The organism is Bacillus sp. F2HM, from assembly GCF_019266135.1.
GTDB lineage: Bacteria > Bacillota > Bacilli > Bacillales > Bacillaceae > Bacillus > Bacillus safensis.
The window spans coordinates 1-115343 of the sequence record NZ_LRMO01000001.1 but is presented as its reverse complement, the minus strand read 5'-3'; the positions used below and the strand labels follow the sequence as shown (position 1 = coordinate 115343).

Genomic DNA, 115343 nt, shown 5'->3' with positions numbered 1-115343 from the left:
ATGACGACAAAAGCGATTTTGCACGGTTTATCAGAGCCGCTTGCACTTGCACCGTTAGCCAGTATCATTCTTGTTCTTTTAGGATTTAAACTTCCTGCAATTGGACATGAAATGTTAGAGGAAATTGGCAGCGTCACATCAGGTGTGGCATTATTCGCAGTCGGTGTCACTGTTGGTATCCGCAAAATTAAATTAAGCTTGCCAGCCTTCAGTATTGCATTGCTAAAAGTAGCTGTACAACCATTACTTATGTATTTCATTGCCGTTCTTATGGGTCTTTCGGCTGATGAAATTACAAAAGCTGTATTGCTTGTTGCCTTCCCAGGTTCAGCTGTTGCAGCGATGATCGCAACACGATTTGAAAAACAAGAGGCGGAAACTGCATCCGCATTTGTAATCAGTGCCATCATGTCACTCATTACATTACCGATCATTATTGCACTTACCGTATAATATAGTAGAAAGGCTGCCAAACGAGGCAGCCTTTCTTAGCGAAATGAATGAAACAGAGGGAAGAGTACACGCTTTTTTTTGATGTCGGGGTTTGCGATTTCCTCTTTTTCTTCTACTTGTGACGGTTGTTTCAAGGATGCGGCGAGGCGGTCAAATTTTGTGGATAAGTCTTCAATTTCTCTGCGGTGCTGAAGCAGCTGATACGATACACCTTCATCTGCTTTTTTAGCCAATTTCCGTTCAAGTTCTTGCAGGCGGTCTTCTACATCAGTGACATGTAATTGCTGCTGAATGAGCGCTTTCACTTGTTTTTCTAATGCTTCAATCCGCTGTATAGAGACATCAGCTTCGGCAGCAGGTGCTGATTGACGAACGGTTTCCTTATGGATTGGCAGTTGAATATCTTGGAGGATCACACCTTCACTCATTTGGTATTTGACCTCTTTGAGCAGCTGTACAATATCTTCATGAAATTCATAATGTCCAAGTTCATTCCGGGCGACAGGGATGTTGAGCTGTTTGACCCAGCGCTGAATCGTCTTTGAAGAAACACCAATTTCCTTTGCAACCTCATTTGTATTCAAAACAAATGCCCTCCCTTTTTTCAATTACAAGTACCATTCTCTTTAAGGAGTTCCTGTTCCTTCACGTTAGACAAAACAAGTAACCAATCGCCAAAGATCGTGTTTTCTAGCGAAAAATTGCAGGAAATCAATTGTTTTGGAAATTTTTTTGACTGTCATACCCCGCTATACTATAATTAGACTGTTACGCACAAAACAGAGGTGAAGACCATGTTAGACCGTTTAAAATCAATTGAAGAACGCTATGAAAAGCTAAATGAATATTTAAGTGACCCTGAAGTGGTGAACGACCCTAAGAAGCTTCGTGAATATTCGAAAGAACAATCCGATATTCAAGAAACTGTTGAGGTATATAGACAATATCGTGCGGCATACGACCAGCTGAATGATGCGAAAGCAATGCTCGAAGAGAAGCTGGATGCCGAGATGCGCGACATGGTCAAAGAAGAAATTTCAGAGCTCACGGAAGAAACGGAACGTTTAGAAGACGAGCTGAAAATCTTGCTGATCCCGAAAGATCCGAATGACGATAAGAACGTTATTGTGGAGGTTCGTGGTGCAGCGGGTGGAGAAGAGGCTGCTCTTTTTGCGGGAAATCTTTACCGTATGTACAGCCGTTATGCTGAAATGCAAGGCTGGAAAACGGAAGTCATGGAAGCAAGTGTCACTGGCACAGGCGGTTATAAAGAAATCATCTTTATGATCAGCGGGAAAGGCGCATACTCCAAACTAAAGTTTGAAAATGGTGCACACCGCGTGCAGCGTGTTCCAGAAACAGAATCAGGCGGACGGATCCATACATCTACTGCGACAGTCGCTGTATTACCTGAGGCTGAGGAAGTTGAAATTGATATCCATGAAAAAGACATCCGTGTAGATACATTTGCATCAAGCGGACCTGGCGGACAAAGTGTCAATACGACCATGTCTGCTGTTCGATTAACTCACCTTCCAACAGGTGTTGTTGTGTCCTGTCAGGATGAGAAATCACAAATTAAAAACAAAGAAAAAGCCATGAAAGTGCTGCGTGCGAGAATTTATGATAAATTCCAGCGTGAAGCACAGGCTGAATATGATCAAACACGTAAATCTGCGGTTGGAACAGGGGATCGTTCAGAGCGTATCCGTACGTACAACTTCCCGCAAAACCGTGTAACAGACCACCGCATCGGATTGACGATTCAAAAGCTTGATCAAATTTTAGAAGGAAAACTTGACGAGGTCATTGATGCACTAATTATGGAAGACCAAGCAAGAAAGCTTCAAGATGCAAAATAAAGAGCGAACAATCTTCGAAGCCCTTAAATGGGCTTCTTCTTTGTTAACGGAAGCTGGCAGAGACCAAAATGCAGCAGAACTCCTGTTGATGCATGTGCTCGGCTGGAGCAGAAGTGAGCTTCTTGCACGATTTCATGATGCGCTGCCTGAGGAGCAAGATCAACTGTTCAGCAAATTTGTGACGCAGCACAGGGCGGGTGTTCCTGTTCAGCATTTAACGGGTGTTGAATTCTTTTACGGACGTCCTTTCGAGGTGAACAAGCATGTTCTCATCCCTCGTCCTGAAACGGAAGAAGTTGTTTTGGCGGCGCTCCATTTGGTAGGTGACGTTTTCCCGCCCGATCAGCCGCTCAAAGCAGTTGACGTTGGCACAGGAAGCGGGGCCATTGCGATTACGCTGGCTCTTGAAAAAAAATCACTATCTGTCACAGCGACTGATATCTCACAAGAAGCGCTTGCGGTAGCAAAACGAAATCAACAAACGCTCGGTGCAGACGTTCATTTTTTACATGGAGATTTACTTGAACCGGTTATAGCTCAAGGCATCAAAGTGGACGTATTTATTTCCAATCCACCTTATATTGCGGCGGAAGAAATGGACAGTTTGTCTGAGGTTGTGACAAAGCATGAGCCGGTGAATGCGCTGACGGACGGACGTGATGGCTTGTGGTTTTATCAGCGTCTCGTTCATAATCTTCCCAGCGTGCTGAGTGATCAGGCAGTTGTTGTCTTTGAAATTGGACATACGCAAGGTCAAGATGTCACAGCGCTTCTTGAGCAGGCATTTCCTAAAGCGGATGTCTGCATCGTCAAAGATATTAACGGAAAAGATCGAGCTGTTTGCGCACACATTCAAAACGGAAAGTCCGGCTGAAGAAAGCCGGACTATTTTATTATGTAAAGATGAAACTTATGGTAAAAGAGAAACGTATATATAGAAGAATGAACATTCTGATCATGATTTTTTACATAAATTTGTTTTGAAGGAGCGAATGGTGTGAACAAAAGGTATGCGATGGTGTTGGTCATCGTCAGTGTACTATTGATTGTGAGTGCTTGTGGTAAACCGAGCTTTAAAAAAGAGGCAGCAGCATTTGGAGAAAGCTATAAAAAAGCACAATACACAGTGAATCGAACGGATGACCTATCTGACATGAAAGAGAAGCTGAAGGTTTATTTAACCGAACATGAATATCAAGAATATACACAAGACAGCATGTTCCCGAGCATATTAGAAGCGGCGAAGGATCAAGATTGTCAAATAAAGCTGAAAAAAATTATGTTTACGCCTTCAGATGAAAGCGATGACAGAATTGAATTTAACTATGAAATGGTGATCCAATTTATCGATCAAAAAGGAAAAGTCAAAAAAGAAATCGAGAAAAAAGGAGCCATGACTGTCATCAAAACAGAATCTGGTTTAAAAATCAGCCGAGATTGGGATGGAAGACTATACCCTTCTGACTACCAATCCTCACTCAAAAGTCGTTCTTAATGAGAGCGGCTTTTTTGTTTTGACTCATAATCTATTAAAAAATTCATGTTGACTGTTTATGAAATGTGTTTCCTGGACACAATGTTTGTAGCGAAGAGAAAAGTGGGGGGAACACACAATGTTGAAAAGTAAAACGATGATTTGTCTTTATATGTTTCTATTATTATGCGGTGCTTTTGCAAACCTTGGCAGAGAGGAGACAGCGGCTGCTTCTGCAAATCAGCCTGTTGTCATACCAGATGAAGCGATTCGATTACGCATTTTAGCAAATAGTGATCGTTCAGCGGATCAGGATGTGAAAAGAAGTATTCGTGACGAGGTCAATGCGAGTATGACGGAGTGGGTGAAAGACCTCACATCCATTGAAGAAGCAAGACGTGTCATTCGATCAAAGCTGCCAGAAATCAATCGTATTGCTAAAGCGAAATTGAAGGAACAGCACATAGATCAATCCGTATCGGTCAGTTTTCAAAAAGCTTCATTTCCAACAAAGCTCTATGGAAATTTCGTCTACCCTGCTGGGAAATATGAAGCCATTTTAATTACGCTTGGAGAAGGAGACGGAGCCAACTGGTGGTGTGTGTTATTTCCGCCGCTCTGCTTTATCGATTTTTCAAACGGAGAAGCCATCGCCTCACCAGAAGGGGATGATGATAAACAAGTGACAGCGCAGCAAACGAAAGAGTCTGTTAATGAAGTGGTGAAAGAAGAGGAAGAAGAGACAGGTGAAGTGAAGTTCTTTTTGTTTGAATGGGTCTCTAGTCTTTTCTCTTAAAAAAGGTATAAATCGGTTTTTGCCTCATAGAGTTGAAGTAAGAGATCAAAAAGAGGTGAAAGCATGTATTATCAATTAAGAATAGCTACAGAACAAGATGTCCCGGCGATCAATGCTTTTCTTGAAAAGGGACAAGCAAAAGGAGGAGTAACGCTTGCGGAGCGAACGGCATTTGTAGTGATGGAAGATGCGGATGGTCAGCTGGCAGGCTGCTTAGGTCTTGAACAGCTCAATGAACAAGAGGGATTGCTGCGGTCTCTTGTCATATCAGATAAGCTCGGTCAGGGACACATTGTCTCTTTGTTCCAAAGTGTTCAAACGCTCGGTGAAAAAATGGGTGTGGATACTTTTTATGTCGTCGCAAACCATTCCTCTTCCCATGATTTTTTGGCATTAATGGGCTTTGCGCCTTTAAAGGAAATTCCAGAAAGCATATGGAGCTCTGCACATGCAAAAGAGACATTGGGGAAAGAACAGGCTGTGGTCCTGCAAAAAAGGCAGTTAATCACAAAATGATGGACTTATACACATACTTATCCACTACAAAACAAGCGTTATCCACAAATTGTGGACAACGCTTGTTTTATTTATCATCATCTTTTATACTTTCAAAAGGATAATTGAGATATATCAACAGTTTTATCTTTTTTAAAAGGAGTTTGTATGATGTTAAATACAAAAAGGTGGTCTGTGGATTTAGAAAAGGATTTATCCACATACTATCCACAAATTAAACAGGCGGCCGATCTGCTGCAGCAAAATGAAGTGGTTGCTTTCCCGACAGAGACCGTTTACGGACTCGGGGCAAATGCGAAAGAGACAGAAGCCGTTATGAAAATTTATGAAGCGAAAGGGCGTCCGAGTGATAATCCGTTGATTGTTCACATTGCGGAGGTTCAGCAGCTTCACGAATTTGCACAAATAGAAAGCGAAAAAGCGGAGGCGCTGATGGATGCCTTTTGGCCGGGCGCCTTAACTATCGTTCTTCCGTGTAAGCCGGGCACTTTATCAAAGCAGGTTACAGCAGGTTTATCCACAGTAGGTGTGAGAATGCCTGACCATCCCATTGCGCTTGAGCTCATCCGAGCAGCTGGTCTGCCAATTGCTGCACCAAGTGCCAATCGTTCGGGAAAACCTTCACCAACACAAGCAGACCATGTAGCGAGTGATCTCGAAGGAAGAATCGCTGGGATTGTAGATGGCGGTTCAACTGGTATTGGCGTTGAGTCAACGGTTGTATCCTGTATCGGTGAGACCCCAGTGATTTTAAGACCAGGCGGAATTACAAAAGAAGCATTAGAAGAGGTCGTGGGGACGGTGAGTGTGGACCCAGGGCTGACAAAAAAGGACGAAGCGCCTGTATCGCCGGGAATGAAATACACACATTATGCACCTGAAGCCAAGATGTATATCTTTCATGGAAGTGATGAAGACATGCAGCGTCACATACAGAAATACAAAGCTGAAGGGCTAAAAGTCGGAGTGCTGACAACAGAAGAAAAGAAATCGCTGTTTGCGGCAGATGTTGTGTACAGCTGTGGATATAGAGAAAAACCTGAAACGGTTGCTGCAAACCTCTATCGTGTACTGAGACAATTTGATGAAACGGATGTAGACTTGATTATTTCAGAAGCCTTTTCAGAGCAGGGAGTTGGTTCTGCCATTATGAACCGTCTGCAAAAAGCCGCAGGAGGGCGTACACTCCCTTCGTTCCAATAGTTCTAACCTTTCTTGGACAAACATAGGTTAAAGGAGAATGTGTGTCCAAGGGGGATTTACATGAACGAACTAGCTGGCGAATTGCTGACACTCAGCATCATGGCTTTTGCACTTGGGATGGATGCTTTTTCGGTTGGACTTGGTATGGGGATGATTCAGCTGAGGTTCCGCCAGATCATTTATATTGGACTTGTCATTGGGATATTTCATATGTTTATGCCGCTTTTTGGCATACTGACAGGTCAGCTCTTATCCGGATGGCTCGGTCTTCTTGCCACCTATATCGGCGGGGCGCTGCTTTTGGTGCTGGGACTGCAAATGATTGTTGCTTCTATCCGCAAAGAGGATAAGCCCTTTATCGCACCAGTTGGGACTGGTCTCGTTCTTTTTGCGACAAGTGTAAGCCTAGACAGCTTCTCCGTTGGTTTAAGTCTCGGGATTTACGGTTCCCAGGTGTGGATGACTATATTATTGTTTGGTTTTTTTAGTATGCTCCTCACATGGCTCGGATTATTACTCGGTAAACAGGTTCGGTCATGGGTTGGTTCATATAGCGGCGCGCTTGGTGGAATCATTTTACTAGCCTTTGGTATCAAATTATTATTTCCGCTCTAGCCAGTCTCCTTACATAACATGTAGAATGAAATGCTATATAATAGAAGAAAAGGAGGGCGAAAGATGAAAATCTTATTTGTTTGTACGGGAAATACATGCAGAAGTCCAATGGCTCAAGCCCTTTTTGCTTCAATTGCAGATGAAAAAGGTTTAGAGGTCACTGTAAAATCAGCGGGCATTTTTGCCTCCGATGAAGGGAAAGCTTCTCCTCAAGCGATCGAAGCATTATTTGAGAAAAGCATTCCACTGAATCACTCATCATCAAAATTGACAGAGGATCTTCTGCGCGAAGCTCATTACGTCTTCACGATGACGATGCAGCATAAACAGTTGATTGCAGAGCAATATGCGCATGCAAAAGGCAAGGTCTTCACTTTAAAGGAATTTGCGACAGGAACAGAAGGCGATGTATCCGATCCGTTTGGAGGAAGTCTTTCTGTTTATCAGGAAACTCGAGATGAACTAGAAGCCTTGCTGTATCAGCTCGCTGAGAAGCTGAAAAAAGATCATCATAATAGATAACCTGTAAAACCGTTGCCTCAACGGTTTTTCTGCTATTGTTTGCAAATCACTAGGCAGAGGTTAAAATATAACTGTAAATAAAGAATGAATGTAAGACATAACAGATCAACTCACCCTTAGGAGGAATTGCCCGATGAAAGTAGCCATTGCATCCGATCACGGCGGAACGAATATTCGTGAAGAAATCAAACAACTGATGGATGAATTGAAGATTGAATACATTGATATGGGTTGTGAATGCGGATCAGGTTCTGTAGACTACCCAGATTATGCTTTCCCTGTAGCCAATATGGTGGCAAACGGAGAAGTCGACCGCGGCATTTTAATTTGTGGGACAGGCATCGGCATGAGCATCTCAGCAAATAAAGTAAAAGGAATTCGCTGTGCATTGGCTCATGATACATTTAGTGCGAAAGCAACTAGAGAACATAATGATACGAACGTTCTTGCAATGGGAGAGCGAGTGATTGGACCAGGATTAGCACGTGAGATTGCGCAGATTTGGCTGACGACAGAGTTTACAGCAGGGCGCCATGCTGTGCGGATTGGCAAAATAGCTGATTATGAAGAAAAGCACCTATAAGGAGCGCTTAACATGAACATTGGTCAAGATTGGCTTGAAATGTTAAAAGAGTTTCATCAAACAGTTGAATTGCGTGCCGGGCAAATCTTAGTCATTGGCTGCAGTACGTCAGAAGTGGCTGGTGAGCATATTGGTACTGCAGGAAGTGAGCAAATTGCTGCCTCGATCTATCAAGAATTGGATCAGTTAAGACGAGAGACAGGCATTGAGCTCGCCTTTCAATGCTGTGAACATCTAAATCGTGCCCTTGTGGTTGAAGAAGAAGTGGCTTTCCGTTTTAACCTGGAGATCGTAGGTGCAGTACCTGTCCGTAAAGCGGGTGGTTCGATGGCGGCTCATGCGTATCAGCAAATGGAACATCCTGTATTGGTCGAATGCATTGAGGCACATGCTGGAATTGATATCGGCGATACGTTAATTGGGATGCACTTAAAGAGAGTCGCTGTACCTGTCCGCCTCAGTCGTCATCGATTAGGAAATGCACATGTGACTTTTGCGAAAACGCGTCCGAAGCTGATTGGCGGAGAACGAGCCGTTTATACAAGATCATAGCTTCGATATATTTCTAATATAATGTTGAATGATGAAGACGCTTTGCTACTTGAACATTCGGGTTTTCATAAAAAAGAAGTCGATTTTCCAAAAAAAACTTTTACATTTTACTCAAAAACCGTGTACAATGAGATGGTGAAAACATCGAATGGAAATAGATTGGAGAGGATTTCGCTGATGAAACATTTACCTGAGCAAGACGCACAAGTATTCAAAGCAATTCAACTAGAGCGGAAACGCCAGCAGGACAAAATCGAATTAATTGCATCAGAAAACTTCGTAAGCGAAGCAGTCATGGAAGCACAGGGCTCTGTATTAACAAACAAATACGCTGAGGGTTATCCTGGTAAACGCTACTATGGCGGCTGTGAACATGTAGACGTTGTGGAAGATATCGCACGTGACCGCGCAAAAGAAATTTTTGGCGCTGAGTATGTGAACGTACAGCCTCACTCAGGTGCTCAAGCGAACATGGCCGTATACTTTACAATTCTTGAGCATGGCGATACAGTACTGGGCATGAACTTATCACATGGCGGGCATTTAACACATGGAAGCCCTGTAAACTTTAGTGGTGTACAGTACAACTTTGTAGAATATGGTGTAGATAAAGAAACTCAGCATATCGACTATCAAGATGTACTTGAAAAAGCACGTGAACATAAGCCGAAACTCATCGTTGCGGGTGCAAGTGCATACCCACGCCAAATTGATTTCAAAAAGTTCCGTGAGATTGCTGATGAAGTCGGTGCTTACTTTATGGTCGACATGGCTCACATTGCTGGTCTTGTTGCAGCAGGTCTTCATCCAAATCCAGTTCCTTACGCAGATTTTGTGACAACAACAACTCACAAAACATTACGCGGACCTCGCGGCGGAATGATCCTATGCCGTGAAGAGTTTGGTAAAAAGATCGACAAATCGATCTTCCCTGGTATTCAAGGTGGACCACTGATGCATGTCATCTCTGCAAAAGCTGTTTCTTTCGGTGAAGTATTGAACGGAGATTTCAAAACATATGCACAAAACGTCATTGATAATGCAAAACAACTAGCTGAAACACTTTTATCTGAAGATATTCAGCTTGTATCTGGCGGAACAGATAACCATCTTGTTCTCATCGACTTGCGTTCTCTTGGCATCACAGGAAAAATTGCAGAAAACGTTCTTGATGAAATCGGTATTACAGTGAACAAAAATGCAATTCCTTATGATCCAGAGAAACCATTTGTCACAAGCGGTGTACGTGTAGGTACAGCAGCAGTAACAAGCCGCGGTTTTGATCAAGAAGCGATGAAAGAAGTCGGTTCCATTATTGCACTTGCGCTAAAACATCATGAAGATGAAGCGAAATTAGAAGAGGCGAAAAAGCGTGTATCTGATCTTACGGCCCGTTTCCCTCTATATAACGAATTAGATTATTAAAAAACAGACCCATTTGCCTATTTTTGGCATGTGGGTTTTTTTTGTAGGATTTGCGAATCATATTGAAAGATGATGTCTTTTTATGTAGAATTGTAGGAAGTGTGCAAAGTTCACCGGAAGATGACAGAAAAGGAGTTGTAGCAAGCAATGGCAAAGGTTTATGTATTTGATCACCCGCTTATTCAGCACAAACTTACATATATTCGTGACGTTCATACAGGAACTAAAGAATTTAGAGAGCTAGTGGATGAAGTCGCAACATTAATGGCATTTGAAATCACAAGAGACTTACCGCTTGAAGAGGTAGATGTAGAAACACCTGTACAAGTAGCGAAATCAAACGTGATCTCAGGGAAGAAACTCGGGGTTGTGCCAATTTTAAGAGCAGGTCTTGGAATGGTAGACGGGATTTTGAAACTCATTCCAGCTGCTAAAGTGGGACATGTCGGTTTATACCGCGATCCGAAAACATTAAAGCCTGTTGAATATTATGTGAAGCTTCCATCAGATGTGGAAGAACGTGAATTTATCGTAGTAGACCCAATGCTTGCAACTGGCGGTTCAGCAGTCGAAGCGTTAAACAGCTTGAAAAAACGCGGTGCGAAAAACATTCGCTTTATGTGTCTGATTGCTGCCCCTGAAGGTGTAGAAGAAATGCAAAAGCATCATCCAGATGTTGATATCTACATTGCAGCATTAGATGAGAAACTAAACGAAAAAGGTTACATCATCCCAGGTCTTGGTGATGCTGGTGACCGTATGTACGGAACGAAATAAGAAATTCTTAATAAAAGCCCACATGCAAACGCGCATGTGGGCTTTTTGAAATATATGACAAACGGTTGATACCGTTCTTAGAAAAATCAATGTATACTGAACATTGACTGTTTTTTTCAATGATTGTCACATCTCTCCTAAAGTTTGATGAAATTGTGAACATTTTGTGTGCTCTATCACTATAGAAAAGTTTTTTAACTTTCAACCGATTGACACATCATAGACGCTATTGTATGCTAAACGAGGGTATTATGGTAAGGTTTTCATAGCCTATAGCACTCTACTAATCCTCATTGTGAACCCTTTAATAATCAGGGTTTGTATCAACGAATGAAGCAGCATCCCATAGATCTAAAGATTTCAAGTCTGATTGTGCAATTAGACCGATGGGTGATTGATTTTTTTCGAATAGGACGGCTTATCATCAGCGTCTTCTACGCAGTTTTCATCACCATTTATCACCTTTTTTACAATACTTTTCATCGGGAGTCAGATGAATGAACGATCCAAACGCGATTTTCCGCAGACAGAGTAAATACATGTTCTATCTATTGGCAATTTTTGTGTTTGGCTATGCCATGCCTGGTTTTAAACCACTGTTTCTTGGTTTCATTATCGGCACAATTTTTGCTTTCTTTAATTTATTCCTACTTATACGGAGAATGCACGCTTTTGATCGAGCGGTTAAAAAAGGAAAATCCATTCGTTCAATGGGAAGTACAGCCAGGTGGGCCAACGCGATTCTCGCAGTAGCGATTGCTTGGCGTTACCCTAATGAAGTTCATCTGGCAGGTGTTGTTATAGGATTAATGACAATATATCCTGTCATTATGATAGATTCCTTCATTCAACTTAAACGTTCTACTATGGAAGAGAGGTGAATACTCTTTGGGTCACAGTTCAAAAACTACAGAATTTTTAGGGTTAACGTTCAACTTATCCAATGTTCTCATGATTACGATTGCTAGTATCATCGTTCTTCTCATAGCGGTGCTGACTACTCGTGTTCTGTCTATTCGTCCGACTAAGGCGCAGAACTTCATGGAATGGATCGTTGATTTTGTTCGAAATATCATAGGTAGTTCGATGGACATGAAAACAGGAGCCCCATTTCTAGCGCTTGGCGTTACATTACTCATGTACATATTTGTTTCAAACATGCTTGGACTGCCATTCTCGATTACGGTCGATCACAACTTGTGGTGGAAATCACCAACTGCTGATCCTGCAATCACAATGACACTAGCAATTATGGTCATGGGACTTACACACTTCTACGGTGTCAAGGCAAAAGGAGTCAAGGAATATACGAAAGACTACTTTAGACCAATTCCGCTTTTAGTACCATTGAAACTTATTGAAGAATTTGCAAACACGTTAACACTTGGTTTGCGTCTTTACGGAAATATTTTCGCTGGAGAGATTCTTCTTGGGTTACTTGCAGGACTTGCGACCAATTTCTACTCGCAAAACATTGCGCTTGGTATCGTTGGTACATTAGGTGCCATCGTGCCGATGATTGTATGGCAGGCATTCAGTTTGTTTGTCGGAACAATCCAGGCATTTATCTTCACCATGCTGACAATGGTGTACATTTCCCATAAAGTCAGCGACGAACACTAAAAAATTGAGAGTCCAAAAAGGACGTTATTTTAAAGGAGGAGCTTTTTAATGAATTTAATAGCAGCAGCAATTGCAATCGGTTTAGGAGCACTAGGAGCAGGTATTGGTAACGGTCTAATCGTATCTAAAACAGTTGAAGGAATCGCTCGTCAGCCAGAAGCTGGTAGAGAACTAAGAACACTTATGTTCATCGGGGTCGCTTTAGTTGAGGCACTTCCAATTATCGCTGTCGTTATCGCATTCTTGGCATTCTTTGGTTAATATGTGAGAAGCGTTCTAATATGAATTTTAATGGCGAAGATCAGATTAGTTCGAAACTTCGCCATTCCTTTATGTTTTGTTTCTTAACATATTATTTAAAGAAGGGAGTTGCCGTACTAAATGTCTCAGTTACCAGTGGTTTTAGGAGCAGGGGGCTTAAGCTTCAACGCCGGTGATATGTTATTCCAGCTTATCGCTATGCTCATCTTGCTTGCACTTTTAAAGAAGTTTGCGCTTAAACCTTTATTAGGTATTATGAAGCAGCGTGAAGATTATATAGGAAATGAAATCTCAAGTGCTGAACAAAAGCACGTTCAAGCTGAAAAGCTTCTTGAAGAACAACGTGTCTTATTGAAAGAAGCACGCGAAGAATCACATACACTCATCGAAAATGCGAAAAAGATTGGTGAGAAACAAAAAGAAGAGATCATTCAAGCAGCACGTCAAGAATCAGAGCGCTTGAAAGAGTCTGCTAGAACTGAAATCGTGAAAGAAAAAGAACAAGCTGTGGCTGCACTGCGTGAGCAGGTTGCATCACTATCTGTGCTGATTGCATCTAAAGTGATTGAAAAAGAACTTGATGAGCAGGCACAAGAGAAATTGATTCAAGAGTACCTTAAAGAGGCAGGCGAAAGCCGATGAGCGTAACTATTGTCTCTAAGCGTTACGCTTCTGCTCTTTTTGACATCGTTCTTGCTTCTTCGGCAGTAGACGAAACTGAAAAAGAGCTGAATGAGATCAAAAAAGTTCTAAAGGCTGATCAAGAACTCAATGACTTCCTTGTTCATCCAAAGATTACAGCAGACAAAAAGAAACAGTTGATTGCTGAAGCTTTCAAAGGTGTTTCTACTTATGTATTGCACACTATGTATTTACTGATTGACCGCGGACGCACGAATATTTTCTCTGAAATGACGTCTGAGTTTGTGAAACTTGCAAACCGCACGAAACAAATAGACGATGCGGTCGTGTATTCAGTGAAACCGCTGAGCGGTGCTGAAATTCAATCTTTATCTGAAGTATTTGCCAAAAAAGCCGGAGTCACATCACTGCGTGTTGAAAATGTGATTGACAAGGATCTAATAGGCGGAGTGAAAATCCGTATCGGAAACCGCATTTATGACGGCAGTGTCAGCGGAAAGCTTTCCCGCATTGAACGTCAGCTTGCAGGCGAAAATCGTTAGAAGGGGTGAAACCTTAGTGAGTATCAAAGCTGAAGAGATTAGCGCGCTGATAAAGCAGCAAATCCAAAACTATCAATCAGAAATTGAAGTAAAAGATGTCGGTACAGTCATTCAAGTAGGGGACGGTATCGCGCGTGTACATGGCCTTGACAACATTATGGCAGGAGAGCTGGTTGAGTTCTCTAACGGTGTAATGGGTATGGCTCAAAACCTTGAGGAGTCTAACGTAGGTATCGTTATTTTAGGACCTTACAAAGATATCCGCGAAGGTGACGACGTAAAACGTACAGGTCGTATCATGGAGGTTCCAGTAGGTGAAGAGTTAATCGGACGTATTGTGAACCCGCTTGGTCAGCCTGTTGATGGACTAGGTCCAATCTTAACAAGCAAAACACGTCCAATCGAAAGTGAAGCACCTGGCGTTATGGATCGTAAATCTGTACATGAGCCGCTTCAAACAGGAATTAAAGCAATTGATGCCTTGATTCCAATCGGCCGCGGACAGCGTGAATTGATCATTGGTGACCGTCAAACAGGTAAAACATCTGTTGCAATCGATACGATTCTAAACCAAAAAGATCAAGACATGATCTGTATTTATGTTGCCATCGGACAAAAAGAATCAACGGTTCGTGGTGTTGTTGAAACACTTCGTAAGCATGGTGCGCTTGACTACACAATCGTTGTCACAGCTTCTGCATCACAGCCAGCTCCACTTCTTTACCTTGCTCCTTATGCAGGTGTAACGATGGGTGAGGAATTCATGTATAACGGCAAGCACGTACTTGTTGTCTATGATGACCTTTCTAAACAAGCGGCAGCTTACCGTGAGCTTTCATTATTGCTTCGTCGTCCTCCAGGTCGTGAGGCATTCCCTGGTGATGTTTTCTATCTTCACTCTCGTTTATTAGAACGTGCAGCGAAGCTTAGTGACGAAAAGGGTGGCGGTTCTATCACAGCATTGCCTTTCGTAGAAACGCAGGCTGGCGATATCTCTGCATATATCCCAACAAACGTTATTTCCATCACAGATGGACAGATTTTCTTACAATCTGACCTCTTCTTCTCAGGCGTACGTCCAGCGGTAAACGCAGGATTGTCTGTATCCCGTGTAGGTGGTTCTGCACAAATCAAAGCGATGAAAAAGGTAGCAGGTACACTTCGTCTGGATCTTGCTTCTTATCGTGAGCTTGAAGCATTCGCTCAGTTTGGATCTGATCTAGACCAAGCCACTCAAGCGAAATTAAACCGTGGTGCAAGAACAGTTGAAGTCTTAAAACAAGACTTGAACAAACCGCTTAAAGTTGAAAAACAAGTAGCGATTCTTTACGCACTAACAAGAGGATACTTAGACGATGTAGCCATTGCTGATGTTAAACGTTTTGAAGCTGAGTTATTCTTGTACATTGAAGAAAACCATAAAGGCTTGTTTGACACAATCTCTCAAACAGGAAATATGCCTGCTGATGAAGAGTGGAAGACAGCAATCGAAGGCTTTAAACGTACGTTTGCACCAAGCAACTAATTAGTAATCTTTCCGAGAGAAAAAGATTCTCTTTTTCTCTCTTTTCACGTAAATGAACACGGATTCCTGAAAAAAGGTGGTGAAATCTTTGGCCTCATTACGCGATATAAAGTCAAGGATCACGTCAACGAAAAAATCGAGTCAGATCACAAAAGCGATGCAAATGGTATCAGCTGCGAAACTGAATCGTGCTGAAAACAATGCGAAGTCTTTTGTTCCTTACATGGAGAAAATCCAGGAAGTGGTTGCTGCAATCGCAACTGGAACAAGTGCTAAGCACCCAATGCTTCTTTCAAGACCTGTCAAGAAAACAGGGTATCTCGTCATTACATCTGATCGAGGGCTTGCAGGACCTTTTAACAGCTCGATTTTGCGTGCCGCTTACCAAACCATTCAATCTCGTCATCAATCCGCTGATGAATATGCGGTGATTGTCATTGGTAAAATCGGACGCGACTTCTTCAAAAAGCGTGGTATTCCAGTTATTTCTGAAGTAACAGGGCTTGGAGACGAAGTAGCGTTTGCTGATATTAAAGAATTAGCAAGCAGTACAGTTCAAATGTTCTCTGATGAAGCGTTTGACGAACTTTACATGTTCTACAACCACTTTGTCAGTGCGATTTCACAAGAAGTAACAGAGAAGAAATTATTGCCGCTAACGGACCTTTCGGCCGCAACGACACCAAATAAACGTTCCGCATCTTATGAGTTTGAGCCTTCTGAAGAAGAAATTCTTGAAGTTCTCCTTCCTCAATATGCAGAGAGTTTGATTTTCGGTGCGCTTCTTGACAGCAAAGCAAGTGAACATGCTGCAAGAATGACAGCAATGAAGAGTGCAACAGACAACGCAAAAGAATTGATCGACAGCCTGACACTCTCTTACAACCGTGCTCGTCAAGCAGCGATTACACAAGAGATTACAGAAATTGTCGGCGGAGCAGCTGCCTTAGAATAGAAATAATTGTCAGGAGGGAATGCAATGAAAACAGGACGCATCAGTCAGATCATGGGACCAGTCGTAGACGTTCGTTTTGAAGACGGTCACTTGCCTGAGATTTATAATGCGATCAAAGTTTCGCATAAAGCGGAAAGCGAAAGTGAAGTTGATATCGACTTAACTTTAGAAGTAGCACTACATTTAGGTGACGATACAGTGAGAACCATCGCAATGGCATCAACAGACGGTGTGAAGCGCGGTATGGAAGCTGTAGACCTTGGAAAACCAATTTCAGTACCAGTTGGTAACGTAACACTTGGACGTGTATTCAACGTACTGGGAGATAACATTGACTTAGATGAGCCCCTTGGTGTGGAAGCTCAAAGAGATCCAATCCACAGACAAGCGCCTTCTTTTGATCAACTTTCTACAGAAGTTGAAATTCTTGAAACAGGTATCAAAGTTGTTGACCTGCTTGCTCCTTACATCAAAGGTGGAAAGATCGGTCTATTCGGTGGAGCTGGTGTAGGTAAAACCGTTCTGATTCAAGAATTGATCAACAACATCGCACAAGAACACGGCGGTATTTCTGTATTCGCTGGTGTTGGAGAGCGTACACGTGAAGGAAACGACCTTTACTACGAAATGAAAGATTCTGGCGTTATCGAGAAAACAGCCATGGTCTTCGGTCAAATGAACGAGCCACCAGGTGCACGTATGCGTGTTGCCCTAACTGGTTTGACAATGGCAGAGCATTTCCGTGATGAACAAGGTCAAGACGTATTGTTCTTCATCGATAATATCTATCGCTTTACACAAGCAGGTTCTGAAGTATCAGCCCTTCTTGGACGTATGCCTTCAGCGGTAGGTTATCAGCCGACACTTGCAACAGAAATGGGTCAGCTGCAAGAGCGTATCACGTCTACAAACGTAGGATCGGTTACATCGATTCAAGCGATCTATGTACCTGCGGATGACTATACAGATCCAGCTCCAGCAACTACGTTCGCTCACCTTGATGCAACGACAAACCTTGAGCGTAAGCTGACTGAAATGGGTATTTACCCAGCGGTTGATCCTCTTGCTTCAACATCTCGTGCACTTGCACCTGAGATCGTTGGCGAAGAGCATTATGCGATTGCGCGTGAAGTGCAGCAAACATTGCAGCGTTATAAAGAGCTGCAAGATATTATTGCCATTTTAGGTATGGATGAATTATCTGAGGACGATAAGCTTGTGGTACACAGAGCGCGTCGTGTTCAATTCTTCCTATCTCAAAACTTCCACGTAGCAGAGCAGTTCACTGGCCAAAAGGGTTCTTATGTGCCATTGAAAGAAACTGTTAAAGGCTTCAAGGAAATCTTATCTGGTAAATACGATCACCTTCCAGAAGATGCATTCCGCTTAGTTGGACGCATTGAAGAAGTGGTTGAAAAAGCCAAAGAGATGGGTGTAGAGGCCTAATCTGGTCCTTAGGAGGGTAAAAGCATGAAGACCGTTCAAGTCAATATCGTTACTCCCGACGGCCCAGTGTATCAAGCGGATGTGGAAATGGTCAGTGTAAGAGCAGAAAGCGGTGAGCTTGGTATTTTAGCTGGCCACGTTCCAATGGTTGCTCCGCTAAAAATCGGTGCAGTTCGCTTAAAACATAGTGGATCAACTGAATTGGTTGCAGTAAGTGGCGGATTTGTTGAAGTCCGCCCTGAACAAGTAACCATTCTGGCTCAGGCCGCTGAAACATCAGATAAAGTTGATGTCGATCGTGCTAAATCAGCGAAGCAGCGTGCTGAAGAGCATTTGAACCACCCGAATGAAAGTGATGTACGCCGGGCGGAACTCGCATTAAAACGGGCGTTAAACCGTTTAAATGTAGCAGGGAAATAAAACAGAAAAACCTTCTTATCACAATGATAAGAAGGTTTTTTTTAGAATGACATGAGAGATTGATACATGGACACATAAGGGTGCGAATCCTGTTTTTCAAGATATAAGTGCTCGCAAAACTGCATACTATGCCACGTTTTATTGTGACGGCGCAAACCAAGCGTATATTGATGCGGAGAATCCATATAAGGCCGCACCACCCAGTCAGCATCTGAATGATGACGGATGACAACCTCTCCTAAATACACACTCATCATCGCTTCTAATGTATCTATTGGCATTTTCCACTCAGCGAACAGCTGCTTGGTTAATGCCTCAAAGTATAGTGATTCTAACTGATACAGGCTTTCCTCAGAGTAATCCAAAGAAATGTTATGAAAATGACACAATTGTGCTAATTCTTCTAGCTGTGTCTGTCTATAATCAAAGTAGAAAGCAATGGCCTCCCATTCATAATCAAATGAGGGAACCAATTCTCCGTACAAATCAACAAAGTCAGGAAAAGAATCTTTCAATGTGTTCAGCTCCTTCCACACGCAGTATATCATCTCCTTGGCATCAGGATAAGAGGGGATTCACACTAAATGTAGCTCTTTTTTCCAAATGATTCATCTTTCCGATTTTCGAGGATATAATGAAAGGGAGTTTTCCTTTACAGAAATAAATAAAAGGAGGATTCAATTGTATGGAAGACGTAGGACAACAAGCAATCGTGGGCATTGTGATCCACCTATTTTTTATCGCGGTTACATGGTGGGCACTGCTTGCTGTAAATATTGATCCACTCATTAAAAAAGGGAAAATCGTTCAAGCAAGGCTGCTGATGATGCTCATTACCATTGCTATCGCATCTGCGGTCAGCAATTTCTTCCTTGATTACTTAAATTTCTCCAGACAAATTCCTTATATGTTCTAACATAAAAGGTTTGGTCATGACCTTCTGCGGGAACGTAAAAGGAAGGGTCAAAAGGTTGGCCTTTTGTTGTCTTTTCCACGTATGCATTGACCTCCTTGCGGCAACACTTGTAGCAAGGGGGAATGACAAGTGAGAAAGTATTTGAAAGGTTGGCCATTATTTGCGTTTATTCTTTTTTTTGTTCTGATGATTCAAGGTGTTCGTGCGGAAGAATCTTCTCCGCTCGCTCAAATAGCAGAAGGTCTGAAAAACCAGCAAATTGAAGTCGATGGGTGGACCCTCCATGCCAAGACAAATGTAGTTATTTCATCCGAACAATTTTCAAAAAAAGTGAAACGTTTGAAAGACGAACTACGACAGTATGAGTGGACCGAAAAAAAAGAGCAACATGTCACCAAAGTCACAGGAATTTACAAAGATGAAAAAAATGATACAGAATCGAAAATTTTACTCGTGAAGACCGACACAAAATCCAATCAAAAGTCGTATTTATTATATGAGCAAAAAGGTGCTCGCCCACTGAATACCTGGGAGCATACATATGATCAGTTCGTACGTCATGCAAAAAGCATATTACAAGAGAAAATTGTAATTTTTACTTGTCTCGATGGTCATGTAAATGGTATGATGGATGTTGTTTTGCAAAAAAAAGCTGAAATGTTAGCAAATGAATTTCAAGCAAAACCAGTTGAGTATCTCGTTGAGTCTAATTTTGTGTCGCTTTCCGCTTACACAGATAAGTGGGAACAGTTCATTATGACTTCAAATGATAAAATGAATGTTCAAATTGCCATCAGAAGTTCGGAAATGAACGAAAATCATACGATTACGGTTGGCACACCAATCGTAACGACTGAATATTAATATAGAGAATTTGGGACGCGGAGGGGAAGACCTTGGAAAAAATCATCGTCCGCGGCGGTCAAAAGTTAAACGGCACAGTTAAAGTAGAAGGCGCAAAAAATGCCGTTTTACCAGTTATCGCTGCATCTTTGTTAGCAAGTACAGAAAAAAGCGTAATTTGTGATGTACCTACGCTCTCCGATGTATATACAATCAATGAAGTGTTACGTCATTTAGGAGCAGAAGTACATTTTGAAAATAACGAAGTATCAGTTGATGCATCACATGCACTAGAAACTGAGGCTCCGTTTGAGTATGTCCGTAAAATGCGAGCATCCGTGCTTGTCATGGGACCACTTTTAGCAAGAACAGGTCATGCAAGAGTTGCATTACCTGGAGGCTGTGCGATTGGTTCAAGACCAATTGATCAGCATTTAAAAGGCTTTGAGGCAATGGGTGCTAAAATTCAAGTAGGTAATGGTTTCATCGAGGCTGAAGTAAAAGGCCGTTTAAAAGGTGCAAAAATCTATTTGGATTTCCCAAGTGTAGGGGCAACTGAAAACATCATCATGGCAGCAGCATTAGCTGAAGGAACAACGATTTTAGAAAACGTAGCAAAAGAACCTGAAATTGTTGATTTAGCAAACTACATCAATGCCATGGGCGGTAAGGTTCGCGGTGCTGGTACTGGTACAATCAAAATCGAAGGTGTGGAAACACTTCACGGTGCAAAACACAACATCATCCCTGACAGAATTGAAGCAGGTACTTTCATGGTGGCAGCAGCCATTACAGAAGGAAATGTTCTTGTAAAAGGCGCAGTGCCAGAGCACATGACATCACTTGTGGCAAAAATGGAAGAAATGGGTATTCAGATCATTGAAGAAGAAGAAGGTTTAAGAGTCATTGGACCATCTGAGCTCAAGCCAATCGATCTAAAAACAATGCCGCATCCTGGGTTCCCAACGGATATGCAATCTCAGATGATGGCGCTATTGCTTCGTGCGAACGGAACAAGCATGATCACAGAAACGGTGTTTGAAAACCGCTTTATGCATGCTGAAGAATTCCGCCGCATGAATGGCGATATTAAAATTGAGGGTCGCTCTGTCATTATCAATGGGCCGGTTCAACTTCAAGGTGCTGAAGTGGCAGCGACTGATTTAAGAGCAGGAGCAGCACTTGTACTTGCTGGATTAGTGGCAGAAGGTCATACACGTGTCACTGAGTTGAAGCATATTGACCGTGGTTATGTGAACTTCCACCAAAAGCTTGCAGCAATCGGTGCAGATATTGAAAGAGTAAACGATGAATCAGCAGATGTGACACAAGAACAAGTTGTTTCAGATCTGAACGCTTAATCATGAAAGAAATCAGTGTGTCCTTTGGGCATGCTGATTTTTTTTAGAATCATAGAATGCTTCATTTCACGAAGCTTATCATTAGTGTATCCAGTCATCTTAAATTTTATTCATACAGACGAACAGTAAAATCCATTCGAAGAAGAGCCTCATACCTCCATAAAAGACTTGTCCACTAAATGAAAGAAGCTGTCATATTAGCTTGTCCCTGCCCATAGGATAAAAGAGATTCAATGACAAATGGGGGCAGCCAAATATGAAACCAATGATATGGACAATCGCAGGAATATGCATCATCATTTTAATGATTCCAACATTACTTGTGTTGCCGACGTTCCAAGGGAAACCGGCGGCCAGCCAGCACGTAGCAGCAGAACCATCAGTTAAAAAAGAAGTGAAGGGTTCAGTCAAATTGAAGCAATCACCCGTCGCTATCCCCGTCTATCGCTCAGCTCATCAGCAGGTAGAAAACATCCCCTTAGAAGAGTATGTGATCGGTGTCGTAGCATCTGAAATGCCAGCTGATTTTGAAATGGAAGCACTCAAGGCACAGGCGCTCGCAGCAAGAACGTATATCGTCAGGCAAATGATCAGTGATAAGACTGTCAAATCACCTAAGGGCTCTCTTGTAGATGATACCCAAATGTTCCAAGTTTACAAAAACAAACAGGAACTCAAGAAAATTTGGGGGAAAGCGTACAATTGGAAATTAAAAAAGGTCACGGAAGCTGTCGCCAGCACACAAGGAAAAGTGCTGACTTATGACGAGAAACCAATTGATGCTTCATTCTTTTCAACAAGTAACGGAAAAACGGAAAATGCCGAAGCCTATTGGAAAAACGAAATCCCTTATTTGAAAAGTGTCTCAAGTAAATGGGACGAAAAATCGCCAAAATTTCAAAATAAGAAAACCATCTCGGTCAGTGAATTTCAGCAAAAATTAGGTGTGACGCTCACCCAGCAGGCTCAGGTCGGACAGATTGTAGAACGGACACCAGGAAACCAGGTAGCGAAAGCCGTGATCAACGGTAAAACAATGTCAGGCCGAGACATTCGAGAATCACTAGGCCTTCATTCAGCGGACTTCACATGGGAACGCCAGGGTCAGCAGATTGTCATTACAACAAAAGGATATGGTCATGGTGTAGGCATGAGTCAATATGGTGCGCATTATATGGCGCAGGCAGGCAAAAAAGTAGATGCCATCGTGAAGCATTATTATAAAGGAATTCAAATCGAATCAGCCGATCGTTTTCTCAACACGTATATGGCTAAAAAATAAAGCAAAGGTGCCTCAGAAATGAGGCATTTTTTTGTGTGTTCAAAGAGATTTGAACAGAATGTGTCAAATCGCGACTTAAGACGCAGATCAGGAAATCTTAAACATTTATGTCCTGACAAGAACCGATGGCCGATACAAAGTCCCTCGAAAGACAGAGAAAACGAGAGAATAATGGGTGTGTTAGGTGAAAATATCTAGACATCTGACAGAATTTTAGTGATTTTGATGAAAAAGAAAAAGGGACCGAGTCCTATACCATTCCAAGACAGAATAATTTACGATTAAGATGTTTCAATCAAATACATAAGGAGGAAGGAAAAGTATGTTGAAAAAAGTAATCACACTCGTAACCTTAACTGTATTGACATTATCTATGTCAATCTCTTCACCAGTATTTGCAGAAGCATCTACAGTCAAAAAACATAACAAAGATGTAAGAGTGACAATCTTACTTGATGCAAGCGGAAGCATGGCAAGAAAAGTAGAGGGAGAGCGCAAATTTGATCTCGCTAAACAAGAGGTATTTAAATTTGCTCAGTCACTTCCAAAAGACGCTAAAATTCGTATGAGCTTGTTTGGTTCTGAAGGAAACAACAAAAATTCAGGTAAAGCTCAATCATGTGAAGTCATTAGAGGCGTTTACGGCGTACAGCCTTATGAAAAGGACAGCTTCGAAAACTCTTTAAACGGACTTGGGCCAACTGGCTGGACACCGATTGCACGTGCACTTGAAAATGCAAAGCAAGCGGATGAGCAGCTTACTGCAGGAACAAAGCATATTGTGTACTTAATCACTGATGGTGAGGAAACTTGTGGCGGAGATCCAGTAAAAGTAGCAAAAGAATTGCATAACTCAAAAGGATCAACTGTTGTAAATGTGATCGGATTAGACTTTAACGATGGCTATGAAGGTCAATTGAAGCAAGTAGCCAAAGCTGGTAAAGGCCATTACTACCAAGCAAGCACTGGTAAAGAAATGGGTTCTATCTTTTCAGCAGAATCATTAAAACTACACGAATAACTTGCTGAACAAAAGGGAAACGATTGATTCATGCTTTCGTTTCTCTTTTTCTGTACAAAAGTAAAAAAGGGAGGTTTTTATTGATGAAAAAAAACATCGTATTAACCATTTTGGCTAGTCTTGTCCTGCTTCTTTCTTCACCAGCTCATGCTGTAACAAAACAGGAGCCGCCTGCGCATGTGGTGATATTACTCGATTTAAGCGGGAGCATGGCACAATCAGTTGAAGGTGAAAAGAAAATCGATATCGCCAAAAGGTCTATTCAAAGCTTCGCGAGCATTTTATCAGAAGATACACAAGTTCTGCTTCGTGTGTTTGGTCATGAAGGAACCAATAAGAATGCAGGGAAAGCTGTTTCTTGTTCAAGTTCTGAAGCCGTTTACGGATTTGGATCATATGAGCCATCAACATTTCAGCAAGCACTGAATGTGTATAAGCCAACTGGCTGGACACCGCTTGCAAAAGCATTAACAGATACAAAACAAGATTTTGAAGATCACCAGGCTGAAGGGAAAAATATTGTGTATGTGGTCAGTGATGGTGAAGAAACTTGTGGTGGAAGCCCTTCACAAGCAGCAAAGGAATTACATGAAGATGGAATTGATACAATCGTCAATATCATTGGCTTCGATGTGAATGAAAAGGAAGCAAAAAGTCTTAAATCTGTTGCAAAAGCGGGTGGAGGACAATATCAACCGGCTGCAAATGCCGAAGAATTGAACCGTATTCTTCAACAGGAAGCGAGCGCTTTTGGTCGGTAGAGAGTGAATGGCAGCTGGGGAAAGCAACCCCAGCTGTTTTTAAGTTGACGATTAATTCAAAGTCGTTTCTAATTCATCAATTCGTTTCTCCACGTAATGCTGATCCTTTCTTGCATGGAAGGTTTCGGCTTTTTCTAATATGGCAGCCGTATTATACTCGGGAATCTGTGAGTAGCTCTCATACACACCTTTAGGAATTAAAACGTTCCCTTCCGGCCAATAAACTGCGATATTGCCGCGTCTCAACTCTCCGAATTGAGCCACTCCTTGATAGGATCCATATTGATTAAAGAGAACAACTGGATCACCTTCTTGGACGTAAAGTTCTTTTGCATCTTCTTCATTCATTAGGATAGAATGACGTTTTCCACCATTAAAGGCATCCTTTTCACTGTAGATCATCGAGTTGAATTGCTTTCCTCTTCTTGTCGTGATATTGAAATGTCCTTCGGTTTTTCGATATTGAGGCAGCTGGGCAGGAAGAAGATGTCCCTTGCCGTCTGGTGTTGGACACACGCCATCTTCACAAAGCCATGCGCCTCCCCATTGAAAAACGTCTCCCTTGTGACGTAAATGCTGGATGCCATCATAATTTCGGTTGGCGACCGCAATCTCACGACGAATGTCTTCAGCTGTTTCAAAATGTATCAGCTCGGCATCTTCTGGCCGGACTCTTTTCGCAAGATCAACATAAATGTCCCATTCCGCTCTGGCTTCCTCAATACGAGGTCCTTCAATTTCTGGACTGAAATATACCATGCGTTCCGTACTGGTTGATGTGCCGCCGCCTGGTTGTTCATACCTTGTCATAGCAGGCAGCACAATCACCGCTTCTTCAGCGTCTACCAGCGTAGAGGTATTCAAAATGATATCTTGGTGAACACGGAGTTCAAGTTCAGATAATGCTTTTTCGATCGCTTCCGGATTTGGCATCGTTTCTAAAAAGTTTCCGCCACTCGTAAACAGCATTTTGAGTTTTTGTGGATGGTCTTTTGGGAGAGCCATCTTCTCAAAGGATTGCCCAATGGTGTCACCATGCCATTTAGGAATGTCAAACCCCCATATACGTTCGATTCTTTCAATATTCTCTTCATCAAAATCACTACCCGGCAAAACGAATGGATCAGCACCCATTTCACCAGAACCTTGGACGCCGCTATGCCCCCGAATTGGCATGACACCACAATGTTTTCTGCCGATAAATCCGCGCAGCATGGCAAGGTTGGCAACCTGTGATATATTATCAGTTGCAAAGCGGTGCTGAGTAAGGCCCATACTCCAAATAAAAACGCCTGAATTAGCATTGGCAAGCAGTGTCGCAAATTCCTTCATTCTTTCTTTTGATAAACCTGATGATGCTTCTAGGTCCTCCCACTTCAATTGTGCGACATGCTGCTTTAAATCCTGTATGCCTGTTGTATGTTTTTGAATAAATTCGTGATCAAGAGCCGAATGGGGAGCATGCTGCTCCATGTCAAACCAATGCTTGATGACGCCGTTCATAAACGCAATATCTCCGCCTATATTGACTTGGTAAAAATCATCTGCAATTTTTGTACCGAATAGAGCACTCTCTGGAATAGAAGGAACCCAATACTTTTCCATAGCAGGCTCTTTATACGGATTGATGACGATAATTTTTGTTCCCTTCTTTTTAGCAGCGTACATATATTTAGTAGAAACAGGCTGATTGTTTGCTGCGACAGATCCCCAAAAAATTAATACATCCGTTCCAATCCAATCACTGTAATTACAGCTGGAAGCACCGATGCCAAGGGACCGTTTAAGAGCGGTTTTACTTGGTGAATGGCAAATGCGAGAAGCATTATCAATATGATTCGTCCCTATAAATCGAGCAGCCTTTGCAGCCGTATAATAAACTTCATTTGTAATTCCTCTGGCGGTTAAATAGAAAGCAAGCTGCCGTTTATCAATTGATTGGATTTTAGCTGCGATTTGATCTAGTGCATCATTCCAAGAAATACGTGTAAAGGCATTGTCACCTTTTTTTCGGATCAATGGATAAGGAATCCGTCCAAGCTTGCGAAGAGAGGTGCTGTCCATTTGCTTTAGCTGATGAATATCTTCAAACCATTTTGGATCAATAGCTGGCATTGTGTTAAGACGAAGCACATTTAGTCTTGTGGTGCATATATGAGGTCCTGCGAGCGTTTGATCATACAGTCCTGAGACGCCAAGGGCACAGCCGTCACAAACACCCTGCGTTAAAATACGGTACGCGTAGGGAAGGTTATCTTTGTTCTCCCATGCCACTTTCATCGTATCTCGAATGTGTTTCGGTTTCACTTTGCCAAGCCCCATTGGTACAAAAGAGGCCCATAGCTTTGGTGAGGGTTTTTTATTGAGTTTAACAGGCCCCTTATGTTTTGTTTTCCCCATGAGATCATCACCCTCCTATTACTTTGTAAAGCGTTTTCATATCTAAAAATTACCTTTAGATTGTGATTCTGTCAAATTCAAATTAAGATCGGGCTGAGACAGAGGAAGCAGCAGATAGGTTTTTTTCTCTTAGCTGCTGAATATCCTTTCGAATGAGAAGTGATATGATAAAAGCAATGAAAAATAAGCCAGAGAACACCATAAGGCTTTGTGTGTAATTACCTGTTATATCTCGGATGAAGGATGAAAATAGTGGTCCTGCTAATCCCGCAGCGGCCCAAGCAGTCAAAATATAACCATGTATGGCACCAAGCTGCTTTGTACCAAACAAATCCCCAATATAGGCTGGAATTGAAGCAAATCCTCCTCCATAGCACGTATAAATGATCGCCATCACGATTGAAAAGATGAGCGGTTCTTTTAAATAGGGGAGTAAAGGAAAAGCAATGAGCTGGATACTGAAAAAAATCGTATACGTATTCGGTCTTCCTATATAATCTGAGAACGATGCCCAGCCAATGCGTCCTAAACCATTAAAAGCACCTAAAATGCCCACAAGAGTAGCTGCAGCACCTGCAGTGAACCCAACACTTTCTTGAGCAAGAGGTGACGCTACTGAAATAATAGCGATTCCGCATGTGATATTAATAAAAAGCATAAGCCACAAATAATAAAAACGTCTTGTTTTGATCGCTTCATTTGCTGTAAGCTGTGATAAATCTTGAGGGATTTTTCTTTTCTTTGTTTTGAATACGTCAAATTGTTTGACGTCATCAGGTGTTGGTGGTGATAAATAAAGAGATGAGATCACCATGATGATAAAATAGGAGATTCCAAGAATATAAAAAGTATTTGCGATATTCACTTTTTCAATGAGATATTGAATAATTGGGCTGCAAATAAGAGAAGCAAACCCAAACCCCATAATGGCTAAGCCGGTTGCAAGACCTCTACGATCCGGAAACCATTTGACTAGAGTTGATACAGGTGCAATGTAGCCTACCCCTAAACCGATTCCAGCGAGTACACCATAAAATAAATAGAGGAGAGGCAGTGAGGACATGTGGACAGCGAATCCTGACCCAGTCATTCCGATGCCGAAGAAAATAGCTGAGAAGAGCCCCGATGCCCTTGGACCATACCTTTCAACGAAATGTCCCATAAAAGCAGCAGATAAACCTAAAAATAAAATAGCAATACTGAAGGTGAGACTTATTTCTGTTAATGACCACTGAAAGGCTTCATGTAAAGGATTCGTAAAAACACTCCAAGCATAAACAGACCCAATAGATAAATGAATTCCTACAGCACTTGCTGCAATGAGCCAGCGATTTTTCGATTTGTTCATTTTGTTCCCCCCCATATAAAGCAATCAAGAAGTTTGATAAGATAGAAATATGTTACATTTTTATGACTTTTTAAAATAATATCACAATTTGATTGGATCATATAACTAAATTTGCATTGAAAGGAAGATCATACAATGAATCCTTCTGTTAAAAAGAAACGAGTCATACACCAATACCGTGAAGGTCAGTTTACCTGCAAAACTGATGAAATTGTAGAAGAATATCCTTTAACTGTGATGGTGAATGGAGAAGAATTTGTGACACTTGTTTGTTCCCCAGAGCACCTGAAAGAATTGGTTATCGGCTTTTTGGCTTCAGAAGGGGTCATTCGATTTGAAAATGAGATTAAAAGGTTTACAATAGATGAAAGTATGGGTTTTGCCTATGTTGATTTAGTTCACTCAAGTGGATTTGATTCATCAGATTTTACAAAACGAGTGATTGGTTCATGCTGCGGAAAAGGAAGACACTTTTATTTCCTTCAAGATGTGAAGACGGCAAAAACAGCCATTGATCGAATCAGTATTTCTGCTGAAACCTGTATGCATCTCATGAAGAGTTTGCAAGAAGAAAGCCAATTATTTCAACATACTGGTGGAGTGCATAATGCTGGATTGTGTGACACAGAGAAGCTATTCATCACTAGAACTGATATAGGAAGACATAATGCTTTAGATAAAATTTATGGATATTGTTTACTTCAGCGAATTCCACTTAGAGATAAAATCCTTGTTTTTAGCGGCCGGATATCGTCAGAAGTTCTATTGAAGGCAGCAAAACTAGGAGTGTCTATCGTCATTTCAAAATCAGCACCTACTGAGCTAGCGCTTAAAATGGCAGAAGAACTAAATATTACAACAGTAGGATTCGTCAGAGGAAAATCCTTTAACATTTACACTCATCCTCAGCGTATTACAGAATAGGAGGCAAAGTATGGTCAGTATTTTAGATAAAAGACATCGACCATTGCGCGATTTAAGAATATCAGTAACTGATCGCTGTAACTTTAGATGTACGTACTGTATGCCTGCTGAAATTTTTGGACCGGATTATCCTTTCTTGAAAAAAGAAGAACTGCTTAGTTTCGAAGAGATTGAACGACTTGCTACCCTTTTTGTAAAGAACCTAGGTGTGGTAAAAATACGCATCACGGGCGGAGAACCTTTAATGCGAAAGGATCTGCCTGTCTTAATAGAAAAGCTCGCAAAAATTCCAGGGATTGAAGACATTGCGATGACAACCAATGGAACGCTTTTACCTTTATATGCTGATCAGTTGAAGAGAGCTGGTCTTAATAGAGTCACCATTAGTTTAGATTCATTAAATCCCGACCGTTTTAAGCAAATGAACGGAAGGCATATTTCTATCCAAAAAGTGTTTGATGGTATTGAGGCTGCAAAAAAGGCTGGACTTGCTATCAAGATTAATATGGTTGTTCAAAAAGGTGTGAATGATCAGGATGTCTTACCAATGGCAGCGTACTTCAAAAAAGAAGGACACGTTCTCAGATTTATTGAATTTATGGATGTCGGTAATACGAATAAATGGAATCTAGAACATGTCATGACAAAGAAAGAAATAATTGAATTAATTGATTCAACATATCCTATCAAACCAGAACCTCCTCAATATACAGGTGAAGTAGCCAAACGATTTTTTTACAAAGATGGTTCAGGAGAGATAGGCATTATTTCTTCCGTTTCAGATGCTTTTTGTGGAACATGTAACAGAGCAAGGCTGTCTGCACGGGGGGAATTATTTACATGTCTGTTTGCATCATCGGGTTTTGATCTGAAACAGATGATTCGTACGACAAAAGATAATGAAGAATTAACGAACAGGTTAAAGGAATTATGGTCGAATAGACATGACCAATATTCAGCCGAGAGAGAGCAGAAAAAAGATCAGAAAAAGGTTGAGATGTCATACATCGGTGGGTAATGACAATAAAGTATCATGATCATGTATTTTTTAAAAGAAGAGAAAATGTCATAATCGTGGTTGAAAATCCTTTTTTGAAAACAGGTCTTTTTATCTTATGAACTCAGTCACTATAAAAAACCAGCAGAATCTCTGCTGGTTTTTAAATTGCTATTTTGCACCTCAAAAAGATTGGAAAATAGATTTTCCCTCATTGTGTGCGGCTTTACTTTTACGAGTGCTGTGATAAGATCAAATCATTCTTTACCAGCTCGATTTTTTCACTCCAGGGATATGACCCTTATAGGCAAGCTCACGAAAAGCAATCCTAGACATTTTGAATTTTCGTAAATAACCTCTGGGACGGCCCGTTAATTCACAGCGGTTTTTTAAGCGGGTAGGGGAAGAGTCTCTAGGTAATTTTCGTAAAGCTTCATAGTCACCTTTTTCTTTTAATTCTTTCCTTAATTCTGCATATTTCAATACAAGCTGCTGTCGTTTTTTTTCTTTAGCAATCTTAGATTTCTTTGCCAATTAAAACCCTCCTGGCCTAATTTTGTATTTTCCATTGAAAGGGGTCCTCAAATGTAGTCCAATCTTGATCAAATTCCTCAGGTGTGAGCAAGCATTGATCAAGAGTACGAATAATTTCTGCTTTAGGCAAATCTACACCGATAAACACAAGTTTTGTATGGCGATCACCAAACTCTGCGTCCCACTCATCTAGAAGCTCTGGTTCCTGATTTAATATCCGTGCTTTTTCTTGTTCAGGCAAAGCAGCAATCCAGTATGCAATTGGTTCAATCGCAACAGATTTCCCAGCTTGTGAAATTAAAATGGTTAAATCATGATGTGTGGCAAGCCAAGTAAAACCTTTCGCACGAACGATCTGCTCAGGCATTTGATCTAACCAAGCATTCAGTCTGCCAGTATGAAAAGGGAGTCTTCTTTCGTAAACAAAAGATGAAATTTGGTATTCCTCTGTTTCCGGTGTATGCTGACCATGTCCTGCGTTGATTTCTTTGATCCACCCAGCAGAAGCACTTGATTTTTCAAAGTCGAATAAACCAGTATTCAAAATGTCATCTGGCTGTACTATACCTTTTGAGGTTTTGATGATAGATGCTTCTGGTTGTAGTTTGTTCAGCACATGCTCAAGTCGATCTAATTCAGAGGGAGATATTAGATCACATTTATTGATAATAAGCACGTCACAAAATTCGATTTGATCAATGAGTAAATCGGAAATTTCTCGCTCGTCGTCATCGGAAACCGCTTCTTTACGATCTAATAAACTCTCTCCTGACTGGAAATCAGTCCAGAAACGATTTGCATCTACTACTGTGACCATCGTATCTAGACGGCAAAAGCGGGTCAAATCTATACCCATTTCTTCATCAATATAAGAAAACGTTTGAGCGACGGGAATTGGTTCACTAATTCCGGTTGATTCAATGACAATATAATCAATATTACCCGCTTTACAAAGGCGTTCTACTTCGATTAACAAGTCTTCTCTCAAAGTGCAGCAAATACAGCCGTTAGATAATTCAACGAGTTTCTCATCTGATCGAGAAAGCTCGCCGCCTTGTTTGACTAGTTCTGCATCAATATTAATTTCGCTCATGTCATTGACGATCACAGCCACTTTTAATCCTTTGCGGTTTTGAAGAACATGATTTAATATCGTTGTTTTTCCTGCTCCTAAAAAGCCGCTTAATACTGTAACAGGTATACGCTTATTCATTTGTTTTTGTCCTTTTGAAAACGATCATTTTGTTTTCCGCCTCGCTTAAAAAGTAATCATTACGATTTGTAATCTAAAAAATTTATTTTGTTTCTCTATGAAGGGTATATTTCTTTAATCGAGGAGAATATTTTTTTAACTCCAATCGGTCAGGATTCGTTCTTTTATTTTTTGTTGTGATGTAGTTTCTGTCACCTGTTTCAGTACAGGCCAACGTAATATTCACGCGCATAAGTAATAGGATCCTCCTTTAATTCGTAATAGTTACGATTTGTATTTTAAAATGATCAAGACTGAATGTCAAGCATAGGAGAATGATCCAAGTCAAATGATAAAAACAAAAGGGGTATCTAATGACTATTGATACCCCTCTCCATTAATAAAAGTCACCGAGTTCTTGTTCGTAATCACCTTCATACTGCTGGACATCATAAGGAATTTCTTGGAGGAAGGCTAACCCGCCTAGTATAAGTATCAAAACGATGGCAATGAATGAAAGAATAACTGCGGCAATACTTGAAATGGCAAACAATGTTTGCATTTTCATCATCTTAGCGTACTGTTCTAATAATTCTTCGTAAGAAGTATCTGGAGCCTGAATCAAGTGTTCAGCTGCTTTTACAGATTTTTGTACATGAATGCCCATCATAATGAGGAAGACGCCAAGGGCTGCAGGAAGAACAAGCCAAAAACCAATAAGAATAGCCAGACCGCCTGAAATATAGAGAAAGATACTACCAACCTTTCCCCACTTTACGATTGAATGAAGAGATTGAATGATTTTCTCAGTTTGTTGCAATGGTGTTCACTCCTTTATGTATTCACTCTTTATCATACTTGAGTAAGTTGTGCTTTAGGAAGAGTGAATGTTGATTGATTATATTGTTTCTCTCTTTACTACACTTTTTACAGCTGTGACTTGCGTCATAAAAAAAGCGTCTCTTTTTCAAGAAGACGCTCGTTTTATAATTCTTTTCCTAGGATATCTAAATCGTATCTGCTGCCGTCCATTTCTGCGATGCGTGGCAGGTGGCCCCATGTCTCAAAGCCGTGCTTTTTAAATAGTCGAATGCTGGCTTCGTTGTGCCCGAAAATAAAGGCAAGTAACGTTCGAATGCCTAATGAGGGTGCTAAATCAATGGCTTCTTGCAAGAAAAGTGATCCTAAGCCTTTTCCTCGATAGTCTTGGTTTAAATAGATACTCATTTCAACGGTCCCGTTGTATGCAGGCCTTCCATAAAACGTTTCAAAGCTGAGCCAGCCGTATATATTTCCATCCTCATCTGTTTTCACATAGAGAGGCCTTTTCTTGGAATGATTCAAAAACCATTGCCGGCGGTCCTCGACAGAAACTGGTTCTGTATCAGCGGTCACTTCTCTTGAAGCAATGGTTGAATTGTAGATATCAACGATGGCTTTGAGGTCATCTTCTGTTGCTATACGGTTGAAAGTTTTCACAATTAAGTCCCCCATCTTTTTTTCATTTATCATACATATTATTGATGCGATTGCGCAAAATAAAAAGAAAAATGATTTCGTGTGTATATATTTTTTGAAAAGTGTTCAGAATGTTGCTGAGGTGATGAAAAATGAGAGAGGAAGAAAAGAAACGTACTTCCAAAATCACAAAAGTTCAGCAATTTTTCCGTAAGCGCTGGGTATTCCCTGCTATTTACTTGGTCAGCGCAGCGGTCGTGTTAACAGCCGTTCTTTGGTATCAAGCTGTATCAAAAGATGTGAAAGACCAACTATCTGATGGAAATCAAACAGGGCAAGAACAGCGCGATGATGCCGTTGAAGTTGGAAAGCCAATTGAAAATGTCGCAATGCCGGTCCAGAATTCTGATAATGTTTCTGTCGTGAAAAAGTTCTATGAAGCAGATGCTGACCAAAAAGAAAAAGAAGCAGCACTTGTAAACTATAATAACACCTATACCTTGAGCAAAGGTATTGATCTTGCAGATAAAGATGGCAAAGTGTTTGATGTCACAGCTGCTCTTAGTGGAACAGTGGTTCAAGCGAAAAAAGATCCAGTTCTTGGTCACGTTGTTGAAATTGAACATGAAGATGGATTATCGACTGTTTATCAATCGTTGTCACAAGTGAGTGTCAAAGAAGGCGATGAAGTCAAGCAGAATGATGTCATTGGTGCTTCTGGTAAAAATCTATATGGTGCTGAAAGCGGCAACCATGTGCATTTTGAAATTCGTATGGAAGGTTTAGCGCTTAATCCGCTTAGCTTCATTGACAAGCCTGTTTCTACAATTGAAAAAGCAGCGCAAGAAGTGACGGAACAAGCAAAAGAACCTGCTCAGCCAAAGACTGAGGAAAAAACGAAGGAACCTGCTGCTGAAGATAAAGCCAAAGAGCCAGCTGGAGAAAAATCTGAAGAAAAGTCTGATGAGAAGGGGAAATCCTCTGATCAAGAAAAGTCTTCTGATTCCTCTAAAGACAGCAGTCAGTCAGAAGAAACAAAACAATCTTAATGTCTTACAAGGTCCTCTGTGTATATGAATATGCAGAGGTTTTTTTCTGCTTAAAAAGATCCTCCGCCACTCGGCGGAGGATAAACTATAGGGCGGCAGGTCCTTCTTCACCTGTCCGAATGTTGATTGTATTCGCTACCTCATATATAAAAATTTTCCCATCCCCTGGTTCGCCTGTACGAAGTACCTTTTGAGCTGTTTCAACGACCTGTTCGACAGGTACTTTGCTTAGGACGATTTCGATCTTTAATCGTTCGTACACGTTGCTTTCTTTTTTGACGCCGCGATATAGCTCTGTATGTCCCTTTTGTAAGCCGCAGCCGTGTACATTTGAAAAGGTAATCGAGGTGACACCAATCTTTCCAAGCTCCACCTTTAATGTTTCAAAATTAGCTGGACGTGTGACAATCTCCACTTTATACATTTTGCTCATAGAGACACCCCTTTTTCTTTAATCTTGATAAGCTTTTTCACCGTGCATGGTTAAATCAAGACCCACTGATTCTTCTTCTTCGGTTGCACGAATTTTGAAGAAGACATTGACCACTTTGATGATCACGTATGTCACAACGGCAACAAAAGCGTACGTGGCAACAATCGCGACCACTTGCTTCCAAAGTAAGCTGGGATCTCCGTAAAATAAGCCATTGGCTCCACCGTCATTGACAGAAGTTGTGGCGAAAAGTCCTGTTGCAATTCCTCCCCAAGTACCGCCAATTCCGTGAAGGCCGAATGCATCTAGTGCGTCATCGTAGCCAAATTTGGCTTTGAGTGAAAAGACTCCCCAGAAACAGACGATCCCGCCAATGATTCCTATTATAATAGAAGCAAACGGTGTAACAAAGCCTGCGGCAGGTGTAATGGCGACAAGACCTGCGATGGCTCCAGAGATCGCGCCGAGCATGGTCGGTTTTTTGTTGATCATCCACTCTACTAACAGCCAGCCGATGATTCCTGCAGCAGCAGCTGTATTGGTGTTAATAAAGGCAAACATGGCCACGCTGTCTAATGTAAGAGCACTACCCACGTTAAAACCAAACCAGCCAAACCAGATGACAGCTCCGCCAAGAAGGGTGTAGATCAAGTTATGCGGAGAAGAGCTTGCCGCTTCTTTGCGCTTCCCGAGCACAATCGCCACGACAAGACCCGCAACACCGGATGAGATGTGAACCACGTTTCCGCCTGCGAAGTCAAGCGCACCCATCTCGCCAATCCAACCGCCGCCCCATACCCAGTGTGCGACTGGAGCATATACAAATGTGACCCAAAGGAGTGTAAATACAACGACTGCTGAGTAGCGAATCCTTTCAGCAAAGGCCCCTGAGATGATGGCTGTTGTTAAGACGGCAAAGGTCATTTGAAACATCATGAACAATGAATGTGGAATGGTCTCACTATAGGAACCAGGCTCAAAGCCTACGCCTTTCAGGCCCACCCAGTCTAATCCTCCGATCCATGCATTACCTGGTGCAAAAGCTAAGGAATAACCGAATACGATCCATACGATTGAAACGATCGCTAGTGACGTTAAGCTGTGCATGGTTGTGCTTAACACGTTTTTACTTCTTACGAGCCCTCCGTAGAATAAAGCTAAACCCGGTGTCATTAACCACACGAGTAGTGCGCAGAAGAACATAAATACTGTATCACCCATTTGCATGCTGCATTCCCCCGAATCATTCAGAATTATTGTTTTCTTAATTCTTCATTATAGAGAGAAAAGTCATATATAACATATACATGTAAGTTTATCTGACATGGTTTTTTGGTTAAGATCAATATAAATGGATGAAAAGTTCGTAAAAAATGAGCAAAAACGTAAGTTAAGCACTAAAAATGAAGGGCGTTTGACCTATAAAATGGAGCTGAGAAACAGTTTTGTACGTTCCTCCCTAGGAGAATCAAACAATTCCGAAGGGATGCCTTCTTCGACGATGCGGCCTTCGTGCATGTAGACGACACGATTGGCAACTTCTTTCGCAAAGCCCATTTCATGTGTGACGATGACCATGGTCATGCCTTCTTTTGCGAGGCTTTTCATCGTTTGCAGCACCTCGCCTACAAGCTCTGGATCAAGGGCAGACGTAGGTTCGTCAAATAACATGACATCAGGCTTCATGGCGAGGGATCTGGCTATGGCTACACGCTGTTTTTGGCCGCCTGATAGTTTAGAAGGATATACGTTGGCTTTATCCGCAAGCCCGACTTTTTCTAGCAAGGCGCTGGCTTCAGCGATGGCTTGCGCTTTCTTTGTTTTTTTCACCATAACAGGCGCTTCGATGACATTTTCAAGCACAGTTTTGTGCGGGAAAAGATTAAAATGCTGAAACACCATCCCTATTTTTTGTCTCATTTCGTTTAATTGATCGCGCTTTGGATGAACAGGACTGCCATCAATGATAATGTCTCCATCATTTTTTATTTCTAAAAAGTTCATACAGCGGAGCAAGGTGCTTTTTCCAGAACCGCTTGCGCCAATTAAGACGACCACATCATTTTCATAAACGGTGAGATTGATATCTTTTAAAACATGAAGCTCTCCAAAATATTTATTGAGTTTTTCAACACGAATGATTTCCTTTGATTCTGTCATGCTTCTCCTCCTATTGGTCACTGGCTGATAGTTTCTTTTCAAAGGTTTGGACAGCGAATGTTAACAGCAGAACAAGAACTAAGTAATAGACGGCTACAACAAGTAAATACGTCATATTATCAAAACTGTTGGAGCCTTGCGTGGTGGCGACATTAAATAGTTCATTGACACTGATAAAGGCGGCGAGTGATGAGTCTTTTAAGCCGATAATGAACTGGTTGCCAAGAGGGGGAAGAGCACGCCGCATCGCTTGAGGGAGAATGATGCGTCTCATTGTTAAAAAACGACCCATGCCAAGAGATCGTCCTGCCTCTTTTTGCCCCTGATCGATGGATTGGATGGCGCCTCTGAATATTTCGGCTATATAGGCGCCATTATGAAAGGCAAGCGCAATGGAAGCAGCCCAGAAGTCGGGTATATTCAATTCTGTGAGGCCAAAATATAGGATGAAAATTTGAACAATAAGTGGTGTTCCGCGTACTAGAAAGATATAAGCATTGGCGATATAACCGAAAACGGCTATGCGGGATATTTTCAATAAAGCAAAGAAAAGCCCGATGAACATACCGATGAAGATGCTGATCACCGTCAGCTGTAAGGTGATCAGCATTCCTTCTAAGAAAATACCTCTTGAATCAATCAGTGTCTGAAAAAAGTGTGATAGGGTAGGCAAAACAATCATCTCCATTTGAAGAAAGTGCGCCTATAATAAGGGCGCACAATCGTGGTTTTAATCTTGTTTGACCGTGATGTCTTCATCAAAGTACTTTTCGCTAATTTGTTTTAATGTTCCGTCTTTTTTTAGTGCGTCAATCGCATCGTTGATCTCTTTTATGAGCTGTTCATTTTCTTTTGATACAGCAATTGCCTGCTCACTTTGTCCGAGTCTTTCCTGCGCTGTGATGTTCAATTTTTTCTTCATCGCTTCTGCACCTGTGGCGAAATCTGTTACGACTGCATCGTGTTTTCCGTTGGCCAGTGCTTCTAAGGCGACGACATCACTATCATAATATTTTGGTTCTTGCCCGCTATGTTCCTTAGCAATATCAGCGTAGGACGATCCTTTGGATACAGCAATTTCTTTGTCTTTTAAGTCATCAGCATGCTGAATGTCTGATCCGGGTCTTGTGAAAATTTGCGGACCAGAGTAGTAATAGGGCTTAGAAAAAAGGACGTGTTTTTTTCGTTCCTCATTGATGGTATGACTTGCAACTGCCGCATCAAATTTACCTGCTTTCACGCCTTCGACGATGCCTGCGAATTTATATTTTTTCTGTATAGGTTCGAGACCTAGTTTGTCACTAATCGCATTGCCTACGTCGATATCAAAGCCGGACATCTGATTTCCATCCATGTAACTAAACGGATGAAATTCACCTGATGCTGCAAAAATAAATTTTCCATCCTCCAAAATTGGCGACCCTTTCGCTGTAGAATTACGTTTATCTCCGTTCCCATTTGTTTCATTTGAACCACACGAAGACAGAAGTAATACTGCAACCGAGAAAAGGGCTGGGACCCAAAACCGTCTTTTTTTAATAATAAGCTTCTCCTCCTTTTCAGCCGTTCTCCATATAAGGAGAAAGTAGGCTTTTCAATATGTGTAGCATCTTACCATTTGTTCCTCATATTCTCAATTTTATATGTGTTATTCCAACAATCGTCCTTTTTAGAATGTATGTCTTGCTTTTCTAAGAGAGAACTTGAATTGATTAGGGTAAAAAAGGGAAATGAATCTCATAATAACGAAAGGGTTGCAAAAAGGAGGTCAGTGTATGAACAAGTGGAGAGACAATCGAAAAGTTTTTTTAACCGCTATTGCCTTTGGAACGATGTTGAATCCGCTGAATTCATCAATGATTTCTTTGGCCTTGCATCAAATACAGCATGAATTCGGTTTGTCGTTTACGACCGTATCTTGGCTTATCTCTTCTTTTTATTTAGCCAGTGCAGTAACACAGCCAGTGAGCGGCCGGATTGGGGATCATGTGATGAGCCGGAGAACCTTATTTTTATTCGGTCTGGTTCTTGTCGCACTCTCAGCCATTTGCGCACCGTTTGCCCCAACGTTTGCGGTGCTGATTGTGATCCGTTTGTTACAGGCGATTGGAAGCAGTGCCATTTATCCTTCTGGGGTCGGACTCATTCGGGATCATATTCAAGAAAGACAGGCTTCGGCGTTAGCGGTATTATCCATTTTTGCTTCAGCGATGACGGCGCTTGGACCGACGCTTGGCGGATTTCTGATGACCATTGGCGGCTGGCCGGCTATCTTCCTAGTGAATCTGCCGTTTATTTTGATTAGTTTCTTTCTCGGTCTATTGTTGTTTCCGAAGGAGCAGAAGAAGAGAAAGCTGCGCATAGGCGAAACTGTGCGAACACTCGATTTGCCAGGGATGCTTCTTTTTACCGTCTGCATTGTTCTCCTGCTTTCATTTTTATTATCACTGGGTGATGGCATTCAATATGTTCAAGGCATTCTTTGTCTCCTGAGTGCAGGCGCTTTTATCTGGTGGGAGTATCAGGTGGATGAACCGTTTATTCAAATACGGATGTTCAGAGAAGAGCAGCGGCTGTCACTTGTGTATGTGCAATTTATCATTTTAAATATCTTTTTCTATTGTCTCTTTTTTGGTTTGCCGAGTTATTTTCAGGATGAGTTAGGCTGGCGTGTGGAGATGACGGGTCTTTTTATGCTGTGTATGTCAGGGGTGAGCATTATTGTGTCGCCGCTGACAGGAAAGTGGGTGGATCGCGGGGATGAACGCCATCCAGTTTTAGCGAGTGCAGTATTGATGCTGGCTGGAGCGTCTGCCATGACTTTCTTTTTTATTCCTGCGCCATTATGGGGAAAAGGATTGGTTCTAGCGCTGCTCGGGCTCAGTTATGGGATTGGGAATGTTGCGCTTCAAGCTGCGATGCTCAAGGCAAGTCCTCAGCAAATGATTGGCACGTCCTCTGGACTTTTTCAAACATGCCGCTACCTTGGTTCTATTCTGTCGTCTGCTGTGCTTGGTATGCTGTTTGGGGATGAAATTGCTGGTGCTCATTTTGCGCAATTAGGCTGGACGTTGATCATCATTTCTCTTATTGGCATTGGCGTCAGTCTTTATTTTTCAAGTATGATTAGAGGGAGACAGCCAATAAAAAAAGCGGCGCGATAAGTGAGAGAAGAATCTTCATCACGTTATCGCAAGGCCGCTTAAGAGTTGGACAGGTCTGAGCCCTGATCCTTTGTCTTCCTTCTGAAAATTTTCCCTACAATTGTCTCGTAAAATGTTACGATGCGATCAATAGGAGAGTCAAAGAACTTCCATAATTTATTCATGATAAAGACAACCACAATCGATACGACCAAGCTGCCTAAAACATCAAATGGATAATGATGACCGACCCAGATGCGGGAGAATCCTGTAAGTAATCCAAAGACGAGCAAGATATTGCCGAGCTTTTTATTACGAGATCGAATGGCTAGTGAAAGAGCCAATGCACCTGTTGTATGGTCACTTGGGAAGGAAGCGTCTGCTGAGTGCGGGATGAGTGTGTCGACTTTATGCGCCACAAACGGCCGCTCTTCATAATGAAACAATGTAATGGCAAAGTTGACGATAAGTGCTGCAATGCCTGTTACACCGGAAAAGAAGACATGCTTCTTAAATTTGTGATTCCCTAAAAACCAGCAAATCAATAAGACAAGGGCGTACACAAGAATGGCCTTTTTCGTAATAAAGATCATGGCCTGATCTAAAAACTCAGAATGGTGAGCCATCCCGTGTATGACTTTAAACAATTCGTAATTCAAAACATCACCTATACTTTCGCTTAATGCTAACTATTTTTCAACAAAGCCTTTATGCTCTATTTGGAATATCCTATATTTTAGCATGTTTCCGGCGAAGTTTAAAATAGTACCCTTTTATTCTGAAAGGGAGATCTTTTGTGCTTTTGCTTCCTGGGGTTTTCGTTCGCTCCAATAAAAAACGCCCATACTCAGTAAGACCACAATACCCGCAATGAGGTACACATTTGAAAAGTCTGTGAAGCTGACAAGGAGTCCAAAGACAAATGAGCCGGCAGCAATACCTGTATCATACAGGGTGAAGAAAGTAGCCGTCGCATATCCCGTACGATGAGCTGGTGAGTGCTGAATCGCAAGTGTTTGTAAACATGGCACGAGCGATCCGTAGCCAAGTCCAATCACAGCGCCTGATAGAAGAAGCATTGTAGCGGAATGTGTCGCTGTCAGCATCCATAAACCAATGGCAAAAAGGGCAATCGAAGGATAGATCACAACGTGAGCTCCAACCCGGTCAAAAAGTCTGCCTGTAAATGGACGTGATCCAAGCATTGCAGCCGCAAATACAATAAAGAAATAACTGCTTGCACCCATCAAATGAAGTGAATTGGCATAAACTGAAATAAATGAAATAATCGGCGAATAACAGAAGGAAATAATAATGCCGACGGCCGCTGTTTTTAATGCGCCTTTTTCAAACAGATGCGAAAACGTGAATCGGAAGACAATGCTTCCACCGTTTTCAGGCTCTGGCTGTCTAATCAGCATCGTAAAAGCAGCTCCGATCGTCACGATAATGGAAAAGAGAAGAAATAAGGAATGAAATCCTATTTTTCCTACTTGATTCAGTGCGATAAACGGACCGATGACGACAGCGAGGTTCATAGACATCACAAAGTATCCGAGTCCTTCCCCGCGTTTATGTTTCGGGATCATATCAGCCGCAATGGCACTGGCAACTGTCGTCAAAATACTAAAAAAGATCCCTTGTACGAAACGCAGCACAAGGAGCGTTTGGAATTGATCAATCGGAATATATAAATAAGTGAGTAAGGCAAAGGCTGTAGAAGAGAAAATCGCCATCCGTTTTTTGCCGAATTTCTCAATAATGGCGCCAGAAAACGGTCTTGTCACAATAGCAGATAATAAGAAGACCGTCACAAGGAGACCTCCCTGTGATTCTGTTCCATTTAGTTCATCCATTGTGTAAATGGGCAGTAATGTCAAAAGGGCATAAAAAGAGGTGAACGTAAATAAATTCACCAGGACAATCATGATAAAATCTTTTGTCCATATGCGTTCGTTCATGATGTATGTCACTTCCTATTCAGTTGATAATTTGTGTAAAAGTGTATGGAGGAGTTGTTTTTCTTCGTAGGTAAAATCTGAAAGACATTCTTCTTCAAATTGTTCCATCGTGCGTTTGATTTCTTCAAATCGGGCTTTTGCATCATCTGTCATCACGATCAGATTCTCACGTTTGTCTTTGCCTTGTACACGTTTCACCCAGCCGTTTGCTTCTAAGCGGGTGACGGTTCTGGTGATGGTCGGTGCTTCGACGTTCAAATATGTCCAGATGTCTTTTTGGGTTTTTGGGCCGAATGTATCCAAACAAAAAAGCACAGTCCACTGGGACATGTACAAGTCATAAGCAGCAAGCGCTTCGTTCGCCTTTTTAGACAGCAGCCGTGCGCCTTGATGTATTTGATGTAAACACTCTCTATTTAACGTATCCATATGCTCACCTTTTTTAAATATTTAGCTAGGTAAATAAATTCACTTTTTCTATTTTACGTGCTGAACCCTTTCTTGTAAAGTAGAAATTTTCGCGCCCCGAAATGATTTTTTGTTTTGCCTTTTCTGATAAATCCCTTGTCCCATCTTCATTTTTAGCATATTCCCTATTCAATGCTAATACACTGTTACAAACCTGACAAAGAGAGTGTTTGAGGTGAGGGATCGTGTTTGGCATTTACTACCTAATGGATGAGAAATTACGACGAACAAGCGCCGCTGAAAATGGATAATCTTCATACGGATCTCATTTCACACTTCTCACATCCATTTTAGGGAGGTCGAGTGGTGTGCACGATTACATCAAAGAGCGAACAATCAAGATAGGAAAGTATATCGTGGAGACAAAGAAAACCGTTCGTGTTATTGCGAAAGAATTTGGAGTCTCTAAAAGTACTGTACACAAGGATCTAACAGAAAGACTGCCAGAAATTAATCCAGATCTGGCTAATGAAGTAAAGGAGATACTGGATTATCATAAATCAATCCGCCACTTGCGAGGGGGAGAAGCCACCAAGTTAAAGTATAAAAAAGAAGAAATTTTAGAAGGCGAGCCTGTGAAACAGTAAGCTTAGTTCTTTGTTCATAAACATGATATATATATCTTCCTCATATCGGTAGTTTCTAACCACAAATTTTGTAAAGACTTTTGTAAAGAAATATCTTTTTTTCTGCAAATTATGATAGAATATATAATTAGGGCAGAATGTGGTATTTGCTATGGAAACAGATTTTCAAGGAGGATATATATAGATGTTTGCTAGGGATATTGGAATTGATCTTGGTACTGCAAATGTACTGATTCATGTCAAAGGAAAAGGAATTGTGTTAAATGAACCATCTGTGGTAGCTCTTGACAAAAACAGCGGGAAAGTTTTGGCTGTTGGAGAAGAGGCTAGACGTATGGTTGGACGTACGCCTGGGAATATTGTTGCGATTCGTCCATTAAAAGACGGCGTAATCGCTGATTTTGAAGTAACTGAAGCGATGCTCAAGCATTTTATTAACAAATTAAATGTGAAAGGGCTGTTCTCTAAGCCGCGTATGCTCATCTGCTGCCCGACAAATATTACATCTGTTGAGCAGAAGGCGATCAAAGAAGCTGCTGAAAAAAGTGGTGGTAAGCATGTATTTCTTGAAGAAGAGCCAAAAGTAGCAGCGATTGGTGCTGGTATGGATATTTTTCAGCCAAGTGGAAACATGGTCGTAGATATTGGAGGCGGAACGACAGATATCGCTGTCATCTCAATGGGTGACATTGTAACCGCCTCTTCTATTAAAATGGCTGGAGACAAATTTGATCTGGAAATTCTAAACTACATTAAAAAAGAGTACAAGCTGTTGATCGGTGAGCGCACGGCTGAGGATATTAAGATCCAAGTTGCAACGGTATTCCCAGACGCACGTCACGAAGAGATTTCGATTCGTGGACGAGACATGGTGACAGGATTACCAAGAACGATTACCGTCACAAGCAAAGAAGTAGAAGAAGCATTGCGTGAATCTGTATCTGCGATTGTTCAGGCTGCGAAACAAGTTCTTGAAAGAACACCGCCTGAATTATCAGCTGATATTATCGATCGCGGCGTCATCATTACAGGTGGCGGAGCTCTTCTAAACGGGCTTGATCAATTGCTTGCAGAAGAGCTGAAAGTACCAGTTTTCGTTGCTGAAAATCCAATGGACTGTGTAGCAGTTGGTACGGGCGTGATGCTTGATAATATGGACAAGCTGCCGAAGCGTAAACTCAGCTAATGATTTCCCTCATTCTTTTTAGAAAGAATGGGGGATTTTTATTAAAGAACCCTGCTAATCAGCCGATATATTTCATAGAAGATTGTGTTTAGGTCGTGTGAAAGAATTTGAATGAGGTGAGCACGTGTTAAAAGGACTATACACCGCAACATCTGCCATGATCGCTCAAGAGCGGCGGACAGAAATGCTTTCAAATAATATCGCAAATGCGAATACCCCAGGCTATAAAGCGGATGAAGGGGCAATGCGTGCATTTCCAGAAATGCTGCTGAGCCGAATGGAATCAGGACGTTTCCAAACATCTTCAGGCAAAGGCTTTAGTGTTCCACTGCAATCGCCGATTGGTGGAATCAATACTGGGACATATATGCAGGAATTAATCCCTCAATTTACACAGGGAACTTTAAAAACAACAGATCAAACAACAGATGTAGCACTAGTTGAAAATAATGTGCCGATCAATCCGGAGACCAATCAGAAATCAGCGCTATTTTATGCGGTCAACACACCAGAAGGCGTTCGTTATACGAAAAGTAGCTCCATTACATTGAACGCACAAAATCAGCTGACGATTAATGGACGCGCCCTTCTTTCCGTGACAGGTCAGCCGATTACGGTTCAGAGTGAGAATTTCAAAGTGAATGCAGATGGTACTGTGTCTGAAAATGGCCAAAATCTTGGTCAAATCGATGTACGTGTTGCGATGGATACAAGAAACCTAGCGCGTGAAGGAAATGATTTATACCGTACAGCTGATAACCAGCCACTGCCAAGTGCAGTCAATAACGGTCAAATGTCCTATACGTTAAGCCAAGGCGTATCGGAGCTGTCGAACGTGGATGTGACGAAATCATATACAGATATGACAACGGCCTACCGAGCATTTGAAACAAATCAAAAAGTGGTTCAGGCGTATGATAAAAGCTTAGAAAAAGCAGTGAATGAAATTGGCAGAGTGTACTAATCAAGAAATGAAAAAGAAAGGAGGATAATTATGCTTAGAACGATGATAAACGCAGCTGTATCAATGAATGAAGTGCAAAAGCAGCTTGACATCATCAGCAACAACATCGCGAACAGTGAAACAACAGGGTACCGTGCGAAAAATACCCGTTTCTCAGAGCTGATCAGACAGCAGTTTAATCAGGTAGATGAAAAAAATGAGCAGGTGGCAAACAGTCGTCTGACACCTGCTGGGTTAAGGCTTGGAACGGGGACAATGGTCAATGCGTCCATTAACTCGCTGCAAGGCTCGATTAAAGAAACAGGACGTGATCTTGATGTTGCCTTCGGAGCGCCGTCGCAGTATTTGCAGGTCAACGCCGGCGGTAATATCCGTTATACAAGAGATGGCTCACTCTACTTGCAGCCGGGCAATAACCGTAACCAAGTGCAGCTTGTCACGAGCGAAGGCTATCCGATTCTTGATGAAAACGGGAATGCAATCGTCTTAAATGCGAATTTCCGTGATATTTCAATCGATAAAAATGGACGGCTTACGGCGATTTCAAGAGATAATCAACCGAATCAGCAAGTGAATCTAGGCGTTGTACAAGTCAATAATTCGTCAGCACTTGTCTCTGAAGGAGATAATTTGTTCTCGGTCGACGGAACCTATCAAGGCGCATTAACTGCACTAAATGGAGCAAACCGAGAGGCGATTCAGCTTCAGCAAGGTGCACTGGAAACGTCAAATGTGGACATGTCGAAAGAATTAACAGACCTCATGACAACACAGCGTTCCTATCAGATGAATTCAAGAACGATTACGATGGGCGATCAAATGCTGGGATTAATTAATACAATTCGATAATCAGCAGGCTGGTATCAGCCTCTCATGATAAAAAAGGCGGCTCGCTCAAAGTCGCCCTTTTTTTTATAAAAATCTGAGACATCAGCAAGCAGATCCTCAAGATCAATCCAGGCTTCTTTTCGTTCAAGACATGTGACGAGAGTGGCGATCTGCTCATCTGCCTTTGGCGTTTGGCTGTAGAGAAGAGATAAGATTTGAAACTTCATTCTTAATATATCAAACTGGGAAGCAACGGCTTCTTTCAGTCCTTTTTGAATATATTTCATCCCTTCATCGGTTAAATTTTCTTTAAAACAGGAACGCACAGTTTCGTATAGGCACGATACATAGGAGTGTGCTGACTTTCGGTATGCTGGAAGACGAAGCGCTTTTTTGAAGTATTCCAGCGCTTCCTTATGACGGTTTTGTCTTGACTGAATAAAGCCAGCATCATAATAAACGATACCGAGCAGCTCTTGATCATCAATTTTTTTCACATAATCAATAATTTCAATGAAAATATCTTCCGCTTCCTTATATTTTTTTTGGTCGCTATAGTTAAGAGCGAGCACAATTTTACACCGATAGATGCTATGGATATCTCCGTGCTTTGCAAAAATATCCATGGCTTTTTGAATATGACGAATCGATAACAACGAGTAACGGTTGTTATAATAAACACCGCTTGTACGGAAATGGAACTCTGCTTCCTCCAGCTCATCGTTAAGTAATGGCAGTCGTTCCTCTGCCTGTTCGAGATAATGAATCGCATCATTTTGATCACTTTTTAAAGATTCATATAATCCGAGAAAGAAATAAAAATAATATTGCAGTTCTTCGTTCATATCATCTTTGTGGGGCAGCAGTTCATGTTTGAGTTTTTCTAAGTCCTCTGTCTGATTCATCCAGAGCTGATGACGGAAAAGCATCAGCTGATAATGGAAATAGAGTTCCTGTTTTTTTGATAATTTGCGTTTATATTTTAGCAGTGTTTTTTTGATTTCTTCAGCCTTCGAAAAATGTCGATGCTTTAGCATTGTATACCAGGAATGGAGAAGTTTTTTTATGGATTTATCGCTCATAAAATTCATTTTTACCCTCTTATTCAATCAATGATGTAATATATATTACCATATTTGTGAAAAAACAATGAGTGTAGTGTGGATTATATTTGATGACAATTGGTAATGATAGATTCTATTTTTTACCATAAAGTGGAGTGGACGTTGAAAAATACCAGCAAACATAATATACTTCTATAGGAATCAAATCAAGATCATCGATATAGAAAAAAGGAGAGATCAAGATATGCTTGATGCTCAGCAAATTCAAGACATTATTCCACACCGTTACCCATTCTTATTGGTCGACCGTATTTTAGAGGTTGATGGTGACAAAAGAGCGGTTGGAATCAAAAATGTAACAGTAAATGAAGAATTTTTTAACGGTCATTTCCCAGGATATCCAGTCATGCCGGGTGTGCTTATCGTAGAAGCGCTTGCTCAGGTTTTTGGGGTCATCATTTTAGGTAAAGAAGAGAACCAAGGGAGAATTGGTTTGTTTGCAGGAATTGACGGCTGCCGTTTCAAAAGACAGGTCAAGCCTGGCGATCAGCTTCGTTTAGAGGTTGAAGTGACGCGTCTTCGCGGTCCAGTTGCCAAAGGAAAAGCAGTAGCCACAGTAGATGGCGAAGTGGCATGTGAAGCAGAACTCACATTTTCTATCGGTCCTAAAGTATCATGATTTGCCTGGCGGTTCATCAAGGATGAATCGCTTTTTATATGGAAACAACCAGTCTGAACGGATAAGGACTTGCATTTTTGACAAAAAAACGTCATATTAGACAAAAAAAGATGAAGGTGATAAAGGATGCTGAAAGAATTTAGAGAGTTTGCTGTCAAGGGCAATGTCATTGACTTGGCTGTAGGTGTCATCATTGGGGGAGCATTTGGCAAAATTGTCACTTCTCTTGTGAATGATTTAATTATGCCGCTTGTCGGTATTATTATTGGAGGGCATGATTTTAGCGGTTTATCCATTAAAATCGGAGCTGCTCAAATTTTATATGGGAACTTTATTCAAACAGTGGTTGATTTCTTAATTATCTCGTTTTCCATTTTTATCTTTATTCGTTATTTGAATAAGTTAAAACGGAAAAAGGTTGAGGAAGAAGAGGTTGTGGAAACGCCGGATCAAACGGAAGTTTTGCTAACTGAAATCAGAGATTTATTGAAAAATCAAAGCCAGTCTAAAGATGTGCAATAGAAAAAGAGCGGCTGATCCCGCTCTTTTTTATGTGTTTTGTTTAAAAGCATCCAGTAGTTTTTCTCCTGACAACCCCTCTTTGACGAGGTCTTTTAATACTTCTTCAGTTTCTGTTCTGTAACGATTTGTAATCATTTTACCATCGAGTAACACAGAAATGTTTTCTTCTAAGGCAACGATGTTTTTGACTTGGACAGATAGATGAACAGGGCGGTTGTTTTCTTTAGTGATCGTTACAAGAATCTTCACTTCTGTGTGCTGCTGAAAGAGTACCTCAAACACCTGTCTATGTTTCTTTGGAATGAGTGCCTCGATCATCCAGTGATTTTCACCGTCTTCTTTATTAATGATTAAACCGTCACGAAGGGGAATACTGGACATTTTATCTTGCTGTGGATCAAGTTCAATTTTTAAATCAATCAGCCTAAAGGTTTTCATATTTATCACCTCACAAGCGTTCGTTATTCGTAAGTATTATTATAGCATACAACATCTGTATAAATGAAACCGCTGCCTGCTTAGAACTAGCTGCACATGAGTGAAAGGAGATGTTTTATGGAGTCCTATCAATTAAGAAACATTCATATTGGCGACGACAAGGCAAAGAGTGATATACGTGTTTATTCGTGGGGAGACATTCTTTCATTTTGTGATGTGTATATGGAAGAAGGAGAGTCACTCACGTTTCAATATGTCACCGAGGATCAAATGGACTGTTTTGAGTTTCAGCTGTCGGTTCATGATGGCCGGCTTTGTTTTTATTGGTTTGCGTGGGACGGATCTGATTATATTCACATGCCTTCTAGTAATTGGATTCATTCAGATATTTTTTATCAATTTATGAAAAATAAGTATTTCATCAAACAAAACAAGATGATGTTTTATACGCAAGCGGTAAAAAACAGAAATGAATGAGGATATAGAGAATTTGAAGGCCTATTTTGCTATTTTCCTGTTTTGTCACATACGGCCTTTCTCCGTAGACTAGGGGTAGCTGAAAGGAAAGGAGGCAAGTCACGAATCAAAAGGTAACGTCTATCATCTGACAGCCCCCCTCTAGCTAAAGCTGATAGATGCTGCCTTGTTCATATGAACACTGCGTAATATAGAACCAATGCTTCTTTGTATAGGTCATGTGTCCCCTTGTGAATCCCCTTTGTGTGTATCCGGTCATATTTGCGTGGCCGGATACCCTTTTATTCACTGTTTAACCGATCAGCTCTTGCAAATAGTGGATACTCATTTCATAATGATGATGGATTTTGTTAACGGTATGTCGGTTGAAAATAAAGACATAAAGGAGAGAACGATGACAAACATTCAATTAATCGCAACGGATTTAGATGGAACTTTATTGAACAGTGAACACAAAGTGAGTCAGGAAAACGAGCAGGCATTAAAGGAAGCAGCTGCGAATGGAATTCAGGTTGTCGTGTCAACAGGGAGAGCGTATTTTGATGTAAGGTCTATTTTTGACCAGCTTGGTATGAATACATGGGTGATTAGTGCCAATGGAGCTGTAATTCATGATCCAACTGGACAAGTGTACCATTCAGCTGCTTTACAAGAAGAAAAGGCTAAACACATACTGTCATGGCTTGAAGAACGTGATTATTATTATGAAGTCTTTACAAACGAAGCCATTTTCACGCCAAATCGCGGCAGAGAGCTTCTTGCGATTGAAATGGACCGTTTAAAAAGTGCCAATCCAGAAACGGATCAAAATGTCTTAAAACAAGCGGCAGAAGTTCAATACAGCCAGTCGGGTTTTTCTTATATTGATACATATAAAGAATTGTTTCGTGAGGATCGAAAGCTTTCATTTTACAATATCTTAGGTTTTTCTTTTTTTCAAGACAGATTGAAAGCCGGATGGGATATGTTTGGTGATGATTCAGATGTAACATTGGTCAGTTCGGCTGATCATAACTTTGAAATTGGTTCAAAATACGCGTCTAAAGGGCAGGCTTTAACAAGGCTGGCAGAAAGACTAGGTATTCCTTTAAGCCGGGCAGCGGCTGTAGGAGACAGTTTAAATGATGAATCAATGCTTCGAGCTGCTGGTGTTGGGGTTGCGATGGGGAATGCGAGACAGGATATAAAAGAAATCGCTGATCACGTGACGTTATCAAATGATGAACACGGTGTCGCGCATATGATCCGGCACCTTTTGAAATAGATGAATCAGATGTCGTGGTATAAATCACATAGGATGAAGCGCATTCTACAAAAGAGGAATTCAGAACCACTTCTATTTACACATGATGTGGAACATCATATAATTTAATTATGAATATAACCCGCTTGTAAGGAAAATAAGGAGAGTAAACGAATGGCGCTGGAATCTTATAAGTCCGAAAATCTGCATTTAATCAAGGAAGCCTTGGACTATACTCAGGTTGGCCTGACGGTGACGGACCCGTCTTTACCTGATAATCCTTTAATATATGTGAACAAGGGCTTTTTAGATATGACAGGCTATCAAGAAACTGAAGTATTGGGGAGGAATTGTCGTTTCCTTCAGGGAGATGAAACTGAACAAATCGCTCTCAAGCAAATTAGAACAGCCATTGAGAACAAAGAGGCTGTTACTGTTCAGCTGAAAAATTATAAAAAATCTGGACAAATGTTTTGGAACGAGTTAAGTGTCGCTCCTCTTTGGATTGACGAAAAGGAAGGAAAACGTCTTTATTTTGTTGGTCTGCAAAAGGATGTCACGAAAGAGAAGGAACAGCAGGAGCTTCTTGAGCAATCAATTGATGAAGTGCTGAATATTTCTGTTCCAATCGTTCCGGTGAAAGATGGTATCTCTGTGTTACCGATCATTGGTACGTTAACAGCGCCAAGATTTGATAAGATCATTTCAACGGTCTCCACCTATATCTCTCAATCCAAGGATGATTATTTTATTGTCGATCTGTCTGGGTTATTAGAAGTGGATTCATTTGTGGCAGATGCGATCTTTAAGCTGAACGATTTGATTTTAATGACGGGTACTGAACTCATTGTGACAGGAATTAAACCGAATCTTGCAATGAAGATGGGAGAAATGAGAGAGGACTTCCGTGAATTAAATACGTATATGAATGTGAAATCTGCATTGAAAAAACTGAACATTTAGCTTACGTTTATATCAAATAAAAAAGAGGACTTTTCATGAAGCTTGAGAAAAGTCCTCTTTTTGCTGTGATTAAGATGATTGAGCGGCGGCACTTAAGGTAAATAAGTCTTCTAGTTCGTTTGTCGATAGCTCTGTAATCCAGCTTTCGCTTTGGATAATTTGATCATTTAATGTTTGTTTTGTTTCGAGCATTTGATCGATTTTTTCCTCGATTGTGCCCGTTGTGATCATCTTATGGACGTGAACAAATCGTTTTTGTCCAATCCGATAAGCTCGGTCTGTCGCTTGGTTTTCCACAGCAGGATTCCACCATCTATCGTAGTGAATGACATGGTTTGCGGCGGTTAGGTTGAGTCCTGTACCTCCTGCTTTTAAAGAGAGAATTAAGATGTTGAATTCTTTCTTCTGGAAGCGGTCCACCATTTTGTCCCGCTCCTGTTTTGAGAGACTGCCATTTAAAAATTGGACTGGTTCTCCAAACATCTTTTCTGCCAGCTGCTTGATCATGTTACCCATTTCAATATACTGCGTAAAGATGAGGCAGCTTTCTCCTTGCTCATGTATCGCTTTTAACAACTCTGCGAGTTTATCCATTTTTAACGAACGTTTCAGCAGTTTCACATCTGTTCCACTCTCTTTTAAATAGAGCGCAGGGTGATCGCAAATTTGTTTGAGTCTGCCAAGCATACTTAAAATAATGGCTTTTCGCTGCATCCCTGTTAATGATGCCATATGTTCAAAGGTATCCTTCACGAGCTGTTCATATAAAGACGCCTGCTCAGCAGATAGCGGTATGAATTCTTTTTCTTCGAGTTTCTCAGGCAAGTTCAGGGCAACCTCTTCATCTTGTTTTGTTCGTCTTAATAAAAATGGTTTGATCAGCTGCTGCAGCTGTTCAATTCTTTTTTCTTCACGGTCTTTTTCAATCGGAAGGACGAACTTTTTATGGAAGCTGGTCAGGCTACCGAGGTATCCTTTGTTGACGAAGTCGAATATGGACCAAAGCTCTGTCAAACGGTTTTCCATTGGTGTCCCGCTGAGGGCTATGTGATGCTGTCCTTTGAGCTGTCTAATCGCTCTCGATTGTTTCGTATGGGCGTTCTTGATGTTTTGGGCTTCGTCTAAGCAAATGGTATTCCACTTTGCTGCCGTTAATTCATCACGATCAGAATGTGAGAGTCCATAAGACGTCAGAACAATATCTGTTGACTCGTATGCTTTTGTGAAGTCCTCTCCCTGTGGACGCGATGGGCCATAATGCAGGGCAACCTTCAAATGTGGTGCGAACGTTTCGAGCTCTCGCTGCCAGTTTCCTAAAACAGAAGTCGGCGCAATGATGAGAGATGGAGCGGCATTTTGCTCCTGCTCCTTCAAATACGTGAAATACGCGATCATTTGAATCGTTTTTCCAAGTCCCATATCATCTGCTAAACAAGCCCCAAATCCATGAGATCTTAAAAATAACAGCCAATTCACGCCATGCTGCTGATACGGACGCAGTGTGCCTTTGAAGGAATCACTCATTTCGTAAGAAGGCAGCTCGTGCGAATCATTTAATTGGTGGACAAGCCCTCTTAATTGCGATGAAAGTTCAAATTGAATATGGGCAAATGCTGAACTGTCTAGTAGTTCTGGAATCGATTCAGAGGAAGCTTCTTGATCTGCCAGTTCGCGTGATAAAATATCAGACATGTGAAGTCCTTCATTTTCGGCACGCTCCATCCACTTTTTCATTTGCTGGATGAAGGTCGGGTCTATTTTGATCCATTGTCCTCGAATGTTGACAAGACGTCGTTTGCTTTGGACAAGTTCGTTGAACTCATCTTCTGTCAGCTCAATGCCGTTTGTAGCAAAGCGCCAATTAAAGTCCATTAATGCGTCCATTCCGACATGCGATTCGCCTCGCGGTGTAGAAGAAATCCTTGCTTTTAACATCATCGTGCTGTCTTTGACAATTTGCCACCACGATGGGAGCAGAATCTCAATGCCCATATTGACAAGTGTTTCACTTGCTTCAGATAGGAAGAGCCACGCTTCTTCTTCTGACATAAGTGTGGTGCCAGATGTGAAAGAAAGCCAAGGGACGATTTGACTGAATCGTTCCAGCTCTCTTGAAATTTTATCTTGATACGGATGCCAAGACCTTTTCAATGAACGAATGCCTTCAAAAAAGTGAAGGTCGCTGTTTTTCTTATCACGCAAAAATAATTCGATTTTCCAATCATCTCCGTCAAAATCTGGCTCGTTTAAGCGCAAGCCGACAGTGAACGGCGTTTCGTCATCAATCCAGCCAATCGTCTCCAGGAAATCCTGCTCATCTAGAAAATGTCCTTGGAAGGATGAGAGCGCAGGCGATTGTGCGGTCATGCGGTTCCATTTGTGCTGCAAGGCATCATCATATTGAATGTAATCCTGTACAGCAAAGGAGAACCAATCAGCCGTATAACCATCTAATAGGCCTTCTTTGTCTTTAAACCGAAGTTCGCCTTTTGTCCACGCCTCATAATCGGGAACGAAATCTTCGTCCTCGATGAATTCGTAAATGGTGGAGGCTGTTTTCATCAGTGGTTCCGTTTCATCCGTTAATGTCACATGACTAAACGTATTAAATGAATTTTTTCCCAGCAACTCAACGGTCATCCAAGGGCTTAACAGAAAGGCAGGTGTGCCAATAAAGCTGACATCTTCTAAGAATGTTCCGTAGAAAGAAGATTCGTGCCATTGGAAAAGCTGCCTCTTCATTTCATTAAGCGGAACAGGGTGTCCGTCCTCTGCTTGCGCTGAAATGGTGAAAGAGAAATCTTCTGTTTGTTCTGCATGAATGACAATTTGTTTATGGCGTGTCATCAATCAATTTTCCTTTCTTCATTTCCTCTTGGAACGCACGCAGCCGTTTTGTTGAATCTTGCAGCTGCTTTACATACCTTTCCCAGATCGCGGTTTTTTTCGTTTTATGATAAAGCGTGCGCAGTTTCTTCAGCATTTTCACAGACTCTCGATAAGCACTTCGATTCTTTTGATCGAGAAGCAATGAGATTTCGCGGTGGTACGATGGAATGAGGGCTTCCGGCTCCTCTTTTGCAATCTGCTTGATCAAATCCTTCTCCAGTTCACTAATGGAGAAACCAACAAGGCTGTGAATCTCAATCCATTCCGCATAACGCTGCTGTGCATACAAGAGCTGACTGTATTCTGTAAACGCATAGGGCATACAGATTTGTAGGTAGCGTTCATATAAATGATGATCCTTCGTCTGCTTAAAGTATGCATCTAAATAAAAGAAGAAATCACTGACGGCTCCCCGCAGTTCTCTATAGGAAAGGTCGAGCTGGCAATATTCCTCTAATATATAGGTGATTTCATGATACCAGAGCTTGAGCCGCTTCCAGTCCTTTCGGTTTGTGAGATCCTTTAGCCAATTGAGCACATTTGGCAGCATATCCGCATTGAGCAGCTGTAATTGCTGAAAGAGGCTTTCGTCTTCTTTCAGTAAATAATCCATGTGCATCAGGCCGATGGTACGTTCAACCGTTTGTTCTTTCTTCTGGGCGTTCTTTAGTAATTCTGTTTCTTTTTTGACCCATTTCCCTCTATTTAATATGGTGCCCCAAATCTCCATAAAGACCGCTACTCGTTCATGCTGGAAAGGTCCACTGATTTGAAGAAGTGTGCGAACGGCAGTTGGTGTGTTTTCAAGAAACGGATCGAGGGAAAAGGAAAGGGCGTATGTCTTCAAATGATCCACTGAATCAAAAATGGTGTTCATGAGCTGTTCTACATAGGGATTCATGGAATAAAAGTCTTTTTCGGCATCAAGTCGGCCGAGGTCGACGAGTTCATGAAGCCTAAGCCATACATCAATAGACGTATGAATCGCATACAAGCTCTTGAATTCAGGTGAAGCAGGTGCGTGTTTTTTTAGGATCGATAAATAGCCGTAATATAAATGCTGTGGCGTTTGCTGGTGCTTCGGTGTCCGTTTAAGCCAGAGGTTAAATTCCTCTTGGAAAAAAGTCAGCCAGCTTTGGAGTGATTGTTCGTCTGGGCGCTTCACTTGGAAGTGCTGGCGAATCAGTTCTTTGCTGCGCTGTAATTCATCTTTTTCTGACCAATTTTCTGTAAATCCGGTCACACTCTCTACTTGAGCGTATAGCGAAAAGAAGACAGCAAGAATGTGTTTACAAAGTCCATCTGCTGGACATGAGCAGCTGCTTCTCACAGGAAACAGCACATGAAGGTGGACCTTTGCTGCCACGACGTCATGTACATAAGCTGACCATTCGGTATCAGACTCTTGCTTGAGCCGATATACGCTGTCCTGTCTATAAGTAATCAATGCTTTTTTGATGAGTTGTTTGTTTTCATCTGTTGCAGGAAGAAGTTCTTTGATCTGTTCGGCTGTTTGTTTGATTTCTTCTTCGTTGATGTTGTGCTGAAGCATTTGATCCGCTCCTAACCAAGTAAAAGATTCCAATTCTTTTATTATAGCTCAATGGGGATTTATAAAAAAGTTTTTCATGAAAATGGTCATAAATTTCAAAAGCTGTCGAATGATGTAATAGAGTATTGCATAAACCAACCTTACAGCATATAATAATGAAATTAGTGGAATCGAAAGGATACAGACATGGATAATAAGGGTTTAAATCAAGAAGAATTTTTAAAGATTTTGATGTACGCTCATGATATTGGTGAAAATTCAAATGATGTCACAACAAAAGAAATGCTTGAAAATCTGATTGCTCATATTCGAAATGGTCTTGTTTCATAAAAGTGACCCCCTGCTAGTGATGGCAGGGGGTTTTTGTATGCTTTTAAGAATGGAATGAACGCTCCCGGCATACGATGTCATTACAAGCATAAGGAGTATGGGGAGCTGATGGTGTCATGAATATTGCGATTGCAGGCTGTGGGTATGTGGGGCTTGTGACAGGTGTGTGTTTAGCGGAGGCAGGACATGATGTGGCGTGTATTGATATTGACCGCCGAAAGGTCATGCAGCTGAAACAGGGAACTCCCCCAATGTATGAGCCAGGGTTAAAAGAGCTATTGAAACGCAATCTTGAGCAGGGACGAATTCATTTTCACATAAATGGAGCGGAAGTCTACCCGCGGGCAGATGTGTTAATGATTGCAGTCGGCACCCCGCAGCAGGCAGATGGCCAAGCTGATTTACAGTATGTGTTTCAGGCTGCAAAAGAGATGGGCTTAAAAGCAAAGTCAGGGGCGATTCTTGTGGTGAAAAGTACGGTGCCTGTCGGAACGGGAGATCAAATCGATCAGTTGATCCATCAAGAATTAGGACGGAAGGAGCCACTAGCGATTGCATCTAACCCAGAATTTTTACGGGAAGGCTCTGCCATTTCAGATACATTGAGGGCGGATCGGCTTGTGATTGGAGCTGAAACAAAAGCCGTATTAGATCAGCTGGAGGACATGTATGCTGATTTCCACCTTCCAATGGTCAAAACAGACCGTAAAAGTGCTGAAATGATCAAGTATGCATCAAATGCATTTCTGGCGACAAAAATCAGCTTTATGAATGAGATTGCCTCCATTTGTGAAAAAACAGGGGCTGATGTTGAATGGGTGGCGCAGGGAATGGGGCTTGATCAGCGGATTGGTTCTTCCTTTCTCAGAGCGGGCATTGGCTACGGAGGCTCTTGTTTTCCAAAGGATACAAATGCACTTGTCCAAATTGCAGGGCATGTGTCCCATGATTTTGAACTGTTAAAGGCTGTGATTAAAGTAAATAATGAGCAGCGGGCAGGTTTTATCCGAAATATTCAGGAGCGGCTGGGGGCAGCTCTTGAAGGGAAGCGAATTGCGCTTCTTGGTCTGTCCTTTAAACCGAATACAGACGATATGAGGGAGGCACCATCTATTCCGATCGCTCATGAGCTCCATCAATTAGGTGCGGAGCTTGTGGCGTATGATCCTGTTGCTGCCCGGCATGCAGCTCGCGAGCTGCCGGATCAAGTTTTATTTGCTCAAACGATTGAGGAAGCGATCAAGGATGCCGATGCGGTCTGTCTATTAACAGAGTGGGCGGATATTCAGTCGTTTCCACTCGCTTCCTACAAGAAATGGATGAAGCGGCCGCTTATTTTTGATGGACGAAACTGTCATACACTTGAAGCGGCAGAACAAGCAGGGGTCGAGTATCATTCGATTGGGCGCAGATCAGTTTCTCCAATTTATATGTAAAAGAAAACCGATAACAGTGAATGTTATCGGTTTTTACGAATGCGGCAGAATGAAGCCACCATATAAGAAAGCAGCCACAATAAGAAAGGCAGGGTGCAGCTTGAATTTGGTCATCAAGAAAAAGGAGATCGCAGCAATGGTGAGCGATTGCGTCCAGCCGATGGCTTTCACTGCATCTCCGCCGATCTCCCATGTTAATAAAAGCATCATCATCGCAATGACAGGCTGAACGGATAAGGTCATGCCTTTAACGACGGAAGATTGACGAAAGCGGTCAATCAGCTTGAGCAATAAAATCAGCCCAACAGCGGACGGCAGTACAGTGGCAAGCAGTGCCACGATAAAGCCTGGCCAGCCCATGACGTCATAGCCGACATATGCTGCAATCTTCGTAGCGATTGGCCCCGGCAGTGCATTGGCTAAGGCCAGCATATTGGAGAATCCTTCGTTCGTCATCCAATGAAAATGATTGACGATTTCTTCATAATTGAGCGGGATAGATGCAGGACCACCGCCATATCCTAATAGATTGGATAAAAAGAATGCCCAGAATAAAAAGAGAATCAGGATCATGAAGACACTCCTTTCTCTTTATTTGACCGATTCCAATGATTTTTCAGTTTAAAATGAAAAGTGCCATAAAATAAAAAGATCATCACGATGATTCCTGGATGAATGGACAGCACTTGCAGTCCAATAAAGGCAAGAAGGAATAGAGCGACCCCGAAGATCATGTCGAAGCCTTTCAGCGCTTTTTGTCCAAACTCATATGCCATGATGCCGAGTAGAACGGCAATGACCGGGGTCACAGCACCAATCATATTTTGAATGATTTGTGAGGAGCTTAAAACGCTGACAAGTGTAACAAGGGCTACCATGGCGAGACATGTTGGTAAAATATGAGCAGCTGTTGCGACAATTGCGCCAGATACGCCCTTTAATCGATAGCCGAGGTATGCTGACATTTTGGTTGCGATCGGGCCTGGTAATGCATTGGCGATGGCGAGTGTTTCTCCGAATTCGTCATCGTTGATCCATTGATATTTCACCACCGCTTCATGGCGAATAAGCGGTATGACGGAAGGGCCTCCGCCAAAACCGAGAATCCCGGTTCGCACCATAGCGATAATGAGTTCGATATATGATTGCAAGTGGTTCAACTCCTGTCTACAATTTCATGCCCATGCGGCTTTTGTATCGTTTAATGAGCATTTGGCAGTCCACACTGACAACGCCTTCTAGCGGGTATAGCTTTTTTGTCAGGAAAGTCTCCATTTCCTGTTCATGTTGAAAAATGCCATGCATATGCAGCTTGCTTGGTCCTGTCATGTGATAAAGGCTTGTGACAGCCGTTTCCTTTTCAAGCTGAAGGGCTACCGCTTCTAAAAATTTCGGCTCTACCTCTACATTAAAGAAGACAGAGACATGAATGCCGACCTTCGCGGGGTTAATTACAGCGGTGAATCGTTCAATGACCCCTGCTTCAATGAGCTGCTGAATGCGGGCTTGTACAGCAACACGTGACAGACCGACCTGTTTGCCGAGATCTGTATAAGACATGCGCCCGTCCTCGTGTAATAGGGATAAAATTTGTTTATCTCTTTCGTCTAATGTTAGGTTTGGAATGCTATAGTCTTTTGACACCGTATAACCACCTTTCTTCTGTTGATATTCTATCATATTTTATTACGAATAGAATGTATAATTTGTTATTTGCTATCGAAAGGAAAATATTACGGGGTGAAAATCGTCTTTATGCATAAAAAACACCCCGGGCTCACCGGGGTGACTTCATTTATTGATCTGGACTGCTTTCTGCACTGGCAATTTGCTGTGCAAGGTCAGCTCGATCAATGTCTGCTTGGAAGAATTCCTGCGTATTTGGCAGATGTAAATTCATATGGCGTTTTTGAGAAATGCGGATGGTGACTTGATCAACGGTGTAATCAAATACGTGTCCGCCAACACTTCGATCTTCATCAATAAAATGAAGATGATATCCACTCACCGCAATGCCGTGTGCATACTGCGGTGTACGGAAGCCTGCGATCGTACCTTGAATATCCTCAAAGTCGAAAATAGGCTGTGACTTGACTGCTTCTACCATTGGAACGTAAGGTTTTTCCTGTTTTTCAACCGTACGTGTTTGAACCTTTTTGAAAGATCCATCAATGCGGACCGCATAAAAGATATTCTTACTTGGTAAGATGCGGTCGATTTCTTCTTCCAGCTCTTTGGATGTCATAGGTGCATCAATTCGATGAACGATATCTGTTTCAAAGAATGCTAGAGAGCAGAATGGTGAATAATCTTGATTGGTGACCGGTGTCGCTGTTCCATCCGAGCGCAGCCGGTAGAATGCGCCGTCAAAGCCGATCAGCTCTCCATCTAATTGATTGAACGTACCGATGCCAAAATCACCGTGTTCAGGAATATGTGCGAGGGAGAAATCTCCATCATATACGGCTTCCAGCAGGGAGGTCATTGTCGATACTTGATAGACCTCTTGCTGTTTGTCATGCTGTCTTGTGTCATTCTGTTGATTCATTGGGTGCATCATACCCATAACCGCTCACTCCTTTAATGTAATGTATCGAAGTCTTATCTGACGTTCATTGCATGTTTCTTGCGAAAGACTTCTGGCCATTTTTGACTGGCGAGGTCAGGGTTGTCTTGATAGTCAATCGGAATATCAATAATCACGGGTCCTTCTATGTTTATACCCTTTTGAAGGACGGTTGAAAGCTCCTCAGGTGAGTTGACCCTTAGTCCAGTCGCTCCAAAGCTTTCCGCATATTTCACTAAATCGATCTGCCCGAATTCAACGCAGGATGTACGGTCATATTTCATTTCCTGCTGGAACGCGACCATGTCGTATGTGCTGTCGTTCCAAACAAGGTGAACGAGGTTTGTTTTCTTCCGGACTGCTGTTTCTAGCTCCATTGCGGAGAAGAGAAAACCGCCATCACCTGAGACCGAGATAATCTTTTCATCTGGATTCATGATAGAAGCCGCAATTGCCCATGGTAATGCGACGCCTAATGTTTGCATGCCGTTACTCACCAGGAATGAGTTCGGTTCATAGACGCGGAAGTGACGGGACATCCAAATCGCGTGAGATCCGATATCACACGTGACCTTCGTGTCATCAGGAATCAGACGTCTCAATGTATGAATGACATCCAGCGGGTGAGCTCGATGACTTTCTCTTTCTGGTGCCTTTTCAATGTCGCTTAATAGCTCCTGTAATTCAGTGACTAATTCTATGTTCTCTTTGCATAGAGAAAGAGGAACACTGTCATGCGCTAGATGTTTGACCGTTTCAGAAATATTGCCTACAAGTTCAAGCGCTGGCTCATAAAAATGGTCAATATCTGCCTGCATGTCATCAACATGGATGATTTGGCGCTGCTGCGGCTGAAGATTCCAATGCTTCGGATCATATTCGATTGGATCAAAGCCAATGGTCAAAAGGACATCTGCTTGTTCAATGAGAAGGTCACCCGGCTGATTACGGAATAAGCCGATTCTGCCTACATATTGAGACTCGAGCTCTCTTGAGAGAACGCCGGCTCCTTGGTACGTTTCAACAAATGGGATACCAAGTGTTTTTAATAATGCTCTTGTGGCATTTGCAGCAGCTGGACGACTGGCTTTCATTCCCACAATCGCAATAGGTAAGTGTGCATTTTGAATTTTGGCGATAGCCGAACTGATGAGAGCATCCGGTGCAGGACCTAATTCTGGAGAAGGGTGAGCAGACACTGCTGTTTGTGTGGTGTGTTCTGTCACGACATCTTGTGGAAAGCTGATAAATGCTGCTCCAGCCTGCCCTTTTTGTGCCGCGCGAAAAGCATTCGTTAATGCTTCTGGTATATTATGAACGTCTTGTACTTCAACGCTATATTTTGTGACTGGTTTGAATAATGCCGCATTGTCGAGTGATTGATGTGTTCGTTTCAGACGATCCGCACGAATGACGTTTCCAGCGATTGCGACAACAGGATCACCTTCTGTATTGGCTGTTAATAGACCTGTTGCTAAATTAGATGTACCAGGACCTGATGTGACGAGACAAACACCTGGTTTGCCAGTTAGTCGTCCGACAGCAGCTGCCATAAAGGCTGCATTTTGTTCATGTCTGCATAGGACAAGCTCTGGACCTCTGTCTTTTAATACATCAAATACAGCGTCAATTTTTGCACCTGGAATGGCAAAAACATGGGTCACACCTTGAGCAATCAGCGTATCAACAATCAACTCTGCTCCTCGTCTTGTTAGGGGTTGTGCTTGAGATTTCATTTACCCCGCACTCCTTTCGGCAAGTAAAATTTTTTATGAAAATATATTTTCATGATATGATTTACTATACATTTCATAAAATAAAATTTCCAATATATGTTTAACGTAGTTTTGATATGTTTCACGAATAAGTGTGTGAGGAGTGAAAGGATGGAACTGAGACATTTGCAGTATTTTGTCACAGTAGCGGAGGAGCTGCATTTCGGCAGAGCAGCCGCGCGGTTGAATATGACACAGCCTCCACTTAGTCAGCAAATTAAGCAGTTTGAGGAAGAATTGGGTTTTCCTTTATTTCACCGGTCGAAGCGGGTGGTGGAGCTAACAGCAGCTGGAAAGGTCTTTTTACATGAGGTTCGGGGAGTGCTGCAGCAGCTTGATAAAGCGGTTGATCATGCCCGTCATACAGCAAGAGGAGAGCTGGGGAAAATCATCATAGGTTTTGTTGGAACGGCAACATATGATATTCTGCCGCCCGTTGTACGTGAATTCAGGGAGCTGTATCCCTCTGTCAGTATTGAGCTGCAGCAGCTTTCTGTCCCGCAGCAGCTAGAAGCACTTTTAAATGGTGAGATTGATATCGGTTTTTTACATCCTACATCGCCGCATGAAGAGCTAGTTAGTCGTTTGATGAAGCAGAGTGAATGTATTTTTGCGATTCCAAAAAATCATCGATTGGCTCAAAAAGAGACGGTCACGATTGAAGATATCCGTCATGAACCGATTATTTCTTTATCACAGGAATCATGGCCGTCTCTTTATCAGCACTTTGTCCTGCTATGTGAAAAGTACGGGTTTTCTCCAAATATCGTGCAGGAAGCGGCGGAATATCAAATGATCATTGGCCTCGTCACAGCAGGAATCGGTATTGCAGTGATTCCAAAATCAGCCCGGCGTTTATTTAATCTGGATGTTGTATATCGGGCCATTGAGGATGAACAGCTTCTGGCGGAATGGACGATTTCCTATAGACGGGAAAATCATAATCCTGCTTTATTTCATCTTGTCCACCATATCCTGCATCGCACCGAGCTGGAATAAGAGGTATAGGGAACGGGTTATGGTATGATGTCGTTACATTAAAAGGAGGCGTTCCTGAATTGATTACATTGCAAATGGATCAGCTGTCACGAAAAGAGGCATATAAACTATTATCTGGATCTATCGTCCCAAGACCGATTGCATTTATTACAAGTCTGTCTAAAGAAAATATCGTCAATGCCGCACCATTTAGTTTCTTTAATGTCATCAGCGGACACCCGCCGCTCATTGCGGTTTCTATCGGACGACGTGATGGTCAGATGAAAGATACTGCGCAGCATATCATCGACAAGAAAGAGTTTGTCGTCCATGTGAGTGATGAAGACATGATAGAAGATATTAATGAAACAGCTGCTACATTGCCTCGGGAAGAGAGTGAGCTGGATCGCACCGGACTTCATCAAGTAGAGAGTCATGTCATTTCAGTGCCGGGAATCAAGGAAGCGCGCATTCGTTTTGAATGTCAGCTGGAAAAACATCTGACCTTTCAAAATGATGAAGGGGAGATCACAGTTGATCATATCATTGGCCGGGTTGTATGTGCACATTTAGATGAGGCTGTTTATGATGCAGAAAAAGGCTATGTTTCTACTAATGAACTGAAACCAGTCGCTCGCCTAGCAGGTAATGATTATGCCCATTTAGGCACGTCATTTGTGCTGAAAAGACCACAGTAATAGGAAAACCCCCGAGGGAAATCGGGGGTTTTCTGTTTATTTCTTCTGTTCTAGTTTGAGTGGAGCTGCGATGTTCTTTTGTACCTTTTTCCCTTTTAATACATCGTTTGCAGCACCGACTGCCAGTTGACCGATCAGCTCTGGCTGCTGCGCAACCGTTGCAGAGAGCTTTCCTGCTTTAATTGAGCTGAGTGCATCTTCGTTTCCGTCAAAGCCAACGACAAGAATGTCTTTCCCAGAGCTTTGAATCGCTTCTAGTGCGCCAAGTGCCATTTCATCATTGTGGGCAAAAACGGCTTTGATGTCAGGGTTTCCTTGAAGGAGGTTTTCCATGACATTCAGTCCTTTTGTCCGGTCGAAGTCAGCAGCTTGTTTTGCTGTCACTTTTAAATCTTTATCCGCTATTTGATGGAATCCTTTTCCACGCTCACGTGTAGCGGAAGCGCCTGGTACGCCTTCTAATTCAGCGACTTTTGCTCCTTTGCCAACCTTGTCAATGATAAAGTTAGCTGCCATTTCTCCGCCTTTGACGTTATCTGAGGCGACAAGTGCTTCTACCTTTCCACTTTCGGCTGAGCGGTCTAATGTGATGACAGGTATATCTGAAGCGTTTGCTGATTCGACAGCGGTTGATATGGCAGATGAATCCGCTGGGTTGATGAGCAATGCGTCGACGCCTTGCTGAATAAGGTCTTCTACATCACTTGTTTGTTTAGCTGAATCATTTTGTGCATCTGCAATCACGACTTCAATGCCTAGCTTTTTCGCTTCTTTTGTCACACCGTTTTTCAGAGAAACGAAGAATGGGTTATTTAACGTCGAGATCGACAGCCCAATTTTGATGTCTTTTTTCTTGCCATCCTTTGATGACTTGGCCCACTCCGGCGGTTCAAGTGAGCAGGCAGAAAGCATGAACAATGAGAGAGTCAGGATGAGAATAAGATATTTTTTCATAGCGGCTGCCTCCTTAAGCAGATTTCTTTCTGTCTAATAGGACTGCAATCAAGATGACAATCCCTTTCACAACAGATTGATAGAATGATGAAACGCCAAGTAAGTTCATACCATTGTTCAGGACACCGATAATGAGTACCCCGATGAGTGTGCCGACAATTCGACCTCTTCCGCCGGACAGGCTTGTCCCGCCAAGTACGACGGCAGCAATGGCATCAAGCTCATAGGATGTACCAGCTGTTGGCTGCGCTGAATTTAGGCGAGATGTTAAGATCGCACCTGCTAAGGCAGACATGAAGCCTGCTAATGAATAGATCATAATTTTCACGCGCGGTACTTTGATTCCTGAGATGAGAGCCGCTTTTTCATTCCCGCCGATGGCATATGTTCTTCTGCCGAAAGGTGTTTTATGAAGCAGTACCCAAAGTACGATAAAGGTGAGAAGCATCGTGATCGCTGGAACAGGAATGCCTAAGAAATATCCGCGGCCGAATAACTGAAATGCATAGTTAGAGCCAAGCCCAGTAATCGGGTTTCCGTCTGTATAAACGAGTGTCAAACCTCTGAAAATTGTCATCGTGGCAAGCGTTGCGATAAATGGAGCCATCTTGCCTTTTGTGATTAAAAGACCGTTGATCATCCCAAGAACGGCACCGATGATACAGCCGACGATAATGGCTAAAATCGGATCCATGCCAGAAACGATAAAGCCGGCAGTCAGGGCACTGGACAGTGCAAGAATAGCACCGACTGATAAATCAATACCTCCAGTTAAAATAACAAACGTCATGCCAAAGGCAATGAGGGCATTAATGGAGATTTGTCTCAGTAAGTTTAAGATGTTTAATGGCTCTAAAAAGGCCGGGTTTAAAATAGAAACAATGGCGACAAGGATGATGAGTCCTAAGAATGGCCCAAGCTTTTGCATGATGTGATCAAATCGTCCATTTGAAGTAAGTGGTTTCATGTTACTTCCCTCCTGTAGCTAGTGTCATAATTCGTTCCTGCGTTGCTTCTGCTTTGTCTAATTCTCCGCTGATGGCTCCTTCATGAATGACGAGCACTCGATCGCTCATCCCGAGTATCTCTGGGAGTTCAGAGGAGACCATTAAAATGGCAACGCCTCGATCGGTCAGTTCATTCATTAACTGATAGATTTCTCGTTTCGCTCCGACGTCGACACCTCGTGTCGGTTCATCTAAAATCAAGACCTTCGGCTGTATGCCGATCCATTTGGCAATGACGACTTTTTGCTGATTTCCACCAGACAGGCTTCGGGCAGAGATGTCAGAGGAAGCCGTTTTAATCGTCAGTCTTTTAATGAGCAGGTCGACAAAATCCTGTTCTGTTTTCTTATCAATCAGTCCCTTTGGAGAGAAGCTTTTTAAGTTTGGCAGACCGATGTTTTCTCGGATGGATGCATCAAGCATCAATCCTTCATCCTTGCGATCCTCTGTGATAAAGCCGATGCCGAGCTTGACGGCATCACTTGGTTTTTTAATAACAGCCTTTTTTCCATGCACCCAGATTTCTCCTTGGTCAAGAGGATCGAGGCCAAACAGTGACCGCATCATTTCGGTCCGGCCAGCACCCATTAAGCCTGCAACACCGACGATTTCTCCAGCCTTAACTGAGAAGCTGATATCTTGAAATTGTCCTTTTCTCGTTGCTTGTTTCACCTCAAGGACAATGTCTCCTGTAGAAGGCGTTCGCTCAGGATATCGATCTGTCAATTCACGGCCGACCATTTTTTTGACGACTTCATGGAAATTCGTTTCAGGTATGGCTTTCGTATCGACCGTTTTCCCATCACGCATGATCGTAATCCGGTCACAGATTGCAAAGATTTCCTCCATACGGTGAGAAATATAGACAATGGAAACGCCTTCTTTTTTGAGAGATTCAATGACCTGGAAGAGCTTCTCGATTTCCCGTTCCGTTAGAGCTGCTGTCGGCTCATCCATGATGATGACCTTTGCATCGGTCATTAATGCTTTTGCAATCTCAATCATCTGTTTTTGTCCAACAGAACAGCTGCCTGCTTCTTGTTCAAGTGAGAGATTCACAGACAAACGGTCCAGCTGCGTTTGGGCGAGGGTCTTCATTTTCTTAGTATCTAGCAGTCCGAGTTTCGTATAGATTTCTTTCCCGATGAATAGGTTCTCCAAGACGGTCATATCCGGCCATATGTTGAGCTCCTGATGAATGAAGGCGATGCCGTGCTGCTCCGCTTCCTTCGGATTTTTGAAAGCGGTTTCTTTTCCGTCGATTTGTATCGTTCCTTGATCTAAAGAATAAAGACCTGTAAGCAGATTCATTAAAGTTGATTTTCCCGCACCATTTTCACCCATGAGTGCGTGGACTTCACCTGTGACGAGGTCAAAGGAGACCCCGGAGAGAACGGTGTTTTTTCCAAAAGCCTTATGGATGTTATGCATCTCTATGTTCATATCTGGCTCCTCCTTTTAAAAGATGACACCGGCATGAAGAATGCAGTTTGCGTATGGGGTGGCTTCACCCGTTCGAATGACTGCTTTTGCCTGTTTGGTCATGTCTTTGAACGTCTCGTGGTCTACTTCATGTAATGGATTTGAGAGCGCTTTCTTGAGAAATAAATGATCTCGTTCATTGGCTTCTTTGATTTCACTAGCTACAGTGATGTTTTCAACGGCCATTTCCTGAAGAAGGAGGGAGGTGACCTCCTGAAAGGATGGTGTGCCGATTGATAACGCCAGGTCGATTTTGACTGGACCTTCTGGGATAGGGAGACCACAGTCTGCGATGACGATTGTATCTGTGTGGCCAAGGTCAGCAAGCACCTTGGCGATATGGCTGTTTAGGATGCCGTTTTTTTTCATTTCTTTTTCTCCAATTCTTCTCTTGTTGGCATGCCGCCTTGTGCGCCAAACTTTGTGACGGACATTGATGCGGCAAGATTGGCAAAGGCAAGTGCGTCATAGAGGGATTTGCCTTCTGTTAGAGCGACAGCCAAGGCTCCGTTAAAGGTATCACCAGCTCCTGTTGTATCGACTGCTTCGACAGGAACGCCTGGAACCAACACTTCTTTCGTTCCATCAAAATATCGAACCCCATTTTTTCCTTCTGTGATCAGTAATTTGTTAGGGTATTGACGCAAGGCATCTCTGGTTGGCAGCCCATCAAACATCAGAACAGCTTCATGTTCATTCGGTGTAATGTAAGCAGCCTGATCTAAAACCTGCTTCGATACTTTACGGGCTGGTGCAGGGTTTAAAATGACAGGGATTTCTTTTTCACTGCAAATGGTGCAAACCGCTTCGACCGTTTCTTCAGGTATTTCCTGCTGGATGAGAACCATCCCAATATCATCAATTGTAGAAAGAGCATCACTTACATAGTCAGGAGTGACCTCGTCATTTGCCCCTTTGACCACAACAATGCTGTTATCACCTTCTGCTAAAATGATATGAGCTGTGCCGCTCTCCATTTCGGTAACCGGTTTCATATATGAGGTACGGACACCTTGTGCTTGTAAATTGCTAAGAATATCATGGCCATAAGCGTCATCACCAACTCGGCCGACCATATATACATCTGCACCGAGTCTGGCGCTTGCGACTGCCTGATTGGCACCTTTCCCGCCTGGGACCGTTTTAAACGATTCGCCTAAAACTGTTTCACCGGCATTTGGCCGTTTATCTGAAGTGATGACTAAATCCATTGAACAGCTTCCTACTACAACAATATGACTCATTGTGAATCCACCTTTCTTGTGGTCTCTCGTTCAATAAAAGAGACGGGCATTTGAATAACTGGTTGATCTATCGGTTGTTTCTGAATCGCTTTGATTAACAGCTGTGCCGCTTCTTTTCCCATCTCATAGGCGGGCTGCCTTATGGTCGATAAGGAAGGGAAGAGCAACTCACTTTGCGGAATATCATCAAATCCAATGATTTGAACGTCTCCTGGAATCGCTTTTCCGATTCGAAGCGCTTCATGGATGACCGCTGTTGCGACGATATCATTGCTGGCAATGATTCCATCTGTTTCAGGGTACAGCTGGAAAAGGGCCTTGGCACTTTTTCGGGCTTCTTGAAAGGAAAAGGAAGCATTAGACATCACATGAAAGTCGACACCTGTTTTCGTGAGAACATCGAGTGCGCCTTTGAATCGCTGCCGCGCTGTTTGCAGATGGGCAGGTCCTTTTAACAGTGTGATCTGCCGGCTGCCGCGTCTGATTAATTCCATTGCCGCCATTTTCCCGCCAGCTGCAGCATCTGCAAAAACAGAAGGTGCATGTGGAACCGTTCGATCTAAAAACACAACAGGTAGATCATCATCATTGTATATATCTGATTCAGGTTCATTTGTGACCGCGATGACACCGACTACTTGATTTTGTTTAAAGGTTTGTAAGTATGCCATTTCTTTCTCTCGATCTTCATCACTGTTTCCGAATAATAACCGAAAACCGTGCGCATGAATCTCATCCTCAACGCCTCTAGCAAGCTGAGGAAAGAAGGGGTTTGTGATATCAGGCAAGATTAAGCCGATTAAGCGTGATTCTCTTTTGAAAAGGGATCTAGCCACTTCATTGGGAAAGTAGTTCAACTCCTGCATCGCTTGCGTCACGCGGGTTTTCGTATCTGAATGAACATATCCAGTATCATTGAGCACGCGTGAAACAGTGGCAACAGACACTTGTGCAGCTTTTGCAACATCTTTAATTGTAGCCAATGGAGAGCCTCCCTTCATAAATGTGTAACCGTTTACACACATAGATTATCACGAAAGCATCAAAATGACAATCTAAAAAAAATAAAAAAAGAAAAGAAAGAAGGCTTCTTCCTTTTCTTAACTAATAATACCTGTTTGTGTAATGTTCACTTTCACTTTTGGAATGATTTTCACCTTCGGATAATCGGTGACCCAGTTCATTTTTATATATTCATCATAGTGTTTTACCCTATATTTTCTGCCAAGGCTTAGGACGTCAGAATTTGCTTCTTGCAGGGCCGCAATGACTCTTTCGGCGTCTTTAGTCAAAATAGCTGACAGCTTTTTATTTAACATTTTAATTTTCTTGTCTGTATCTAAATTATCTTTCGGATATTCAATAATAGAGGTATTGAATTCAAACTCAAGAGAGAAGGTTACGTTTCGATGATCAGGATTGACGATTTTAATGTCTCTCTTTGTATCGGTAACTTGAATGCTGATGTAATTGTTCTCCTTTGATTTCATATCACTTCTTACTTTTTTTGTGAAGTTTGCATAACTGCCCATTTTTCCATCCATGATGGTGAGCAGAATGGCATCCTGCGCATAAAGTTCACCTTTCTTTTTCTCATTATCAAATAAGGCGACCCCCCTTACACTCGTTAACTTTTTTGAATTATCGTAGTAGAGTAATGGCAGTGTGAAATCCTCGCCGGTTTGCAGCATTTTGGACCGGATGTTTTGAATGTTCTTAGGTGCAACTTGTGAGGAGCGTGATGCAGAAGTGATCAGGTTGTTTAAATAGTCGCTCACAATCAGTTTTTCCTTGAGCAGAGAATTGATTAAGTCCACACAGCTCCCGCCTTGCACCACCGCCAAGTTTGCGAGCAAAGGGCTTTTGGGATCGCGATAAAACATATCTAAGTAAGGGAGCAGTCGGTTTTGGGCAAATTCATCACCGATTAGCAGCACCCGCATTTTCGACAAATCAATTTTTTGGTCTACACTCCGGCTAAAGTTGCTTCTTGCTTTTCTTAAAGTAGGCGCCTCGGTTGTGAGAACAGTAGTTAAATAACTGCCAGTATTCCCTTGCTGCATACTTTGAGATTGCTGCACCTTTCGATAGGTAATTGAATATTTCGCATTGTCATCTTCTCCTTGATCAACGGCTGAAGTTAAAACAAGAGAGATGTCTTTTAATAGGTTTTGATCCCAGCAGCCAGGCATGAAAATGAGAGAAACACACATAAGCAGCGTCAACATGTACTTATGATGCATATGATTTCACCTTCTTTTTGCGGTGTTTGATCAAGATGATAACGGCCATTATGATCGGAAGTGTGTAAATAAATGAATATTGTGCAGCGGTAGTGAAGTCGTTGAATCGCTGTATTCTAAAGTTATCAGTTGAGAGAAAACAGCTTGCAGCATAAATCAAAATGGCAAAATAATAGACATATTTTTTGTGTTTTTTTTTCTTCAGTATACTCGACACACCATTTGCACAAAAGTACAGGTAATTACTTAGTGTGGCTAGAATGACAAAGACCCAAAAGCTTAGGAAAATTAAATCTGTCCGCTCAATGACACCGAATGTAATGGTTTTTAACAGATACAAAACAGGATTCGGGATGACATCAAGCTCAGCCGGGCTGAAAAACATAAAACAAATTAATGTAATAAATAGGTAGTAAAGCGTCGTGCATATATTTGAAATGGTCATCACTTTATATCGTTGCTTAATGGTGCCCTTCATCAGTGGAGAGATGATCAAAATCATCTCGAATCCATTCATTGACAGTACCACGTCCTTCAATCCAAGCTGAAATTGAGAGATATCCGTTTGGAAAAAAGGCAGGAGGTAATCAATATTGGTTCCTTTCAATGAATAGAACATCAATAGAGAGAGCATGAGCAAAAAAGGAGTTAAGATAAAATTAAACCTGACAATGGCTGTAATTTGCTCCTTTGCGATATAGACAATGCATATCATCAGTAATAGGTTAATCACCCAGTTTGGTGTGAGCGGGAGCACCCATATGCCAAGAATCCTTGTGAATATAGAAAGGACCACAATGCAAACCGAAGCAAAGTATACCGTATAAAGCACGACCAAGGTGCGTCCAATCCATTTTCCAAAGACCTCAATCAGCGTTTGAAAGAATGACGTTTCTGGATATTTGTAGATGATATAAAGAAAAATGGTATTGATGATCTGGATGAAAAAACAAGCTAAAATAATTGCCATCCAGCCATCGTGTCCCATGTCTTTCATCAGCAAATGGGGGAGCGCTAAAATACCAACACCAATTTGAGACTGGATGATAAAAAAAACAGCTTGAGGTGGAGATATTTTATTTTTCATTTTTCTTTTCCCACCCTCTCAGTTCTTCAATTTGTTTTTTCTTCTGCGGATTTAAATAAACAGGGCGGTTTTTGTACATCCACATTGGGAGTCGAACTACAGTATCTTTTAAATCCTGCCAGTTAAAAGGAGTAACAGATGATAAATATGGTACCCCTAGTGATTCTAAGCGGCATAAATTCATGAGAATAATGGCGAGCCCAAATGAAATGCCAATAAAACCAAACATTGATGCCATAAACATGAGCGGGAAACGAAGCATCCTGATGGTGGACGTCATTTCAAACGATGGAAGTACAAATGAAGCGACAGCCGTCACAGCGACTACAATCACTTGGACATTCGAAATAAGTCCTGCTTGTACAACCGCATCCCCAATGACCAAACCACCTACGATTCCAATGGTCTGCCCGATTGGTTTAGGCAGACGTACCCCAGCCTCCCGTATAAGTTCAATCGTGATCTCCATCAGCATAGCCTCTATCAATGGAGGAAAAGGAATGCCAATAATAGAGTTCTTCATCGTAATAGCGAGTTCATCTGGGACAACCTCATAATGAAACGCAATAACAGCAATATAAAAAGATGGCAATATAACTGCGATGATGCAAGCAAGATAACGAAGAATACGAATAAACGTAGCAGGAATCCAGCGGCTGTTATAATCATCTGGTGACTGAAAGAAACTAAAAAACGTGATAGGCAGAATGATGGCCATTGGACTGCCATTCATGAGTACGACTATCCTGCCTTCAAGGATCGCAGATCTCACCTTGTCTGGACGTTCTGTGTCAATCAGCTGCGGGAAAATAGAAAATGAATCTTCCTCAATTGCCTCAACGATAGAGCCAGGACTTATCAGTGTGTCTACTTTAATAGAAGAAATCCGTCTGTTGACCTCTTCGACCTTTTCTGGATTGGCAATATCAGATATATACACCGTCGCAAGCTTTGTTTCCGATTTTGTACCGACCTTATGATATTGAATGGCGAGCTTCCGATCATTTAAATGCGAACGCAGTAAGTAGATATTGGTATCAATACTTTCAACAAACCCATCATGTGCGCCGGCGATAATACTTTCAGAAGATGGCTCCGAAATAGAGCGCAGCGGCGGCTGTCCGACAGCAAATAGCTTGATTTGCGAGGAGTTTTCATCAAGAAAGGCAATACTTCCTGCAATAATACTGTCTGTGATCAGCGTCAAGTCGCCTGTTTCAAGTGTGCTAAGAGATTTTGTATAATCCTGCTTTCCAGGAGGGCCTAACAAGTTTCCGATAATGAAATCATTTAGCTTTCCTTCATCTATTCTTGTTTTAATAAAAAACAGCGCAGATTTCGTTTCATTCACCATCAACTCTCGGTATTCAAAATCGCCGCTTTGCTGAAATGTTTTTTTTAGGATACGGATTTTTTCCTCAAAGCTTCCTGATAAAAAGTGCAGGCGTGTTTGCTCATTATTGTTTGGCATCTTTAGCCTCCTCTCACAGATTTTTTATCCATAGTGTAAGCGGAGAAGCGAATTTTATTCGTCACCTTTGGGGAAAGCATGACATGAGCTGACAATTTTCAACTAAATTCATATTAAAAATGTTAAGAAATGATGAATCTTGATAAAAACAAATGAATAATGTTTCATTGTTTAGGTCATAAGGTGCGAATCTCGTAAAGAGAAGGTACACCGAAACGATCAATATTTTACATCTTATCCCAATTTTTTGTGACCTGAAAATAAGCAGATGACTTGATTTTTTTAGATGTGACCTTTGTCATAGGTCAACGCGCAGCAATCTGACCAATGAGAATGACTTTCTAACCTGTTCATTCAAAAATATAAAACATTCCAAAACACGCACTATTCATTTAAAGCACTGATATGACTGTTGTTATAGAGAAGAGCGGGCTTTAAAACATTGATTCAAAATACATCTTAATAATTGTCAAAAAATTTAGGGAGAAAAGGACAAAAGATTTTTGGATCATTGATGGTAACGCTTTCTCATGAATTCAGCAGAAATTCAGACTGATTTTTGTCCGCCTTTTGACCTTTTCATTTAAAGGATGGATAGGCAAAAAAGCCTTCTGATTAGAGGAATTTGGCATACGAGGAAGTGAAAGATTATGTTACATAATACCGATTGTGATTTTATGCTGAACAGATATACTGTTGATTGAATTTACATATCACACTCATAAAAAAAGGAGATGTAGATAGCGATGTGGTTAATCGTTATAGCCTGTGTCATCATGTTAGGGATTGGCTTTATTGAAAAGAAGCGTCATCAGAAAAATATCGATGCCCTGCCGGTGCGCGTCAATATTAATGGTATTCGCGGAAAGTCTACCGTCACAAGATTGACAACCGGTATCTTAATGGAGGCAGGTTATAAAACTGTCGGTAAAACAACGGGAACGGATGCAAGAATGATTTATTGGGATACGCCAGAGGAGAAACCGATTAAAAGGAAACCGCAAGGACCGAATATCGGAGAGCAGAAAGAAGTTATGAGAGAAACAGTTGAAAGAGGAGCAAATGCCATCGTCAGTGAATGTATGGCGGTAAATCCAGATTACCAAATTATCTTTCAGGAAGAGCTGCTTCAAGCAAATATTGGCGTGATCGTAAACGTTCTTGAAGACCATATGGACGTCATGGGGCCGACACTTGATGAAATAGCAGAAGCCTTTACAGCGACAATTCCTTACAATGGACACTTGGTTATTACGGATAGTGAATATACAGATTTCTTTAAAGAGATTGCGAAAAAACGCAACACAGAAGTCATTGTTGCAGATAATTCCAAGATTTCCGATGAGTTTTTGCGGAAATTTGAGTACATGGTTTTCCCAGATAATGCTTCACTGGCACTTGGTGTTGCCCAAGCATTAGGGATTGATGAAGATACGGCATTCAGAGGAATGTTAAATGCGCCGCCTGATCCAGGAGCGATGAGAATTCTTCCATTAATGGACGCGAAAACACCTGGACACTTTGTTAATGGATTTGCGGCAAATGACGCAGCATCTACATTGAACATTTGGAAGCGTGTGAAAGAAATTGGATATCCAACAGATGAACCGATTATTATTATGAACTGCCGTGCAGATCGGGTAGATAGAACGATCCAGTTTGCGGAGGATGTACTTCCATATATTGAAGCAAGTGACCTTGTCTTAATTGGTGAAACAACTGATCCAATTGTGAAGGCATATGAGGAAGGGAAAATTTCGGCTGACCACTTACACAACCTTGAATATCAATCTACAGAAGAAATTATGAATATGCTTGAGAAAAAGCTTCATAATCGAGTGGTTTATGGAGTCGGCAATATCCATGGTGCCGCTGAACCGTTAATCGAAAAAATTCAAGAATACAAAATTAAGCAGCTTGTCAGCTAGGAGGAAATATAGAAAATGTTCGGATCAGATCTTTATATCTCGTTAATTTTAGGTGTTCTACTTAGTTTAATCTTTGCAGAAAAAACAGGAATCGTACCAGCTGGACTTGTTGTTCCGGGTTATCTGGCGCTCGTATTTAACCAGCCAGTCTTCATTTTAGTCGTCTTATCTGTCAGCTTGCTTACGTATGTGATCGTTCGCTTTGGCTTATCAAAATTCATGATTTTATATGGACGCAGAAAGTTTGCTGCGATGCTGATTACAGGGATTGCCTTAAAGCTGATATTTGATTTCTTCTATCCAGTGGTCCCATTTGAAATAGCAGAATTCCGCGGAATCGGAATCATCGTCCCTGGATTGATTGCGAATACGATTCAAAAGCAAGGTCTTACAATTACCCTTGGAAGCACGTTACTTCTAAGTGGTGCAACATTTGCCATCATGTATGTTTACTATCTATTTTAAGATAAGGTGTGTCCAATGATGAATAAAAAATTGAGCTTTCAGGAAAAGCTGCTGAAAATCACAAAGAATCAAAAGAAAAAGACGAATAAACACGTACTAATTGCTTTACCGATCGTCATTGCTTGTACATTTCTATTTACGTTTATCGGGAAAGCACAAGTGCCAACTGTACAAAAGAATCCAGAAAACATCCTGACCGCTTCGTTTGTCGGTGACATTATGTTTGGAAGAAACGTAGAGAAAGTAACAGACCGCTATGGAAAAGAGCATCTCTTTCGTTATGCCAAGCCATATTTTGATGTGTCAGATTATGTGACAGGTAACTTTGAACATCCTGTCGCATCAGATAAAGAACAGGCAGCGCAAAAGAATATTCATTTAAAAACTGATGAAGATTCTGTCCAAGCGTTGAAGGATTTAAATTTCTCTGTCTTAAACTTTGCGAATAACCATGCGGCAGACTATGGTGAAAAAGGACTGAACAACACGATCAATGCCTTTGAACAAAATGGCATGGATTATACAGGTGCAGGTCGTAACCTCCAAGATGCGAAGCAGAACATTTCGTACAAAGAAGTAAATGGTGTCAAAATTGCTACACTTGGTTTTACAGATGTGTATGGGAAAGATTTCAAAGCAACGAATCGCCAGGCGGGTATTCTGCCAGCCGATCCATCTATCTTTATTCCGATGATTTCGCAGGCTGCTGAAAAGGCAGATCTCGTCGTTGTTCATGCTCACTGGGGACAGGAGTACAACAATGAAGTAAACGACAGACAAAGAGAATTGGCAAGAGCGATGTCTAAGGCCGGAGCCGATATCATTATCGGTGCTCATCCGCACGTCCTTGAACCAATGGAAGTCTATAACGGAACGGCGATTTTCTATAGCCTAGGAAACTTTATTTTTGACCAAGGCTGGTCAAGAACACGTGATTCTGCACTTGTTCAGTATCATCTGAATGAAGATGGAAAAGCGACATTTGAAGTTGTCCCAATGTACATCAAAGAAGCAACACCTGCTCCAGTAAAAGCAGGATCTCTAGAATCAAAAGCCATTATCCGTATGCTGACCAATGGAACGAATGCGGATTGGAAAGAAAAAGACGGACACATTTTCTTTGAAGTAGATCACGCTGATAAAGTTAAAAACTTAAAAGAAAACGGAGGGAAAGAGAAGAAATGAAATTCCTAAAAGCAAGCTGGCCGTTTGTTGCGTTAATTTTAGTCTTTGTCTTTATGTCTGCTTTTAAATTTAGTGACAGTCTGACAGATCACGAAAAACAAAAGATTTCGGTTGAAATGCAGAAAATTGAACAGCAAAAGCAGTCAAAAGCGGAAGCAGGTAAATAACCTAAAAAGGATAAAGGGCACGCACATCGCGTGCTCTTTTTTTGTCGAAATACGGTGTAAAATGAAAGGTGTCATGACGAAACTATAGAAGAAAGGAGGGAAAGGATCATGAAATGGAAAGGAATGTTGATTGGAGGGTGTGCGCTCGTAGGGCTGATGTTCATGTCCCAAACAGTGGTTTCTGCTCAAACACCATCTCTTTTGGAGCAAGCGGAAAAGCTCATTGGAACACCTTATCATAAAGGAGGAACCGATCCAAAAACGGGCTTTGATGCATCTGGGTTGATTCAATATGTGTACAAGACATCCGAAACATTTGATTTGCCGCGGAAGGTAATCGACCAATATCAGATTGGAAAAAAGGTATCATGGGATAAAGCGCAGCCCGGTGACCTTGTGTATTTCCGAAGCCTTGAAGAAACGAAGGATATCCCAACACATGTGGCGTTGTACGCTGGGAACAATCAGGTGATCCACATCACGCTTAGTCAAGGTGTGGTGAAAACAGATGTCAGTAAAAGCAAATATTGGACTGATCGATTTTATGCGGTCAAACGACTGCCCGGTACGCAAGAAATTTCTGATGACCCTCTTGTGAAAGATGCGCTGACCTATTTAGGAATTCCTTATGTGTTTGGAGGAGCAGATCCAAAGAATGGATTCGATTGCTCAGGATTTTTACAGTATTTATTTGAAAAATCGCTTGGGATTTATTTACCTCGAAGTGCTGAACAGCAGTGGATCGTTGGAGAAAAAGTGGCATTAGGCGATATCCGCCCTGGGGATTTTGTCTTTTTTAGCAACACATATAAGCCCGGAATTTCTCATGTAGGTATGTATATTGGAGGCGACCGCTTTATTCATGCGAGCCGTTCTGAAAGTGTGACAATTTCTTATTTGTCTGAATCGTATTGGCGCGAAAAATGGACAGGTGCGAAACGATTAACAGATCTGGAGCTTGCGAAAGAGGATCCTATCGTATCAAAAGCCGCTACGTATATTGGTGAAGTCCCTTATGTCAAAGGCGGTACGAACCCAAAGGAAGGATTTGATACAGCAGGGTTCACGCAGTACGTGTATCAAAAAGTGCTTGGCATTGAGCTGCCTCGCTATGCATCAGGTCAAGTTAAAGCAGGTACACCTGTGAAACGTTCTGAGCTTAAGCCGGGAGATCTTGTCTTTTTCAGCGGTACATCATTGATGCCGGCGATATATGCAGGATCAAATCAAGTCATTCATGTGACGGTCTCAAACGGTGTTGTTTTAACCAATATGAAAACAAGTACGTACTGGAAGGACAAATATGAAACGGCTGTTAGAATCAAAAAATAAAGAAAAAGCCCGATCAATACTTGTATCGGACTTCTGGACTTCTCTCTAGGCGCTGATCAGACAAGCGTCTTTTTTTCATGGAATTGATTTTGTAAAAGAAGATCAATAAAATAAGCGACACCGTCTTCATGATTTCCTTTTGTGATGAAGGTGCTCTTTTCTTTAATGACATCAACAGCATTCCCCATTGCAATGCGGTGGCCTGCTTCTTCAAACATAGAAAGGTCGTTTGGGCTGTCACCAATTGCATAAATATGTGAGCGGTCTACACCATAATGGGCTGCGAGCTTTTTCAGGGCATGTCCTTTTCCAGACTCTTTTGGCAGCACCTCAATAATATGTTTACCAGACGAGGTCAATGAAAGCTCGGGCATGTCTGAAAGAAGATTTCGTGCTTCGTTCAGTTTGTTCATATCAAACGAGAAGCAGAGTAATTTATAGGTCGGTTCGTTCGACTCAAAAATCTCACGGATATCATCCACTGGTTTGATGCCAAATTGTTTAAATTGCGTCATGGCTCCTTCCCATAGATCAGCGAGATCCTCATTTGGGTTTGCGCTTTTGATCAGATCAAATTCTGCTTTCAGCTTCTCTTTTCCATCAAAAGGAGAGAGGAGAGCATCATCTGTATAGACTTCAAAGTAAATGTTTCGTTCCACTAGTGCCTTTGCAGCCCGCTTGCCCGCTTCTTGGTCCAATGTGATACGGCTGAAGAGCTCGTATCCTTCTGTATGGACAGTCCCGCCGTTTGCCGCAATAATGGGGATGTCTAAATCGCCAAGCAGCTCCTTTACATCAAAAGTTGCCCGCCCTGTACAGATGGTCACAATATATCCAGCTTCCTTTGCACGAATCAATGCCTCACGGTTTTGAGCGGATATTTCACTTTTTGTATTTAAGAGTGTACCGTCTAAATCAATCGCAATCATTTTTTTCATCGCTGTCAAATCCTCCTTCATTCATGCAATAGTCTCTTCAAAGTATGTACGATTTCTTTCATTCTCATAAAAAAGGAAGGTTGATTCCTCTCTATCAAGGCTAAACAAAAATGAGTGAATGATCAAGGAAATAAGAAAAAGCGCCCCTTAGGGACGCTTTTATTTATGATAATTCAAGCTGCTTCTTCAATTCAGTTTTCACTTCGTTCAGCTGGTTTTGATCCAATTGGAAATAATAAACGCCGTTTGGCTGGTAATCAGATCCTTTAAGCTGAATGGTATCAACCGATTTCAATGAGGTCAGAAGCGGGAAAAGACCGACTAACTCCTTCATTGAAAGGGTGGTTGACACATTATCACCGAGTGTATCAATGATATTGTCGTATGACGGAATAGATGTTAATGATTTTGATTTATCAAAAATGGCTTTTAACACTTCCATTTGTCGCTGTCCACGCATTAAGTCACTATCTGCTTTTCTCGTTCTCACATATGCGAGCGCTTGATCACCATCTAGTGTATGAGTTCCAGTTTGAAGCACAACCTTGCCTTTTGTATCCTTTTTAATCTGTTTCACAAGGTACTCATCCTTGATGTTAATAGGAACACCGTTTAATTCGTTGACGATTTCTTTAAACGCTACGAAATTACTTTGGATGACAAAATCGACCGGAATATCTAGTAAATCTTCAACTGTGCTCACTGTTAAATCTGCACCGCCAAATGCGTGTGCGTGAGTAATTTTATCAAAACCGTGGCCTGGAATATTAACGTATGAGTCCCTAGGAATGCTTAATAATTTAACGGTTTTATTTGTGCGGTTAATGGTTGCCAAAACCATTGCGTCACTTCGTGCTTGTTTCACTGTTTCGCCCGGTCTGCTGTCAATTCCAAGCAGCAAGACAGAAAAGCTGTCTTTTCCTGGATCGAATGCTTCAATTCGTTTCACAGATTGTGCGCCGCGATCAAGAGATACTTGAGCCTTTTTGGCAGCATTTGTTATTTTATAGTAGGCATAGCCTGTAACTGAAGCCGTTGTCAGTAAAAGAATACTAATGATAAAAAGAGTGACTTTCACCCATGGTTTTAAACGCTTTTTTCCTTTGCGTTTACTTCGTGATTGATCCATATATTTTAAACCCTCGCTATGATTTTATAGTAAAGATGTCCTTCTTTCTGCTTACAAACTAAAACAAATATACCTTAAAACGGGATATAGTGCGACATTTTTTTCACTAACGCTTAATTGACGTTTTCTTCTCGTAAAAAGTTTCAAAGATACACAAATGAAATATATTTGTCATAAAACATCGAAATGTTTGAAATGACAGGAAGTGAGGAAAATGACTTTTCATAAGAGTACAGAGACAAAAGTGGGGTTATGTAAATGAAAAATCGGAATGGATGGCTTTATTTCTTCGGCGCCCTTGGCGGTGCTTTATATGGCTATGATACAGGTGTCATCTCTGGCGCCATCTTATTTATGAAAGAGGATTTAGGTTTAAACGCGTTTACGGAGGGGCTTGTCGTCAGCTCGATTTTAATCGGGGCGATGCTCGGTTCCTCTCTTTCTGGAAAGCTGACAGACCAATTTGGGCGGAAAAAAGCCATCATCGCCGCAGCTATTTTGTTTATTATCGGCGGATTTGGTACAGCTTTTGCACCGAATACAGAAGTGATGGTCTTATTCCGAATTGTGCTAGGGCTCGCTGTCGGGTGCTCGACAACGATTGTTCCATTATATTTATCTGAACTTGCGCCAAAGGAATCACGAGGGGCACTCTCCTCTTTAAACCAGCTCATGATCACATTTGGCATTCTTCTTGCCTATATTGTGAACTACGCTTTAGCAGATGCAGAGGCATGGCGCTTGATGCTTGGAATTGCGGTTGTTCCTTCTGTTCTTTTATTATTCGGGATTTTGTTTATGCCGGAAAGTCCCCGCTGGCTGTTTGTCCACGGACAGGCTGACCGTGCGAAGGAGATATTATCTCAACTCAGAAAAAGTCAGCAAGAAGTGGAAGAAGAAATTTCAGATATTCAAAAGGCGGAAAGTGAAGAGAAAGGCGGTTTTAAGGAATTATTTGAGCCATGGGTACGCCCAGCATTGATTGCCGGTGTCGGCCTTGCCTTTCTGCAGCAGTTTATCGGTACAAATACGATCATTTACTATGCACCAAAAACATTCACAAGTGTTGGCTTTGGGAATTCAGCAGCGATTTTAGGAACTGTCGGAATTGGTGCAGTGAATGTCATCATGACGTTTGTTGCCATTAAAATCATTGACCGTGTAGGGCGTAAAGCGCTGCTCCTATTTGGGAATGCAGGAATGGTCCTTAGTTTAATTGTTCTGTCAGTGGTCAACCGATTTTTTGAAGGATCAACAGCTGCAGGATGGACAACCGTTATTTGTTTAGGTCTCTTTATCGTCATCTTTGCTGTCAGCTGGGGGCCAGTCGTTTGGGTGATGCTCCCAGAGCTGTTCCCAGTACACGTCCGGGGAATCGGTACAGGCGTCTCGACCTTCCTTCTTCATACAGGAAATTTAATCATCTCGCTGACATTCCCAGCTTTATTAAGCGCGATTGGTATCAGTAATCTTTTCCTCATCTATGCGGTCATTGGCGTAGGCGCCTTCTTATTTGTGAAATATTTGGTGACCGAAACGAAGGGGAAAAGTCTTGAAGAAATTGAAGAAGATTTAAAAAAGAGAAATCGTGCCGTCGCAAGTGGCGAAGGAAAAACGGTATGAACAATGGCCAGCTGCCGTGTGCAGCTGGTTTTTCTATGTTAAACAAACGTTTAATCAAGAAAGGACATTCCCTCATCTTCTGAACGTGCTGCCTATCACATACATATGGAACAGGCGGAGAAAGGTGGAAATGAGATGAAAGGGAAAACAAGCATTGTCATGCTGACGTACAATGAACTGCATTTGACGAAAACATGTATCGATAGCATTAAACAGCATACGAATAGTGACCAATATGAACTCATCATCGTCGATAATGCGTCAACTGATGGCACGAAGGAATATGTAAGAGAGTTGGATGATGTGATTTTCATTGATAATGAAGAGAATGAAGGTTTTGCTAAAGGATGTAATCAAGGGGCAAAAAAAGCTTCAGGAGACAGCATTCTCTTTTTAAATAATGACACGATCGTGACGGAAAATTGGCTTTCTCCATTAAAAGAGGCGCTATTCGCTTCAGAACGAATTGGGATGGTGGGACCCGTCTCTAATTATGTGAGCGGCCCTCAGATGGTCCAGCCATCGTATACAGATGTGAAGGAGCTCCCAGCCTTTGCTAAAGAGTATACGTCTAAGAGAAAAGGGCAGAGAACTTATGTGCACCGGCTTGTAGGGTTTTGCTTGCTCGTGAAAAGAAAGATGATCGAGGATGTGGGATTATTTGATGAGCGGTTTGTATATGGATCATTTGAGGATGACGATCTATGTTTGCGTTCATTACTAAAAGGATATCAGCTGCAAATTGTGCATGATTCCTTTGTGCATCATCATGGTCATGCTACCTTTAATGCCAATCAAGAAACAAACATCTCTACACTGTTTACTGAGAATAGACTTCGATTTTTAGATAAGTGGGGCATAGATCTAAATTTGATCACTCCTCATCCGTATTTTGTGGAATTACTCCCTGAGGACGCTGCACACGTGCTGGATGTTGGATGCGGCGCAGGGGCTACTGGGCTTGAACTAATGAATCGTCAGTCTGTACACATGTACGGGGTAGAGGCGGATACGTTAAAAGCAGCGGTCGCAAAGGCGTATTATGAAGAAGTCATCGAGGCAAATGCAGATGAATACCCATGGTCAGAGAAAGAGGCCTTTTTTGATGCGGTCATTTTTTCGGATGTTTTAGAGCATGTGTCAGATCCTTGGCACATCATTGAGCAAGCGCACGCCTCTTTAAAGCCAGGCGGTGTCATCATTTGCTGCCTGCCTAACATGATGCATGCAGAGGTGCTTCTTCCTTTGATGACAGGTGATTTTACGTATCAAGATGTAGGAATCTTAGACCGAACCCATATACGGTTCTTCACACCAAACACCATGCGTGCGCTTTTCCCAGACCAATTATTTGAACGCGTGATCGAACAGCGAATCAATGTACAGATTAATCAAAACGTCCAATTGTTTTTTGACGAAGTAGCAAGGATAGGGGCGTCACTTGGATTTGAAACAAAAGCGTTATCTGATCAAGTGACTTTGTATCAGCTTCTCATTGTCGTACGTAAAAAAGGCGGCTCTCCTTTGGGATAACCGCCTTTTTGTATTACCATTTGAAGCTTTTCGTTGCACCTTCTGCACCAAAGTTCAAAATGCTCACTTTGATGTCATACGTTATGTCTGCTTCTTGAAATAGTTTGTCCCATTCATCTCGATGCTGATCCCAATATTCAGGATACTTAATACGAAACTGCCGGCTTAAAAAAATAGGATCGACACCTACTTCATGTTGCATATGACTGACCGTTTTTTGTATGCGCTCTTTAATTTTACGAGAAAAAACCTTCTCAAATCGTTTGATGTACTGTTCATCGTATGAGTTTTCAGGGGGATATTGATCCTCTGACAATTTTCCATTTGTTTGTACGCTAATGTGAAAGGAAATCTTTCCGTCTTTCAGGTAGGGTTCAATCTTGGTTTTGGCTTTTTTAATTTCATACGTAATCGGAAAGCCTTTGTAGGTGGCGGGTACAACACCGCCTGCGATACGGTCCATCACCCAGTTTAAATATTGTACATCCTGCGCAGAGATGAAACCGATCAGCTTTCTTGTTTTTCCGTGAATGATACCTGCCCCATCATAAATAATTTCACCGTCTACCGCATCTACACTTTGTACAAGGAAGCTAACGCCCATTTGAAAATAATCAGATGCCCGGCCAATACGTGTTGGCAGTGCGATCTTTCCGTTAAAGCTTCGGTTTTTGGATGTTTCGAAGATATGTTCAACCGGAACCTTTTGCTGTGATTTCAATTTTTGGTTGATGACTTTTGACGCATCTCCTCGTGACACGAGGAGATAGCTGCTGCGCCGAACCTCATCATCTCGAATAAAATGATTAAGTGTTCCTTGAATATCGTGATGCTCCGCTTGATTTCTGCCAAACAAGAAGATTTTCAGGTGATCACTATAGATCGGCGGGTCCTTCAAGGCGACATTACTGACAGCCTCCAGCACATTTTTTCCCTTCGAGACGACATTCACATAGCCGGGAGAATCGGCTTCTTGTGTTCCGCCTGTTTTCGGTACAAGGTTTTGATAGGTCAGCTTAACTCCATTCTCATCTTGTTCATCAATGCCAACACCGCGTACAAACGATAGTTTTTCAATATCCTTTAAGTCCCAGCAGCCTGCTGATAGAAGAAAAAGGCAGCAGGAAAAAAAGAATAACAGTATACGCCTGCCTCTCATGCAGAACGACCTCCCCATTTTTTGCGTATCATCAGCAGGATAGCTGTAATAAAAGGAATGGCTAATACCGCGAACAATGCGTAGCCGAGTAAAGTAGAGTAGTAAAAGACTTCATTGATATTTCTAGGAAAAAGTGAGAGTGCTGATGTTATTAAAAATAGCAGCCATAGAAGTCTCGTTATATTCGTTGTTTTAAAAACGGTGAAGCAGCCTTTAATCGCAAACTGGAAAAAGCCCAGCATACAAATGAACTGCTGGCACGTCCAAATTGTCAGTAAGAATATATCAAATCGTTCGATAAACACCCCTTCAAGTTCAAGCGCTTGAATGAGGGAAACCGTCGGCCAAGTGAGAGATTTTGTTTCTCCTACTGTCATGGAGCCGATTACAATAAAAAGTGTGAGTGAGTAAACGAGGGTTGTAATGCCAACTCCAATGGCAGCAGCCCATTTCGCCTTCGACCACTTGTCTTTATAAATGAGTGGCACGACAAACAAAATCACTTCAAACCCTGTAAATTGAATAAAGGTTTGAGAGAACAGGTTACTAAAATCTTTAAAACCATGCGCCATCACAGGGCGCAAATAATCAAAATCAAATATTTTTAAACAAAACAGCATGAGCGCTATGTAAATGACCATTGTGATCGGATAAATATAGGTCACCATTTTGACGACTGGAAGGATACCGCTTTTTAAATGATAGATCGCCACAAGTAAAAATATCATCACAATCACGGTCATGGGAGTCGATTGTAGTAGGAAAAACTGAACCACTTCCCCAAGGACACGTGCTTCAAAGCCGACAATGCCAAGTAAATAGGCGATCAGCATTAAATTAAAGATCGTGCCAAAGAATGCCCCTGCTCCTTTTGTATTTGACTCAAAGATGGTGTCTGGTGCATTCTTTTCGGCAATCCACCCCAACAAAAAAGCAACGAAAGCAAAGATGACTCCCTGTATTAATACAATGATCCAGCCATCAGGGAATCCTGAATTGGCAGAACTGCGTGGAATGGTTAAAATTCCAGCGCCTATCATTGTAGAGCTGCACAGAATGGTGACTTGTAACAATGATAGCTTTTCAGGTCTGTACATCGTTTAATCTCCTTGTCTTTTGAGATTTTTTATTTTTGCTGTTTTTGGTCTAGATTTAAAAAGCCCAATTGGTAAACGAACGTACGTATCCTTTAGATCTGAAAACGGTGAAGAAAGCACTGGTGTGAAATAGTCAAAACCAAAGGTCTTTAATTGCATCAAGTGACAAAGCACAAATAAATAACACATGATTAAGCCGTATAATCCAAACAATGCTGAACTAAAAATCGCCATAAACCGCAAAATACGCAGTGGAAAACTAAAGTCATATGACGGTGCTGTGAAATCAGCGAGTGCGGTCAGTGACACAATAATCACCATTAAGGCACTGACGATATTGGCTTGGACAGCTGCCTGACCAATAATTACGCCGCCAATAAGCCCAATTGTCTGTCCGATGGCTCTTGGAAGCCGTAGTCCAGCTTCCCGCAGCAGTTCTATCGTAAAAGACATGAGAATGGCTTCGACAACAGGAGGGAAAGGAACATTCTGCCGGCTGCCTGCGATGGTGAGTGCCATTCTTGTCGGTAATAAACCGGGATGATAAGAGACAAGTGCAATATAAAGCCCGGGTAAAAAAATTGTGAGCAGCACGGCAATATAACGAAGTAAACGTAAAAGAGTCGCGCTTGTCCACCTCTGATAATAATCCTCCGGAGATTGCATCAAAGCTGTAAGTGTCATAGGTAAAATGAGGGCAAAAGGAGTCCCATCGAGCAAAATGGAGACTTTTCCTTCAAGCACAGATGCAATCACCCGGTCAGGACGTTCTGTGTTTTGAATTTGTGGAAAAATGGAGATGTGACTGTCCTCAATCAGCTGTTCAATATAGCCGGTTTCAGGAATGTCATCCATTTTGATTTCCATCATACGTGATAGCACATCTTCTACTAGTTTAGGATCAGCAATATCACGAACATACACAAGAGCAGCGGATTTTTTATTTCGAGTACCTATACTCACCTTTTGAATCACAAGGTGAGGGTCGTTTGCCCGCTCACGGAGTAAAGCCGTGTTTTTTTCAAGATTCTCAATAAATCCGATCCGTGGTCCTCTTACAAGAACTTCAGATTGCGGCTCTTCTACTTCTCTAAATTGAAAAAGATTCGTATGGAGCGCAAGCGCTTGAGCCGCTCCATCTACAAATAAAATAGCCCTGCCGCTATATAACTGCTCGATGGCAAGGTTCATATCATCCAGCACATCACTTTGAATGCCAAAGAACGTTTTTGAAAGGGAGGAAAGTGTAGTAGAACCAACCTCGGTGATGTCGAGTTCCTTTTGCATAGGTGAAATGATTTGCTTAGAAAGCATCTCAAATTCTGTGAGTCCTTCAACGTACACGAGACATGCAGAAATAGTGGAAGGACCAAATGAAAAAGAGTGGAACACGATATCATCACTTCTTCCGGCAAAGCTTTTGACACGCTTAATGACGGACGCTATATCTTGTTCAATACGACTTTTCATAATACCTCACCCTCATCACATGTTTTTTATAGAGTGACTCGGAAGGTGGAGAATTATACAAATAGAAAAAAGAGAATCCCGGATAGGAATTCTCTCGTTTGTTTATCTTGCAAGCCATCCGCCATCAACAGCTAAAATGTGGCCGTTCATATAATCAGAAGCTGGTGAGCTAAGGAAAACAGCCGCACCGGCTAGATCCTCAGGCTTTCCCCAGCGCCCGGCGGGAATTCGTTTCAGAATCTCTTCATTTCGATTTTCATCGTCACGAATGGCTTGTGTGTTATTGGTCGCAATATACCCAGGCGCAATCGCATTCACTTGAATATGCTGGCTCGCCCATTCGTTGGCAAAAGCTTTCGTCAGCCCTGCGACAGCATGCTTACTTGCTGTATAAGCAGGGACAAAGACGCCGCCTTGAAACGATAGAAGGGAGGCGATATTGACGATTTTCCCTTGCCCATTTTTCAGCATCTGCTGTCCAACCTTTTGCGTGAGGAAAAAGAGACTGTTGATATTCACATCCATGACCGTATGCCAATCTTCCTCTGAATAGTGAGCCGCCTGCTCTCTTTTAATGGTTCCAGCATTATTGATTAAAATATCAATCGTATGCTTCTTTAATATGGCATCGACAGCCTGCTTTGCAGACTGAGGATTAGAAAAGTCAACCTGAACCGCATAAAATGATCGGCCTGCCTGTTCGACAAGCGCCTTTGTTTCTTCAAGCGGTGTGTGATGGTACGTACCGATGATATCTGCACCTGATTTGGCAAGCGCCACGGCAATGCCTTGCCCAATGCCGGTTCCAGGACCTGTCACAAGGGCAGTTTTACCTTCAAGGGAAAAGAGGGACGCTGCATATGAAGTTGTCATCACCCTCGTTACCTCAGCTGATCCATTGGGACAAAGTCCATATCTTTGAATGTATAGTTTTCTCCCGCCATTGCCCAAATAAATGAATAATTCGCTGTACCTGAGCCTGAATGAATGGACCAGGCAGGTGAAATGACTGCTTCCTCATTTGCCACAACAAGATGTCTTGTTTCAGATGGCTCCCCCATAAAATGAAAGACCCGTGCATCCTCTTCGATATCAAGATATAAGTACACTTCCATCCGGCGATCATGAATATGAGCGGGCATCGTGTTCCATGTGTTATTGGTTTCAAGCTGAGTGATGCCCATCATGAGCTGACAGCTTTGGATGCCGTCTGCATGGATGACTTGATACAGGTTTCGTACGTTGGAAGCAGCTGCTTCCCCTAAGTGGTTTGGTGTTAATTCAGCGATGGCTGCTTTTTGCGTAGGATACGCCCTGTGAGCCGTGGCTGATACTAAATAGAACTTGGCCTGCTCGCCTGATGAACTAGCGAACTGTACATCTTCGTGACCAAGACCAATATATAAGAAATCTTTATGCTCCAGCACAAAGGCCTCACCATCAACAGTGACCGTTCCTTGCCCGCCGACATTCACAATCCCGATTTCTCGTCTTTCAAGAAAATACTCCGTCCGTAAAAATTCTCCGGCCTCTAGTGTGATCGGCTCTGCTGCCGGCATCGCTCCGCCAATCACCACGCGGTCCTCATGCGAGTAATAGAGCTTTAATTCACCACTGACAAACAGCGTAGGAATATGAAAATGACGACGAAGTTCCTCTGTTGTAAAACGTTTGACCTGCTCAGGATGTACAGCATAACGATTTTCCATTTGGATAAGCCTCCCTTTCCATCTGAAACAAATATTGATATTTATTTGGTATCGGTTTCAAGGAAAATTCTAGAGGAAAAAGAGAGTGCCGTCAACCGTTAATTTGAAATCGCTTTCTTTTTCTCTAATTAGACAATTTTTTGCCAACAACATGCAAAAAAATCTTCTGAAATGCCATCAATTATGATATGCTCTTTTTAAGTTTATTTGAAATCGGTTTCGAACCAAATGAGAAGATCAATTGTGGGAGTTTTTTGAATGAAAGAGAAAAAGCAAACGAAAGTGACCATTAACGAAGTAGCAGCTTATGCAGGGGTCTCAAAATCAACTGTATCCAGATATATCAATGGCAGAACAAATGAAATTTCTTCAGAAAAGGTAAAAAAAATCAAGAAAGCCATTGAGGAACTCCACTATCGCCCGAGTCAGCTTGCTCAAGGACTAAAAGTCAGAAAAAGCAAGGTCATTGGGTTTATTGTAGCCGACATTACAAATCCATTCTCTGTGGCAACACTTCGCGGAGTTGAAGAGATTTGTGATGAATATGGATACAGCATCATGGTGTGCAACACAGATAATCGTCCAGAAAAAGAACGGGAAATGCTCCTTAAGCTGAATGCACATTATATTGAAGGGCTCATCATCAATACGACAGGACAGAACAATGACATTCTGGAGGAGTTTAAGAAAAACGGTGTGCCAATTGTTCTTGTGGACCGGAAGCTGCCTGAACTAAAAGTCGACACAGTGACCACGAACAACCGTGATATCACCATCCGGCTGCTTCAACAAATGTATGAGAAAGGCTATGATCACATCGCATTCTTTACTGAGCCTGTCGATGGAATCAGTCCTCGTGAAGAACGAAAGGAAGCATATGAACAGACAGTCTTGAGTAAACATAAGAAGCCGATCATTGCAGAAATTGATTTAAAGCAAAAGGAACAAATACGCGAAGAGATTGTCCGTTTTCTACAATCAAACGAACAGAAAAAAGCGATTTTAGCTGGCAATGGATTACTCATGCTGAAGCTGATTAGTGAACTTGTAGAGCTTGGGGTGAAGATTCCTCATGAGATCGGCATTGCAGGGTTTGATGATACAGAATGGTATAAGCTGATTGGACCTGGAATTACAACAGTTGCCCAGCCTTCTCATGAAATGGGGAAAGCAGCCATGCAAAAAATCAAGACACGGCTTGAAGGGGAAGAAAGTGCGCCCCAAACGATTCAGCTTGATGGTGAAATCATTGTAAGGAAATCTTTATAAATGATAGGCAGAGAAGAGTATACAGACGTGCATGCTCTCTCTTTTTTAACTGATTTGAAACCGGTACCAAGAAAGGGGAGAAATGAGTGAAAGCATTGGATGCGGTCACATTTGGGGAATCAATGGCGATGTTTTATGCAAAGGAAGTTGGGGAGCTTCATCAAGTGCATACATTCCAAAAGGCGCTTGCTGGTGCAGAGAGTAACGTGGCTGTCGGCTTGGCGAGGCTGGGCTTTCATGTGGGATGGATGAGCAAAGTCGGAGCAGATTCACTTGGCACATTTATTTCAGAAGAGCTTCAAAAAGAAGGGGTCGATACAAGTGCAGTGCTCCGTTCAAATGATGGGTCTCAAACGGGAATCTTACTTAAATCAAAAGTGATGGAAGGAGACCCTGACGTCACGTATTATCGGAAAGGCTCTGCTGCGAGCACAATGAGTCCAAGCGACTTTCCAGCCGCTTATTTCAAACAGGCAGGCCACCTTCATATGACTGGTATTCCGCCTGCCCTATCCAGTGAAATGAGAGCGTTTTCCTTTCGTGCCCTTCAAGAAATGAAAGCAGCGGGCAAAACCATTTCATTTGATCCAAACCTTCGGCTTCAGCTATGGGAAGAGGAAGAAGATATGATTCAGACGGTGAATCATATCGCCTCGCAAGCGGATTGGTTTTTTCCAGGGCTTGCAGAAGGGCAAAGGCTCACGGGTTGTCACGAGCCAGAAGAGATTGCAGATGTCTATTTACAAAAAGGTGTCAAGCTAGTGGTCATTAAGCTAGGGGCAGAAGGTGCCTTTTATAAAAGTGCAGCCGGTCAGGGGATTGTGAATGGGTTTTATGTGCAGGATGTCGTAGACACAGTCGGAGCTGGTGATGGATTTGCAGTGGGGGTCATCAGCGGCTTGCTTGACGGCTTATCAGATGAAAAATCCGTGACAAGAGGCAATGCGGTCGGGGCACTTGCAGTGATGTCGCCTGGCGATAAGGACGGACTGCCTACCAGGGAGGAGCTTCAGGCTTTTATGAAAGAAGCCAAGCGATATCAAAGGCGGGAGTACATGAAAGGGGATGAGAGATATGGGAAAGTCAGCAAGTTTGAGCGTTAAAAAGCAGCTCGCGTCTTGTAAATTGATCGCAGTTGTGAGAGCGGATAGTGAAGCAGAAGGCATTGAAATGATTGAGCGTTTAAAGAAAAAAGGAGTTCGTGCCATTGAAGTGACGTATACCACGCCAAATGCTGAACGCATCATCGCATCCTTCCAGGAGGAGCAGGACCTCATAGTAGGAGCGGGAACAATTACGACGCTGGAGCAGGCGCAATCAGCCATTGAGGCAGGCTCACAGTTTATCGTTAGTCCAGGATACCTTCCTATGATTGGAGAACATCTTTCATTTTACGACACACTCTATGTACCAGGGGTTCTCACCCCGAGTGAAATCATGCAGGCGAAAGCAGATGGCTATTGCTTGCTCAAACTTTTTCCAAGCGGCTCCTTCGGTTTATCCTATATGAAAAACCTGAAAGGTCCATTTCCAGAGATTGAATTTATTCCTACGGGCGGCATTCATCCAGCTGATGTTCCAAAGTGGCTCAAAGCAGGCGCGGTGGCTGTTGGTGTCGGAAGTCAGCTTGAAAGCAGTACAGCAGAGGAATTACAAGCAGTTCTTTCTTCATAAATACTTGTCAACCGAACAAACAACTGGCTTGTTGATGCCGGTTGTTTGTTCGTTTATCTGACATAACAGCAGGTAAACATTCAACTCTTCACGTACAATGATCGTGAAGGAGTGATGGAAATGTACATTCTACAAGATGAACTCACGGATGGACGAATTGACCAGCTGATTACCGCACATATAGAAGAGATGAAGGAGCATTCGCCGCCAGAAAGCATTCATGCCCTTCCATTAACTGATTTAAAAAAACAGGATGTTACGGTGTGGAGTGTGCGAGATGGAGAGGAGCTTCTTGGCTGCGGAGCGTTAAAGGAACTGTCAAGTGAACATGGGGAAATCAAATCGATGAGAACCGCAGCCCTCCATATGCGAAAAGGTGTAGCGAGGTATATGCTGAATCATCTTCTCCAAGAGGCAAAACGGCGCGGCTATACACGTGTCAGCTTAGAGACAGGGGCAATGGCTTTCTTTGAACCAGCAAGAAAACTATATGAGAGCGCTGGATTTCAGTATTGTCCGCCTTTTGGTACATATCAAGAAGATCCAAACAGTTTATTTATGACAAAGGAATTATAGAGGTCGAGAGAGTATGCTTATAAGCAGCTCTTTTTTTTATGCGGAAATAGTGGAAAGGAGGAGGACACGGTGAAATTATCTAAGTGGATTGGAATGAGCGCATTTCTCACATTTTGTGTGGTATCTGTCATCTTTTTAACGTTATTAGGTCAAGATTTATTTAAAATTGAAAGCGCTTCCGATAAAACGGAGTCAACGTATCAATATCATTTTGTTCTTATACCGGAGGAACTTGATAACGAATATTGGCAGCTGGTACAAAAGGGAGCTGCGGATGCGGCAGACGTTCATCACGTGTATCTAGAATATTTGGGCCCAAAACAAGCGGATGTAGACGATCATCTGAAAACCATTGATATGGCGATCGCTGGGCATGTTGATGGCATTATGACACAGGGACTTGATGCGAAAAAATACAAACCGCTTTTTCAGAAGGCGAGGGAAAAAGGAATTGATGTTGTCACCGTCGATACAGATGCAGAGGGGAGCAAGCGTCAAGTGTATGTAGGGACGGACAATTACTATTCAGGCTTTATCGCAGGACAGGCACTCATCGCAGATACAAAAGGTGAACAGTATGTAGGAATTGTCACAGGCAGGCTGGATGCCATTCATCAAAAGCTGCGCGTCAAGGGCTTTCGAGATGCCGTTGCTGCTGAAAAACGCATTCATATTGCTGGAATTGAAGAATCAGCCATTACGAAGTCAGGTGCATCAGGTGCCGCTTATAAACTATTAAACGATCATGCGAAGCTCACCGCATTTTATGGTACAAGTGCATTAGATGGTGCAGGCATCATTCAAGCAATCGCACAGTATCGATCATCCACTGATTTTTATGTGCTTGCATTTGACACATTGCCTGATACGATTCAGGCGCTTGATGATGGAACAATTGATGCCGTGGTCGTACAGCATCCTTATGAAATGGGCTATCAAGCGGTTGAATCGCTTGTTCGTTTGCAGAAAGGTGAAAAAGAAGAACCGCTTCAGTACACGGGAACGAGTGTGATCCGGCGCGGGGATCTGCCTCTTCAGCAAACAGACAGAAAGCAGGGATTGCAGCCATGAGAAAGATTCGAAGTAAGCTGTTATTAGCATTTTTAATCCTTGTGCTTCTTGGCAACATAGCCGCTTTTTTTGTCTACTGGAGCAGTTCAAAAATCACATCAGAATATAGCCGGAGCTTCCGTTCTTTTCTCCTGCTCAATGATATATCGACAGAGGCGAAAACGATGTATGAAAAGGTCAATGCCTATGCCATTGAAAAGGATCGGAAGTTTGCCAAAGAGTATCTTACGTCAAAACAGAAAATGAAATCCTACGATCAAGCGCTGAGAAAGGATGCCGGTCTTCATGCGGCGATTCCTTCTATTGAAAAATATCAATATATGATGCGGACGCTTATCAATGAAAGTGATGCGACCATGACACATGTGAAAGAAGGGAAAATCGAAGAATATGCTGCAAGTGTGAAGGAAGTGAGAACCGTCTCCTCCTATATACAAGAGCAGACGATGACCCTGCTTGATGATGAATTATCTGAGTATCAGGTACTCTATCAATCTCTTCAAAAAAGGCATCAAACCTATGCGCTCTTTACCTTATGCCTGTTTACGTTATCAATCGGGATCGCCTTATGGATGGCGTATATGATCGCTGGCGGGATATCAAGACCTATCGTTCATCTGTCCCGAAGCGTAAAAGAAGTATCAGAAGGAAATTTTGATGGAGCGAATTTGCATGTTACCTCAAAGGATGAAATCTCTGTTTTAAATGAAGCCTTTCAGCGAATGCGGCAAGAGATGAAAATGATGATTGAAGAGATCAAACAAAAGGCAGCATTGGATCAAAAAATCAAAGATATGAAGCTAAAAACGCTGCAAAACCAAATGAACCCGCATTTTTTATTTAACACATTAAACATCGTTTCACGTATGGCTTACTTAGAATCAGCGGAAGCCACATCGAGGTTGATTCAATCCGTTTCCACGCTGATGCGGTATTCGCTGTCTGCTCTTAGTACATCCGTTACATTGGAACAAGAAGTGAAAGTGGTGAAAGAATATTTTCATATACAAGAAACGAGATTTGCCGATCGTATTACGTGCAAAACGTCCATCGATGAATCATGTTTATCTGTGCATATCCCAAGTCTCACCTTACAGCCGCTTGTCGAAAATGCCTTTATTCATGGCGTCGAGCCAAAGGAGGAAGAGGGACTTGTCGAGCTCTCGATCTATGAAGAAGGCGGCTATGTGATGATTCGGATTCGGGACAATGGGATGGGGATCAATGAACAGGAGAAAAGAAGATTGCTATCAGAAAAAGAAGAGGAAGATCCGAACATACTGAGTAAAGGCCACTCGACAGGAATCGGTCTTCGAAATGTAATGTCAAGACTGCGTTTGTTTTACGGGGTGCAAGATGCCCTTCAAATTGATTCAAAGCCAAACGAAGGCACCACCATACAATTGGCTATTCCGATGAAGGAGGGACCGACATGCTGAACGTGCTAATTGTCGATGACGAAAAAATAGAACGGCTAGCGATGCGGAAATTCTTAACCGAATGGGTTCCAGAGTGTCATATAGCAGGAGAAGCGGAAAATGGAAAGAAGGCGGTTGAATTCGTGCGATCTGAGTCCATTCATCTTGTGCTCATGGATATTCAGATGCCTGGCATGGATGGACTGACAGCGATCAAACAGATCAAAGCAATCAGTCCTCATACAAAATTCATTATGCTGACAGCCTACGATACATTCGATTATGCCAAGCAAGCGATGCAGGAGGGGGTGAAACAATACCTCGTCAAACCAGCTGACAAAGATGAAACCATTGCAGCCATTCGATTTGTAGCAGCAGAGATTCAGCAGGAGGCGTCTCTGCGGCAGTCGGCAGCGGCCGATCAGCAGTCAAAGTGGCTTGAAGCGCATGTCATGAACGGTCAATCTTATACATCCATGGAGTTTCAACAACTATTCTCCAAATATGAAGCAGGTCTTATCATCGCTGTGCAGCGGACAGAAGGAGATCAGCTGTTGATCGATTTACAGAAATCTGCACGATTTCATACGGTGCCGATTCAGATGGGGGGAGAACTGTTTACATGCCTCATTTATAGTCAGCAAGGACCAGGTCAGCTAAAGGCAGAGATCCTGCAAGCCATTCGAGCTGCCATGACAAACGGTCAGCCTTCACCTGTCGTTGGCATAGGGCATCCAGTCTCAAACCCGCTTCATCTTCAGAAAAGTGCAGCAGAGGCGAAGCTTTCCTATTATCAGCGAAAAAAGAGTGGGGGCGTTGTTCGTTATGGCTTTTACCAAACAGAGGTGAAGCACGGTCCATTGATTCATCTGCCGGAGCTTGCAGACAGTATGATGCAGGCGCTGGAAGAAGGGAGAAGAGAAGATGCGCTAGCTTTATTTGATGCCTTTCAATTAGAGGGGGCGACGATTTCACAAGTAAAAGAACTGCTGATTCTCTTCAAATCACGCCTCCGTACAGACCTATCGATATTGACAATCAGCACCGCAGCTGAATGCCGTCAGTGCTGTGAACACCTATTTGATGTGTATGAAGCGAGAACCCAGACCATCAATGACATCGAGCGGGCAAAACGTTACATCAAAACATATTATTGTGAACAGATCACGCTTGAGCAAACGGCTGCTTATGTTGATTTAAGTCCCACCTATTTCACAAAACGATTTAAAGACGAGACGGGTCTGACATTTAAAGAGTATGTGACAGCCTGCCGGCTGGATAAAATCAAAAAGCTCCTCAAAGACAGCACGCTTAGCTTAAAAGAAATTACCTTTCAGGCAGGATATACAGATCCTAATTACGTCAGCCGTGTGTTTAAGAAGATGGTCGGTTGTTCACCGAAGGAATATCGAAAACAGGCCGTAAAAAAATGAAGAATTTCATAAAAAAGTGAAGAAGTTTGCCTGAAAAAAGCAAGGATCTTCCATTATACTTATTTTGATAACGCTTACAAAATGGGGATAGGGGGATCAATTATGAAGTTCAAATTAGGCTTTACACTGCTGGCACTCTGTATGCTTATCGTCACTGCCTGCAGCTCATCGACGAACTCAGAGGCAAAAAAAGAAGGCGGAGCGGAAAAACTCGAAATTTTCTCTTGGTGGACAGGAGCAGGTGAGGAAGACGGGCTGAAAGCACTCATCCAATTGTTTGAAGAGAAGAATAAAGACATTCCAATTGAAAATGCAGCCGTCGCAGGTGGTGCTGGTACGAATGCAAAGGCTGTCCTGACTAGCCGTATGCAGGGAAATGATCCGCCTGCTACGTTTCAAGTGCATGGCGGGGCGGAGCTGAATGAGAGCTGGGTCGCGGCAGGCAAAATGGAGCCTCTGGATGATTTATATGAAAAAGAAGGCTGGAAAGACAAATTTCCAGAATCACTGATTGACCTTGTCAGCAAAGATGGGAAAATCTATTCCGTGCCAGTGAACATTCACAGGGGCAATGTGCTTTGGTATAACAAGAAAGTATTTGATGATGCAGGCTTAGAGCCGCCAACGACATTTGATGAATTTTTCAAAACAGCAGATGCATTAAAGAAAAAAGGAATCACACCACTTGCACTTGGAGATAAGGAGCCTTGGGCAGCAACTCATTTGTTTGAAAGTGTTTTGCTGGGTGTTTTAGGGGCAGATGGTTATCAAAAACTTTGGGCTGGCGACATGAAAATGGATGACCCGAAAGTGAAGGAAGCGGCAGACATCTTTGGACGTATGCTCGAATACGTCAATGACGATCACAGTTCACGTAACTGGCAGGATGCCTCACAGCTCGTGGCAAAAGGAGAAGCGGCGATGAATGTCATGGGCGACTGGGCGAAGGGGTACTTTGTGAATGATCTTGATTTGAAGGTGAATCAAGACTTTGGATATGCGGCGACTCCTGGAACGGAAGGAAGCTTTATGGTGATCACCGATACATTTGGACTGCCAAAGGGTGTGAAACAGCCAGAAAACGTGAAGAAATTCTTATCCGTTTTAGGATCTGTGGAAGGACAGGATGCGTTTAATCCGCTAAAAGGATCGATTCCAGCACGTGTGGATGCAGATGTATCAAAATATGATGAATACGGAAAATCGGCGATGAAGGCATTTAAAGAGTCAAAACTGGCGCCGTCTCTTGCTCATGGCTCAGCTGCTGAAGAAGGGTTTGTGACAAAAGCGAATCAAGCCGTCAATATCTTTGTGACACAAAAAGACAGCAGTCAGTTTGTTTCATCATTAAAAGATGCAATGAAATAAAGACGAAGGAGGCGGCGGCTAGGGCACCGCCTCTTTTTTAGAAAGGAGTGCAGTTTCATGCGCATAGACACATCGCCGATGACAAAAACACCTGTGCCCAAAGTTAAACGTATGCGGAAAAAATGGAATGGAGACCAGCTGCTGGCGCTGCTCTTTTTAGCCCCGTCAGCGGTTTTATTATTCATCTTTGTTTACGGTTTTATTGGCTGGACAGGATATGTGTCCTTATCAAACTGGACCACGCTTGTTCCTGATTTCTCTTTCGCAGGTCTTCGCAATTATGTCATGCTGTTTCAAGATTTCCGCTTTCAATCAGATCTTCGAAACACGGTCTTTTTCACTTTATTTTTTATTGGAGCGGTCATTGTCTCTGGTCTCGCACTTGCGATTTTACTAGACCAGAAGATCAAGGGGGAATCTCTTTTTCGGAATTTATTCTTCTTTCCGATGGCTCTTTCCTTCGTTGTCACAGGAGTCGTATGGCAATGGATTTTAAACCCGTCAACTGGGGTGAATTTATTTTTGAAAACGCTTGGTATCCAGCCTAAGTGGTATACGGATACGAACATATTGGCCGGATTTGTCTGGGGGAAAATTGAGTTTGGTGTACCTGCGGCCATGATTGCTGTTGTGATTGCAGCTGTTTGGCAAATGACAGGCTTCTCTCTGGCGATGTATTTGGCGGGTCTGCGAGGAATTCCAGAGGAAGTAAGAGAGGCTGCTAGAATGGATGGCGCAACGGAGTGGCAGATTTACTGGAAAATCATTTTCCCTCTTTTAAAACCGATTACTGCAAGTGTTGTTATCATCATGGCTCACATTTCTTTAAAGATCTTCGATTTGATTTACTCGATGACAGGGCCGGGTGCGAACTTTGTCACGGATGTTCCGGGCGTGTATATGTTTGAAATGACCTTTAGAGGAAACCATTATGCAGGCGGTGCCGCCATTGCGGTTGTCATGCTGATCTCTGTTGCGGTCTTTATCGTGCCATATCTCCTGTCGAGCCGGAAGGGGGCTTCATCATGACAGCCAGATGGTTTGTCCGTCCAGTTCTTTATGCTTTATTGATTTTGTGCAGTCTCTTTTTTCTGATGCCTGTTTATGTCATGCTCGTCACAAGCTTGAAGCCATTAGGTGAAGTCACCCTTGAGCGAATGTGGTCGCTGCCATCTACTATCGATTTTTCAAGCTATCAAATCGCGTTTGAAAAGCTGGCGCCCAATTTAATGAATTCTCTTTATCTTGTCATTCCCGCTACTTTACTGTCTGCTGTATTAGGTGCAATGAATGGCTATGTATTATCAAAATGGCGTTTCAAAGGATCAGAAGTCGTCTTTACGCTGATGCTGTTTGGGATGTTTATTCCATATCAAAGTATTCTGATCCCGCTCATTCAATTTTTGCGTGAAGTCGGATTGTATAATTCAATTCCAGGGCTTGTGCTTGTCCATGTCGTATACGGACTTCCGATCACAACACTCATGTTCCGAAATTTCTATGTGAGCATCCCAGATGAAATGATTGAATCGGCGAAAATGGATGGCGCAGGGTTTATCGGGATTTTCAGACATATGATTCTGCCGCTTTCGATCACAGGATTTGTTGTGGTGGCCATTTGGCAGTTCACAAATGTGTGGAATGAATTTTTATTTGCAGTCACGATGACCACTGCGGAGCATCAGCCGGTAATGGTAGCCTTACAAAATCTATCAGGCAGTCAAATTGTACAATGGAACGTCCAAATGGCAGGGGCGATATTGGCTGCGCTGCCGACACTACTCGTCTATATTCTTCTTGGAAAATACTTTGTCAAAGGGCTTCTTGCAGGCTCTGTCAAAGGGTAAAATATTTTTTATGTTATCGTTTTCATTCGGTGTACTGAAAGGATTGACTTCTCTTTAGATAGCGTCATAATAAAAGTTGAGACTTACTAGTTTTCATCAAGCTAGGTAAGGATTATCAAAGGGTAGCAAAGGGAGGAGTCATCCTGAATGAAGCAGTCACCAATTTTTTTACTGCCTGAATTGAAGGAGAGAATATGGGGAGGTACAGCCTTAAGGGATCAATTTGGCTATGATATTCCTTCTGATCAAACGGGAGAATGCTGGGCAATTTCTGCTCATCCAAACGGGCCAAGTGTCGTGAAAGACGGTCCATATAAAGGGAAAACGCTGATCGAACTTTGGGACAATCATAGAGAATTGTTCGGGGGGATAGAAGGCGACCGCTTCCCGCTCTTAACCAAAATATTAGATGCAAACCAAGACTTGTCCGTGCAAGTACATCCAGATGATGATTATGCGGAAAGACATGAAAATGGCGAGCTTGGAAAAACAGAGTGCTGGTATATCATTGACTGCAAAGAAGGAGCAGAAATGATCTATGGGCACAATGCAAGAACAAGAACTGAGCTTGTAACCATGATGAATAGCGGAGATTGGGAAGGTCTTTTGCGGCGGGTGAAGATTAAGCCTGGTGATTTTTATTATGTGCCAAGCGGTACCATTCATGCGCTTTGCGAAGGAACACTTGTCCTTGAAACGCAGCAAAGCTCAGATACAACCTATCGCGTATATGATTATGAACGAAAAGACCAAGATGGCAACGAACGTGAACTTCATTTTGCGCAAGCGATTGATGTTACAACAGTTCCTCATGTAGACGGGTATGCAGATGAATCAGTTGAAACACGCCGGGGAGTGACCATTCGTACATTTGTCGAAGCAGAATATTTCTCTGTGTATAAATGGGAAATTGATCAAAAAGCAGAGCTTTCGCAGGATTATCCGTTTTTGCTATGCAGTGTGATTCATGGAGAAGGGTCTTTAGAGCATGACGGAAACACATATCCACTGCCAAAAGGTACTCATTTTATTCTGCCGGCTGAAACAGGAAACTTCTCAATTGAAGGATCTTGTGAACTGATTGTGTCGCATATATAAGGAAAAGAGGACTTCGAGGGGGTCCTCTATTTTTCTATTGCATAAATGACTTGAAAGAGTACTTGTTTTTGTCGATAAAGAGATTAGTAGACTATTATGCAAAGTTAAGAGAGGGACAGGGAACGTGAAAAAAACCATCAAGATTATGTTACTCGCAGCTGCCTTTGGTATGACATTACACACGGGTAAAGAAGCGCAAGCAGCCTCCTATGTCGATCAATCCATTTATACGATGAACACCTCAAAGGTATTTACAACAGAAGCAGAAGTGAAAAAAGCAGTGGAAACACTAAAGAAAGACAAAAAGTGGACAGCCACTTATCAAACCTCAGGAAATACGTCGACCTATCAGCTCACTGCTTCAGGATATGAGTCGCAAGCAGCAGCGAATGCAAGTGCAGCTGCATTAAAAAAAGAAGTGGGCATGAGCGGTACGGTGTCTCCAGTAGGTGACCGCCTTCCTTTACAAAAGGTCGTATCTGACCCAGTCAATGATGAAAGTCAGGCGAAAAAGCTTTCACTTGAACTAACAAAAACATCAGGGCTCAATAGCTCCTATGAAGTCATCAATCAAAGCAAACCTTCTTATCAGGTCATATCAGGAACCATTGATTCTGAAACGAAAGTGAAAAATATTCAAACTGAGCTGCAAAAGCAGGCAGGCGTCACCAGTACATACCAAACCGAAACGAAAGCTGGCACTGTGTATCAGCTGACTTCAAGCGGTATTGTTGGACAAAGTAAGGCGAATACCATTCTGCAAGGTTTTCAAAAGGCATCCGGCTTAACAGCAGTGCTTCAAACGGTGACAGCGGGTAAGCCGTATTACATCGTCACTTCCGCTGCACAAGCGAACCAGTCGAAAGCACAGACGCTCCTTACCCAGCTTCAAAAAGAAGCAAAGATCAGCGGGAAGCTTCAAAAGACAGGTGCCTTAAAAAATGTCTACAGCTTGGAATCAGGCTATTTCAAAGACAACAAACAAGCAGCTTCAGCTGCAGCTCAGATTAAGAAACAAATCGGTGCTGCAGGTACTGTGCAACGCGTGGGAAAAACAAAAAATTATATCGTGAAGCTCAATCAATTGAACGATACAGCTTACGCCAAAACGGTGGCTTTTTTCAAGAAAAAGAAATGGCGCTACACGTCCAAAAAGACTTCTTCTACACAGCCATATCAAGTCGTGACGGGAAATCTTTTAGGAGATAACCAAGCGAAAAAAGCAGCGGCTTTCTTCCAAAAGAAAAAAGTATCTGCGACAACGAAAAAAACTGGCAAGGTATCAGACAGCACGTATCGACTCGTCGTCAATCAAGCAGTGGACCAAGCGAAAGTGAATAAAGGGGCCGCCTACTTAAAAACGCAGAAGCTGACAAGCAGCATCAAGGCAAGTAAGGGACAGGCTGTCAGCAAAACGTATAGTCTCAAGACAACACCTGTATATGAACAAAGTAAAGTGAAGCAGGCTCAAGAGATTATCAAGAAAAATGGCGTTGCCAGCAGTACAAAAACGCTGACAGAAGCGGTCAAGCAATACCGTATCACGACAGAGCCGACAGTGAATCAGACAAAACTGAATCAAGCACTCAGCTATTTGACGAAACAAAAAATGAAGGCCGCTGCTCAAAAAACAGGCGCAGCCGATTATGCTCAATATCAGATCAAAACAGGTGCCGTCTCAACCGCTGCACTGCGTGACCAAGGCTTGGCATTTTTCAAAAAACGGAATGAAACCGCTGCGTATACAACAACAACGAAACCAACTTACAAAATCAACATTACGCAGCAATTTACAGGATTACCAACTGTAAATGAAGCCATTGCTTTTGTGAAAAGCCAATATGGCTGGACCGCCACAGCCGTAAAAATTAAAAATGGCCCAATGGTCATGCAAACGAACTACAACCTTACTGTCAATGAGATGGTCAACAAACAAATGAAGGTGTCTCCACAGACAGATGGTGCGGCCTATGTCTATGCAGCATATGTAGACCAAGCCACATCGACAGTGAATACGGATGGCTTAAATGTCCGTTCTACACCTGATTCTAGCTCTGCAAGCAACATTGTGGCACAGCTCAATAAAGGAGCAAAAGTGAAACAGCTTGGGAAAGAAGGGAACTGGATCAGGATCAACCTCGGCTGGAGAAATGCAAGTGCAGCAGAGGTGCAAAAATATGTAGATCCAGCTAATATTGCCGAAGGCACGCAATCTTATTTTCAATTTCTGAAACTCTCTGAAGCTGCGAATCTCAATCCAGCAGAGGTCAATTCAAAGATTTTAGCAGGAAAAGGGATTCTTGCGGGTAAAGGACAAGCCTTTATTACAGCAGCAAAAACGTATCATATCAACGAAATTTATCTTATTTCTCATGCGTTGCTTGAAACGGGTAACGGAAGTTCCATTTTAGCGAATGGTACAATGTATAATGGAAAGAAAGTTTATAACATGTATGGCATTGGCGCATATGACAGCAATCCGAATTATCTTGGTGCAAAGTATGCGTATGAACAGCAATGGTTTACGCCAGAGGCTGCCATTATTGGCGGAGCAAAATTCATTGGCAACAGCTATATCAATAATGCCACATACAAGCAAGATACAATTTATAAAATGCGCTGGTCGGCTGCAGCGACTCATCAATATGCAACAGATATTGGCTGGGCTTCTAAGCAAGTCACTCGTATGTATAGTTTGTATAACCTGCTCGATGACTATACGCTGTATTACGATATCCCGGTGTATAATAAATAAAAAAACGTCCGTGCTTCCTAATGAGAAGCCGGACGTTTTTTGTGTAAGAGCAGCTGCTGTTCAATAAATGAAAGGAGCTGCTGACTGGATTGTCCCTTTGAATATTGGTTCCATTCCTCAGCAAAGGTTTTGATTCGTTCTTTATTGGTTGACTCGTTTAGGTGCAAAAGCTCCTGCAAGAGCATGTCTTGAGTGACGCAAGCCTTACCAGGAATGATGTCTTCATACCGGTCGACTAGGCCGCGTTTCTCTCGATAAGTGTCTAAGTCATAAGTGAAGAACAACACAGGCTTTTCGAGCAGTGCATATTCAAACACAATGGACGAATAATCTGTCACCAGGACATCACAAGCATAAAGCAATGGATAGAGCGGCTGATCGGACACATCAAATATCCATTCACCGTCTGTTTCTGCTTTCGCTAAATGTTTGACCGCAGGATGAAGCTTGACGAGGAGAATGTAATCGCCATTCAGCTCAGTTTGCAATTGCTCTTTTGAAAAAGGCAGGACAAGACCGTCCATTGCAAAGTCTCGATAAGTTGGTGTATAGAGCAGGATCTTTTTCCCTTTTGGGATATCATCCAGCTTCAAGGAAGGCCGATGCTGTTCATAGTACACATCCGTCAGTGGTACACCAGTTGGTAAAAAGCGTTCATCATTGACCCCAAACGAGGTCTTGAAAATCTCACACATGTGATCTGAGCCTGTCACAATGTAATCGAAAGACGCATAGACGCGTTTGAAGCGTTCGATGTCACGTGGACTCCGGCCAGAATTTGAAGCATCTTCAAGCCCGAACTTTTTCAAAGCCCCATTGGCATGCCAAACTTGAATACAGGTGGTAGAAGGTCGTTTTCTGAGCACACTCGTCATGAGAAAGTAATTATCCATCACGACAACCTTGCTTTTAAACATCGTATACATACATTGAATGAGATGGAGAGGATTTTTTTCATGAAAATAGCGAAATGACAGATGAGGCCCGTCCTTTTCTATCGCAGAAGCATGCTTCGTATAGAGGACAGTGAGCTTCATTGTCATGTTCGCCTGTTGTTGATAAGTATGAATGAGAGCAGCCGCATTCTCTTGGAACGAAACAAGCAGCGTCACCTGGTTTTCACGAGGCTTCACGCCGCTCATCAGCCATCCAATGAAAGAAATAAAAGCTGCGTAACATGAAATCATCATTGAGCGTATATTCATCATTTATCAGTCTCTCACAGCTGCTTCGTCTGATCCTTTACCTGCTCAGGATAGTAACGTTTTTTTCCTTTGCTTTCCTTTAAGACGGCAAAAGCGTACTTAGGAATATTCAGCATTCGTTTCCATCTCCATGGATTCACAATCAATCTGTACAGCCATTCTGTATTTGTCTTAATCATCCAGCGTGGTGCACGCTTCACCGTTCCGCTAAATACATCAAAGCTTCCGCCTAAACCGATGCAAACAGCCTGCGGGAATAAATGGCGGTATTCATAAATAAAGTTCTCTTGGTTTGGATAACCTAAAGCAACGAACACCATATCAGGTTTCGAGCGCGCGATTTGCTTCGCTACGAAACGTTTATCTGCTTGATAACCATCACAGCTTCCGGCAAGGACAACATTTGGATATTCCGTATCAATTCGCTGTTTCACAGCCTCAAGCACTTCTTTTTTCGCACCATATAAAAAGATTCTTTTAGACTGCTTGTTTGCTAGGTCAAGCATAGACATGAAGACATCAAAGCCGGCAATTCTAGACTTAAGCGGACTTTGGGTCATGCGAGACATCAATACGACGCCTACGCCATCCGGCAGTACATAATCCGCAGATGAGACGACTTGATGGTACGCATGATCCTTCATGACGGCATAGCCTATCTCTGGATTGACAGTCGCAATCATGGCGCCTCTTCTCTGAGAAATATGGTGCTGATTCATATAGCTGATAAATTCATCTAAGTCGCCGTTTACATAAGAAAGGTTAGAGACCACTTCTGTTTGCATTGTTTAGACCTCCTTTTTAACTTGTTATCTATGAACGTTCATTGTAAATTCATTCTTCGCCTACTCATCATTTTATCACAGATGCTCCATGAAATATTAACAATAACTTTACAAACCTTTAAATTTCATGACATTTTCATCATTTCATCTGGACGACCCGTTGTGAAACATTGATTCTTCGGACTTTTCCTCCTGCGCCCAATAAATTGGAAATAGTTTGTCCTTACATCCGCTTAACGTTTGGTGGGCGCTGTGATATAATGAGGTTCCGAAGAGCGAATCGAATATCACAGAATTACGGATAAATTACTGCACGAATGCAGTCGAATAAGGATTGAAGAAAGGAGTTTATGTTTGCAATGAAGAAAGTTATTACTTACGGTACATTTGATTTATTACACTGGGGGCACATTAAGCTGCTAGAACGTGCAAAGCAGCTCGGAGATTACTTAGTGGTGGCCATCTCTACAGACGAGTTTAATTTACAAAAATCAAAAAAAGCTTATCACAGCTACGAGCATAGAAAGCTGATTCTTGAAACCATTCGTTATGTAGACGAAGTCATTCCAGAAAACAGCTGGGATCAAAAAGTCCGTGACGTGCAAGAGCACGATATCGATGTGTTTGTCATGGGAGATGACTGGGAAGGTAAATTCGATTTCTTAAAAGAACATTGCGAAGTCGTATACTTGAAGAGAACAGAAGGCATCTCGACAACACAAATTAAGGAAGAAATTGCGGGACTTTAATAGATCGAAAAAAAGTACTTCTTATCTTTTGGTGAGAAGTACTTTTTCATGTAAAATACAATGAGCAAGTCATCATTATTTTTAAGGAGAGCTTCCTTTGTTTCAAAATTGGATGAAGAAAAAAGTTGAAGACACATTGGATCAATCTGAACAACATGAAACAATGGCATCAATGGACGTGCCTGATATGGACTATTACTTTATTATGGGTGATGTGCCAAAGCAGGATGAGAGCTTAACGAAGTCTTTAAGGACAAGGATTAAGCCTTTGGCTGATCAACATAAACGTACTGCAATTTTAACTTTAAATTACGATGCAAATGTGAAGGAACGTATTCGCAGCTTGGAGGAGACATTTCCTAGCCAAGTCGACATCTTGAATGTATTTGAACACTATATCTTACCGGAAAGCGGAAGTAAAAGACGTTACTCAGAATTTATCGCTGGTGAATCATCGCATCAGATCAATGAAACTATTTTTCCAGAAGATGCGTCCACAATTCAAGTGACGAGATATGAATTGCCTTCTTCTCCGATTTGTTATATTGATCAATATAATGAAAAGCAGCAATTAGTGAAGAGGGAAGAATACAATTGGCAGGGCGTTTTATGCAGAGTACAAAGCTTTGTTCCCCATACAGGTGCACTATACTTAGAGGAATTGATCAATGACGATGGCAGCATCTATATGGAGATCATTTATCCTGGAGATGCAAAAAAGAATCCAGTTCGGCATATTAATTGGTATAAAAAAACAGGAATTCAAACATTTACAAAGAAGACGGATGTTAAACAATTATGGCTATCCGGCATTCAATCACAAAATGACCGTTTGAAACTGATGATCACAGAGGACCGTGATCAAGACCGCCACCTGTTTAAAATTGATCAGCCTGAAACAACCTATTACGCTGCATTTGTGCATCACGCACATTATGAAGAAGATCTGCATCAAGTCAATTCTCAATATGGAGAATTATTTAAACAAATAAGAAAACAGCAAGTGGATGCTGTCTTTTTTGGGGATACTAAACATAAAGAAGATGTCGAAAAACTATTGGGAGAACAAGCCTACTTTTATCTTGTTCCTTCTGACGAAGAGACTGTTTGGAATACGGCGATTCATCATATGCTCGAAAATCGTGAACATAAAGATGAACTGAGAGGGATCGTTGACAGCATGAAATGGGTCTTGCGTGATCTAAGCTCTGAGCATCATGTTCTTCACCTTCAACTCGAGTTAAAAGATGAAATGAGTCATGCGGATCATGTGCAAATTGATTTCGCAGGATATGATCGAGTGAATGGAGCTGAAATCATCTCTCAAACAATCGATGAGAACCATCAAGTCAGCTTCCCAATCGGCCATTTTCAAACAAAGAAAAACATTGAAATCAACCAAACGAAATTTGTGGATTTTTACATTCGTTTTAAAACAGAAGAACTTCAAGAGGTTTTGCAGCGTCTAGAAATAGAAGGTGAGCTGCTTACGAATAAACCATCGTCCATCGATGGATGGTCATATCAAACGAAACAAGGCAACTATTCTTGGAAAGTGAAATAGTGATATAACATAACGGTAAGATTTCTGAACAGAGGAGATTAACGATTAATGATTGAAGAGGGAATTCATAAGAAGAGTGTCGTTGAAGGGTTAAAGAATCACCATGAGAAACTAGAAATGCTGATTCGCATCAACGATGACATGCCATTAACAGATAGAGAATTTTATTTGTTCATGAGGGAGAGAGTATCAAAACAAGAGCTTTTCCTTCCGCTTGTTCATCAAGAAGAGAATCTATTCAAATTGGTATTGAATGAAGCATCGCTGCCGCTTGCGTTAGAGCAAGGCCAGACATATAACTTGTATGTCACGGACTATTTGAGCACAAACAAAGAAGAGGATGAGGACGAGCTTGAGGACTCAGCTTATGATTCTGATTCCGAAGAAGAGGAAGAAGAAGTAAAAGAAGCGGATATCAATACAGATATTGAATCTGAAGAGAAAACGTCAAACTATAAACGCCGTTTAAAAATGGAAATAGAAAAGCCTGAGCTGAGCTTTTTAGAAAATAAAGACGCCATGCTGTGTATCATTCCATACCGTACAGACAAAGGGAATGCTTCTTTGAAAATCAAACGTGAGCTAAAGGTTGTGAAATTCAATCATATCGAGCTCAACAAAGGGTGTATGTTATCTTTATCCGGGTATGCAGGTGTATTAAGTGCAGAACATCCGTATGAGATCAAAGAAGCAAAGCTTCTATTGAAGAAAAATGGTGAAGAACCAATTGAACATCGCTTTCCGGTTAATATCACCCATATAAAAGACGAAGTGATCGAATACCGTGATGATCAACATGTACCACAGCTTTATCAATTTTTAGCAGAAGTCCCTTTAGAGGAATTGGCCTATTCATTAAACAAACGCTTTGTATATCGCTTCTATCTTGAATTTATCTGCGATGTAAACGGAGTAGAGGAAACATTAACAACCACTTCTTTAGTGCTTGGAGACCGCTCGAACAAACTCAAAGGACTTGTTCAAATTCATAAACGAAACGATGTACCGATTCGATATGAAGTGTACCGAAAGAAAAAAAGACAAACGCTTGGCATCCGTATTAATGATTACACAATGAAAACACGTGCCAAGTATTACGTCAAAAGCAAGTGGAAGAAATTTAAAAAGAAGATCAGTAAAATCAAAAAAGTCCGTAACCGTCTTGTGACAAGAACGTTTAAAACGACCTTTAAACTGGCGAGTAAGCTGTCTGTGAAAAAGAAAACGGTTGTTTTTGAAAGTTTTAACGGAAAACAATTCAGTTGTAACCCGCGTGGGATTTATGAGTATATGAAAGAACATCACCCTGAATATACGCTGATCTGGAGCGTTAAAAAGGGTCATGAAGCACCGTTTAAGGAAAAAGGCATCTACTATATCAATCGTCTGTCATTGAAATGGATCTTTGCGATGGCAAGAGCCGAGTATTGGGTCGTAAACAGCCGTTTGCCGCTATGGGTTCCAAAGCCAGATCACACAACATACTTGCAGACTTGGCACGGTACGCCGTTAAAACGGCTGGCAATGGACATGGACGAGGTGCATATGCCTGGAACAAATACGAAGAAATACAAAAAGAATTTCACAAAAGAAGCATCGAATTGGGATTATCTCATTTCTCCTAATGCCTACTCGACTGAAATCTTTACACGTGCGTTCCAATTCCAAAAGACCATGATTGAGTCAGGATATCCGAGAAATGACTTCCTTCACAATCAAAATAATGAAGAAACGATGAGAGCTCTGAAACAAAAAATGAACCTGCCGCTCGATAAAAAATTGATCTTATACGCACCGACATGGAGAGACGATCAATTTTATAAAAAAGGGCAGTACAAATTTGATTTAGACCTTGATCTGCATGAACTCAGAGCTGCAATCGGAGATGAATATATCATCATTCTGCGTATGCACTATCTAGTTGCTGAAAACTTTGATTTAGGGCCGTATGAAGGCTTTGCCTATGACTTCTCTCATTACGAAGACATTAGAGACCTTTATATGATTTCAGATCTGCTCATCACAGATTACTCCTCTGTGTTCTTTGATTATGCAAACCTCAAACGTCCGATGCTGTTCTATGTGCCAGACATTGAAACATATCGTGACAAGCTCAGAGGCTTCTACTTCGACTTTGAACAAGAAGCACCTGGACCACTTGTGAAAGAGACAGCAAGTGTCATTGACTGGGTGAGAGAAACAGAACAGCCAGACTTTACTCTACCAGAATCATTTGCACCGTTTTATGAGAAATTCTGTTACTTAGAGACTGGAGAATCTTCGAAGCGGGTCGTTGAAGTAGTGTTTTCTGAAAAATAGTTTAAAAAGTACCGTTCTTCGCTTAGTAGAACGGTACTTTTTTGTTTTTTTTATTCCATTGTACACATATTTAAATGTAATGGTAAAAATAAAAAAACATAGAAATTTAACAGTAAACATGCTAAATTTAGATAAGATTATCCGGTACTGTAAAAATGCTGAAAATAATATAGAGGTGCTTCAATGTACAAACTTTATCATAATTTTATTGAAATTCTTAATTTAGATGAACAAAAGTTAGTGTTATATATTGATGACATAGAGAAGTTATGTACTTTTGAATTTAAAGAGCTAATTGTAAACGAATCAAAGAAGATTTGTGAAATTAATGTTAAGGATCAGATGATTTTTGAATCTTCAATAGATCATTCTAATGAAATGATCTATCTCTATTCTAAGGATCAGAACTTGTATATTGTCAAAGAAAGCTCTGATATCCTTCAATCAAATCAAATACATCCTATTGACATTAACAATCAATTTGAAGATATATATGTCAAACAATTAGGGTTAGACCGCTATGGCTTATATAGAGGCGAAGAGGAACTGTTATTATTCTCAGGGCTGCTGAACGTTGATGAGATCAATCGGAATTATAAAATGGATTTGAAGATTCACGGGGCAGAAAGAAGATTTGTAGACATCTCCTTTATCCAATATAGTCCCTTCAACTTTGTTGTTACGTATGATTGCCAAAATAAAGAACTAAATGTAAGGAAAATTTTGTTTGATGTGATGCAGGAACATAAAGATATTGAAGTGACTGTGAATAATCGTAATCAAATCAAAATTTTAAATAAGGTGACTGAGCAAAAGAAAATCGTCAACTTTAGACTTGTTCCTAGATATCAGCCGCTCAAAGTTTTTGGTAAAGATACATTAGAGCAATTCAAAGAAGATAATATCCTCAATATTTTGGTGATTAATAAACAAAGGTATTACATATATGTAAGAACGAATGGTGTTTACTTAGTAAGAGGAAACCCTTATCTTGTTACAAAACATACATCAAGACTACGTATTTTTAGTTTGTTTAATAGCTTTTATGTTTATGGAAGACTGACACATTACGCGTATAATTCAGACCAAAAGTATGAATATCTGTACATTAGAAATTCTGATCACCAAGTGGCGAAATTTATAAGACCATTTAGAAAGATCAAATTCTTAAAAAGGTATGGTTTCTTTAAAATTTCGTTAAATGATCTTGACTTAGACAGCAGAATCCATAATAACCTATTCGTTGGCAATGATAACCGAATTATCCATAGTTTAAGGCTGAAAAAAAGAGATAAAAAGGTGAAAACATATATCACGAAAAAGAATGGGGACAAGCTTCAAGTACTAAGAACAAATCTATTTGGAAATGTGACATCAACCATTATTCCTTATTCACAGGAATATTCTTTATTTAGTAAAGTAAAAATAAAAATAGCGAGTATCTTATCATCATTCTATAAAGACAAGAATTATCGTGTGAATTTGTTTTTTGAGAAAAAGAGTGATAAAGCAGATGAATCCGCTATTAGAGTGTATGACTATGTACAAGAGAATTGTCAAACAGACTCAAGAAATTACTTTATTCTTAATAAGAAATCAAGTGCTTATCCGGCACTTAAAGCTAAGTATGGAAAGGGAATCATTCCGAAATATAGTCTGAGACATTATTTAAGTATCTTCAATGCCAGCTATTTTATTTCAAGTGAGTTATCTAACCATGTTCTGAACGATAGATTATATATTGATCATCTTAGAGAGAGAATTATGAGCGTACCACTTGTCTTTTTGCAGCATGGAATAATGTTTGCGAAACCAGTTGATAATCCAATGGCCTTTGGATTCCATAAAGACAAGAACCAATATAATATTTATAAATCAGTCATCAGTTCTGAACTAGAGGCTGGTGAATTCTACAAAATGAAATATGACCGTGAGGATTTGATTTTGACAGGCCTCGCAACTTTTGATCATGCCAAATTAGTAGACGGTGCAGATAAGATCGCTTTTATGCCAACTTACCGCTATTGGGAAGAGGGGCTAATATATACAAATAGAATCGAAGAAACATCTTACTATAGAGTTCTGATTAAAATCATTAAAAGCTTTGAAGAAGCAGGTCTTCTTGATCGTTTGTTAATTGTACCGCATAACAAATTTTCTCAGTACGTTTATCAAAACCTGCCTCAGTATAAACATATTATTTCTGATAATCCATCAGAAGCGCTAAAAGTATCAAAGGTGTTTATCACTGATTACTCTTCTGCTATTTATGATGCACAATATAGAGGAGCATACCCTATTTTTTATTGGGAAGAAAAAGATTACTTGATTAGACAGTATAAAGCGATTCCTCCTGTAAACGAAGAAAATGCACCAGGACCGATTGCATATAATACTCAAGAGCTGATTCGTATTGTCAAACATGCGATTGAGAATGAGTATGTCGTGGAAGATGAATATAAAGAAAAATACTTGAAAATTAACAGCTTTAACGATAATCAAAATACGAAAAGAATTACAGATTTCTTAAAAGAGCATCAAATTATCTAATGTCTTATGCCCCCTGAATCTATGATTGAAAGGATTCAGGGGTTTTTTGTCTTCTAGTTTGACGTGCATGACTTTTGTTATAAGATGAAATGTGTATCGTTATCTGTTACAATTATGAACGGTGCTTTTTAAAAAAGTAATCCCAAAAACTTATATCTAAGGAAGATTAGAATGAACGCAATGTTGACGATACTAAAGGAGCAAATCAGCTCTTTTCCGCTGATTATGCGACTTGCTGTTTATGAAACAAAATCAAAATATCAGATGAATTATTTAGGTGTTTTATGGCAGTTTTTAAATCCATTGATTCAAATGCTGGCTTACTGGTTTGTTTTTGGTATGGGCATTCGCGGAGGACAGCCAATTGTCATTGGCGGCGTGGAGATTCCATTTATCATCTGGATGCTTGCCGGATTAATCCCGTGGTTCTTCATTAGTCCGACCATTCTTGATGGATCAAACAGTGTGTTTAAACGCATTAATATGGTATCGAAAATGAATTTTCCGATTAGTGCGCTGCCGTCTGTGGTGATTATGTCCAACTTGTTCAGCTACTTTGTCATGATGGGCGTCTATTTGATTGTGCTGATTTCCTATGGCATCTATCCTGACGCACATTGGCTGCAATATATATACTATCTTATTTGTATGATCGCGTTTATGTTTTCGTTTAGTTTGTTTAATTCCACGATTAGTGTACTCGTGAGAGACTATCAATTTCTTTTACAATCCGTGACACGATTACTTTTCTTTTTGTTGCCGATTTTTTGGAATATTTCAGAGAAACTTACTGGGGATAAGGCGTGGATTGGAGATATTTTAAGACTGAATCCTCTTTTCTACATTATTGATGGTTTTAGAAATAGTTTGTTAAAGGGAGAATGGTTCTTCCATGATGTCAAATACACACTTTATTTTTGGCTGATCACGCTTCTTCTTTTAACAGTTGGTTCATTGCTTCATATGAAATTTAGGGATAAATTTGTCGATTTTCTTTAAAAAGTAAGGAGATTATACGATGAAACTAAAGGTTTCGTTTCGAAACGTATCCAAGCAATACGTCCTATATAAAAAGCAGTCAGATAAGATCAAAGGGCTGTTTTTTCCTAATAAAAATGAAAAAGGTTTTTTTGCTGTCCGTGATGTGTCCTTTGATGTATATGAAGGCGAGACGATTGGTTTTGTAGGGATCAATGGATCTGGAAAATCGACTATGTCGAACCTTCTAGCGAAAATCATTCCACCGACAAGTGGTGAAATTGATATGGACGGCCAGCCATCGTTAATTGCCATTGCAGCAGGGCTGAACAACCAGTTAAGCGGAAAAGACAACATTCGTTTAAAGTGCTTAATGATGGGACTGACGAATAAAGAGATAGACGAGCTTTATGAAAAAATCGTAGAGTTTGCGGATATTGGCGACTTTATTGACCAGCCGGTTAAGAGCTATTCAAGTGGAATGAAATCACGTCTTGGCTTTGCTATTTCAGCGCATATCGATCCAGATATCCTGATTATTGATGAAGCACTGTCTGTTGGAGACCAAACCTTCTATCAAAAATGTGTGGACCGCATTACAGAATTCAAGGAACAAGGAAAGACGATCTTTTTTGTCAGTCACTCCATTAGCCAAATCCAAAAAATCTGTGATCGGGTGGCTTGGATGCATTATGGTGAACTTCGTATGTTTGATGATACGAAAAAGGTCGTGAAGGAATATAAGGAGTTTGTTGACTGGTTTAACAAGCTTTCCAAGAAAGAGAAAAAAGAATATCAATTGAAACATAAAGAAGGCCGCAAAGGCGTACAGAAGACAGAAAAGGTGTCTCGTTATCAAGAGAACGGCAAACGGCGTTCATTGTTTGGCCCCGCATTTCAAGTGACAGTTTTAGCGGTCTTAACGCTATTGCTAGCCTTATCGATGTTTTCAGATCGCCCGCTTCGTACATTGGCGACATTTGGTGCAATCCCATCAGATAAGACAGAAGCGCCTCAGTCGAAGAACCCAGAGACCAAAGGAGCGCCTGATATGAAAAAGGTGGATCAACAGCTGATAGTCACGGCAGATCCACTTACGGTTTACAAAGACCAAGCCATGAAAAAAAAGGCCGATGTCACTTTGCCATTTGGACAAGAAGTACAGGCTGTGGCTGAAAATAAACAAACCGTTCAAATTAAAACAGCGTCAGAAACGTATTTTGTCAAACCCAATGCGCTTCAAAATGCAGAGGATTTAAAGTCATTATCCATTGGACCAGGACAGTTTAATTCCTCTGTATCGCCTGCATCGGCAGGTTCGTATGAGTATTTACTTTCTTTCCTTGGAAAAGAAGAATCTGTGCTGAAACAGAGAATGCAAACGCTGAGTTCAGTGAAAAATGATCAAGGAGATGCGATTGAACGATTGACCACAGAGAAAACCGACTATGTCATTCAAAATGGTCAGGCAAACACGATTGTGTTTCGCGACATTATGCCAATCTCTCCTTCCACACTTGGGCTTACAGAACAAAATGTCTGGATGAATGAGAAACGAACAAAATTCGCAGTGAAGGGCGAAAACAACCTGTTTGTCATTGATAATGAACAGCATACACTGACTATTTCAGTCATTAAATAAAAAAGCTGCCGATGATGGCAGCTTTCAGCGTGTAGACAAACCCTCGCATTCGGTGTCAGGTCTGCGCTCCGGTGCTCACGAATGTCCAATTCGCTCCGCTCCGGTACTCGCCCTTCCTAGACTGCAAAGGTTTTCTATCACGCTGAAAAGAAGACAAAGGGCTAAAATAAAGATCATTTTAGCCCTTTGTCAACAATCTGA

The 115343-nt window shown here is 41.8% G+C and carries 114 protein-coding genes (1 of these 114 running past the window's edge); 70 read left to right on the top strand and 44 right to left on the bottom strand.

Going from position 1 to position 115343, the window contains the following annotated elements; genetic code table 11:
- Positions 1-453, top strand: the end of a protein-coding gene (locus AWT60_RS00570; protein ID WP_041108169.1) for an AEC family transporter. It extends 504 nt beyond the left edge of the window; 453 of the gene's 957 nt are visible here — the last part of the coding sequence; its start codon lies beyond the left edge, outside the window; the stop codon is at positions 451-453.
- Between the two features lie 35 nt (positions 454-488).
- Here AWT60_RS00570 and racA read toward each other — a convergent pair whose 3' ends face one another.
- Positions 489-1037, bottom strand: coding sequence for a chromosome-anchoring protein RacA (gene racA / locus AWT60_RS00565; RefSeq protein ID WP_076840478.1), 549 nt, complete (start codon positions 1035-1037; stop codon positions 489-491).
- Between the two features lie 210 nt (positions 1038-1247).
- Between racA and prfA the strand changes: the two genes are divergently transcribed.
- The 21 genes from prfA to AWT60_RS00460 all read left to right on the top strand — a co-directional run bounded on the left by prfA (position 1248) and on the right by AWT60_RS00460 (position 18192).
- Positions 1248-2315, top strand: coding sequence for a peptide chain release factor 1 (gene prfA, locus AWT60_RS00560; protein ID WP_024423741.1), 1068 nt, complete (start codon positions 1248-1250; stop codon positions 2313-2315).
- Positions 2305-3189 carry a peptide chain release factor N(5)-glutamine methyltransferase gene (gene prmC / locus AWT60_RS00555; protein WP_218676727.1) on the top strand — a complete coding sequence of 295 codons (885 nt, stop codon included), beginning with the start codon at positions 2305-2307 and terminating at the stop codon, positions 3187-3189. The genes prfA and prmC overlap by 11 nt, the downstream gene beginning before the upstream one ends.
- Before the next feature lie 141 nt (positions 3190-3330).
- On the top strand, positions 3331-3810 hold the full coding sequence (locus AWT60_RS00550; protein WP_024423739.1) for a hypothetical protein: 480 nt from the start codon (positions 3331-3333) through the stop codon (positions 3808-3810).
- Positions 3811-3931: 121 nt separating this feature from the next.
- Positions 3932-4585 carry a stage II sporulation protein R gene (gene spoIIR, locus AWT60_RS00545; RefSeq protein WP_229137102.1) on the top strand — a complete coding sequence of 218 codons (654 nt, stop codon included), beginning with the start codon at positions 3932-3934 and terminating at the stop codon, positions 4583-4585.
- A 63-nt stretch (positions 4586-4648) separates the two neighbouring features.
- The gene (locus AWT60_RS00540; RefSeq protein ID WP_076840476.1) at positions 4649-5101 is read left to right on the top strand and encodes a GNAT family N-acetyltransferase; all 453 of its coding nucleotides are present in this window, start codon (positions 4649-4651) and stop codon (positions 5099-5101) included.
- Between the two features lie 150 nt (positions 5102-5251).
- Positions 5252-6304 (top strand): L-threonylcarbamoyladenylate synthase, encoded by a 1053-nt coding sequence (locus AWT60_RS00535; RefSeq protein ID WP_080769524.1) that lies wholly within the window; start codon positions 5252-5254, stop codon positions 6302-6304.
- Between the two features lie 60 nt (positions 6305-6364).
- Entirely contained in the window at positions 6365-6919 is a 555-nt protein-coding gene (locus AWT60_RS00530) for a manganese efflux pump MntP (RefSeq protein WP_076840475.1), read from the top strand.
- A 63-nt stretch (positions 6920-6982) separates the two neighbouring features.
- Positions 6983-7441 carry a low molecular weight protein arginine phosphatase gene (locus AWT60_RS00525; RefSeq protein ID WP_024423734.1) on the top strand — a complete coding sequence of 153 codons (459 nt, stop codon included), beginning with the start codon at positions 6983-6985 and terminating at the stop codon, positions 7439-7441.
- A 133-nt stretch (positions 7442-7574) separates the two neighbouring features.
- Positions 7575-8024: a ribose 5-phosphate isomerase B gene (rpiB, locus tag AWT60_RS00520; protein ID WP_076840474.1), complete on the top strand. Its 450-nt coding sequence runs from the start codon at positions 7575-7577 to the stop codon at positions 8022-8024.
- Between the two features lie 12 nt (positions 8025-8036).
- Positions 8037-8576, top strand: coding sequence for a TIGR01440 family protein (locus AWT60_RS00515; RefSeq protein ID WP_076840473.1), 540 nt, complete (start codon positions 8037-8039; stop codon positions 8574-8576).
- A 177-nt stretch (positions 8577-8753) separates the two neighbouring features.
- Positions 8754-10001 (top strand): serine hydroxymethyltransferase, encoded by a 1248-nt coding sequence (glyA, locus tag AWT60_RS00510; protein ID WP_034281450.1) that lies wholly within the window; start codon positions 8754-8756, stop codon positions 9999-10001.
- A gap of 147 nt (positions 10002-10148) precedes the next feature.
- Positions 10149-10778, top strand: a complete 630-nt coding sequence (gene upp, locus AWT60_RS00505; RefSeq protein ID WP_003214553.1) for a uracil phosphoribosyltransferase — start codon at positions 10149-10151, stop codon at positions 10776-10778.
- A gap of 497 nt (positions 10779-11275) precedes the next feature.
- Positions 11276-11659, top strand: coding sequence for an ATP synthase subunit I (locus AWT60_RS00500; RefSeq protein ID WP_024423731.1), 384 nt, complete (start codon positions 11276-11278; stop codon positions 11657-11659).
- Between the two features lie 7 nt (positions 11660-11666).
- Positions 11667-12401, top strand: coding sequence for a F0F1 ATP synthase subunit A (gene atpB, locus AWT60_RS00495; RefSeq protein WP_039182108.1), 735 nt, complete (start codon positions 11667-11669; stop codon positions 12399-12401).
- Between the two features lie 48 nt (positions 12402-12449).
- Positions 12450-12662, top strand: coding sequence for a F0F1 ATP synthase subunit C (gene atpE, locus AWT60_RS00490; RefSeq protein WP_003214968.1), 213 nt, complete (start codon positions 12450-12452; stop codon positions 12660-12662).
- Positions 12663-12782: 120 nt separating this feature from the next.
- On the top strand, positions 12783-13304 hold the full coding sequence (atpF, locus tag AWT60_RS00485) for a F0F1 ATP synthase subunit B (RefSeq protein ID WP_008354935.1): 522 nt from the start codon (positions 12783-12785) through the stop codon (positions 13302-13304).
- Complete coding sequence (locus AWT60_RS00480) at positions 13301-13846, top strand: F0F1 ATP synthase subunit delta (protein WP_024426340.1); 546 nt, start codon at positions 13301-13303, stop codon at positions 13844-13846. The genes atpF and AWT60_RS00480 overlap by 4 nt, the downstream gene beginning before the upstream one ends.
- 16 nt (positions 13847-13862) lie before the next feature.
- Positions 13863-15371 carry a F0F1 ATP synthase subunit alpha gene (atpA, locus tag AWT60_RS00475; RefSeq protein ID WP_024423728.1) on the top strand — a complete coding sequence of 503 codons (1509 nt, stop codon included), beginning with the start codon at positions 13863-13865 and terminating at the stop codon, positions 15369-15371.
- Positions 15372-15459: 88 nt separating this feature from the next.
- Positions 15460-16326, top strand: a complete 867-nt coding sequence (locus tag AWT60_RS00470) for a F0F1 ATP synthase subunit gamma (RefSeq protein WP_218676726.1) — start codon at positions 15460-15462, stop codon at positions 16324-16326.
- Positions 16327-16350: 24 nt separating this feature from the next.
- A complete protein-coding gene (atpD, locus tag AWT60_RS00465) occupies positions 16351-17772 on the top strand; it encodes a F0F1 ATP synthase subunit beta (protein ID WP_008354929.1) in 1422 nt (473 codons plus the stop codon).
- Between the two features lie 24 nt (positions 17773-17796).
- Entirely contained in the window at positions 17797-18192 is a 396-nt protein-coding gene (locus AWT60_RS00460; protein WP_003214592.1) for a F0F1 ATP synthase subunit epsilon, read from the top strand.
- Positions 18193-18233: 41 nt separating this feature from the next.
- Here the strand turns inward: AWT60_RS00460 and AWT60_RS00455 are convergent, their stop codons facing one another.
- Positions 18234-18740: a hypothetical protein gene (locus AWT60_RS00455; protein ID WP_256928143.1), complete on the bottom strand. Its 507-nt coding sequence runs from the start codon at positions 18738-18740 to the stop codon at positions 18234-18236.
- A gap of 137 nt (positions 18741-18877) precedes the next feature.
- On the opposite strand from AWT60_RS00455, the gene AWT60_RS00450 reads away from it, so the two are divergent.
- From AWT60_RS00450 to AWT60_RS00425, 6 genes are all read left to right on the top strand, one after another.
- Positions 18878-19108 carry a DUF1146 family protein gene (locus AWT60_RS00450; RefSeq protein WP_024423724.1) on the top strand — a complete coding sequence of 77 codons (231 nt, stop codon included), beginning with the start codon at positions 18878-18880 and terminating at the stop codon, positions 19106-19108.
- Between the two features lie 129 nt (positions 19109-19237).
- The gene (locus tag AWT60_RS00445; RefSeq protein ID WP_218676724.1) at positions 19238-19972 is read left to right on the top strand and encodes a YwmB family TATA-box binding protein; all 735 of its coding nucleotides are present in this window, start codon (positions 19238-19240) and stop codon (positions 19970-19972) included.
- Positions 19973-20004: 32 nt separating this feature from the next.
- Complete coding sequence (gene murA / locus AWT60_RS00440) at positions 20005-21312, top strand: UDP-N-acetylglucosamine 1-carboxyvinyltransferase (protein WP_024423722.1); 1308 nt, start codon at positions 20005-20007, stop codon at positions 21310-21312.
- A gap of 256 nt (positions 21313-21568) precedes the next feature.
- Entirely contained in the window at positions 21569-22594 is a 1026-nt protein-coding gene (gene spoIID / locus AWT60_RS00435; RefSeq protein WP_041115518.1) for a stage II sporulation protein D, read from the top strand.
- Positions 22595-22916: 322 nt separating this feature from the next.
- Positions 22917-23615, top strand: coding sequence for a VWA domain-containing protein (locus AWT60_RS00430; protein ID WP_080769523.1), 699 nt, complete (start codon positions 22917-22919; stop codon positions 23613-23615).
- An 83-nt stretch (positions 23616-23698) separates the two neighbouring features.
- Positions 23699-24376: a VWA domain-containing protein gene (locus tag AWT60_RS00425; protein ID WP_075621585.1), complete on the top strand. Its 678-nt coding sequence runs from the start codon at positions 23699-23701 to the stop codon at positions 24374-24376.
- A 51-nt stretch (positions 24377-24427) separates the two neighbouring features.
- Here the strand turns inward: AWT60_RS00425 and AWT60_RS00420 are convergent, their stop codons facing one another.
- Together AWT60_RS00420 and AWT60_RS00415 are read right to left on the bottom strand one after the other, a co-directional pair.
- On the bottom strand, positions 24428-26776 hold the full coding sequence (locus tag AWT60_RS00420) for an FdhF/YdeP family oxidoreductase (protein ID WP_218676723.1): 2349 nt from the start codon (positions 26774-26776) through the stop codon (positions 24428-24430).
- Positions 26777-26858: 82 nt separating this feature from the next.
- Positions 26859-28124, bottom strand: coding sequence for an L-lactate MFS transporter (locus tag AWT60_RS00415; RefSeq protein WP_024423718.1), 1266 nt, complete (start codon positions 28122-28124; stop codon positions 26859-26861).
- A gap of 135 nt (positions 28125-28259) precedes the next feature.
- Between AWT60_RS00415 and fdhD the strand changes: the two genes are divergently transcribed.
- Positions 28260-29048 (top strand): formate dehydrogenase accessory sulfurtransferase FdhD, encoded by a 789-nt coding sequence (fdhD, locus tag AWT60_RS00410; RefSeq protein ID WP_041108141.1) that lies wholly within the window; start codon positions 28260-28262, stop codon positions 29046-29048.
- Between the two features lie 10 nt (positions 29049-29058).
- The gene (moaA, locus tag AWT60_RS00405; RefSeq protein ID WP_218676722.1) at positions 29059-30066 is read left to right on the top strand and encodes a GTP 3',8-cyclase MoaA; all 1008 of its coding nucleotides are present in this window, start codon (positions 29059-29061) and stop codon (positions 30064-30066) included.
- A 243-nt stretch (positions 30067-30309) separates the two neighbouring features.
- Here moaA and rpsN read toward each other — a convergent pair whose 3' ends face one another.
- The 5 genes from rpsN to AWT60_RS00380 all read right to left on the bottom strand — a co-directional run bounded on the left by rpsN (position 30310) and on the right by AWT60_RS00380 (position 33265).
- Positions 30310-30579, bottom strand: coding sequence for a 30S ribosomal protein S14 (gene rpsN / locus AWT60_RS00400; protein WP_025093900.1), 270 nt, complete (start codon positions 30577-30579; stop codon positions 30310-30312).
- A 16-nt stretch (positions 30580-30595) separates the two neighbouring features.
- Complete coding sequence (locus AWT60_RS00395; RefSeq protein ID WP_076840236.1) at positions 30596-31792, bottom strand: GTP-binding protein; 1197 nt, start codon at positions 31790-31792, stop codon at positions 30596-30598.
- A gap of 82 nt (positions 31793-31874) precedes the next feature.
- Positions 31875-32024 carry a 50S ribosomal protein L33 gene (gene rpmG, locus AWT60_RS00390; RefSeq protein WP_024423713.1) on the bottom strand — a complete coding sequence of 50 codons (150 nt, stop codon included), beginning with the start codon at positions 32022-32024 and terminating at the stop codon, positions 31875-31877.
- Positions 32025-32168: 144 nt separating this feature from the next.
- Positions 32169-32591 (bottom strand): DUF5362 family protein, encoded by a 423-nt coding sequence (locus AWT60_RS00385; RefSeq protein ID WP_024426331.1) that lies wholly within the window; start codon positions 32589-32591, stop codon positions 32169-32171.
- 164 nt (positions 32592-32755) lie between these two features.
- Entirely contained in the window at positions 32756-33265 is a 510-nt protein-coding gene (locus AWT60_RS00380; protein ID WP_076840234.1) for a GNAT family N-acetyltransferase, read from the bottom strand.
- Between the two features lie 116 nt (positions 33266-33381).
- Between AWT60_RS00380 and spoIIQ the strand changes: the two genes are divergently transcribed.
- Entirely contained in the window at positions 33382-34278 is an 897-nt protein-coding gene (gene spoIIQ, locus AWT60_RS00375; protein WP_034281210.1) for a stage II sporulation protein SpoIIQ, read from the top strand.
- 85 nt (positions 34279-34363) lie between these two features.
- On the opposite strand, the gene AWT60_RS00370 is transcribed toward spoIIQ, so the two are convergent.
- The 5 genes from AWT60_RS00370 to AWT60_RS00350 form a co-directional block, all read right to left on the bottom strand.
- Positions 34364-34711: a P-II family nitrogen regulator gene (locus tag AWT60_RS00370; protein ID WP_024423704.1), complete on the bottom strand. Its 348-nt coding sequence runs from the start codon at positions 34709-34711 to the stop codon at positions 34364-34366.
- 18 nt (positions 34712-34729) lie between these two features.
- The gene (locus AWT60_RS00365) at positions 34730-35938 is read right to left on the bottom strand and encodes an ammonium transporter (RefSeq protein WP_024426325.1); all 1209 of its coding nucleotides are present in this window, start codon (positions 35936-35938) and stop codon (positions 34730-34732) included.
- A gap of 192 nt (positions 35939-36130) precedes the next feature.
- Positions 36131-36871 (bottom strand): amino acid ABC transporter ATP-binding protein, encoded by a 741-nt coding sequence (locus AWT60_RS00360; RefSeq protein WP_218676721.1) that lies wholly within the window; start codon positions 36869-36871, stop codon positions 36131-36133.
- A 10-nt stretch (positions 36872-36881) separates the two neighbouring features.
- Positions 36882-37559: an amino acid ABC transporter permease gene (locus AWT60_RS00355; protein WP_080652918.1), complete on the bottom strand. Its 678-nt coding sequence runs from the start codon at positions 37557-37559 to the stop codon at positions 36882-36884.
- Between the two features lie 42 nt (positions 37560-37601).
- Positions 37602-38447 carry a transporter substrate-binding domain-containing protein gene (locus AWT60_RS00350; RefSeq protein ID WP_225315515.1) on the bottom strand — a complete coding sequence of 282 codons (846 nt, stop codon included), beginning with the start codon at positions 38445-38447 and terminating at the stop codon, positions 37602-37604.
- A 199-nt stretch (positions 38448-38646) separates the two neighbouring features.
- Between AWT60_RS00350 and AWT60_RS00345 the strand changes: the two genes are divergently transcribed.
- Positions 38647-40035, top strand: a complete 1389-nt coding sequence (locus AWT60_RS00345; protein ID WP_076840229.1) for an MFS transporter — start codon at positions 38647-38649, stop codon at positions 40033-40035.
- A gap of 38 nt (positions 40036-40073) precedes the next feature.
- Here the strand turns inward: AWT60_RS00345 and AWT60_RS00340 are convergent, their stop codons facing one another.
- The 3 genes from AWT60_RS00340 to AWT60_RS00330 form a co-directional block, all read right to left on the bottom strand.
- Positions 40074-40673 carry an undecaprenyl-diphosphatase gene (locus AWT60_RS00340; RefSeq protein WP_024423699.1) on the bottom strand — a complete coding sequence of 200 codons (600 nt, stop codon included), beginning with the start codon at positions 40671-40673 and terminating at the stop codon, positions 40074-40076.
- Positions 40674-40787: 114 nt separating this feature from the next.
- On the bottom strand, positions 40788-41975 hold the full coding sequence (locus AWT60_RS00335; RefSeq protein ID WP_076840227.1) for an MFS transporter: 1188 nt from the start codon (positions 41973-41975) through the stop codon (positions 40788-40790).
- Between the two features lie 15 nt (positions 41976-41990).
- Positions 41991-42404, bottom strand: a complete 414-nt coding sequence (locus tag AWT60_RS00330; protein ID WP_024423697.1) for a MarR family winged helix-turn-helix transcriptional regulator — start codon at positions 42402-42404, stop codon at positions 41991-41993.
- Positions 42405-42751: 347 nt separating this feature from the next.
- Between AWT60_RS00330 and spoIIID the strand changes: the two genes are divergently transcribed.
- The 4 genes from spoIIID (at position 42752) to AWT60_RS00310 (ending at position 46029) form a co-directional block, all read left to right on the top strand.
- Positions 42752-43030, top strand: a complete 279-nt coding sequence (spoIIID, locus tag AWT60_RS00325) for a sporulation transcriptional regulator SpoIIID (RefSeq protein WP_008343327.1) — start codon at positions 42752-42754, stop codon at positions 43028-43030.
- Between the two features lie 184 nt (positions 43031-43214).
- Entirely contained in the window at positions 43215-44216 is a 1002-nt protein-coding gene (gene mbl, locus AWT60_RS00320; protein ID WP_007497573.1) for a cell shape-determining protein Mbl, read from the top strand.
- A 124-nt stretch (positions 44217-44340) separates the two neighbouring features.
- Positions 44341-45180 (top strand): flagellar hook-basal body protein, encoded by an 840-nt coding sequence (locus AWT60_RS00315; protein ID WP_061110178.1) that lies wholly within the window; start codon positions 44341-44343, stop codon positions 45178-45180.
- 30 nt (positions 45181-45210) lie between these two features.
- Positions 45211-46029: a flagellar hook-basal body protein gene (locus AWT60_RS00310; RefSeq protein ID WP_034281197.1), complete on the top strand. Its 819-nt coding sequence runs from the start codon at positions 45211-45213 to the stop codon at positions 46027-46029.
- A 14-nt stretch (positions 46030-46043) separates the two neighbouring features.
- On the opposite strand, the gene AWT60_RS00305 is transcribed toward AWT60_RS00310, so the two are convergent.
- On the bottom strand, positions 46044-47099 hold the full coding sequence (locus tag AWT60_RS00305; protein WP_076840226.1) for a tetratricopeptide repeat protein: 1056 nt from the start codon (positions 47097-47099) through the stop codon (positions 46044-46046).
- Between the two features lie 217 nt (positions 47100-47316).
- Between AWT60_RS00305 and fabZ the strand changes: the two genes are divergently transcribed.
- Positions 47317-47751 (top strand): 3-hydroxyacyl-ACP dehydratase FabZ, encoded by a 435-nt coding sequence (gene fabZ / locus AWT60_RS00300; RefSeq protein WP_075621595.1) that lies wholly within the window; start codon positions 47317-47319, stop codon positions 47749-47751.
- Positions 47752-47877: 126 nt separating this feature from the next.
- Positions 47878-48273, top strand: a complete 396-nt coding sequence (gene mscL / locus AWT60_RS00295) for a large conductance mechanosensitive channel protein MscL (RefSeq protein WP_024423693.1) — start codon at positions 47878-47880, stop codon at positions 48271-48273.
- Between the two features lie 27 nt (positions 48274-48300).
- Here mscL and AWT60_RS00290 read toward each other — a convergent pair whose 3' ends face one another.
- Positions 48301-48711 carry a YwpF-like family protein gene (locus AWT60_RS00290; protein WP_024423692.1) on the bottom strand — a complete coding sequence of 137 codons (411 nt, stop codon included), beginning with the start codon at positions 48709-48711 and terminating at the stop codon, positions 48301-48303.
- A gap of 117 nt (positions 48712-48828) precedes the next feature.
- On the opposite strand from AWT60_RS00290, the gene AWT60_RS00285 reads away from it, so the two are divergent.
- From AWT60_RS00285 to ytvA, 3 genes are all read left to right on the top strand, one after another.
- Positions 48829-49188 carry a hypothetical protein gene (locus AWT60_RS00285; RefSeq protein ID WP_056765590.1) on the top strand — a complete coding sequence of 120 codons (360 nt, stop codon included), beginning with the start codon at positions 48829-48831 and terminating at the stop codon, positions 49186-49188.
- 403 nt (positions 49189-49591) lie between these two features.
- Positions 49592-50452 (top strand): Cof-type HAD-IIB family hydrolase, encoded by an 861-nt coding sequence (locus AWT60_RS00280; protein WP_218676811.1) that lies wholly within the window; start codon positions 49592-49594, stop codon positions 50450-50452.
- Positions 50453-50605: 153 nt separating this feature from the next.
- Complete coding sequence (gene ytvA / locus AWT60_RS00275) at positions 50606-51394, top strand: YtvA family blue-light photoreceptor (RefSeq protein WP_029706346.1); 789 nt, start codon at positions 50606-50608, stop codon at positions 51392-51394.
- 69 nt (positions 51395-51463) lie between these two features.
- On the opposite strand, the gene AWT60_RS00270 is transcribed toward ytvA, so the two are convergent.
- Positions 51464-54241, bottom strand: coding sequence for a DEAD/DEAH box helicase (locus AWT60_RS00270; RefSeq protein WP_041108117.1), 2778 nt, complete (start codon positions 54239-54241; stop codon positions 51464-51466).
- Positions 54228-55835, bottom strand: coding sequence for an SWIM zinc finger family protein (locus AWT60_RS00265; RefSeq protein ID WP_041108115.1), 1608 nt, complete (start codon positions 55833-55835; stop codon positions 54228-54230). Before AWT60_RS00265 ends, AWT60_RS00270 begins: the two co-directional genes overlap by 14 nt.
- Positions 55836-56021: 186 nt before the next feature.
- On the opposite strand from AWT60_RS00265, the gene AWT60_RS00260 reads away from it, so the two are divergent.
- Entirely contained in the window at positions 56022-56165 is a 144-nt protein-coding gene (locus AWT60_RS00260; protein ID WP_003214884.1) for a YwzD family small protein, read from the top strand.
- Between the two features lie 116 nt (positions 56166-56281).
- The gene (locus AWT60_RS00255; RefSeq protein ID WP_041108113.1) at positions 56282-57601 is read left to right on the top strand and encodes a UDP-glucose dehydrogenase family protein; all 1320 of its coding nucleotides are present in this window, start codon (positions 56282-56284) and stop codon (positions 57599-57601) included.
- A 33-nt stretch (positions 57602-57634) separates the two neighbouring features.
- Here AWT60_RS00255 and chrA read toward each other — a convergent pair whose 3' ends face one another.
- From chrA to alsS, 5 genes are all read right to left on the bottom strand, one after another.
- Positions 57635-58174, bottom strand: coding sequence for a chromate efflux transporter ChrA (chrA, locus tag AWT60_RS00250; protein WP_256928141.1), 540 nt, complete (start codon positions 58172-58174; stop codon positions 57635-57637).
- Positions 58171-58752, bottom strand: coding sequence for a chromate efflux transporter ChrB (gene chrB / locus AWT60_RS00245; RefSeq protein ID WP_256928140.1), 582 nt, complete (start codon positions 58750-58752; stop codon positions 58171-58173). Before chrB ends, chrA begins: the two co-directional genes overlap by 4 nt.
- 16 nt (positions 58753-58768) lie before the next feature.
- Positions 58769-59245: a chromate efflux transcriptional regulator ChrS gene (gene chrS, locus AWT60_RS00240; RefSeq protein ID WP_024426311.1), complete on the bottom strand. Its 477-nt coding sequence runs from the start codon at positions 59243-59245 to the stop codon at positions 58769-58771.
- A 151-nt stretch (positions 59246-59396) separates the two neighbouring features.
- Positions 59397-60167, bottom strand: a complete 771-nt coding sequence (gene budA, locus AWT60_RS00235) for an acetolactate decarboxylase (RefSeq protein ID WP_024423683.1) — start codon at positions 60165-60167, stop codon at positions 59397-59399.
- Between the two features lie 35 nt (positions 60168-60202).
- On the bottom strand, positions 60203-61903 hold the full coding sequence (alsS, locus tag AWT60_RS00230; RefSeq protein ID WP_218676720.1) for an acetolactate synthase AlsS: 1701 nt from the start codon (positions 61901-61903) through the stop codon (positions 60203-60205).
- 150 nt (positions 61904-62053) lie between these two features.
- Between alsS and alsR the strand changes: the two genes are divergently transcribed.
- Positions 62054-62941: an acetoin biosynthesis transcriptional regulator AlsR gene (gene alsR, locus AWT60_RS00225; RefSeq protein ID WP_041108107.1), complete on the top strand. Its 888-nt coding sequence runs from the start codon at positions 62054-62056 to the stop codon at positions 62939-62941.
- Positions 62942-63000: 59 nt separating this feature from the next.
- Positions 63001-63618, top strand: a complete 618-nt coding sequence (locus AWT60_RS00220; protein WP_041108105.1) for a flavin reductase family protein — start codon at positions 63001-63003, stop codon at positions 63616-63618.
- A gap of 36 nt (positions 63619-63654) precedes the next feature.
- Here the strand turns inward: AWT60_RS00220 and rbsB are convergent, their stop codons facing one another.
- From rbsB to AWT60_RS00175, 9 genes are all read right to left on the bottom strand, one after another.
- Positions 63655-64572, bottom strand: coding sequence for a ribose ABC transporter substrate-binding protein RbsB (gene rbsB / locus AWT60_RS00215; protein WP_041108103.1), 918 nt, complete (start codon positions 64570-64572; stop codon positions 63655-63657).
- Between the two features lie 13 nt (positions 64573-64585).
- Entirely contained in the window at positions 64586-65539 is a 954-nt protein-coding gene (gene rbsC, locus AWT60_RS00210) for a ribose ABC transporter permease RbsC (protein ID WP_024423678.1), read from the bottom strand.
- Position 65540: 1 nt separating this feature from the next.
- Positions 65541-67022, bottom strand: a complete 1482-nt coding sequence (locus tag AWT60_RS00205) for a sugar ABC transporter ATP-binding protein (protein ID WP_076840219.1) — start codon at positions 67020-67022, stop codon at positions 65541-65543.
- A gap of 15 nt (positions 67023-67037) precedes the next feature.
- A complete protein-coding gene (rbsD, locus tag AWT60_RS00200) occupies positions 67038-67430 on the bottom strand; it encodes a D-ribose pyranase (RefSeq protein ID WP_076840217.1) in 393 nt (130 codons plus the stop codon).
- Positions 67427-68305 carry a ribokinase gene (rbsK, locus tag AWT60_RS00195; protein ID WP_218676719.1) on the bottom strand — a complete coding sequence of 293 codons (879 nt, stop codon included), beginning with the start codon at positions 68303-68305 and terminating at the stop codon, positions 67427-67429. The genes rbsD and rbsK overlap by 4 nt, the downstream gene beginning before the upstream one ends.
- Entirely contained in the window at positions 68302-69288 is a 987-nt protein-coding gene (locus AWT60_RS00190) for a LacI family DNA-binding transcriptional regulator (RefSeq protein WP_076840214.1), read from the bottom strand. Before AWT60_RS00190 ends, rbsK begins: the two co-directional genes overlap by 4 nt.
- 117 nt (positions 69289-69405) lie before the next feature.
- Positions 69406-70548 carry a Ger(x)C family spore germination protein gene (locus tag AWT60_RS00185; protein WP_076840213.1) on the bottom strand — a complete coding sequence of 381 codons (1143 nt, stop codon included), beginning with the start codon at positions 70546-70548 and terminating at the stop codon, positions 69406-69408.
- Positions 70538-71635, bottom strand: coding sequence for a GerAB/ArcD/ProY family transporter (locus AWT60_RS00180; protein ID WP_076840212.1), 1098 nt, complete (start codon positions 71633-71635; stop codon positions 70538-70540). Before AWT60_RS00180 ends, AWT60_RS00185 begins: the two co-directional genes overlap by 11 nt.
- On the bottom strand, positions 71625-73106 hold the full coding sequence (locus AWT60_RS00175) for a spore germination protein (RefSeq protein ID WP_076840210.1): 1482 nt from the start codon (positions 73104-73106) through the stop codon (positions 71625-71627). Before AWT60_RS00175 ends, AWT60_RS00180 begins: the two co-directional genes overlap by 11 nt.
- A 746-nt stretch (positions 73107-73852) precedes the next feature.
- On the opposite strand from AWT60_RS00175, the gene pgsB reads away from it, so the two are divergent.
- The 5 genes from pgsB to AWT60_RS00150 all read left to right on the top strand — a co-directional run bounded on the left by pgsB (position 73853) and on the right by AWT60_RS00150 (position 78183).
- A complete protein-coding gene (gene pgsB, locus AWT60_RS00170; RefSeq protein WP_218676718.1) occupies positions 73853-75034 on the top strand; it encodes a poly-gamma-glutamate synthase PgsB in 1182 nt (393 codons plus the stop codon).
- 15 nt (positions 75035-75049) lie between these two features.
- The gene (gene pgsC, locus AWT60_RS00165; RefSeq protein WP_007497520.1) at positions 75050-75499 is read left to right on the top strand and encodes a poly-gamma-glutamate biosynthesis protein PgsC; all 450 of its coding nucleotides are present in this window, start codon (positions 75050-75052) and stop codon (positions 75497-75499) included.
- 18 nt (positions 75500-75517) lie between these two features.
- Entirely contained in the window at positions 75518-76684 is a 1167-nt protein-coding gene (locus AWT60_RS00160) for a CapA family protein (protein WP_024423669.1), read from the top strand.
- Positions 76681-76851, top strand: a complete 171-nt coding sequence (gene edmS, locus AWT60_RS00155) for an extrachromosomal elements maintenance protein EdmS (protein WP_087976066.1) — start codon at positions 76681-76683, stop codon at positions 76849-76851. Before AWT60_RS00160 ends, edmS begins: the two co-directional genes overlap by 4 nt.
- Positions 76852-76959: 108 nt before the next feature.
- On the top strand, positions 76960-78183 hold the full coding sequence (locus AWT60_RS00150) for a C40 family peptidase (RefSeq protein ID WP_076840208.1): 1224 nt from the start codon (positions 76960-76962) through the stop codon (positions 78181-78183).
- Between the two features lie 56 nt (positions 78184-78239).
- On the opposite strand, the gene AWT60_RS00145 is transcribed toward AWT60_RS00150, so the two are convergent.
- Positions 78240-79121 carry a Cof-type HAD-IIB family hydrolase gene (locus tag AWT60_RS00145; RefSeq protein WP_204305229.1) on the bottom strand — a complete coding sequence of 294 codons (882 nt, stop codon included), beginning with the start codon at positions 79119-79121 and terminating at the stop codon, positions 78240-78242.
- A gap of 163 nt (positions 79122-79284) precedes the next feature.
- The gene (locus tag AWT60_RS00140) at positions 79285-80250 is read right to left on the bottom strand and encodes an LCP family protein (protein WP_025093927.1); all 966 of its coding nucleotides are present in this window, start codon (positions 80248-80250) and stop codon (positions 79285-79287) included.
- 258 nt (positions 80251-80508) lie between these two features.
- Here AWT60_RS00140 and AWT60_RS00135 point away from each other — a divergent pair, with 258 nt between their 5' ends.
- Both AWT60_RS00135 and AWT60_RS00130 read left to right on the top strand, forming a co-directional pair.
- On the top strand, positions 80509-81873 hold the full coding sequence (locus AWT60_RS00135; protein ID WP_202738543.1) for a sugar porter family MFS transporter: 1365 nt from the start codon (positions 80509-80511) through the stop codon (positions 81871-81873).
- 135 nt (positions 81874-82008) lie between these two features.
- Complete coding sequence (locus tag AWT60_RS00130; RefSeq protein WP_218676717.1) at positions 82009-83406, top strand: bifunctional glycosyltransferase family 2 protein/class I SAM-dependent methyltransferase; 1398 nt, start codon at positions 82009-82011, stop codon at positions 83404-83406.
- Positions 83407-83419: 13 nt separating this feature from the next.
- Here AWT60_RS00130 and AWT60_RS00125 read toward each other — a convergent pair whose 3' ends face one another.
- From AWT60_RS00125 to kduI, 5 genes are all read right to left on the bottom strand, one after another.
- Positions 83420-84565, bottom strand: coding sequence for a Ger(x)C family spore germination protein (locus tag AWT60_RS00125; protein ID WP_076840198.1), 1146 nt, complete (start codon positions 84563-84565; stop codon positions 83420-83422).
- The gene (locus AWT60_RS00120) at positions 84562-85662 is read right to left on the bottom strand and encodes a GerAB/ArcD/ProY family transporter (protein ID WP_076840196.1); all 1101 of its coding nucleotides are present in this window, start codon (positions 85660-85662) and stop codon (positions 84562-84564) included. The genes AWT60_RS00125 and AWT60_RS00120 overlap by 4 nt, the downstream gene beginning before the upstream one ends.
- A 3-nt stretch (positions 85663-85665) precedes the next feature.
- Positions 85666-87132, bottom strand: coding sequence for a spore germination protein (locus tag AWT60_RS00115; protein WP_056765616.1), 1467 nt, complete (start codon positions 87130-87132; stop codon positions 85666-85668).
- Positions 87133-87234: 102 nt separating this feature from the next.
- Positions 87235-88005 (bottom strand): 2-dehydro-3-deoxy-D-gluconate 5-dehydrogenase KduD, encoded by a 771-nt coding sequence (kduD, locus tag AWT60_RS00110; RefSeq protein WP_056765617.1) that lies wholly within the window; start codon positions 88003-88005, stop codon positions 87235-87237.
- An 8-nt stretch (positions 88006-88013) separates the two neighbouring features.
- The gene (gene kduI / locus AWT60_RS00105) at positions 88014-88841 is read right to left on the bottom strand and encodes a 5-dehydro-4-deoxy-D-glucuronate isomerase (protein ID WP_163114787.1); all 828 of its coding nucleotides are present in this window, start codon (positions 88839-88841) and stop codon (positions 88014-88016) included.
- 258 nt (positions 88842-89099) lie between these two features.
- On the opposite strand from kduI, the gene AWT60_RS00100 reads away from it, so the two are divergent.
- From AWT60_RS00100 to AWT60_RS00045, 12 genes are all read left to right on the top strand, one after another.
- A complete protein-coding gene (locus AWT60_RS00100; protein ID WP_218676716.1) occupies positions 89100-90110 on the top strand; it encodes a LacI family DNA-binding transcriptional regulator in 1011 nt (336 codons plus the stop codon).
- A gap of 86 nt (positions 90111-90196) precedes the next feature.
- A complete protein-coding gene (locus AWT60_RS00095; RefSeq protein ID WP_218676715.1) occupies positions 90197-91213 on the top strand; it encodes a sugar kinase in 1017 nt (338 codons plus the stop codon).
- On the top strand, positions 91185-91784 hold the full coding sequence (locus AWT60_RS00090; RefSeq protein WP_202738547.1) for a bifunctional 4-hydroxy-2-oxoglutarate aldolase/2-dehydro-3-deoxy-phosphogluconate aldolase: 600 nt from the start codon (positions 91185-91187) through the stop codon (positions 91782-91784). Before AWT60_RS00095 ends, AWT60_RS00090 begins: the two co-directional genes overlap by 29 nt.
- Positions 91785-91904: 120 nt before the next feature.
- Positions 91905-92360, top strand: a complete 456-nt coding sequence (locus AWT60_RS00085; protein WP_024423655.1) for a GNAT family N-acetyltransferase — start codon at positions 91905-91907, stop codon at positions 92358-92360.
- Between the two features lie 69 nt (positions 92361-92429).
- A complete protein-coding gene (locus AWT60_RS00080) occupies positions 92430-93431 on the top strand; it encodes a sugar-binding protein (protein WP_218676714.1) in 1002 nt (333 codons plus the stop codon).
- Entirely contained in the window at positions 93428-94870 is a 1443-nt protein-coding gene (locus tag AWT60_RS00075) for a sensor histidine kinase (protein ID WP_076840187.1), read from the top strand. The genes AWT60_RS00080 and AWT60_RS00075 overlap by 4 nt, the downstream gene beginning before the upstream one ends.
- Complete coding sequence (locus AWT60_RS00070; RefSeq protein WP_218676713.1) at positions 94864-96282, top strand: response regulator; 1419 nt, start codon at positions 94864-94866, stop codon at positions 96280-96282. The genes AWT60_RS00075 and AWT60_RS00070 overlap by 7 nt, the downstream gene beginning before the upstream one ends.
- A gap of 102 nt (positions 96283-96384) precedes the next feature.
- A complete protein-coding gene (locus AWT60_RS00065; protein ID WP_029706335.1) occupies positions 96385-97650 on the top strand; it encodes an ABC transporter substrate-binding protein in 1266 nt (421 codons plus the stop codon).
- A gap of 57 nt (positions 97651-97707) precedes the next feature.
- Positions 97708-98679 (top strand): carbohydrate ABC transporter permease, encoded by a 972-nt coding sequence (locus AWT60_RS00060; protein WP_034624582.1) that lies wholly within the window; start codon positions 97708-97710, stop codon positions 98677-98679.
- Complete coding sequence (locus tag AWT60_RS00055) at positions 98676-99497, top strand: carbohydrate ABC transporter permease (RefSeq protein ID WP_024426281.1); 822 nt, start codon at positions 98676-98678, stop codon at positions 99495-99497. The genes AWT60_RS00060 and AWT60_RS00055 overlap by 4 nt, the downstream gene beginning before the upstream one ends.
- Before the next feature lie 147 nt (positions 99498-99644).
- Positions 99645-100595, top strand: coding sequence for a mannose-6-phosphate isomerase, class I (gene manA, locus AWT60_RS00050; RefSeq protein ID WP_041108061.1), 951 nt, complete (start codon positions 99645-99647; stop codon positions 100593-100595).
- A gap of 124 nt (positions 100596-100719) precedes the next feature.
- Positions 100720-103350, top strand: a complete 2631-nt coding sequence (locus AWT60_RS00045; RefSeq protein WP_076840185.1) for an N-acetylglucosaminidase — start codon at positions 100720-100722, stop codon at positions 103348-103350.
- A 17-nt stretch (positions 103351-103367) separates the two neighbouring features.
- Here the strand turns inward: AWT60_RS00045 and AWT60_RS00040 are convergent, their stop codons facing one another.
- Both AWT60_RS00040 and AWT60_RS00035 read right to left on the bottom strand, forming a co-directional pair.
- A complete protein-coding gene (locus tag AWT60_RS00040) occupies positions 103368-104558 on the bottom strand; it encodes a CDP-glycerol glycerophosphotransferase family protein (RefSeq protein ID WP_306299191.1) in 1191 nt (396 codons plus the stop codon).
- An 11-nt stretch (positions 104559-104569) separates the two neighbouring features.
- Entirely contained in the window at positions 104570-105340 is a 771-nt protein-coding gene (locus AWT60_RS00035) for a WecB/TagA/CpsF family glycosyltransferase (protein ID WP_024426277.1), read from the bottom strand.
- Between the two features lie 359 nt (positions 105341-105699).
- On the opposite strand from AWT60_RS00035, the gene tagD reads away from it, so the two are divergent.
- The 6 genes from tagD to tagH all read left to right on the top strand — a co-directional run bounded on the left by tagD (position 105700) and on the right by tagH (position 115142).
- On the top strand, positions 105700-106089 hold the full coding sequence (gene tagD, locus AWT60_RS00030) for a glycerol-3-phosphate cytidylyltransferase (protein ID WP_008343212.1): 390 nt from the start codon (positions 105700-105702) through the stop codon (positions 106087-106089).
- Positions 106090-106186: 97 nt separating this feature from the next.
- A complete protein-coding gene (locus tag AWT60_RS00025; protein WP_076840183.1) occupies positions 106187-107653 on the top strand; it encodes an alpha-glucosyltransferase N-terminal domain-containing protein in 1467 nt (488 codons plus the stop codon).
- A gap of 48 nt (positions 107654-107701) precedes the next feature.
- Positions 107702-109972 carry a CDP-glycerol glycerophosphotransferase family protein gene (locus tag AWT60_RS00020; RefSeq protein WP_218676712.1) on the top strand — a complete coding sequence of 757 codons (2271 nt, stop codon included), beginning with the start codon at positions 107702-107704 and terminating at the stop codon, positions 109970-109972.
- Between the two features lie 183 nt (positions 109973-110155).
- Positions 110156-112522: a CDP-glycerol glycerophosphotransferase family protein gene (locus tag AWT60_RS00015; RefSeq protein ID WP_024426274.1), complete on the top strand. Its 2367-nt coding sequence runs from the start codon at positions 110156-110158 to the stop codon at positions 112520-112522.
- A gap of 171 nt (positions 112523-112693) precedes the next feature.
- Positions 112694-113521: an ABC transporter permease gene (locus AWT60_RS00010; protein ID WP_041108051.1), complete on the top strand. Its 828-nt coding sequence runs from the start codon at positions 112694-112696 to the stop codon at positions 113519-113521.
- Positions 113522-113540: 19 nt separating this feature from the next.
- On the top strand, positions 113541-115142 hold the full coding sequence (gene tagH, locus AWT60_RS00005; protein WP_218676711.1) for a teichoic acids export ABC transporter ATP-binding subunit TagH: 1602 nt from the start codon (positions 113541-113543) through the stop codon (positions 115140-115142).
- Positions 115143-115343: the final 201 nt, after the last annotated feature.

Bases quoted from the DNA above. Each gene is read 5' to 3' on its own strand.
- prfA (WP_024423741.1), top strand. From the start codon at position 1,248: ATGTTAGACCGTTTAAAATCAATTGAAGAACGCTATGAAAAGCTAAAT.
- prmC (WP_218676727.1), top strand. From the start codon at position 2,305: ATGCAAAATAAAGAGCGAACAATCTTCGAAGCCCTTAAATGGGCTTCT.
- AWT60_RS00550 (WP_024423739.1), top strand. From the start codon at position 3,331: ATGGTGTTGGTCATCGTCAGTGTACTATTGATTGTGAGTGCTTGTGGT.
- AWT60_RS00540 (WP_076840476.1), top strand. From the start codon at position 4,649: ATGTATTATCAATTAAGAATAGCTACAGAACAAGATGTCCCGGCGATC.
- AWT60_RS00535 (WP_080769524.1), top strand. From the start codon at position 5,252: ATGTTAAATACAAAAAGGTGGTCTGTGGATTTAGAAAAGGATTTATCC.
- AWT60_RS00530 (WP_076840475.1), top strand. From the start codon at position 6,365: ATGAACGAACTAGCTGGCGAATTGCTGACACTCAGCATCATGGCTTTT.
- AWT60_RS00525 (WP_024423734.1), top strand. From the start codon at position 6,983: ATGAAAATCTTATTTGTTTGTACGGGAAATACATGCAGAAGTCCAATG.
- rpiB (WP_076840474.1), top strand. From the start codon at position 7,575: ATGAAAGTAGCCATTGCATCCGATCACGGCGGAACGAATATTCGTGAA.
- AWT60_RS00515 (WP_076840473.1), top strand. From the start codon at position 8,037: ATGAACATTGGTCAAGATTGGCTTGAAATGTTAAAAGAGTTTCATCAA.
- glyA (WP_034281450.1), top strand. From the start codon at position 8,754: ATGAAACATTTACCTGAGCAAGACGCACAAGTATTCAAAGCAATTCAA.
- upp (WP_003214553.1), top strand. From the start codon at position 10,149: ATGGCAAAGGTTTATGTATTTGATCACCCGCTTATTCAGCACAAACTT.
- AWT60_RS00500 (WP_024423731.1), top strand. From the start codon at position 11,276: ATGAACGATCCAAACGCGATTTTCCGCAGACAGAGTAAATACATGTTC.
- atpE (WP_003214968.1), top strand. From the start codon at position 12,450: ATGAATTTAATAGCAGCAGCAATTGCAATCGGTTTAGGAGCACTAGGA.
- atpF (WP_008354935.1), top strand. From the start codon at position 12,783: ATGTCTCAGTTACCAGTGGTTTTAGGAGCAGGGGGCTTAAGCTTCAAC.
- AWT60_RS00480 (WP_024426340.1), top strand. From the start codon at position 13,301: ATGAGCGTAACTATTGTCTCTAAGCGTTACGCTTCTGCTCTTTTTGAC.
- atpD (WP_008354929.1), top strand. From the start codon at position 16,351: ATGAAAACAGGACGCATCAGTCAGATCATGGGACCAGTCGTAGACGTT.
- AWT60_RS00460 (WP_003214592.1), top strand. From the start codon at position 17,797: ATGAAGACCGTTCAAGTCAATATCGTTACTCCCGACGGCCCAGTGTAT.
- AWT60_RS00455 (WP_256928143.1), bottom strand. From the start codon at position 18,740: ATGATATACTGCGTGTGGAAGGAGCTGAACACATTGAAAGATTCTTTT.
- AWT60_RS00450 (WP_024423724.1), top strand. From the start codon at position 18,878: ATGGAAGACGTAGGACAACAAGCAATCGTGGGCATTGTGATCCACCTA.
- spoIID (WP_041115518.1), top strand. From the start codon at position 21,569: ATGAAACCAATGATATGGACAATCGCAGGAATATGCATCATCATTTTA.
- AWT60_RS00430 (WP_080769523.1), top strand. From the start codon at position 22,917: ATGTTGAAAAAAGTAATCACACTCGTAACCTTAACTGTATTGACATTA.
- AWT60_RS00425 (WP_075621585.1), top strand. From the start codon at position 23,699: ATGAAAAAAAACATCGTATTAACCATTTTGGCTAGTCTTGTCCTGCTT.
- AWT60_RS00420 (WP_218676723.1), bottom strand. From the start codon at position 26,776: ATGGGGAAAACAAAACATAAGGGGCCTGTTAAACTCAATAAAAAACCC.
- AWT60_RS00415 (WP_024423718.1), bottom strand. From the start codon at position 28,124: ATGAACAAATCGAAAAATCGCTGGCTCATTGCAGCAAGTGCTGTAGGA.
- fdhD (WP_041108141.1), top strand. From the start codon at position 28,260: ATGAATCCTTCTGTTAAAAAGAAACGAGTCATACACCAATACCGTGAA.
- moaA (WP_218676722.1), top strand. From the start codon at position 29,059: ATGGTCAGTATTTTAGATAAAAGACATCGACCATTGCGCGATTTAAGA.
- AWT60_RS00395 (WP_076840236.1), bottom strand. From the start codon at position 31,792: ATGAATAAGCGTATACCTGTTACAGTATTAAGCGGCTTTTTAGGAGCA.
- rpmG (WP_024423713.1), bottom strand. From the start codon at position 32,024: ATGCGCGTGAATATTACGTTGGCCTGTACTGAAACAGGTGACAGAAAC.
- AWT60_RS00380 (WP_076840234.1), bottom strand. From the start codon at position 33,265: ATGGGGGACTTAATTGTGAAAACTTTCAACCGTATAGCAACAGAAGAT.
- spoIIQ (WP_034281210.1), top strand. From the start codon at position 33,382: ATGAGAGAGGAAGAAAAGAAACGTACTTCCAAAATCACAAAAGTTCAG.
- AWT60_RS00370 (WP_024423704.1), bottom strand. From the start codon at position 34,711: ATGAGCAAAATGTATAAAGTGGAGATTGTCACACGTCCAGCTAATTTT.
- AWT60_RS00365 (WP_024426325.1), bottom strand. From the start codon at position 35,938: ATGCAAATGGGTGATACAGTATTTATGTTCTTCTGCGCACTACTCGTG.
- AWT60_RS00360 (WP_218676721.1), bottom strand. From the start codon at position 36,871: ATGACAGAATCAAAGGAAATCATTCGTGTTGAAAAACTCAATAAATAT.
- AWT60_RS00355 (WP_080652918.1), bottom strand. From the start codon at position 37,559: ATGGAGATGATTGTTTTGCCTACCCTATCACACTTTTTTCAGACACTG.
- AWT60_RS00345 (WP_076840229.1), top strand. From the start codon at position 38,647: ATGAACAAGTGGAGAGACAATCGAAAAGTTTTTTTAACCGCTATTGCC.
- AWT60_RS00335 (WP_076840227.1), bottom strand. From the start codon at position 41,975: ATGAACGAACGCATATGGACAAAAGATTTTATCATGATTGTCCTGGTG.
- AWT60_RS00330 (WP_024423697.1), bottom strand. From the start codon at position 42,404: ATGGATACGTTAAATAGAGAGTGTTTACATCAAATACATCAAGGCGCA.
- mbl (WP_007497573.1), top strand. From the start codon at position 43,215: ATGTTTGCTAGGGATATTGGAATTGATCTTGGTACTGCAAATGTACTG.
- AWT60_RS00310 (WP_034281197.1), top strand. From the start codon at position 45,211: ATGCTTAGAACGATGATAAACGCAGCTGTATCAATGAATGAAGTGCAA.
- AWT60_RS00305 (WP_076840226.1), bottom strand. From the start codon at position 47,099: ATGAATTTTATGAGCGATAAATCCATAAAAAAACTTCTCCATTCCTGG.
- fabZ (WP_075621595.1), top strand. From the start codon at position 47,317: ATGCTTGATGCTCAGCAAATTCAAGACATTATTCCACACCGTTACCCA.
- mscL (WP_024423693.1), top strand. From the start codon at position 47,878: ATGCTGAAAGAATTTAGAGAGTTTGCTGTCAAGGGCAATGTCATTGAC.
- AWT60_RS00290 (WP_024423692.1), bottom strand. From the start codon at position 48,711: ATGAAAACCTTTAGGCTGATTGATTTAAAAATTGAACTTGATCCACAG.
- AWT60_RS00285 (WP_056765590.1), top strand. From the start codon at position 48,829: ATGGAGTCCTATCAATTAAGAAACATTCATATTGGCGACGACAAGGCA.
- ytvA (WP_029706346.1), top strand. From the start codon at position 50,606: ATGGCGCTGGAATCTTATAAGTCCGAAAATCTGCATTTAATCAAGGAA.
- AWT60_RS00270 (WP_041108117.1), bottom strand. From the start codon at position 54,241: ATGACACGCCATAAACAAATTGTCATTCATGCAGAACAAACAGAAGAT.
- AWT60_RS00265 (WP_041108115.1), bottom strand. From the start codon at position 55,835: ATGCTTCAGCACAACATCAACGAAGAAGAAATCAAACAAACAGCCGAA.
- AWT60_RS00260 (WP_003214884.1), top strand. From the start codon at position 56,022: ATGGATAATAAGGGTTTAAATCAAGAAGAATTTTTAAAGATTTTGATG.
- AWT60_RS00255 (WP_041108113.1), top strand. From the start codon at position 56,282: ATGAATATTGCGATTGCAGGCTGTGGGTATGTGGGGCTTGTGACAGGT.
- chrA (WP_256928141.1), bottom strand. From the start codon at position 58,174: ATGATCCTGATTCTCTTTTTATTCTGGGCATTCTTTTTATCCAATCTA.
- budA (WP_024423683.1), bottom strand. From the start codon at position 60,167: ATGGGTATGATGCACCCAATGAATCAACAGAATGACACAAGACAGCAT.
- alsS (WP_218676720.1), bottom strand. From the start codon at position 61,903: ATGAAATCTCAAGCACAACCCCTAACAAGACGAGGAGCAGAGTTGATT.
- alsR (WP_041108107.1), top strand. From the start codon at position 62,054: ATGGAACTGAGACATTTGCAGTATTTTGTCACAGTAGCGGAGGAGCTG.
- rbsB (WP_041108103.1), bottom strand. From the start codon at position 64,572: ATGAAAAAATATCTTATTCTCATCCTGACTCTCTCATTGTTCATGCTT.
- rbsC (WP_024423678.1), bottom strand. From the start codon at position 65,539: ATGAAACCACTTACTTCAAATGGACGATTTGATCACATCATGCAAAAG.
- AWT60_RS00205 (WP_076840219.1), bottom strand. From the start codon at position 67,022: ATGAACATAGAGATGCATAACATCCATAAGGCTTTTGGAAAAAACACC.
- rbsD (WP_076840217.1), bottom strand. From the start codon at position 67,430: ATGAAAAAAAACGGCATCCTAAACAGCCATATCGCCAAGGTGCTTGCT.
- rbsK (WP_218676719.1), bottom strand. From the start codon at position 68,305: ATGAGTCATATTGTTGTAGTAGGAAGCTGTTCAATGGATTTAGTCATC.
- AWT60_RS00185 (WP_076840213.1), bottom strand. From the start codon at position 70,548: ATGCATCATAAGTACATGTTGACGCTGCTTATGTGTGTTTCTCTCATT.
- AWT60_RS00180 (WP_076840212.1), bottom strand. From the start codon at position 71,635: ATGAAAAATAAAATATCTCCACCTCAAGCTGTTTTTTTTATCATCCAG.
- AWT60_RS00175 (WP_076840210.1), bottom strand. From the start codon at position 73,106: ATGCCAAACAATAATGAGCAAACACGCCTGCACTTTTTATCAGGAAGC.
- pgsB (WP_218676718.1), top strand. From the start codon at position 73,853: ATGTGGTTAATCGTTATAGCCTGTGTCATCATGTTAGGGATTGGCTTT.
- pgsC (WP_007497520.1), top strand. From the start codon at position 75,050: ATGTTCGGATCAGATCTTTATATCTCGTTAATTTTAGGTGTTCTACTT.
- AWT60_RS00160 (WP_024423669.1), top strand. From the start codon at position 75,518: ATGAATAAAAAATTGAGCTTTCAGGAAAAGCTGCTGAAAATCACAAAG.
- edmS (WP_087976066.1), top strand. From the start codon at position 76,681: ATGAAATTCCTAAAAGCAAGCTGGCCGTTTGTTGCGTTAATTTTAGTC.
- AWT60_RS00150 (WP_076840208.1), top strand. From the start codon at position 76,960: ATGAAATGGAAAGGAATGTTGATTGGAGGGTGTGCGCTCGTAGGGCTG.
- AWT60_RS00145 (WP_204305229.1), bottom strand. From the start codon at position 79,121: ATGAAAAAAATGATTGCGATTGATTTAGACGGTACACTCTTAAATACA.
- AWT60_RS00140 (WP_025093927.1), bottom strand. From the start codon at position 80,250: ATGGATCAATCACGAAGTAAACGCAAAGGAAAAAAGCGTTTAAAACCA.
- AWT60_RS00135 (WP_202738543.1), top strand. From the start codon at position 80,509: ATGAAAAATCGGAATGGATGGCTTTATTTCTTCGGCGCCCTTGGCGGT.
- AWT60_RS00130 (WP_218676717.1), top strand. From the start codon at position 82,009: ATGAAAGGGAAAACAAGCATTGTCATGCTGACGTACAATGAACTGCAT.
- AWT60_RS00125 (WP_076840198.1), bottom strand. From the start codon at position 84,565: ATGAGAGGCAGGCGTATACTGTTATTCTTTTTTTCCTGCTGCCTTTTT.
- AWT60_RS00120 (WP_076840196.1), bottom strand. From the start codon at position 85,662: ATGTACAGACCTGAAAAGCTATCATTGTTACAAGTCACCATTCTGTGC.
- AWT60_RS00115 (WP_056765616.1), bottom strand. From the start codon at position 87,132: ATGAAAAGTCGTATTGAACAAGATATAGCGTCCGTCATTAAGCGTGTC.
- kduD (WP_056765617.1), bottom strand. From the start codon at position 88,005: ATGACAACTTCATATGCAGCGTCCCTCTTTTCCCTTGAAGGTAAAACT.
- kduI (WP_163114787.1), bottom strand. From the start codon at position 88,841: ATGGAAAATCGTTATGCTGTACATCCTGAGCAGGTCAAACGTTTTACA.
- AWT60_RS00100 (WP_218676716.1), top strand. From the start codon at position 89,100: ATGAAAGAGAAAAAGCAAACGAAAGTGACCATTAACGAAGTAGCAGCT.
- AWT60_RS00090 (WP_202738547.1), top strand. From the start codon at position 91,185: ATGGGAAAGTCAGCAAGTTTGAGCGTTAAAAAGCAGCTCGCGTCTTGT.
- AWT60_RS00085 (WP_024423655.1), top strand. From the start codon at position 91,905: ATGTACATTCTACAAGATGAACTCACGGATGGACGAATTGACCAGCTG.
- AWT60_RS00075 (WP_076840187.1), top strand. From the start codon at position 93,428: ATGAGAAAGATTCGAAGTAAGCTGTTATTAGCATTTTTAATCCTTGTG.
- AWT60_RS00070 (WP_218676713.1), top strand. From the start codon at position 94,864: ATGCTGAACGTGCTAATTGTCGATGACGAAAAAATAGAACGGCTAGCG.
- AWT60_RS00065 (WP_029706335.1), top strand. From the start codon at position 96,385: ATGAAGTTCAAATTAGGCTTTACACTGCTGGCACTCTGTATGCTTATC.
- AWT60_RS00060 (WP_034624582.1), top strand. From the start codon at position 97,708: ATGCGCATAGACACATCGCCGATGACAAAAACACCTGTGCCCAAAGTT.
- AWT60_RS00055 (WP_024426281.1), top strand. From the start codon at position 98,676: ATGACAGCCAGATGGTTTGTCCGTCCAGTTCTTTATGCTTTATTGATT.
- manA (WP_041108061.1), top strand. From the start codon at position 99,645: ATGAAGCAGTCACCAATTTTTTTACTGCCTGAATTGAAGGAGAGAATA.
- AWT60_RS00040 (WP_306299191.1), bottom strand. From the start codon at position 104,558: ATGATGAATATACGCTCAATGATGATTTCATGTTACGCAGCTTTTATT.
- AWT60_RS00035 (WP_024426277.1), bottom strand. From the start codon at position 105,340: ATGCAAACAGAAGTGGTCTCTAACCTTTCTTATGTAAACGGCGACTTA.
- tagD (WP_008343212.1), top strand. From the start codon at position 105,700: ATGAAGAAAGTTATTACTTACGGTACATTTGATTTATTACACTGGGGG.
- AWT60_RS00020 (WP_218676712.1), top strand. From the start codon at position 107,702: ATGATTGAAGAGGGAATTCATAAGAAGAGTGTCGTTGAAGGGTTAAAG.
- AWT60_RS00015 (WP_024426274.1), top strand. From the start codon at position 110,156: ATGTACAAACTTTATCATAATTTTATTGAAATTCTTAATTTAGATGAA.
- AWT60_RS00010 (WP_041108051.1), top strand. From the start codon at position 112,694: ATGAACGCAATGTTGACGATACTAAAGGAGCAAATCAGCTCTTTTCCG.
- tagH (WP_218676711.1), top strand. From the start codon at position 113,541: ATGAAACTAAAGGTTTCGTTTCGAAACGTATCCAAGCAATACGTCCTA.